We start from the raw sequence: 115,343 nt of genomic DNA, 5'->3' as shown, positions 1-115,343 counted from the left end.
AGCAGGGATTATTGCCCAAGAAGCAGCTCGTTGCGGTTCACATTATATTAACCAGCGCTGGTTGGGTGGAATGCTGACCAACTGGACAACCATCAAAACCAGAGTAGACCGCCTCAAAGATTTAGAACGTCGGGAAGAAAACGGCGCTCTCGATTTATTGCCAAAAAAAGAAGCATCCATGCTGCGGCGAGAAATGGTCAAGCTGCAAAAATACTTGGGTGGCATTAAAACAATGCGGAAAGTTCCCGATGTTGTAGTGATTGTAGACCAACGCCGGGAGTATAATGCAGTCCAAGAATGCCAGAAGTTGAGTATTCCCATTGTGTCTATGTTGGATACCAACTGTGACCCAGATGTAGTAGATATCCCCATCCCAGCTAACGACGATGCCATCAGATCAATTAAATTGATTGTTGGTAAATTGGCTGATGCCATTTATGAAGGTCGTCATGGTCAGCTAGACGTAGAAGAAGAATACGACGACTACGAAGGCGGTGAAGAAGAGTACGATTATGATGAAAGCGACTACACAGACTCGCTGATTCCCGACGACGAAGACGAAGAAGAATAAGCAACTTTGAGGATGAAGGATGATCCTTCATCCGGCAAACTTAAAATTTCATCGTTTTTTCTTCACCAGCGCTGAGTAAGATAGAAATACTCAACACACTTGCGTAGTGATGAGTCATGAATCGTAAGCAGCTGGTGCTTTATGGTCACTGGCGTGGCTGAGGATGATCCCGAAATAAAAGTTAAGAGCATCAACCAGCGATTTTGTTGGGGACTCGAACATAAAACCGGGATACAGAAAACCAGTTGTTGATTTTCAACTACTCAGCGCCGCTATACTAGCAGCACTTTTAACTCAACACTGTTTTGGTGAGTGAATATAACTCGAGGTCAAGTTAGGAATTGAGGCAACATGGCGGAAATATCTGCAAAACTCGTCCAAGAGCTACGCCAAAAAACTGGTGCAGGCATGATGGACTGCAAAAAAGCGTTAAAAGAAACTGATGGCAACGTAGACGAAGCCGTAGATTGGCTACGGAAAAAGGGCATTGCCTCGGCGGGTAAAAAAAGCGATCGCATTGCGGCAGAAGGTTTGATAGACACCTATATTGAACCAGGTGGTCAGGTAGGCGTACTCATTGAAGTCAACTGCCAAACAGACTTTGTTGCTCGCAACGATGCTTTTAAAAGTTTAGTCAAAAATCTAGCCAAGCTCGCAGCAACTGCCGATAGTGTTGAGTCTTTGTTAGCTCAACCCTACATTGAAGATACTAGCGTTACTGTAGAAGAATTCATCAAGCAAACCATTGCTAATTTAGGTGAAAATATTCAGGTACGTCGGTTTATTAATTTTGCCCTAGCAGATCAACCAGGAGTAGTAGACAGCTACATTCATACTGGTGGTCGAGTTGGTGTCTTGGTTGAACTCAACTCAAAATCTGAGTCAGCAGCAGCTAACGAAGAATTTCAAGCTTTGGCACGCAACGCCGCAATGCAAGTTGCCGCTTGTCCCAATGTCGAGTACGTCAGTGTAGATCAAATCCCTGCCGAAATTGTCCAAAAAGAAAAAGACATCGAAATGGGCAAGGATGACTTGGCAAATAAACCAGAAAATATCAGAGAAAAGATTGTTCAAGGCCGGATTGAAAAACGCCTCAAAGAACTAACTCTGGTTGACCAGCCTTACATTCGTGATCAAAGTATTTCTGTGGAAGACTTGCTTAAACAAATTAAGGCAAAAGTCGGCGAAGACATCAAAGTGCATCGCTTCGTCCGCTACATCCTGGGTGAAGGCATTGAGAAGCAAGAAATCAGCTTTGCTGAAGAAGTGGCTGCTCAAATGGGTTTGCAGTCATAGTTTAGTCATTAGTTGACTGTAGACTTTTAAGTGTCTGTTACTTAAACAGGTCAAGCAAATAGCCTGACCTGTATTTTATTAGACATCTGGGGAAAATGAATGTAGAGACGTTGCAGTGCAACGTCTCTACAAGAATTTCGGGCAACGCAAAATTAATTTCTACCAGATGTCTATTAATTTATTCATAATAAAATTTTGTTGATTATTTGTAGATATTCAGTACTTTTGTACTATAAAATAGTGTACTGGCAAAAAGTCTAAATTATTATGGCGAGAGCAATTGAGCGAATTGAGCAGGATATTGCCGTTTTGCAAGAAGCGATAGGAGCGATCGCCTCACAACTCCATAGTGCTTATACTAGTTATCTGACTATCTTGGGGCAAGCACTAGGAAAACAATTAATCTTGGCAAGTTATCACCTGTGTACTCAAGGGTATCCCGAAAACTTTCTCCAGCTGTCATTAAATCAACGGCAGCAATTACAACAAAGTATTCGGAAATTAGGTAAACAAGCTGTTGAGCAATTACTAGCTCAGTTGACAAGTCAAGAAGTTGGGGAGATTGAGGAAATCGAGGAAGATGAGGAAGTAACCTCTGTTGAGTCAATCAGTAATTCAACTCTACAGGTTTATACTCATAACACTTCTAACCCGGTAGAACTAGCAAAATGGCAACAGCATCTAGAAGAAGAAACACAACGGACATTGAGAAGAATTTCTCATGAAGCTAATACAATATTGCAAAAAGCCAAAGTTTTACCCAAAAAATTACCAGAACCCATTTTAGAAGCTGCTGTAGCTGCCTCCGAAGCTGCGGCAGAAATGATGCCAGGGCCACCCAACTTGTTGAATTTAGTCATCGAAGTAGAAAATGAGCAAGACCCAGAGGAGTCGAGTCTCACACAAATTATTACAATTAATTTACGCTTAGGAGAGATAGAATTTGCTGACCCAGCCCTTTCCTCTGAACGTAAGCAAATTCGTCACATCTTAACCCAGCTAAACCAGCTAGGACGAGAGTACCAAAAAAAGCAAAAGGAACGTTCAGTTGCCGAAGCCGAGGCTGCATGGCGTTCTAGTTGGTATGAAGATTAGTCAATAGTCCACAGTCCAGAGTCAAAAGTAATGACTATTGACCATATAACCATTGACTAATGACTAATGACTAATGACTATTAACCAATGACTAATGAGCAACCAGATTGGGTAAGATTGCACAAAGCCTTAGCAGTGGAAGCAGAACACGGCTTTACAGACTTGCTGGGGAAACAATACCGTTTTAGTGAATTTCTTAGCCTGACTTTTGGCAAATTTCCGCCAGTTTTACCGCCAACAGAACGCCGTCGCTGGCAAGAAATGGCAGGGCAATTTGCTAACTATCCCAATCTGGATTTAAAAAATAGACAACATCTCATAGCCGAAACTCGGAGATATCTTTACCAACTGCAAAAAGAGCAAGAGGAGCCGCAGGAGCAAGGAAGTAAGGCGGAGGAGCAGGGAAGAAGTTACCAACCCAAAATTCCTAATGCTGCGCCTCTGGTGGAGGAAGTGAGTCGGCGGTTAGCTCCAAAAATTGAGCAAAAATTGAGTGAATTACCAGAGATAGGGATTCGCAGAGCTGATAAATTAGCTGCGTTGGGTTTGTATACTGTACGTGACTTACTGTTTTACTATCCCCGTGACCATATTGATTATGCAAAGCAAGTAAATATCCGGGAGTTGCAAGGGGGTGAGACAGTCACAATTGTCGCTACAGTCAAAAAATGTCACTGTTTTACCAGTCCCAAAAATCAGAAATTATCGATCTTAGAATTAATCCTCAAAGATAATACAGGTCAAATTAAAGTCAGTCGTTTTTCTGCGGGGGCGCGGTTTACTAGTCGCGCTTGGCAAGAAAGCTTAAAACGTCGCTATCCAGTGGGTAGTGTGTTGGCAGCTTGTGGTTTAGTCAAAGGGACTAAATACGGTTTAACGCTAGATAATCCGGAATTGGAAATTTTAGCGCACCCAGGGGACACAATTGAATCCTTGACCATTGGCAGGGTAGTACCGATTTATGGACTGACTGAGGGAGTCATGGCCAGTATGGTGAGACAAGCCGTCTTGGCAGCTTTACCGGCAGCGACTCAGTTAAAAGACCCCTTGCCGAAAGGTTTGCGGGAAAAGTATGGTTTGATGGAATTAAAGGAGGCGATCGCTAACATCCACTTCCCTGATGATAGTGCTACTCTACAAGCTGCCCGTCGTCGTCTTGTCTTTGATGAATTTTTCTACCTGCAATTGGGTTTACTACAACGCCAGCAGCAAGCCAGGGCAATCCAAACTAGTGCTATCTTGGCTCCCAAAGGTCAGTTAATTGAAAAGTTTTACGAATTACTGCCATTTCGACTCACAGGCGCACAGCAACGAGTCCTCAACGATATCCTCAACGATTTGCAACAACCCACACCGATGAATCGTTTAGTTCAGGGTGATGTGGGTTCAGGGAAAACGGTGGTAGCAGTGGTAGCAATTCTCGCAGCGATTCAAGCTGGCTATCAAGCGGCGCTGATGGCTCCTACAGAAGTATTATCAGAACAGCATTATCGTAAATTAGTCGGCTGGTTTAACCTGTTACATTTACCCGTAGAATTGCTGACAGGTTCCACCAAAACTGTGAAACGGCGACAAATTCATTCCCAGTTAGAAACTGGTGAATTACCTTTGTTGGTGGGAACTCATGCCTTAATCCAAGACGCGGTAAACTTTCAGCGTTTGGGGTTAGTCGTCATTGATGAACAACACCGTTTTGGGGTGAAACAACGGGCATTGTTACAACAAAAAGGTGAACAACCCCATGTATTAACTATGACTGCCACACCCATACCTCGGACACTGGCGTTAACTATTCATGGGGATATGAATGTCAGTCAAATTGATGAGTTACCCCCAGGACGACAAAAGATTCAAACCACCATGTTAAGTGGTCAAGAACGCAGCCATGCTTATGACCTCATCCGCCGAGAAATCGCTCAGGGTAGGCAAACTTATGTAGTCTTGCCATTGGTAGAAGAATCAGAGAAACTAGACTTGCGATCGGCTGTAGAAGAACATCAAAAGTTACAAGAAAGTATTTTTCCTGAGTTTCAAGTCGGCTTACTACATGGTCGCATGAGTTCTGCGGAAAAAGACGAAGCCATTACCAAGTTTCGAGACAATCAAACGCAGATTTTAGTATCGACAACTGTAGTTGAGGTTGGTGTAGACGTACCTAATGCTACTGTCATGCTCATTGAAAATGCCGAACGCTTTGGCTTATCACAATTACACCAATTACGGGGACGGGTGGGACGAGGTGCAGCGCAGTCGTACTGTTTGTTGATGAGTAGTTCGCGCAGCCCTGATGCACAACAACGTCTGAAGGTATTGGAACAGTCCCAAGATGGCTTTTTCATCTCCGAAATGGATATGCGTTTTCGTGGGCCTGGGGAGGTGCTAGGAACTCGCCAATCTGGTGTGCCTGATTTTACCTTGGCTAGTTTAGTAGAAGATGAAGAAATTTTAATCTTAGCTCGACAAGCAGCAGAGAAAGTAATAGAAATGGATGCAAGTTTAGAGCGTTGGCTATTGATGAAAGCCGAGTTGAAATATCGCTATGAAAAATTGATGGGTGGGGCGATTTTAACTTGATGAAAGATTTAGGTGGGCATTGCCCACCGAATAATTACGACGAAAACTATAGAGTTAAGCCGCAAATGCTTGTTGCAAATTTTCAGGACGTGTAACTGCTATATATTGCGCTGACATTTCTGGTGTTAATAGTTCAATCATGATTTTGTTTTCTAACCAAAATTCCATCACATCAAAAAAGGAATCACGGTTGCAACGGACTACTCTCCAACCTTCTCGTCTGCCAATTTCTTCGATTTTTTCTTGCGTAGTTGCAACAGAGATAGCCGCATGAGTAGCAGTAAATCCAGAAGCACTAGTAGCTTCAACAAATTGACACGGACTATCACTTTCACCCGGCTTTAGCTGAGTTTTTAAAGGATACACTTCAATGCCAGTGCCATATTCATCCATCGGAAAAACCATATAGCTACCTGGATGAGGAAAAAATGGATAAGCTTGTCCATTTAATACTTCTGCCAGGACTTGAGCAACGTGCTGGGGGTTTTCTACAGAAATAGATATGTGATGAATCATAAGTGTTACCTCATACCCCTAAAATGGGGTAAATAAATTTGATATTTTATGGAATATTTATCTTCCACAATTGGCGTAATTACTTCTCATCTCTTTCACATCAATTTATGCAATTAGGTGCAAAAAAATAAATTGTATGAGTTAGTTTCTCAATTATAAGTAGCTGATTCCGTCTTTGTGACTCTGGCGAAAGAAAAATTATTACTAAATTCCATGATCAGTAATATAGCGATTTTCATGCCGATGAAGTACAGCTTTTCTAGTCCAGAGGTCGTAGGGGGGGTTAAATCAGTTATCAGTTATCAGTAAACAGTTATCAGTCAAGATAATTGGGTTTAAGTCTCCCACTTTAACAGTGAACAGTTATCAGTCAAGATAATTGAATCAGCGTTAACTGATAACTGATAACTGATAACTGTATTAACCCACCCCTACAGCTTGTGAGAAATGCGGGTAGCCTCTGTTGACTAAAAATATGTACCTCACTCAACTGGGAAACGCTATGATTCATGTTTAATGAGAATTAAACCTCAATCCGGTTCAGTTAAGGCTAAAAACTCAAACTAGTGGCGTGTCTAGGCTAAAATGTGGCAATAAAATTGTAGGTTGGCTGTAGCAGTAGCTTCACCCAACACCAAGATATACATTGGGTTCCTCAGATCATGTTGGGTTACGCAAAGCCTCCACCCAACCTACTAACATACTACTTCTCGCCTTTGGCAAGAATTACGTAGCTTGCTTCGGCGTAGCGGTATTACGAATTACGAATTACGAATTATCTTAACTATTTCCCATATAGCCACCGACTAAATAAACGGCTGACTCTGGGCATCACAACATAGGTTAAAAGTACGACCATAATCCCAGAGGTAATCACAGATGCAAGTAATGGTGATAAGCTACTAAGTAGGGGTCGCAGAAGAGTACCGAGAAGATTAATTAAGACAAACACTACTGCCCAGGTTAGTAAGGCAGTTTTATAGCGGGGTGGTGTTTTTAAAGGTTTACCAGGAAGGGAAAACCAAGCTTCTAAGCCGCTAATTTGCTGGACATGGGGGTCAGATTCTACTAAGTGTTTACCCTGATTAAGCAAGTGTTGACGATCGCCTGATTCCATCCAGACTTTTAAATTTTCATAGTGGTCAAATCGGAAGATAATTACATATTCGCTGCGGATACCAGATTGAGGACGAATCACATTTGTCCCCATATGACCTGTATAAGTCCTGGACATACTCACAATATCTTTGACCCAAGCTTCGTAAGCTTGTTCACAGCCGGGTTTAACAAGCTGTGAAATCACTACCGTGACGGATTGCTCGTTTTGTTCCATCTCCATCAGTTGTATATAAATCTCAGTGATTACTTAGATCGCTGTTATGGGATATCCCTGTTTCCCCACACTCAATTTGACAACTGTTGCGGGAACTACACCTGTAGGTGGGGGCAAAAACATCCCCCCATTTGTTACTACATAAATACTAGTGCGATCGCCTCCAACGGAGTGTAGTCCATCGCTCTCTTGCTGACCGAAAGCGATCGCCGTACTGCCAATGACATTTTGCTCGGCTTGAGCAATAACAGTTGTCTTGCCATCAGGGGTAATACGTATTACACTGTTATATATGTGAGTAGCACCGTACAGATTTCCCTCCACATCGAAGGCAAAATCATCGATATTAGTGTGTTCCACAAAGATTTCTGGCTCACCGGATTGACCGAGTGTATCTACAGGAATTCGCAACAGCAGCATTTTATCAGTGTTGGAAACGTAAATGTTCCCTTGAAAATGCTTAATCCCATTAGCCGCAGGAATGTTGCTGTCTGAGGTTCTCCGAGCCAGCAGAGGATGTTCTAGCCAAATTGAAGCACTCCGTTGAGCGATATCAAGTAGCCAGATTGCCCCGCGATAAGAGTCAGCAATTAAATAGCGATTTTCTGATATGGGTGTCATACCGTTGAGAAATATTGCATCTGGCAAGGTTAATAAGGTTTCTACTGAACCATCAGGGGCGATCTGAAATACTACAGCTACCGAGTCAGTATTCCACCCAGGCACTACTAGTCCCCCGTTGCTTGTGAAGGCTATACCACTGACTTTACCAGCAACACTGGCATGAATTTGCTGGCTACCATCAGGATCAATCCGCACGATTTGCCCGACTTCATGATTGGTGATAAAAATAGTGCCATCGGGAGCGATCGCTAGATTCTCTAAAAAAGTGTTAACTGGAAATGAAGCAATAACTTGGGCAGATGCCAGATCAACTGGCGCATCTGCGTAAATAGGGGGTAAACCGACTGTAACTTCCATATAGTTGCAACTCTCCTGAACGTTACTAATTTTGTTTTGTCTACCCAGTCAATTTGTGCAATTATTCAAACCGTATTTACAATACCGCAAATCTTACTAGAATCAGCAGTAAATACTACTCAAGTCTTAGGTATTCTGACTAAGTTCTAAATTTTGGCTGAAAATTTGCCCTTTACCGACAATGAACCCTTTAAAATCAGTTCCGGCAAATCAAGTTTTTTAGCTCAATATGAAACTTATTCACCAGGGATGCAGCATAGTTTTATCGGTGCTAGCTACGGTCACTTTAGCCACTCCTGTCCTAGCAGAAGTTGTCAAAATTAATTTGCTGCAACTCAACGATATCTACGAAATTACCCCAGTCGAGGGCGGGACTCGTGGCGGTTTGGCTCGTGTGGCTACCATTAGACAACAACTTTCCAAAGCCAATCCCCGCACATACACTATCTTAGCTGGTGACTTTTTTAGTCCCTCAGCTTTAGGTACTGCCAAAATTAATGGTATACCCTTGGCTGGTCAACAAATGGTGTCTGTGATGAATGCCTTGGGGTTGAACTATGCCACCTTTGGGAATCATGAGTTTGACTTGCCAGAAAACTTGTTTTATCAGAGATTGCAAGAATCTCGTTTTCGCTGGGTTTCCAGTAATGTATCGGATAGTCAAGGGCAACCATTCAAAAGTGTTCCCCGAAACATTATATTTAATGTCAAAGGCGATCGCGGTACTGTAGTCAAAATTGGCTTAATTGGCGTGACCTTGGATAGTAATAAACCTAAATATGTCAGTTACACTGACCCCATCACCACAGTCCAACAGCAGGTGCAAGCATTGCAGGGCAAGGTGGATATCATCGTAGCTATTTCTCATCTGACAATTGCCGATGATCACAGATTAGCCGAAACTGTCCCCGAAATTGATATCATTCTCGGAGGTCACGAACATGAAAATATCCAACAATGGCGGGGCCGAGACTTTACACCCATTTTTAAAGCAGATGCCAATGCGCGTACAGTATACGTCCATCAATTAAGCTACGACACAACAAAGCGTCAGTTGCAAATTAATTCTCGTCTTATACCCGTCACCGATAAAATCCCCGAAGAACCAAAAACAGCAACCATAGTTAAGGAATGGTTAGAACGAGGATATCAAGCATTTCGTGCCAATGGTTTTGAACCCAACCAAGAAATTACCAAAATTTCCTTCTCCCTAGATGGTTTAGAATCTAGTGTCCGCAACAAATCAACCAAACTGACTGATTTAATTGCGACAGCTATGTTAGAGGAAGTACCAGAAGCGGATTTAGCTGTATTTAATGGTGGTTCTATTCGCGTCGATGATGTAATTCCACCAGGGCCAATTACTCAGTATGATGTGATTCGGATTCTGCCCTTTGGTGGTAAAGTTGTGGCAGTAGAAATCAATGGCGCATTGTTAAAACGAGTATTAGACCAAGGTCAAGTTAATCGGGGTAGTGGTGGCTATCTGCAAACAGCCAAAGTTAGTTTAGAAGCAAATTCCGGCAATTGGTTAATTAACAACCAACCTCTCGACCCACAAAAAACTTACAAAGTGGCTACTAGTGATTTCTTAGTTAGTGGTAAAGAGAAAGGATTAGACTTTTTAAATCTACAACAATCAGGTATCAAATTAATTGCCGAAAAGCGAGATATTCGTTTTGCTGTAATTGACGAGCTAAAAAAACCAGCATCTACTAAAGGTTTGAAACTACCCTCGTCTTCCCTCCCTCCTGATCCTGTGAGGCTACCGTGTATACACAAGTCGGATGTAAAGTAGGTACAGAGGATTTTTGAGCAGCAAAAACTATAAAAGCGGTCAAGCTTTGATTTAAAATGCTGATTGCACCCAAAAAAGTTCTAGACTGAAAATTGCATCTAGTAGCGTTAGGAACTTGACTAAATCACCTGTGCGGAAAATAGTTATTGCCGGTAACTGGAAAATGTTCAAAACTCAGGCAGAGTCCCAAGAGTTTTTACAAGAATTTCTGCCTGCATTAGAGGACACACCTCAAGAACGGGACGTGCTGCTTTGCCCTCCTTTCACTGATTTGGGCATTTTGTCCAAGAGTTTACATGGTAGCCGTGTACAACTGGGAGCGCAAAATGTCCATTGGGTAGAAAATGGAGCCTACACTGGGGAAATTTCTGCCCCGATGTTGACAGAAATAGGTGTACGTTATGTCATTGTCGGCCATAGCGAACGACGACAATATTTTGGAGAGACTAACGAGACAGTTAATTTACGCCTAAAAGCAGCCCAATATTATGGTTTAACTCCCATTTTGTGTGTGGGTGAAACTAAACAACAAAGAGACGCTGGGGAAACTGAATCACTGATTATCAGCCAACTAGATCAAGGTTTAGTGAATGTTGATCAGTACAATTTAGTTATTGCCTACGAGCCAATTTGGGCAATAGGCACTGGTGACACTTGTGAAACAAAGGAGGCCAATCGGGTTATTGGCTTAATTCGTAGCCAATTGAAAAATCCTGATGTCCCGATTCAATATGGTGGCTCAGTTAAAGCCAACAACATTGACGAGATTATGGCTCAACCAGAAATTGATGGTGTGCTGGTGGGTGGAGCAAGTCTAGAACCAGCAAGTTTTGCTCGAATTGTCAACTATCAGTGATTTGGAGAGTCATTAGTCCTTTGTCATTAGTCCAGGTATCTACCAATAACTAATGACTAATGACTAATGACCAATAAATAACTATGTGTAGCAAATTAGTAATTGGCGATCGCTGTTTCATTTGGGGACAGCGTACTTATTTAATGGGCGTATTAAATGTTACGCCTGATAGTTTTAGTGATGGAGGTAAATTTAATACTACTTCTGCCGCTTTAGCCCAAGCTAGAGCAATGGTAGCAGCTGGTGCTGATATTCTTGATATCGGCGGTCAATCAACTAGGCCAGGCGCAGAACAAATCACAATAGCCGAAGAATTAGAACGAGTATTGCCCATATTGGCAGCGATCAGATCAGAAATCTCTGTACCAATCTCTGTAGATACCACAAGAGCATTAGTAGCAAAAGCCTCTATAGAAGCAGGGTCAGATATGATTAATGATATTTCTGGCGGTACTTTTGACTCACAAATGTTGCCAACAGTAGCCAGTTTAGGTGTACCGATAGTTTTGATGCACATCCGAGGAACACCCCAGACGATGCAGCAATTAACTGACTATCCAGATGTAATGGCAGAAATTTCTCGTTTTTTAACCAAGCAAATAGCGACAGCAAAAACTCTAGGCATCGAGGAAAACAAAATTATCATTGATCCTGGTATTGGCTTTGCCAAAAACCATGAGCAAAACCTAGAAATTTTGCGCCGCTTGCATTCATTAAAAACACTCAATAGTCCTATTTTAGTAGGAGCTTCCCGTAAAAGTTTTATTGGTCGGATTTTAAACCAACCAGATCCCAAAGCTAGAGTTTGGGGAACTGCTGCGGCCTGTTGTGCAGCAATTTTTCATGGTGCTGATATCCTCCGCGTCCACGATGTTCAAGAAATGCGTGATGTATCCCTAGTTGCTGATGCCTTGTTTCGAGGTCAATAGTCATTGGTCATTAGTCAATAGTCAATGGTCAATGGTCATTAGTCATTAGTAAAACTCTTACCAATTACCCATTACCAATTACCCATTACCAATTACCCATTACCTATTACTCACCACTCATTTTCCCATTACCTTCGGTATTTGCTGACTCGGCAATAACTTCTTTCATTAATTCACCTGATTTTCCCGGATCTACAAATACTACTTTGGCATTTTGACTTTCTCCTAGCCTGTAGCTAGCATTGATGTGATCTTGAGCTACCAAATAACGGAGAATTTCTTTACTTTCAGGATTGCTGCTTAAGGCTTCAGCAATGATCTGGATAGAAGTCATGGTTCCTTCGGCTTTTTTAATAGCTGCTTGCCGTTCCCCTTCCGCTTCAGAAATGAGCGCTCGTTTTTTGAATTCAGCAGCGCGTTCCTCTTCCATTGTCTTGCGTACACTCTCTGGGGGTGTAATCCTTTGAATATCTAAGCGGATGATTTCTACACCCCAATTGGCTGTTGTCTCATTCAACTGACCTAAGATGGAACGGTTCATTTCTTCTCTGGTGACATTGGTTTCCTCGACGGTATTTTGAGCAATCACTTCCCGGAGGGTGGTTGTCGCCAGCTGAGTTAGCGCTCCTTGCAAGTCTTCAATGGCATAAAAGCTTTTCTCAATTTCTCTAATCCGCCAATAAAGAATAGCATCAACTTCTAGGTAAATATTATCCTTGGTGATCACGTTTTGTGGCTTGATGTCGATGAATTGCTCTCGTGTGGTATCTTCCATCACAATCTGATCAACCAAAGGAACAATAAAGTTTAAACCTGGACTTAGTGTCCGATGTCTTCTTCCCAAGCGTTCAACAATAGCGGCGTTTCCTTCATTGATAATTTTTGTAGATCCCAAGGCATAGCCGATGAGCGCTAAGACTATTGCAATAATTGGCTCCATATATGCTCCTATAGCTTTTAGGGCAATTGTAGTTTAAAGGACACGGTATCACCATGTCCTTTCTTTAAGTCTAATGTTTTGAGTTGGTAATTTTAGTTGATAATTAAAAGGAGTCAGAATACAGTACAGAATTTATACTGAATTCTGGTCACTGACGCACATATTCTGTTCGGTAAATATTTAAGTATAAATTAAAATCTGGGGACGAAAAGCCCTACTAACGCCCCCAGTTGCTCATAAAATTGGCAATTAAATGCCGAAAAATCTCACTAGGTTGAGAATAATCCCTAGTGGGCCAGCAAACAAGTTAAAGGTGTCACTAGTCTTAGCTGCTCCAGCGCGTCCAACTAGCACAACATCATTATTTCGGAGAATGGGATTGGTTTGTTCGTTAATTCCTTGAGCAAAATCAACTTTTACTTCCCGTTTAGTTACAGAACCATTGGGGTTCAGGCGAATTAAATCTACACTACCTCTACTAGCTCTAGCATCATTAAAGCCACCAGCCGCCAGTAATGCTTGGTTTAATGAGCTATTGGGTTTCAAATCTACAGCACCTGGTCTTTTGACTTCGCCAACTACACCAACTTGAATTTTATCAGGGGACAAAGTGGTAGTAGCTAATTGTGTCGCTTCGGCTGGGTTAATCTCTGTGGCAGTAGGAATGACAATTGTGTCTCCATCTTGCACAAGTACGTCTTGATTGACATCTCCACTCTGCAACAGTTGCCAAAGGTTTAAGTCTATGGTTTGTTCACCACCAGTTCTTGTGGGTCTACGTAGCTTCAAATTACGAATATCAGCTTGTGAAGTAATCCCACCAGCTAATTGAATTGCTCTAGTGACGGTTGGTAAACCACTACTTGTAGTACCACCTGTAGCAGCACCGCCTTCTGCACCACCACCTGTAGTCACAAGATAAGAACCAGGACGATTTACTTCCCCAATGACGGCTACTGTACGCGGTACAGTTTGACTGGCGGCAAAGTTAGCGGCAAATAAATTGCGTGCTTCTGCTACATTGAATTTAGTCGCAGTTGGCACAAATACCACATCTCCATCCCTTAAGGTAATATCTTGTGTGGCATTACCTGTTTGGATCAAGTCTTTCAAATTCAGCGTGACAATTTGTTCACCAGAAGCGCCTAGTTTCCGCTTCAGTTTGACTTCGGTGACATCAGCTGCCAAGGTGACTCCCTGTGCGATGGTGAGTGCAGCCAGGACTGTGGGATATTGTACCCCTGGATTGTTACCCGCACCGCCTTGTAAGCTCAAAGTATAAGCTCCGGGACGGGTGACTTCTCCAGCCACCAAAATATTGATAGGACGGGGAGATAAAAGATTGACAGCAATCTGGGGACGTTTTAAGAACCGACGATATTTATCGGTAATGACATCAGCAGCTTGTTCGGTGGTTAATCCCAATACAGAAATGCTACCAATCAAAGGTAAATTAATCGCTCCTCCTGGCGGAATTTGATATTCACCACCATAGTCCGGTACTTCAAATACATTGACACGAATTAGGTCACCACCGCCTAATAAGTATTTTGTATCTACTTGTACTGGTGGTGATACTCGTTGGTTGGGTACGGGTACTGTTTGAGAATTAGGAAATACTGGTGGTCTAGTTGGTGAAACTGGTTGTCCCTGAGCTAGGCTGGCAGATGGTAAAATAAGATGAACAGCCGTTAACAAAGCTGCACTTACAGCAGGCTGGGTCAAAAATTGCAGCGAACCTGTGTTAAGCATATTTATTTTTAGACTCTAGAGACTACGATCGGTAAAGTATTGTCTAAACATTTTTATCTTGACTATACTTAAGTATTTAGGTTTCCCGACAATCTCATTTTCCTAGAAAAGTCTTCTTTTCCGGATAGATATTTTTGCTAAAGTTTGAATTTTCGGTAAAGTTGGCTTAAAGTTTGCTTAACCTGACTCTGTGAAATCGTCAATATGATCTTTGTTCTACTGATGTGGCAAGGCTAAAATGTTGCATGAAAATTGTAGAAGTTGGGTTGAGGCTTTGGGTAATCCTTTGGAGAACCCGCAGGGTAACCCAACATCAATAGACATCTGGTGAACATGAATGTAGAGACGTTGCACTGCAACGTCTCTACAAAGATTTCTGGGTTTTTGAGATCCCTGTTGGGTTACGCAAAGCCTCCACCCAGCCTACATACTACTCATTAACTGAGATATTTTGTTTTTGGATTTGTTGAATGAAAAACTCTTCTAAAGAGTAACGAGATAAGTTTATGGAAATAATTTGTCCACCCATTAAACGCAGACTTGCGAGAAAATCATAGTAATCTGCTTGCAGTGTTCCTTGCCAAGAACCATCAGCCTCGAATACTAAATTGGGTAGCCATTTTTTGAGAATTTCCCAATCACCACCTTGACCTTTAACATAATATGTGTTTTCACTGCCCAAGAGTTCAGCCAAAGAACCAGTGCAAATTAATTCACCTTGAGTAAGAATGGCGATGCGATCGCATATTTGTTCTACTTCACTCAAAATATGACTATTAAAGAAAATCGTCTTACCTGCGGCTTTTAGGGATAGGATAATTTCTCGCATCCGGTAACGTCCCAAGGGATCTAAACCAGACATGGGTTCATCTAAAAATATTAATTGAGGATCATTAATTAATGCCTGTGCCATGCCTACACGCTGTAGCATTCCTTTGGAATAACGCCGCATCTGCTTTTTGCGGGCATCAGCTACAGATAAACCCACCAAATCTAGCAATTGGGGAATGCGTTGACGTTGTATACTAGCAGGGATTTGAAATAAGCCAGCCGCTAACTCCAAAAATTCCCAACCGGTGAGATATTCATACAAATAGGGATTTTCTGGTAAATAGCCAAGGTGTTGCTTAGTTAAGCGATCGCCTAACGGTTTACCCAATAATAATCCCTTGCCAGATGTAGGACGGATAATTCCTAATAACAATTTTAAAAGTGTGGTTTTCCCCGCACCATTGGGTCCCAATAAACCAAAAGTTTCTCCCTGATAAACTTCCAAAGAACAGCTTTTGAGGGAGACAACTTTTTGATTCATCCAAAAGCCAGTGCGATAAACTTTTCGCAACTCAGAGGTAACAACTACTGGCGGAGTGTTGACAGTAGTTAGGTGAGAATCAGGGGTGTCCGTAAAAGACTGCATCTGGTTTTAATTAAGGCAACTGAGGATTGTTTACAGGTTACCCAATAGGATAACGGCGATCGCCAATAAATTTGTGAATTGTTGCAAATTGATCGTTTCGTTACCCGAAATTATTGTAGAGACGTAGCACTGCTACGTCTCTACGTCTGTAGATAGTAGTCAAAACGTTCTTTGAGTTGAGCAATTGTCAAATCCTGAGTCCAGTACTCGACTAGTGCATGACCAAATGCCCAGGCGTTACGATCTGGTGAAGCAGGATTTTCTAACAGTAGGGGCCATAGGGATAGTAAATCAAAATTTTGTGTGTGGGAGTCTGCTGTTTTTAACAGTGAGAACAAGTCATAAGCCATCTGAAGTTTACCAATGACGATGGGTAACTGTTCTACAGGAATTTGTTCTGCTAGGAGATAAGCCAACGTTGGGGAACCTGTGGAGAGTGTAGCAATGAACTGAAGTACAGGACTTTTGAGGAGTGCGGTTAATCCTTGGGTGGTTGCCATCTGGAATGTGTAGTGGTCAATAATTTTAGCAGTTGCCACGATACGGGCTTCTAGATTTTGCAAAAAGCGGGCTAGTCTTAACTGTTTAGCAGGAGCGATCGCATTTATTAATCCCAAGGATAAAGCCTCTATGCCCCAAGGAATTCTCCCTGTTTGTGGATCGCTGGTGACGACTGGCAAAACTAGACTGCATAAATCACCTAATAATTGCCCTCGATATGCTGTAGCTTCTCGAATTGCGGTTTCTTTGGGTTTGTCGCCCCATTGCCAATCATAGGGTGGTTGCCATTCCCGGATGGGACGCAACTTGTCTACTTGAGTGATCACGGCGATCACCGGGATGTCTGCAACTGTGGATTTAATCTCTTGCAAAAAATCCACATCCATTTGTAAGGCTGGATCAAGTACAGGTGTGACTAACAATAGTAAATCAGCTTCACTGACATAATCTAACACCAGCTTGCGTAAATCTCCCCGCTTGACTTGTTCGTATCCTGGTGTATCCCACAGTCTTAAAGTTTCTCCACTGGGGGTTTGCCAGTGATAATCCTGAATTTGATCTGTACTAGGTAACACATCAACTGTTGCCAGGTTGCCTTGAAATAATGTGTTAATCAAGCTGCTTTTCCCTGCACCTGTTCTGCCGGCGAGGAGGATATTGACTGGTTGCTGCTCAACTTTTTCGACTGGTTGGGCTTGGGAGAGGATGTTTTGTAGTGCTTGTGTCTTGGTTTTAGGTAAGGCGGGTGTGGTAAATGTTGGTGCTGTAGTGCCACTGTAGAGAGCGATCGCCTGTCGGCAGAGGTTTTTTAAGGCAGCTTCTCGCAATAATTGCCCTAAATTAACTAATAATTGCTGATTTGCCTGGTTAGTGTAGCCCTTGGTGGCACGATTGGCCACCGCAGCCACAGGATTGAACAACCACTGCGCCCAGTTCCATACTCGCCAGAGTTTTCGTGCTGATGGTTCTAGTTTGCGGTAGACATCGTATGCTTGGTATGCCTGTCCCAGGGTGACTTGATTGAGGGCAGGGGATAGTTTTTGCATCCACTGGTCTAGATCATCGACTGTACCGCGAATTAAGCCATAAGCTTGGGGAACATAGATATTGAGTAGGGGATAGGGAACTTCCGGATAGTAAATCAGCGCGATCGCCCTGACTAAATCTTGACATCGCTGCCAAAAAGTTGACCAATCTTCCCAAATCGGGCGATCGCTTTGAGCTATGGTGAGGATTTCTTGCAATGCGGCTTCTGCTTGTTGTGTAGCATCACTGGCTGGGGTGGGTATAGTTGCATCCTCTCCTGGGGAGATCAATTCTTCTCGGACTTCTGCTAAGGCGGCTTCCACCTGTTTAATTGCTGGTTGTGTCCATTTCACCAATAACCAACGCCAACCCAAAAACACCAGGGTAAACACTGCCCAAATCCAATTCAGTCGCCACGCATGAATTTGCATCCCTGCGGATACAAGTAAGAAAATCATGATCAAGGCGATCGGTGTTGCTAAGATGACCCATTGCCACAATTTTAAGCGCACCATAACCATTACCCCGTACCTATCTTAATTAAACATTAGGAGACTATATTTCCGACTAAAATCATCTTCATGAACTCAAGAAAATATGCCAGCCCAATCTCACTGTCTGCAAACGTTTGACCATCGTATAAAAACACTTAATTAAAAATAGATCAGAATTTACTTGACTGTGTTGGATATAAAAGGGTATAAAAAGACTGAATTTTGCAAAGTTCCCTAACCCTTAACTAAATATAGGTATTCGGTTTGATTTGTGAAAAAAGCTTGATTATAGTTTGGGCAATGCCCAGCAAAAACCCGGCATGATCGGCATTACACACTACTTAAGTGTATTCCAAAAATCAAACACTAGTCCTATATCTTTCAAGTTGCTAATTTTTGATAAATTTAGCAAATCTGCAAAAAGTAGCAACAAAGGGTTGCAGTATTAGTGAATAAAGTCATCACGACAAAACTTGAGTGTTCAACCAAGACATTGTTTGCATGACCCCATATATTCCCTATTTCTAGCCCTAATTCCAAACTAAACCTCTCAATTTTCTTAATTCTAGAAACTTGAGCGAGCCTGTGCGTAATCAAGCAGTTTCTGTTTGATTGTTCTCTGCTGCTCTGTACTAAAAATTTATCTCAACCGATTTAGATTCTAGTCAGTTCAAAAGTAGAGAAATGGCTATTAGTTCAATTGTGCAATTTGAGTTCCCTTGTGTTCTTCGGCAAATTTATGACAACAAACAAAAACCGGAAAGCGCTTCAGCATTATTCCGTGATCTTTTTCCTGTGCAGCTTTTTATCTACGCTCTTCTTAGATATTAGCTGGATCAATGCTAAATTTGGCCAGCTAATTTCTGCAAATACATCAAAGGTATCAGCTCAAGTACCGCCAAAGGTATACTACGTTTCTCAATACGGTAACAATACCAATCCCGGTACGATAGATAGACCTTGGAGAAATATTAACTATGCAATTGGAGCCAGTTCTCCGGTAAAGGCCGGGGATACTATTTTGGTACAACCAGGGACTTATACTGGGCTAATCACCCTGGGTAAATCTGGTAGTAGTACGGGGGGTAAGATCACACTCAAAGCTAATGGGAAAGTGATTATCCGTGATCCTGACCCCATTAATGGTGGCTTTCGAGAAGGTGTGATTCAAGCAGCAGGTAAGAGTTATTGGGTAATTGATGGCTTCCGGATTGAGAACACATCTTGGGCAGGAATTGCTCTGCGTGATGCTAGCAACATAATTGTGCAAAACAACTATACTTACCAAACTGGTGCTTCCGGTATTATCGTTTTGCCTGAGTACTACTATAACGGTGGAGAACTTGAGGTCACGAATAGCAATATCAAGATCCTCAAAAACACTGTTGAGAGAGCCAACTGGAGATGGACAAGCAACGCTTCTATAGAAGGAACTCAAGAAGCCTTGAGTATTTGGGGTGTCGATGGCTTTGAGGTGGCTTACAACACTCTCAAAGATGGCAATCGTGAAGGTATTGATATAAAAGTTGGTTCTCGTAATGGCACAGTCCACGACAATATCGTTACTCGTCAAGCCCTAGTTTCGGGTACACCTAACGGCTATCGAGGTGGCCCCGCTATCTATATTGATGGCAACCGGGCTGCTATGTATGCGATTGACATCTACAACAATGTTGTTTACGGCAATACTGCTGATGCAATTGTCATTGCTGACGAAGATCCTAATATTGGAGATGTGTCTGATATTTGCGTTTACAACAATATTATCTACGGCAATGGCATCTTGGGAGTGAATGGTGGTGTCGGTATTCTTGTAGGTAGAAATGTCCGTGAAGTTGAGATTGCCCACAATACTCTTGCTAAGAATGTTCAAGCGATTGTGATTGACGGTGCTTCTTTTTATGGAGGGCCTAGACCTCGTGACATTCTAGTACGCAACAATATCTTTGCCGATAGCACTTACCGTAATGGGTATATCGTCGATGTGGACAATTTGACCATTGATAACAACTTATTTACCAATAAGTTTGCCGACTTTTATGATATTGGGGGTGGACTTAACAACCTGATTGCTTTTAACAATACTAAAGTTCCGTCAATTGGATTTGTCAATTTAGTCGGTAATGATTTTCATCTCACATCTACTTCACCGGCAATTAATATTGGCTCTCCCTACATCAGTACGTATCTACAATTTGATAAGGACGGTGTGCAAAGAATTAAAAGCGCTGGGGCTAGCGTTGATGTAGGTGCTTATAAGTATGTAAGTCCTATTTAATTAGAGGTGTAGGGGTGTAAGTAGAAGTGTAGGTTGGGTGAAGGCTTTGCGTAACCCAACATTCTTAAGACTTTGTTGGGTTACGCTGTGGGTTCTCCAAAGGAGTACGCGATCGCTCAACCCAACTTACTTTTCCTTTTAACTGAACCGTATTGACCTATGAGTTGGAGTCTGATTCTAGTGGCTTGTCTGTACTCTCAATGTATTGACTATCTATCAGAAAGGCTCCCTTGGCAAAGCGGACACCCCAATAACCACCGGGACGACGATCAAGTACTATCCCTTCTTCGCCTACTTGAATTAAATCTGGTGGGCGTAACATCGGCATGGGGTCTGCTGTTTTCAGGTAAGGCGGTAAGGAGAGAACACGGACTTTCGTCCCAACAATAAATTCTTCAGACATAATTCATTTGTGAAAAACAAGAATCCCGGTATTTCCAAGATAACGGGATTAGGCAATCAAATCTGAATTTTATGTTTTGTGGGAAATGAGGTAAAGGAAAGGGGAGGGAACGTTCCCCTTTCCTAATCTTCTGCAAGAAGTCTGTTATGTTAACTCTGGAATTTGTATAAGTTTTTTAAATGGGGTGAGGAGTTGCTCACCCTGGCTGTTTAAATTATTCTGACCTCAGAACAGAACCCAGATGGTTACTAGTCATGGCGATCACGGTAGATTTGGCGAGAAAGTCTATTTTCCCGACGATTGAGATTTCTGCGTTCTCTGACACTCAAGCCTCTACCATCACGTAAGTCTCTTCTCCGTGCTGCATTCAGCTTGATTCGTTGACGTTCTAAACGTCGAAATTCTGCTGGAGTAATAGTCCCTTGGTGTACACCCTGATAGATGCGTCGTTGCTGTTGTACTGGGCGGTGATAAACTTCGCCAGCAGAGGCTATTGTGGGTGAGAAAATAGCCATACAAAGCGCAGCTGTGTAGATTAGACGTTTCATAGAAATAACCCTGTAAGTAGTTAGAAACAATTAAATTTGTCTGCTGAGTCCAGAAACAGGGAACAGGAAAACAATAGAACTTAGGGTTCTCCAGGCTGCTGTCGTCGTTGTTGCCAGCGTTGACGAGCATTAGCTTTGAGTTCTTGTAATTTTGTTCGCTGTTCAGGTGTCAACAGAGCTTCAATTTGTTTTTGAGATGATTCTCTAATGGCACGGAGTTTGGCTTTTTGATCATCTGTTAAGTTCAAATCAGCGAACTTTTTACCTGGACGTTCGCCCACCGGTGGACGTTGTCCTTGCTGGCGTGCTTGACGTGCAGCCTCCAGTTTGGCTTTTTGTTCTGGAGTAAAAACTGCTTGCATTTGGGTACGAGTATTACGCTGAATTTCCTTAATTTTGGCTTTTTGGTCGTCTGTTAGTCCCAAACTTTCCCAGGGGCCTTTCTTCTCAGCTTGTGCAATTAGTTGAGGAGAGGAGGCATTTGCTAGCATTGGCATTGCCAAGGAAGTGGTTGTGGTAGTTAAAGTGAGCGCAATAGCACCAGCTAACAGGGATAATGATTTGAGTTGCATTTGGATGGATTACCTTGTGTTGTTTTCCTGTGTGAATGCACTCATCTTATGAACTTCCATCAGCTATTCACATGAGGAGAAAGTCATGAATATACCCATGACAAACGTCATGCCTGAAACCTGATGAAAGTGACTGGTAATCTGGTGACGTTTACAGTAAATATAGAAAATTAAGCTAATTTATGTAAGGATTCAGGAGTCAGAATACAGGAGTCAGAATAATTCAAATTCTCTTATTTGATGAGTAAGCTAATATTCCTAAATCCTGATTGATTCTGACTTCTGACTCCTGGGTGCTGAATTCTTACTAATTTATTTTGAATTCTTTATCATGAATCGATCTATTCAAATTCATAATCATCCCTTTCGCTTCTTACTCTATTTAGAGTGGATACTACTGGCAATTTCTATCATTACATCTGTGTTGCCACATCCCTCACCACGATTTTCGAGTAATTTTCCGGAGCTAACTATAGTTTGTCTTACTATTTTTGGGTTAATGGGTTTACGCTTACCCACAGGCAATAAAATCACGAAAGTCATCTACACAGGCTGTGAGATATTTTTGCTGTTTCTGACTGGATTATATGGTGGAAGAACTGCAAGAATGTTCCCTTTTTTGTATATAATTTTAGTCACACGTAGCTGTTTAATATTTCAATTTCCTGGACGTTTAGCTGTTACATTTATCTCGTTTATTTTATTTTTACTCACATTAATCAATCGCTTCCCTCGCCCTCCCTTACCACCACAGGCGCAAGATCGTTTCCGATTTTTTACGCTGAGTTTGGCTTTAGTATTTGGTTTAAGTTTAGTATTTGTCCTATTATTAATGAATACTGTAATATCTGAACGTCAGAGTCGAGAAGAGTTAGCGATCGCTAATGAAAAACTACGCCAATATGCTCTCCGCATCGAAAACCAAGCAACCTTAGAAGAACGGAATCGGATTGCACGAGAAATTCATGATTCCCTGGGGCATTCTTTGACTGCTTTAAATCTCCAATTAGAAACGGCTTTAAAACTAGCACAATCTAATCCAGAGAAAGCACATAGTTTTTTAGTGAGAGCAAAAGAATTAGGTTCTAAGGCTTTACAGGATGTGCGTCATTCTGTTTCCACTATGCGTTCTCATCCATTGCAAGACCAATCTTTAGCTCAAGTAATTGATATTTTAGCAGAAGATTTCCAACGTTCTCATGGGATTTTATTAATTCGCAATATTAGTATTAATTATCGCCTATCAAATGAGGTAAACACATCGATATATCGCATTATTCAAGAGTCATTGACGAATATTTCTAAGCACGCTAATGCTAGTGAGGTTAATTTAGAAATGACTATTAATCGCGGTAGTTTACATTTAATCATTCAAGATAATGGACGGGGGTTTGATATCCAGCAAAATACCACAGGTTTTGGTTTACAGAGTATGCGCGATCGCACTTTAGCCTTGGGTGGTAAATTCACTATCAATAGCGCAATCGGGTGCGGCTGTCAAATTACAGTTGATATTCCTTTAGGCAGGTTAATTTAATGATTAAAGTGCTGTTGGTAGATGATCAAAATCTCATTCGTCAAGGATTAAGAGCATTATTAGAACTAGAATCAGATTTAGAAATAGTTGGTGAAGCAGAAAATGGTCAAATGGCTATTGATTTCATTACTCAACTCCAGCCTGATGTTGTCTTGATGGATATTAGAATGCCAATTATGGATGGCGTTGCAGCCACACGAGAAATTCAGCAAAATTTTCCCAAAGTCAAAGTTTTAGTTTTGACAACTTTTGATGATGATGAATATGTCAAAGCGGCTTTACAACATGGGGCAATGGGTTATTTACTCAAAGATACACCTTCGGAAGAATTAGCTGTGGCTGTGCGTGCAGTTCAGAGGGGATATACTCAATTAGGGCCAGGAATTGTCAAAAAACTCTTAACTCAATTTCCCAATACATCCACCCAAACACCACCGATTCCGCCTAACATAGCTGAACTTACCCCCAGGGAAAAAGAAGTTTTAAAATTAATTGCCATCGGTGCTAGTAACCGAGAAATTGCCCAGCAACTCTACATTTCTGAAGGCACGGTGAAGAATCATGTTACCAATATTTTAAATCGCTTAGGTTTGCGCGATCGCACTCAAGCCGCTATTATTGCCAATACCTATTTGGCTTATTTAAATGAACACAGTTAACCGAGAGCAATTAGCTGTAGTTAAGGATAATTTTAGGTTAAGTAGCACTTGAGCATTACCCAACAAATTGATCTTTATTTAGCTATGATTAAATTTATGGTTGAGAATCTGGCATTTTTCCTATAATTTAGGCAAATGGATGCAAATTTTTCTTGGGAAAGTATGTTACTGAGTCGTAAACAGACAGAATTTTATTTAACAGACTTAGAAACACCATTGGGTAAAGCAGTGAATTTAACTATTGCTGCTTTAGTTTTATTATCATCAGGTATTTTTGTAGCTCAGACATATAATATACCGGACTTTATTCGCATACAGTTAGATGTCATTGATACAGTTATATTAATTATTTTTGCTATAGAATACGCCCTGAGATTGTGGAGTGCAGAAGATAAAATTAAGTATATTTTTAGCTTTTATGGAATTATTGATTTAGTAGCTATTTTGCCCTTTTTAATTGGCTTAGTAGATATTAGTTTTATCCGCATACTGCGCTGGTTTAGAATTTTACGATTAATTAGATTCATTGATGCCAAATTTTTATTTGGCAGTATCAGTACTGAAGATAGCATAATTTTTATCCGCATACTTTTTACCTTATTTGCTATAGTTTTTGTTTACTCTGGATTAATTTACCAAGTCGAACACCCTGTCAACTCTCAGGCTTATAGGACTTTTTTAGATGCTTTTTATTTCTCTGTTGTCACAATGACAACTGTGGGATTTGGTGATGTTACTCCTGTTTCAGAATTAGGTCGATTGTTGACAGTATTGATGATTTTGACTGGTGTTGCTTTAATTCCTTGGCAAGTGGGTGATTTAATTAAGCGCTTAGTTAAAACGGCAAATCAGGTAGAAAGAGTTTGCCTGGGTTGTAGTCTAGCATTTCACGACAAAGATGCAGAGTTTTGTAAACGATGTGGAACTAAGTTACCTAATTTAAGTAAATAGGTAATTTTGAATAAAACCCCCCTTGTCAGGTAAAACATGGGGGGAGTATGGAGCTAAAGCCCGGTTGGGCAATCGGGCTATTAGTTATTTAGTATTTATTCACCTTAATTTAATTCCCCCTAGAGATAGAGATATATATTCTGGCTATTTCTGAAGTAGTGATTAATAATAAAAAACCTCCCGTTGCTATATAGCAACGGGTAGATTTAGAGTGAAAGTTCGTCAGGTGATCGGAATAGTTATTTATTTAGTATTTATTGCCCTTGTGACAATTCCATCATTAGATAGATAAATGACAATTGTATTTGAGCAAAGTTGTATAGTTTAACACTATGTTGAAAATGGAGAGTCGATTAATTAATCATAGGACTTACGCACTCAACTAATAAACCATAAATGAGGGTGACATAGTAAACAGTAAACAGTGAACGTTTATTAACTGGTAACTGACAACTGATAACTGTTAACTGATTTGCCAGCCGCTTGCGTATTTTGCTCCCGTTGTGCGGACTAGTATTCAAAATCAAGTTTTTTTTGGACTATTGACCCTTACGGGTTCGATAGTTGCTTTCCGACGCAAGGCGACAGGAACGCACTATCTCACTATTGACTATTGACAAAAAAGCCAGAAAATTTAGTGACACTGCGTAAGTCCTAAATTATACATTTTTCTATTTCTTGACTGAAAAAGTTAAGGGTAATTCCACGGTGAAACTTGTTAAGCCATAACTACTTGTAACTTCAATTGTCCCTTGCAGATATTCAACTATTTTTTTCACCAATGTTAATCCTAATCCTGTACCGCTAGCTTGCCGAGAATCGCTATGAGGAATTAAATGAGATTTTTCAAAAATAGATAATTGTTCTTGGGTTTTGCTTTGGGGAAGGCGATAAAATGGTTCAAAGATGCGAGATTGATCTGCTAAAGGAATTTCTATGCCAGAATTGTTGATTTTCAGTTGGAAGCAGGGAGATAGAGATTCATGTTTTAGGGCAAATTCATGATCTTGCTCTTTAAAAGTTTTTGGGGTTTGACTGAGATTGAGTGTTACTGTGATGCGCTCACGAGCAGGGGTATATTTACAAGCATTCATTAGGAGTTCTGATACAATTCTCGTGACAAGATTTAAGTCAGAAACTAAAGGTGGTAAATAACTAGAAATACTAACTTCTAGAACTTGTTTTTGAACTTGGGCAATTTTTTGAAAACTGTTTACTATTTTAGGTAGCCAATGTTGAAGGGGAATAGAAGTTAACTCTAAAGGATAGTTGGCTGCATCAATGATGCGCATATTTAACAAATCATCTACCATATTTAGTTCTCGTTCACATTCGTAACGCAAAATACCTAAGTAACGAGATACTGATTCAGGGATAGAAGATGTTGTTGATGATAAAATATCTTGCTGATTCAGGACATTTTCTAGCATGGATATGGCCATTTTGATATTTGATAATGGCGTTCGCATCTCATGAGAAGTAACTGTCAAAAAATCTTCTTTTAACTGATTGAGTCTTTGCAGTTCTACCATTTGTTCGGCGATTTGCTCAGTGCGTTCATTTGCGAGATTACGTTCTTCCAATAATCGTTTTTGCGTATCATCTCGAAAAACTATCACAGCACCTGTGATGACTCCATAGTTCTCTTTTAGAGGAGTTGCACTACCAGTGATGGGAATCATGGTTCCGTCTTTAGCAATCAGTAGCGTGCGATCGCCTAAATAGACTGTATTATGTTGTTGAATAGCAGCAATAATCTGATTTTGTACAGATTGTAAAGTCTGTTCGTCGATGAGTGGGAAAATTTTTGTTAAGGTCTGATCTTGTGCATCTACAAACTGCCATCCTGTTAAAGTTTCCCCTACACGATTCACATACTTGATTTGTAACTGTGCATCAACCACAATTACTCCATCTCCCATTTCCCTTAAAACTGAACTCAAAAATTGCTCACGTTCATAACAATTCAATGCTGTTTGAATTGCTACTTGAAGTTCTTGTTCTTTGACAGGTTTGAGAATATAACCAAAAGGGAGTGTTAGAGTAGCTCTTTCTACAGTGCTTCTGTCAGAATGTCCTGTAACATAAATAATGGGAATTTTTAGACTGTTCCAGATTTCCTCGGCTGCTTGAATACCATCTCTATCACCTTTTAGTCTGATATCCATCAAAATCAAATTTGGTAGCAGTTCAGAGGCTTTTTCGATAGCTGCTTGTGCAGAGTCGGCAATATCCAAAACCAAGTATCCTAAAGACTCTAAATTTTCTTGTAAGTTAGTGGCCAGAATATATTCATCTTCCACAATCAGAATTTTGATTACCTGAAGTTTCTTGGTGTTAGGAGCAATGCCAGCCATTTTTATATCCTACTGTACATCAAAGGAATTTTTACTTCTGTTCTTTGCTGAGTGTTGATTTTGGGTTTACTGTGCATTGGCCTAACTTAACCTCGGGCTAAATTATTCTCTAATACTTGAGCTTTTTTAGCGTTACATTATCTTGGCATTACAACTCTATTATCTCTCATCATCAGTGTCAAACTACTATTACCTGTTGACAGCAATTTGCTGATAAATTACCTTTTCTCATTTCTAGCCTCTATTGCCCAGATAAAAAAATCCCTCTGCTATTCATATAGTCAGAGGGCAGTGATATGGTGTGAGGAGCAAACTAATTGTTTACTTGATATTTAGATTATCATCCGATTGTGACAACTCTATCACAATCAGATGAAGCTCATGCGATCGCTACTGATACCATTTCACGTTAATCATGATACACATGAATCATATAGAGACGTTGCAATGCAACGTCTCTACTGTTTCACACACATTTAAAGGATAGGGAAGAGGGGATAGGGGATAGGGAACAGGGAACAGGGAACAGGGAACAGGGAAAGGGGAAATAAACCACCCATAAGGAATGAGGTTTCAACATACCTGGCGATACAAGGATTTTGTCACCCACAAGGGGCGAGATTTTGAACCTTTAGTATCACCTATCACCTATCACCTATCACCTATCACCTATCACTTATCACCTATCACCTATTCCCTTTTCAAAAATTCGCTAAAATCCCAAATTTTAGGGCTTTCTTTGCCAATAATTAATGGTAGTTTGCCATTCCATTTTTCTATTGCTTGTTTTTGTAGTAGTTGTGTTGTTAAGCCGTCACGTAACAGCCTGTAAGCTTCCGCTTCACCTCTGGCAATATTCACTTTAGCTTCAGCGTCTTTGGCTGCTTTTAGCGCTACAAATTCGGCGCGTTTTGCTTCTTGTTCGGCTACTTGCTTGGCTTCGACAGCTTCACCAAATCTTTCGGAAAAGTGAACATGAACTAAAGAAATATCATCAACAGTAATGTGATAATTAGCAAGTCTTGTAGTTAATGCTATATCTACTCCTGCCTTAACTTCTCCTCTTTTAGTAATAATTTCTTCGGCAGTATATTGAGCCATAACAGCTTTGAGTACTTCTTCTATTGCTGGGTTAATGATTTTGTTAATGATGTTTTGTAAATCTCCTATTTGTTGAAAAATTAGATTAACTGCTTCAGGGTTAATACGCCAATTTAAAGCTACATCAGTGAAGACATCTTGTAAATCTTTAGAAGAAGCTTCCGCAGAAATTTCTTGTTTTTGGACTCGGACGCTTAATTTTTCTACTGTATTGACTACTGGGATCATCATGTGCAAGCCTTCTCCTAGTATTTGGTCTTGCACTTTGCCAAACTCCATTAATACACCGCGTTCTCCGGCATTGACAATAACAAACGGTGTGAGAAATATGGTAATTAAACATAAAAGTGCAGTTAGTTTACCAGCACTATTGAGAGCTTTATTTTTAGTCATTGCTAGGTCAAAATTGGGAATGGGGCATTGTGCATGGGGGCAATTAAATTTTGGATGTTGATTTCCATCACCAATTCTTGCTCCTTGCCTGTTTTTTCCCTACTCCCAAATCTTTACTTACTTTCCGTAGTAAACTCTAGCATTACCGAATCCCATATTTCGCAGATACTTGTTCCATTGTTCTGCTTCGTTTCTTTGCAAGAAGGGGCCTACGGCTACGTGTGGCCCTAGTGGTTGTCTTCTTTCTGAAACTAAACCATACTGTCCTACAGTTAGTCTAATTCGGTCAGCGATTGAGGGTAACTCTTGTGATTTGGCGGGGATGGAGACGTAATATCTGGGTTTTTGATTGCTATAATTGCCTCCGCCTGGAGAATTGGGTATTTCCCCGCCATCACCAAAGCTGAGAACTCTTCCACCATAAATTCCAGATAATTCTAGTTCTCTGACTCGCTGTTGGGCATTTGATTGTCGATTAAAGACTCCCGCTTGAATGACGGAACGTCCGTTGTATTGGCGGATGTAAGCACTGGGTTCAATGCGTTTTACTTGTCGTAGAGTGTTGTTATTAGCACTGTCAACGTAGACTACATAACGTTGAAAGTTTTGGCTATATTGGTTTTGGGCTGGTTGATAGTAATTCTGATCATATTGATTTTGATTGAATTCCACCCCTTGTGTGGGTACATTAGGTGGTGGTGGGAGGTTCTCAAATACCGCTTGAGTTAGTAAGACTCCATGATTTTGTTTGGTTTGTGCTTGTGCTGGACTGCTGTGAGCAATTAATCCTAACCAACCACCTAACAATATGGTTATGATAGGCAAGGCAATAGGTTTACTGATTATTTGATTGGACATAGTAATAGCAAAGTTTATGGACGATCGCCTGAATGAGTAACTATATAGTGTTAGCTTAAGGTAAGTATGTGCAAGTGGCAACGGACACATCTAAAAAACCTGCGATCGCCAAAGGTAAGGCGCAGCCCATCGCTGCTACGAATTTCTGAGTTTGGCAACTAGAGTGCTTTGCTAGTAAGGCTTTGCCGATATATATGCTATAATTAAAAAGTTAGCTTGGGAAAAACTTTTTGCCAGCCATTGTCGTCAGTCAAGATTATTTAATAATTCCCTATTCTCCTACATAGAAGCTAAACGCAGCATCTTCTAGAGCAGCGAGTAGCCAAGCAAAGTTGATAATTATGAAAAAAGTTGTCGTTGGTCTTTCTGGTGGCGTTGATAGTTCCACAGCTGCCACTATTTTACATCATCAGGGCTATGAAGTAATTGGTTTAACCCTTTGGCTGATGAAAGGTAAAGGGCAGTGTTGCTCTGAAGGAATGATTGACGCGGCAGAACTTTGTGAGCAGTTAGGTATCCCTCATCAAGTTGTGGATATGCGGGATGTATTTCAAACCAATATTGTTGATTATTTGGTAACTGGTTATGGTGCAGGTATTACACCATTACCCTGTTCTCAGTGCAACAAAACGGTGAAGTTTGGGCCGATGGTAGAGTATGCGCGTGAACAGTTGGGATGCGATCGCATCGCCACAGGTCATTATGCCCGAATTAGCTACGACGACGCAACTGGGCGTTACCAATTGTTAAGAGCATTAGATCGCCATAAAGACCAATCATACTTCTTATATGATCTCTCCCAAGATTTATTAGCTGCATCCCTATTTCCTCTGGGGGAAATGGCAAAAACTGATACCCGCCGCATTGCGGCTGAATATGGCTTAAAAACTGCGGATAAGCCTGAAAGTCAAGATTTATGCTTAGTGGAAAGCAACGGTTCCATGCGGGCATTTTTAGACAAATATCTGACTCCCAAAACCGGCGATATTGTAGACACCACAGGCAAAGTTTTAGGACAACATGATGGTGTACATCATTACACCATTGGCCAGCGTAAAGGCTTGGGAATTGCTGCGGCTGAACCACTATATGTGATTGAATTAGATGCAGTTAATAACCGGGTAGTAGTAGGCGATCGCACTAAGGTAACTCAACCAGAATGTCTAGTAGATCGAGTAAACTGGGTGTCCATTGCTGCACCATCTGCACCCATCCGCGCTGAAGTGCAAATTCGCTATCGTGCCACCCCTGAACCCGTGACAGTGATTCCTCTGGAAGACTCCCGTGTGCGGATAGTCTTTGATGAACCTCAGTTCAGCATTACTCCTGGACAAGCGGCGGTGTGGTATGACGGTGATCAAGTTTTGGGTGGGGGAATTATTATTAATTCGTAATACTCGCCTGTGTAGAAGTCTACGAATTAATTGGTGGGCAATATCAGCTCTTACCAGCCAATGAGAAAAGGCATCATACCATACATCCTTTAGGTGTTGAGTTGGGTATGTGGCACGGAGAATACCAAAAAGCTATAGTTGTAATTAAAGTAAATATAAGCGTAGCCCCACCTCCCCTTTGGTTGCTAAACTAAACAATAACCCTTACATCCTGCAAAGGCGTTTTATGACCTCTGCAACCAATCCAGCCACCGAACTCACCCCATTTCCCGACCATACGCAGCTACCAGAGTCTGATGGTACTTTCGTGAAAAATTTCCAGGAACATCCCCAAAGCATCCTCATCACAGACTCCATTAAACCAATATTGCAAAAACGTCATCCTGATGGACAATATTGCATTGGTCAAGATTGTGGTATTTACTGGCGCTTGACTGACCCCCCAGAGAAAGGAGCAGCAGCACCGGATTGGTTCTATGTTGGAAATGTACCACCCTCGCTCGATGGACAAACACGCAGGTCTTATGTGTTGTGGCGCGAGTTTATTGCCCCGTTGATTGCGTTGGAATTTGTTTCTGGAGATGGTAGCGAGGAGCGAGACAAAACCCCTTGGAAAGGCAAGTTTTGGATTTATGAACAGGTAATTCGTCCTCCCTTCTATGGTATTTATGAAGTCAATAAAGCCAGTGTAGAAGTCTATGAATTAATTGGTGGAAAATATCAAATATTACCAGCCAATGAGAGGGGACATTACACCATAGATCCTTTAGGTGTGGAGTTAGGTATATGGCAGGACTCATACCAAAATATGCAATTACCTTGGTTGCGTTGGTGGGATTTGCAAGGTAATTTATTGTTGACTGGTGAGGAAAGAGCTGAACAAGAACATCAGAGAGCAGAGCAGGAACATCAGAGGGCAGAGCAAGAACATCAGAGGGCAGAGCAAGAACGTCAACGAGCTGATCGCTTAATTGCCCAATTGCGATCGCTCGGCGTTGAACCAGAAGCTTAGGTTTTTAGCTGATTTGTTTAATTTCTGCTTCGTTAGGTAATTTTATCCTAAAGGCGATCGCTCGTTGACGAATTTCCCACAAATCCTTGGCTCTTTGTCAGATAAACTTGGCAGAGTTATGAGTTATCGCTCTAACTCAAATCTAATTGTTCTCGCAAAGCTGCGGGTATATTCAAGGCTGTCTCTAAACCTCGCACATTCTCCCATTGCGGCTTTTCTCCCCAGGTCGTTTCCTCTAAGTTGGCTTCACTGACATCCATATCATCAAGCACAGCATAGCTCAGGTTAGCGCTGCTGAGATCAGCACCGTTGAGAATTGCACCACTGAGGTTACTACCACTGAGGTTAGCACTGTTGAGGTTAGCAAAGCTGAGGTCAGTTCCTAAGAGTACAGCATCAGTTAGGTCTGCACCTGTGAGGTCGGCTTCGTTAAGGATACCACCACTTAAATCAGCATCGTTGAGAATTACACCACTCAAGTCTACGCCACTTAAGTCTGCACCCAAGAACATGGCACAGTTGAGTTTAGCACGGTTGAGTTTAGCACCGTTGAGTTTGGCGTAACTGAGGTCGGCAGCAATGAGGATAGCATCACTCAAATTAGTACTGAAGAGAATCGTATCACTGAGGTTAGCACCGTTAAGTATTCCATGACTTAAATCTGCACCACTGAGGTCAGCACGGCAAAGATCAGCACGACTCAAGTCAACATGGGTGAGGATGGCATCACTGAGGTTAGTACCAAAAAGGATGGCATTGCTCAGATTAGCACGGCAGAGTTCAGCATCGCGGAGATTTGTCCCACTGAGGTTAGCATGAGATAATTCAGCAGCATTGAGGTGACAATTACTGAGATCAGCACGATTGAGATCAGTACGCTGAAGATTCGCACCCGTGAGGTTAGCACCTGTGAGATTAGCGCTACTGAAGTCTGCACCACTCAGGTTTGCCCCACTGAGATTAGTACTGCTGAGATTAGCATCAGCAAAGTTTGCGCCAGTGAGATTAGCGTTAGTAAAGTTTGTACCTGTGAGGTTAGCATCACCAAGGTACGCGCCACTCAGGTTAGCGCCGCTAAAGTTGACTCCCGTGAGGTTAGCATTACCCAAGTATGCACCTTGCAAGTTACTTCCTCGGAGAAACTCACCGACGATACTGCTAAAGTTGCCAATTTCAATAGCATCACTGTAGTTAATTACTCGCAGCAATTGGCAGGTGAAAAAGTTATCTGTATCGGCTGGGGTTGAAGGATAGAAGTTGATTTTGGGCTTGAGTTCGGCTTGTGCTTGGGCGTAGCGGTGTAACTCCAGGAGTAAAATTAAGACATTAAGCCCTGTGTAGATGTCTACCTGCCTTAGCCCGATCGCTCTGTCTGGATTTTGTGCTATTATTTCGATCAATTTTCTCTGCGGCAAATTATCACCTGGAGGCGCATCAATAAATTCTCCGCCACACCAACGTTGGTAAAAATTTTCTAGGCGTTGGAACAGTAAAATAGCTGGCCATTGCTCTTTAGCAATAAGTAAGTCCATGACTTGTGCGACTATTTCTATAGTCAATGCACCATTGCCTAGTAGATCATATATCTCTTCGTGGAGTTGGCGATCGCTCATCTCGAACTTGCCACCATCTCCTTGTTTTGTCCATTTTTGTAAGCTTTTTGGCAATTGTTGAGACAAAATATCTTTGTGTAAGTTAAGTTGAGAAAAATTTACATGATGATCTAGTTTTTGAATCTGTTGTCTTGGAGGTAAAAACTCTATGGACTCAACATACCTTGTTAAAGGTCTATTTTTTGACCTTGCACCTTTAACATAATTTTGCAAAAGTTGCCAAACTTGAGGTAATTGTGACATTGTTTTATCCGTTAAGACTAATTACCAGCTTTGCAAGATACATAGCCATCCGCATTGATTCCTAAAACAGGTAACAGGTAACAGGTAACAGGGAATAGGTAACAAGTAACAGGAAAAAAGCTTTTGACCATTGACTAATGACTATTGACTAATGACTAATGACCATTGACTACTTAGGTTGTTTTTGTGAGATCAAGAGTAAAGTATAAAATAAATCTTAGTAATTGGTGTAAAAATATCAACAACATCTAACATACAAAATAGGCTAAATTTTCATGTTAAACGGGAAATCTCTGCCAGAGAAGGGTTAAAGCAGAAGCAGTAGGGGTTATTTTCAGCACTAACCTAAGCGCTAAAAATTACCAAAGATGTTTTCCCTTAACATAACTAGTCTGCTAAGACCAAAATTCGGGTGTTTTTAGAGAAAAAAGCATTACTTTGAGCTATTTTGACTAAATTATTATAGTTAATTAGTAATCAGTGCTAGGAAAAATCCTTACTTTGTCAATCAGGGATAGCTATAGATGATGAACAGATTCGCGTTTTATATAATTTTGTTACAGGGTTTGTTTTTAGGAATTGCCAGTGTTAATGCTCAGTTAACGTCAAGTGATAATGTCAACAAAACTTGGCAAAATCATCAAAAAAAATATGTAGCTACCAATCAAAATCCTCACTTGTACAGTCTGAAGCAAAGCCAGTCACTTTTGTCTCTCTATCCCGCTACTCAACTACAGAAACCAGCACAAGTTTGGGTAATTGATCAAAATCACCAAGTTGAACAACAATCCTTTAATTGGGTAGTTAATGATACTAAAAAAGCAGGTCAGCAACCCATATTACAAGTTGCCAAACCAGCAGATAAGCCTGAGAAAAAGCCGGAAACAGATGCTAAACCAGATAAGAAGGACGAACTAGAATCATTTGATGAAGTAGTTAAAGATACCCAAAAGTCAGAGGGATTATTTACCTTATATCGCCATCCAGAAAAAAATAAGATATATCTAGAAATTAAACCAGAACAACTCAATAAAAATTATTTAGCCACGAGTACACTAGAATCCGGGGTTGGTGAACGAGGAATTTATAGTGGTTTACCTCTGCAAGATTTTTTATTTTATTTTCAACGGGTAAATAACAAAATATCGTTTGTAGTGCGTAACGTCAATTTTCGCACACGAGAAGGAGATCCACAAGCGCGATCGCTCGCCCGTTCTTTTAGCGATTCTGTTCTCTACACCATCGATATCAAAAGCATTCATCCCCAACGCAAAACTCTGCTGATTGACTTGGGTGATTTACTCCTCACCGACTTGGCAGGATTATCTTTAGTTACAGGTAAGGCTGCTAATACAGATCAATCTTATTTTGGGGAAGCGAAAACTTTTCCGCAAAATTTAGAAATTGAGTCAGTGATGAACTTTTCTAGCACTGATAGCACTTCAGAGAATGAAATGTTCCGTTTGATGTCTTTACCTGATAGTCGTGGCTACACCTTGCGAGTTCATTATAGTCTATCTCAATTACCAGATAATAACTATCATGCCCGTTTAGCCGATGAACGGGTGGGTTATTTCATTACTGCTTATCAAGATTTATCCAAGGATGATCCCAGCGATCCCTTTGTGCGCTACATTAATCGCTGGCACTTAGAAAAACAAGACCCCGACGCACCCATATCTCGTCCCAAAAAACCCATTGTCTTTTGGATTGATAATGCCGTACCACCACAGTATCGTGAGGCGATTAAAGAAGGGGTACTGATGTGGAACCAAGCCTTCTTAAAAGCTGGGTTTAAGGATGCCATTGAAGCTAGACAAATGCCCAACAATGCTACATGGGACCCAGCAGATATCCGTTACAATACAATTCGCTGGATTAACACAGTTGATGGTTATTTCGCTATGGGGCCATCCCGTGTGAATCCTTTAACTGGGGAAATTTTAGACGCAGATATTTTGGTAGATGCTAGCTTTGTGCGATTGCTGAAGAGTAGATATCGCAGTCTTGTTGATCCCAACCAAACAAAAACCCGAACTTCTTTATCAACATTAATGGGAAAAGGCTTACTTTGTGGTAATGGTTTAAAGGCGAAAGGAACAAATAACAATCAGCCACAACCAACAAGGACAAGTAACCCTTGGCGTGGGTTATCTAAACTAGCGAGTGAGTATGATTTGTGTTATGGGATGGAAGCGGCAAACCAATTTGCCTTTGGTGCGTTAACCATGTCAATGTTACAAGATACCACTCCCACTCAAGAACAATTACAACAATATATTCATGAATATTTACGTCTAATTATTGCTCACGAAGTCGGACATACCCTGGGTTTGCGACACAATTTTCGGGGTAGCACACTTTTACCACCAGAAGAAATGAATAACCAAGAAATTACCCGGAATAAAGGCTTGGTAACTTCGGTGATGGACTACATTCCGCCAAATATTGCCCCACCAGGAACAAAGCAGGGAGACTACTTCCCTAGTATGGTGGGGCCTTATGATGAGTGGGCAATTAAGTATGGTTATACCCAAACCCAAGCCAAAACTCCGATAGCAGAAAAGCCTATTTTACAAGCAATCGCTAATCAATCAGACCAACCAGAGTTAAGTTACTCCCCAGATGAGGATGTCTATGACCTTGATCCCACCGCCGATGCTTGGGACAATAGTAACAACGTGCTAGTTTATTCCCAATGGCAGTTAGATAATTCCCGGCTAATGTGGGAACGCCTTAACAAGCGTTTTCCGATGGATGGAGAAGGTTATAGTGATGTTAGCGATCGCTTTAGTTCGATTTTAGGTAACTACTTTCAGAATATTCTCTACACCACAAAATATATCGGTGGCCAGTCTTTTTATCGACTCCAACAGGGGGAAATGTCATCGAGTAAAATTGCCCGCCCCAATCGTCTACCATTTGAACCAGTACCCGTAGAAAAACAACGACAAGCCTTAAAAGCACTGCAAAAATATGTCTTTGCTGAAGATGCTTTGAATTTCTCCCCAGAACTTCTCAATAAACTAGCCCCTTCCCGATGGTATCATTGGGGCAGTTACCCGCAAATTGGTCGGCTAGATTATCCCATTCATGATTTGGTGTTATTGTTACAAGGCGCAGTATTACGAGAATTACTCTCAGGCGATCGCTTAACTCGTCTCAAGGATATTGAACTCAAAAGTCCGCCTGATAAGTCACTAACCTTACCTGAGCTTTTTGATACTTTGCAAACTGGTATTTGGACGGAAGTCTTAAAACCCAAAGGTGGAGGCATGAAAATCACCAGTCTGCGACGAGGCTTGCAGCGCGAATATGTGGATATGTTAATCGGGATGGTGTTACGTCGAGACTATGTCCCAGAAGATGCCCGTTCACTGGCCAGGTATAAACTAAAACAGTTAGATGAAAAAATTCAGCAGGTTAATACCAGCGATGAGTATACCAAAGCGCATCTATTAGAAACAAGCGATCGCATCGAGAAAGCCTTAAATGCGCCTTTACAGGGGAATTAATCATGTGTGAGGAATGGGTAATTGGTAATTGGTAATTGGTAATTGGTAATTGGTAATTGGGTGAGGGAGTGCTGAGTAGTGACTATTGACTATTGACCATTGACTATTGACCATTGACTATTGACTATTGACTATTGACCATTGACTATTGACTATTGACTATTGACCATTGACTATTGACCATTGACCATTGACCATTGACTATTGACTATTGACCATTGACCATTGACCATTGACCATTGACCATTGACTATTGACCAATTACCAAAGATAAATCCGGTGTCAGTCTGTGCAAAACTTGCTTAATTACCATCGCTGTCCAATCAACATCAGCTTGTGTGGTATCACGTCCTAATGTGAGGCGAATTCCTCCCAACGCGGCTTTGGCAGAATAACCCATTGCCAGAAGTATGGGACTGGGGCTAAGTTTACCACTATGGCAAGCAGCACCGGCACTAATCCCAATTCCAGCGAGGTTTAGCTGACGTACCAAAGTTTTACCACTGAGTTTATTACCATCAGCTTGTGCTAGGTAGAAACTGACATGATGAGGTAAACGGTGTTCTAAATCGCCAGTGGGGATTAAATCAGGAACATCAGCTAACTGGGCAAATAAGCGATCGCGTAGTTTAATTAAACGTGGTGTTTCTGTCGGTAATTCGGCTGCTGCTAATTCGGCGGCGACTCCAAAACCGGCAATTATCGGTACTGCTTGGGTTCCAGAACGCAGTCCCCTTTCTTGTCCACCACCACCCATCAAAGGCTTTAACTCGACACCAGGACGGATATAAAGCGCCCCTGCGCCTTGTGGCCCATATAATTTATGACTAGAAAGGCTGAGTAAGTCTACAGGTAATTGCTGCACATCAATAGGTAAACGTCCCACCGCTTGCACTGCATCAGTATGAAACAAAGCACCATGTTGTTGAGCTATTTTACCTAATTGGGCGATCGCTTGGACTGTCCCAATTTCACTTTGACCGTAAATAACAGAAACTAATACAGTATTATGTCGCAATGCAGCTGTTAAATCTGCCGGATTGACTCTACCTGCTTGATTTACCCCCAAGCGGGTGACTTCCCAACCCCATTTTTCTAGGAGATTAGCTGGTTCAGTCACGGCGGAATGTTCCACACTAGAGATAATTATGTGTTGGGGTACTGTTTGCATTCTCACCACCCCCATAATTGCTAGGTTGTCCGCTTCTGTACCACCAGAAGTGAAAATAATCGACTCTGGATTAACCGCATTAATTAATCCAGCAACTTGAATTCTGGCTTGTTCTAGTATAGTTGCTGCCCGTTGTCCCCACTCATGCAAACTGGCAGGGTTACCCCATTGTTGAGTGAGGACTGTTTGCATAGCGGCGATCGCTTCTGGGCGAGTAGGTGTAGTAGCGCTGTAATCTAAATATATCTGCATATTACTAAATAATTTATCCCCTGGAGATACACTGCACAAAGGCAACTGACTACTAACCACTGACAACCGACAAATTTGGGAATGATAAATATATTCACTTCCAATCTACTTCTAGCAGATTACCGTGCAAGTTTTTCCCATATTCCCGAATTTTTTGCTCTTATTTTTGATATTAGCGATCGCTGCTTGTCAAAAGGTTCAGTCTGACAATCAGCGTCCTGCACCTCTACCACAAGACCCATTTGTAAAAGTTTACTTTAATCATTCCCCATCCTCAGAATATCGAGAACTTTATCGTCAACAAACTCGACTGGGGGATAACTTAGAACAAGAAATTATTGATGTGATTTCTCAAGCTAAATCTAGCGTAGATATAGCCGTCCAAGAACTACGCTTACCCAAAATTGCCCAAGCTTTAAGAGACAAGCAAAAAGCTGGAGTCAAAGTAAGAGTTATTTTAGAAAATACCTATAGTCGTCCTTGGAGTAGCTTAACTGCCAATGAAGTCAAAAAATTAACTCCCAGAGAAAAACAACGATATCAAGAATTTTTTAAATTCATGGACATGAATCGAGATCATCAACTCAGTCCAGAAGAAATCCAGCAAACAGATGCACTAATCATTCTGCAAAATGCCAAAATCCCTTGGATAGATGATCAAGCTGATGGTTCCGCCGGTAGTCAATTGATGCACCACAAATTTGTAGTTGTAGACAATCGTTTCGTCATTATCACATCGGCAAACTTGACACTTAGCGACACCTCTGGCGACTTTACTAATGCTACTAGTTTAGGCAATGCCAACAACCTCCTACAAATTGATAGTCCAGAAGTTGCTACTTTATTCACAGAAGAATTTAATATCATGTGGGGTGATGGGATGGGAGGAAAAACAGACAGTAAATTTGGCGTGAATAAACCAATACGTCCTCCCCAAACAATTATTTTAGGTAACAACAAAATTACTATACATTTCTCACCCACCCCTACCACCCAACCTTGGAGTAACACCAGCAATGGCTTAATTGGTGAAACCTTAAATTCAGCCAGCCAATCTGTCGATATGGCCTTATTCGTTTTTTCCGAACAGCGTCTGGCTAATATTCTAGAACAACGTCATCAACAAAATGTCAAAATTCGGGCTTTAATTGATAGACAGTTCGCATATCGTTCCTATAGCGAAGCCTTAGATATGATGGGAATTGATCTTAGTAATAAATGCCAAAATGAACTGGATAATCAGCCTTGGAAAAATCCCCTCACTACAGTAGGCGTACCAACATTACCCCAAGGCGATTTACTTCATCACAAATTTGCGATTATCGACAATCAAAGAGTCATTACTGGTTCACATAATTGGTCTGATGCTGCTAATCATGGCAATGATGAAACACTGATAGTCATTGATAATCCTACCATTGCTGCTCATTATGAACGGGAATTCACAAGTCTTTATACTCATGGTCAAATTGGTATCCCAGCAAAAGTGCAAAATAAAGTTAAACAAGCCAAAACTCAATGTCCACAAATTAAAACTCCCACCTCTAGCAACAATCAATTAATCCAAGTAGTCAATATCAACACAGCTAATGCGACAGAATTAGCCACATTACCTGGTGTTGGAGAAAAGCTAGCTCAAAAAATTATTACAGCCCGTCAACAGCGTAAATTTACATCATTACCAGATTTAGAACAAGTCCCTGGCATTAGTAACAAAATGATCATTAAATGGCAAGACAGAATAAAGTATTAATTCACATTTCTACTGTTGACTGAAGATTAAAAACCCGGTTTGAAATAAGCCAACAATAAAACCTAAAACACCACCTAAAGTGACGATCGCCTGCAATTCGTTCTTGACAATTCCCTCAATTGCTGCTTCTAAATCAGCCGGGGAAGTTGACTTAACACGATCAACAATCACTTGATCAATTGATAAAATAGGTATGGCTTGGGCAACGATCGCTTCTAAATCTTTTTCTAAATATCGTTCCAAAATTAGTGCTAATTCTTGACTGACAACTTCTAAAGAAGTCATCACCACAGGTGAATTGCTGAGACGATTTAGCAGCAACCCAGCGATGTTTTCCCAATCTACAGACTCTGTTAATCCTTGGAGTAAATCACTACCGCTAGTTTGAATGTATTGACGGACACTTTCTCGTGCAGTTTTGCGGAGTTGACGCACTGTACCGATAGGCAGATTTTGCAGAGTTAAATTTTGCAAGATTTTTTTGATGCGATCGCGCAATTGCAAATCTTTAATTAATTCTTTTAAGCGATCGTTTGTGGCTTCTTTTTCATCTAAGCAAAACGTTCTTAGTCTTGTCAAAGTATTGCGTAATCCAAAGAGATTGGCAACTACCCAATAAGTCCCACTAGTTTTTTCCCGAAAGCTTTCATCAATAATTTGAATTGTGCGATCAGTTAAAAAATCTATGATTGCCTGTCGTAAAACATCCGGCGGCAAAACTATTTCTAATAACCAATCGGCTAATCTAGTTGATTGCTCTTCACTCAGTTGTAACTCTAGTAATACTTGATCAAAAATTTGGTTGATTTGTGCTTCTAAAAAATCTTCTCTTCTGGCTAAAACTTTTAATAGACGTGGCAAAGATTCTCCTAACAAATCACGGAGAATACCAGCGACAATTTTGGCACTTTTCTGATTTGTATCGGTTTTAATTTGGTCTATGGCCATTTGTAACAACCACAGAATTGCCGACTGTACTCGTTCTGTTTGCAATAAACGTCGTGCCAGTTTTTGCAATTCATCGGGTGTTAGTAACGACCCCATAATTGTATCGGAAATATTCTTAGCCAAACGCTCCTGGTTGCGCGGGATCAATCCAGGTGTAAACGGCACTCTTCGTCCACTAATATAGATTGCTTTGTAGGGACGAAATAACATTTTTATGGCTACATCATTTGTGAAATAGCCAATAATTCCACCCAATACCGGGGGAGATACATACAACCAAAGATGAGACCAATCCACAGTTTTTTGGATTAGGAATGGGGAACGTGTAACGGGTGATAGGTAATAGGCAATTTGAACTTTTCCAATTACCAAATACCAATCACCTATTTACTAACTACTAATATTCCCATCATACCGTTCGCAATGGGGTAGTGGGTAACTGAAACAAAACCAACTTGTTGGGCTAACACTACTTGCTCTTTTCCTATGGGAAAGCGATCTAAGCTGGGGCTGATGTAAGCGTATTCTTCCTTGACACCGAGATTTTCCGCCATTGGTACAACTACACTATCTAAATACCACTGTTGAAAAGCCCGTAATTGTTGATGATGGGGGCGATGGAAGTCTAATATGGCTGCTTTTGCACCAGGCTTGAGGACACGGTGTAATTCCTGGAGGCTACGAGAAATATCTGTGACATTTCTTAACCCATAGCCCATTGTCGCCGCATCAAATTGATCATCGGCAAAAGGCAAACTTAAGACATCAGCTTCTATCCAAGCAATATGAGGTTGGGGGTAAGTACTCTGGGAACGTTCTTTGGCTGTTGCTAGCAGATTAGGTGAGAAATCCACACCGTATACTTTACCTGCTGTACCGATACGCCGTGCCAAACGTAAAGCTAAATCTCCACTCCCACAACATAAATCTAAGCAAGTATCCCCTGGTTTAGCCCCACTCCATTTAATCGCCATTTCTTTCCATATGCGATGTTGTCCCAGACTTAACCAATCATTCAATTGGTCATACACAGGAGCAATACGGTCAAAAATGCTACGGATTTCGTTGGTCATTAGTTACTTAGTCAATGGTGGTCAACAGTTAACCTGAAGCTTTGCCTGATGGAAAAACTTTTAGTTAAACTTTATGGGCAGGAAATTATATAGCCAATGAGGATATCAATTATTGTATGCTACCAGGGTAATGGTTAGGTATTGGTTTTTTACGTAATGGGGTGGGAGTTGTTGTGTGGACAGAAGGGCAAAATGACGTGATTCGGATCATCTCATATCTTGCACCAAGCGACTGGAAGTCGCGGCTACACAGGCAAAACCCGCCTTCGCGGGTTAAAAACTTTGATTTTCCGTTAGTCCGCGCAGGCGGTGAGACCAGTCCTTTAGCCGCGTCTCCCGCCGTAGGGAACTGGCGTTAGCGTAGCGGTAGCGAGCTTGCGAGCGTCACCCGTTAGCGTAGCGGTAGCGAGCTTGCGAGCGTCAGGGACTTTGTTTGTATAGCCGCGATTTCTAATCGCTAGGGATAGGTGCAAGATGTGAGTCATTTCAGCACGAAGGGCAAATCGATATGAACGACAAAGATTTGAGCAATACCTCTCGTACTAATTGGGCAGCACTTGAGGCAATGGAAGATGAAGGGATTGATTACTCCGATATTCCACCGTTAACGGAAGAGTTCTTTGAGAAGACTACTTTGAGGATTCCTGCATCTCAAGCACAACGATTAGTCCAGATTGAGCCAGATATTCTGGAGTGGTTTCAATCTCAAGATGGAGAATACAAAGCTTTAATCAACCTAGTTTTACGGCATTACATAGAAAGTGTAGGACTTAGGCCATGATACGAAAATCTAGTGTTGTCCTAAAGGGTATAAGCGTATAGGGGTGGGAGCAAGTTGCCCTGATTCCCCAATTTGTTGGTAGCAACTGGCGTGTTTGAGGGTGTAAGTGAGTAAATGCCCTACACCTCCATACCTTTACACTCTTACACCAGTCTCAACAGCTACCCTTTATGCCTAAGTTCTAGACTACTCACTAAACTTTTACTTCATGGCAGCGACTACTAGTCAGAGCGATCGCTACTAATTGAGCAGATAATTGAATCAGGCTTAATTCATCTTCTCTTAAAGAGCCTGGTTGTTGCCACTGGAGAGACAAAACACCTAACAGATCATCACGGTAGGTAATGGGGATGACTAAATGAGCTTGGATACCGCTATCTTGATAATGAGTGATATCAGCGAGTTTAGCATCTTTCGTAGTGTTGATGGAAACTTGCATTTTGCCTGTAGCGATCGCCTCATTAGTCAAAGGATCTTGTTCTAGCCAATTGGCTACATTGCCTTCACTACTATAAAACCCTTGAGTCGGACTGAGTTTAGTACCTGTAACTAGCTGTAAAATACAAGTGTCAGCCGCAAAACTTTCACTAAATGCAGTCGCAATGGGTGTGAGGATTGATTCTAAACTCTGCGATGCTTGAGTCACCTGTACTAAAACAGTCAACAGTGACATTTGCGCGTTAGCACGACGTAATTCTTCTGTCCGTTGCTTGAGTATATCATAGGTTTCAGCTGCCCTCTGGACAACAGCTTTGAGTTCACCAGGGTCCCAAGGCTTAGTAATATATTTATAAACTTGCCCAGCGTTAATTGCTTCTACCAAATCTTCAATATCAGTAAAACCGGTGAGAATTATCCTCACTGTATCGGGAAACTGTGGTACAGTCTTGCTGAGAAACTCAGTTCCTTTCATTTCTGGCATTCGCTGGTCGGAAATGATCACAGCTACTTCTCCCTCGGCTGCCAAAATTTCTAAAGCATTGACTCCACTATCAGCTTTGAGGACATGAAAATCTCGGCGAAAAGTCCGGTAAAGCAAATCTAAATTATCTCGTTCATCATCGACAACCAAAATTTTCAGCTTTTTCGTTCTTTCTAAAGTTGTGACTTGACGGTTACTTGTTTGCGTTTCGGTCATGGAATCAACCATAATCCAATACCTGTAAATATTTTCTATACTGTTATATTCCATACAAGCTTAGTAGATCATTGTCATTAAGCCTTGCGGGAATTTGCGGATATGATTTTTAATACTTGGATAAGTATATTTATAGCTCAAAAATTTTTCTAGTGATAGCCTCTAGAGATAGTTGACGATTAAAGACTACAATAAGATTTACTGATGCAGTATAGATTACCCTCTTTCGGTACAAAGAAATTTTTCACAGTAGCCACAAAGAGCAAAATTTTGAATTTTCAACTTGAAATTCCTTATGACTGACTTACCACCCAACACGCCTAATCCAGAGAATACTGCTAATGATGTTGTCCAAGAGTTGCTGCGAAAATTAAGGCAAAAACAAGGTACTTGGGTGGAATGGGGAAATGCGATCGCTTCTCTACAAAAAGCTGGTTACAAACCCCAAGATATTTTTGAAGAAACGGGATTTGAACCAATTCAACAAAATCAGGTGATTGTTGGCGCTCAAGTCTATAACTCCATAGAAACAGCCAAAGCCTCAGCAGCCACACTAGCGCATTACACTACACGGGGTAGTGATGTCTTATATGAATTACGTTTGCTCACCCAAGCCGAACGAGCTGAGGCGGCTGAGTTAACGTTTACGCATAAACTAGATGCAGATGAAGCCAGGGAAATAGCTAAAGCCATCAAAGACTTCTCTCGTTTCCGCCAGCTACCAGAAGGATTTTCCCACCATGCAGGGGATGCAGTAGCTTATCAAGCTTGGAAGTTAGCACGACAAAACAACGATTTGCAAGAGCGATCGCGTCTAATTGCGAAAGGGTTACGCTTTGCACACACGCAAACAGCTAGGAAACAAATCGAACAATTGCTGACAGATTTTAGCGTCGTTCCCCAACGCCCAGCCCCGATTCCCCCGTTTTTCCGCCTAGATTCAGAAGAAGAACTCCCCCGGATTATCCCTGTTGTTGGTAAGTTACCTTTGACACCACAAACATTAAAAGCTGTTCCTCTTGTAGAAGAAATAGAACCATTTCGAGTCGTTAAATTTGCCGGAGAACAAGCTTGGGTGGCGTTACCCGGTTGGCAAACCCTATTAGGTGCAGAAGATCCCGTAGCAATTATAGCGACAAGCGATCGCTTTCCCAACCCAACTCAAATCCAGACCGGGCCTGTAATTGTCGTTGTAGATCGTTCTCATCGCCAATGGAATGACTTGAGCTACTTTGTCGTCGATAATGCTGGTGAACTAGATTTTCAATGGTTTGCCACAGAAACAGAACTAACCATACTAGGAAAAGTCATCGTCATCGTCCGCCCTCGCAAAATTCTCGATGAAGAAGTCACAAAAGATTCCTGGCAAATCGATGAATAATCAAGAGTAATCAGTAGTGAATGCTGACAAAACTTATCGAATTTCATCCTTGCAAAACTTCAGCAACAGTTAACTGAAGATTAGCAAATAGAGGGGAAGAGATCGCACTTTCTCTCTGATAAACTCGCTCATCGTAGAATCCCTCTACCCATTCCAAAACCGTCACCTTTTGGGCAATCGGATCGACAATCCAATACTCAACAATTCCCCGTGCTGCATACTCAGAACGCTTGTAACGATAATCCCGATTTTCTTGATTTGGACTCACCCTTACGGGTTCGTCAGTTGCTTCAACGCGGGGAACCCGCGCAACGCACTGACTCACGACCTCAACTACCAACAACGGTGGCGGCATATCCATCAAAATCAGAGAGCGTGTAGCACCTTGCATTATTTTGGCTAACTCCTCAGAATACACCACCAAATCAGGCACACGTACCCCCACCTGTCGGCTATGTACAGCTACCTCTGCCTTCATCCGCAATCGATAAGATGGAATTCCCAATTGCAAAAAACAAGTAACTAAAAACATCGCTATCCGTTGATTAGTATCACTTTCTGAAGGCACGGGTATTAGTTCTCCATTTTCTAATTCATATAAAGTATCCGTCCCATCGTCATAATCAAGGAATTCTTTAAAGGTCATCTTTTTAGTAGCTGAAACTGTCATTGCTGTTTATCCCATAGACCGCTTGTATTAACTATTTTAACAATGCGTCTAATGTCTCCATTCCTTACTAAATCTACACTTCCAACCTTGCCAAATCGGTTTTATTAATACATTCGCATATGTTATGCCAATTTATGACTAATGACTAATGACCATTGACCATTGACCATTGACTATATCATCACTTCATGCAGTGCCAACAACAATTCATTGACAGTGTAGGGTTTGGCTAGAAAGGAGTTAGCGCCGGTGTGGACGATTTCGTTGAGCTTATTTTTAGAGATTAGTCCACTGGTGGCGATGATTTTGACTTGGGGATTAATTTTTTTCAGGGTGCGTATGGTGGTTAATCCGTCGAGAACTGGTAGCATGATATTCATGAGTACAGCGCTGATTTTATCTGCGTGTTTAGCGTAGGTAGCGATCGCTTCCACTCCATCACTGGCAATTAAGGTTTTATATTGGTGACTTTCCAAAGATATTTTGGTAATCTCTTGAATTGAAGGTTCATCATCAACAATCAAGATTAATTCTCCATGACCTGTAGGTGGGACAAAACTATCTGTACTGAGTGTTTCCATCCCTCCCACAGCTGGTAAGTAAATTTTAAAAGTAGTTCCCCGACCTGCTTCACTATGTACATTCACGAATCCACCATGACTTTTAACAATCCCTAAAACAGTGGACAGTCCTAAACCTGTACCTTGTCCTACTGCTTTGGTGGTGAAAAATGGCTCAAAAATCCTATCTAAATTGGCTTCAGAAATTCCCACTCCTGTATCAGTAACTGCAATTACTATGTAAGGGCCTGCTTGGGCTTCCAAATTCATCCGCGCGTAGTTTTCATCAATTAAGAGATTTTCCGCAGTAACTGACAATTTACCACCTTTGGGCATAGCATCACGAGCATTCACACAGAGATTCATTAGTACCTGATGGAGTTGAGTACTATCTCCAGAAACCATCCACAAATTGTTGGGTAAATCGGTATAAACTTCAATAGATTTGGGAAATGTTTCTTTTAAGATTTTGATGACTTCGACAATTAAATGTTTGATTTGCAACGTGATGCGTTTGCCGTCTACGCCTCTAGCAAATGACAGAACTTGCTGCACTAAATCTGCACCTCGTTTAGCGTTGATTTCTAAAATTTCTAATAAATGTTGAGTTCGTTCATCAGCATCGGGAAATTTTAGTGGTAATAGTTGCGCTCCTGCTAAAATTGGAGTGAGGATATTGTTGAGGTCGTGAGCAATACCACTGGCTAAAGTACCAATACTTTCTAAGCGTTGCGTCCGAAATAATTGCGCTTCTAAATGTTTTTTCTGAGTAATGTCTGTGTCTACCGAAAGAATAGATTTCGGTTTTCCCTGTTCATCACAGACTAAACTCCAGCGACTAGTAACTAAGATATCTTTCCCAGCTTTGGTAATTTTGCTCAGTTCTCCTTGCCAATTACCTTGAGAGATGACTTGTAATAGTGCTGCTTCCACTTCAGCAGAGGGTTTACCAAACAACAATTCGCTGGCATCCTTACCTATAGCTTCTTTTGCTAGCCAGCCATAGAGATTTTCTGCACCTTTGTTCCAAAACAGAATTTTATTTGCTAAATCGCGGACAAAAATAGCATCTGTGGTAATGTCTAATAATGCTGCTTGTTCGCGGATGATTGCTTCTGCTGCTTGGCGTTCTTTGAGAGCAGCTTGCCGTTCACTAATGTCAATGCTAGCGCAAGTTATACCGATAATTTCTTGAGATTCATTCTGTAATGGCTCGATAGTTAAATCATAATATCGAATGCCTTGAGGAGTCCTGATTGCTACTTCTTCACGACTACCTATACCTGTAGTTAATACATGATATTTGATTGCCGTTAGACGTTGGGCATCTTCATCGGGCATAATTTCTAAGTCTTGTTTGCCCAACATATCCTCTACTGTCCACCCAGCAATGGGATTATAAACCCAGGTATAACGTAAGTCTCGATTTTGATTAAAGACAAAAATCGGGGAGTTTTTCAGCGCCACTCGAAATCGTTCCTCACTTTGGCGGAGTGCATCTTCTATACGTTGGCGTTCCATAGCATAACGCATAGACCGTATCAGTAAGTCGCCACTGACTTGTCCTTTGACTAGATAATCTTGCGCTCCCTCCTGCATAGCCCGTAGTGCTAAATTTTGATCATCTATACCTGTGAGAACAATGATAGGAATTATCTTAGCTTGGGTGTTAGCTCTGACAAATGTTTCTATACCTTGACTATCAGGTAGTGATAAGTCTAAAAGCATGACATCAAAGCCTAGCCTAGCCTCGCCATCACTCATGTTAGCTAAAATGTTGAGTGCTGCTGACAATTCGTCAACTGGTTTTAGCTCTACTTTGACGGTGTTTACTTCTTTGATTAACTCTTGAATCAAGAAGACATCCCCAGGATTATCTTCTACTAATAAGACTCTAATAATTTCATCTGCCATTGCCCTCACTCCGGTGGCAGTTTGACGATCGCAAACCAAAAGTTTTCTATCGATTGTACAATTTTAACGAACTGGTCAAAATCAACAGGCTTAGTTATGTAACAATTAGCTGCTAAGTTATAAGCCCTAAGAATATCTTCTTCCGCTTGAGAAGTTGTTAAGACAACTACAGGGATGCGTTTGAGATAATCATCGGTTTTAATTTCTGCGAGTACTTCCCTCCCATCCTTGCGGGGAAGATTCAAGTCTAGCAGTATTATGTCGGGATGAGGAACACTGACATATTTTTCCTGTTTTCGCAAAAATGCCATTGCCTCTACACCATCTTCAACAACATTGAGGTTGACTGAGATTTTGCTATCTTCTAAGGCAATACGTGTAAGTTGAGCATCCCCTGGATTATCTTCTACTAACAAAACCTCAATTGGCATAATTGCTTTTGACATATTAAATAGTGGGACATGATTAAATTTATGGGTAAGAGTCAATGGTCAATGGTCAATGGTCATTAGTCAATAGTCAGAGGCAATAGGCAATAGGCAATAGGCAATAGGCAAGAGTCATGATTTATTCATTTTGAATTTTGAATTTTGAATTGGTATCACTCACCACTCCCTACTGTCTATCTCCTAGTTCTGGAATAGTGAAATAGAAAGTCGAGCCTTGACCCGGTGCTGATTCAACCCAGATATTACCACCGTGGCGTTCGACAATTTTCTTACAAATTGCCAAACCAATACCAGTACCAGGATACTTGCTTCTTCCGTGCAAGCGTTGAAAAATCACGAAAATACGTTCAGTATATTGGGTTTCGATGCCGATGCCATTATCACGAACGGAGAATAACCATTGGGGTTGGGGGGATGGGGAGAGGGGGGAGTGGGGGAGTGGGGGATGGGGAGATGGGGGGAATTAATTAAGTAATTTTCTCCTTGTCCCCTTCTTTCATTTTGAATTTTGAATTTTGTTAGCGCAGCGTTAGCGAGTCCGCGAGCGTCATTTTGAATTGATTTGTCCCCTTTTCCCTCACTTGTACCTATCTTTACTACTCCAATGTGAATTTGAGGGGAAATTTCTTGGCGGAATTTAATTGCGTTGGCGATGAGGTTTTGTAAAACTTGAGTCAGTTGGGTCGGATCTGCCATGATGGTCGGCAAGGGGTCATGGGTGATGACTGTACCAGATTCGGCAATGGCGATCTTGAGATTAGCGATCGCTCGTTCTAAAATTACACTACAATCAACACAGACAAATGGTTGTCCACGGGTTGTGACTCGTGAATAATTTAACAAGTCGTTGATTAAGGTCTGCATCCGCAGTGCGCCTTCTACAGCATAGGTGATAAACTGTTCGGCGTTGCTGTCTAGTTGATGTTTGTATCTGCGTTCTAGCAATTGAAGATAACTAGTCACCATTCGTAGTGGTTCTTGTAAGTCATGGGAAGCTACATAGGCAAAATTTTCTAATTCATTGTTGGAACGTTCTAATTCTTGGCTTTGACGAGTTTGTTGTTCTAATAACTGGGCTTGGTATAAAGCAATTCCCATTTGGTTGGCTAACTGTTGTAATAATTCCAACTCAGATTTGTTCCAATCACGAGGGTTAGCACACTGATGGGCAATTAGTAAACCCCAAATTCCTTCTCGATTGAGGATTGGTACTACTAAGTTAGCTTGGACACCAAATTGTTGGAGAAATTGCCGATGACAGTCTTGAATATTCGCCTTGGCAATGTCTGCAATTGCACTGACTCTGCCTTGACGATATTGTTCTACGTAGTCCTGTTGAAAGCATGGATCAACAATGATTTTACCTAAAACTACTGGCCAGCCAGGAAGGACAGCTTCTTGTACTACCGTCCCTGAACCATCAGCCCAAATACGAAATATTAAAACTCGGTCTGCTTGCAGGAGTTTTTGCACTTCCTGGACTGAGGTTTGCAGAATTTCTTCAATTTCTAGTGTTTCTCGAATTTTCAGGGTGATTTCTGCAAATAATTGCGATCGCAAATTCTGTATTTTTAATGCTGCTTCTGCTTGTTTGCGTTCGCTAATGTCTTGAAAATATACAGATAACCCGTCTTTTCCGGGATAAGCATGAACTGCAAACCATTTTTGAAGCGGTGGGTAAAATTCTTCAAATTCTACGCTGATTTGTTGGGCGATCGCTCTATGATACTCTAGATAAAATCTTGTTTCGCTTAACTCTGGAAACACTTGCCAAATATTTTGATTGATTAGCTCATCATGGGTTTTCTTTAATAGCTGTAGTGTTTGACTATTAATGTAGGTAAATTGCCACTGTTGATCGAGAGCAAAAAACGCACTTGTGATACTTTCCAAAATATTGGTAATGCGGTTTCTGGCTGTTTCCGATTCTAGCCGTGCGGCTTGTTCGTAACTGATGAGAGTTTCGGTCATTTGTGCCACATCAGCTACATTGCGTCTCAGTTCCAGTTGACTAACTACTAGACGGCTTAAGGCTATGAGCGCATCAGTTTGCTGTTGAGTGAGTTGCTTAGGTACATTGTCAATCACACATAATGTCCCTAATATCTGCCCTTGAGGTGTAATTAGTGGCACACCAGCATAAAACCTAACATAAGGATAGGAGATGACTGCTGGGTTAGTAGCTAGGCGATCGTCTGCTAGAGTGTCAGGGATGACAACAATATCTTGTTTCTCTTGGCAAAGATAAGATAAACCTATATCTCTGGGCATTTCCTCAACATCAATCCCCACCTTAGCTTTAAACCACTGCCGATTTTCATCAATAAAATTGACCAGCGCTATGGGTGTATTGCATACAAAAGCCGCTAACTGAGCCAGATTGTCATAAACTTCTTCCGGTTCAGTATCCAGTATTTGATATTGACGCAGAGCCGCAAGTCTTGCCTGTTCATCATGGTTTGTATTGATTTCCATACCTCCAGCTTGCTCTGGGATTGTGTATATTTTTGTTAAAAAATGATGTGAAATTTTAAGTCAAACTCTTTTTTAAAAACAAAAATTTGAACTTATTCATAGTGTAAACAAATTTATGAGCTATTAGTTGACTTATTGCACAAATTAAGGAGACAAAGCCAGTTGATCAGAGACTGGAAGACAATGTAGGATTGGAGATTGGAGATTGCGGGTTGGGAGAGTTATGGATAAGGAACAGTTTAAGGAGAGAACCCAATCTTTTGCTCTTCAGATAATTAATTTAGTTGAAGCTTTACCAAAAGAGCCAACAACCTCACAAATCATAGGCAAACAATTACTCCGTTCAGGAATGTCAGTAGGAGCCAATTATCGGGCAGCTTTTCGTGCCAAATCAACGGCTGAACTCATCACCAAGCACAATATTACATTAGAGGAAGCGATAAATCGGTGTACTGGATGGAACTGATTGTAAAAAGTTAGCGCTATGTATGTCCCTAGTTTATAGGTATTACATTGTTAGGCATGGCGAAGAAATCAGGTTTTTATTCCGGTTTCACAACGTTGCTAATTTTCGATAAATATTAAATGCACTCACAATTATAGTCATGCATATTGAAAAGCTGCACATTCAGAATTTTAGAGGATTGAAGGAAATTGTCTTGAACTTTCCTCCCAGCAAAAAATCGGTATTGATTGGTATAAACGGTGCAGGCAAGTCGTCTATTTTAGATTGTATGGCGATAATGTTATCTCAATTTGTAGCTATACTCCGTAATAGTAAAAAATCAGAAGTGAGGTTCACGGAAAATGATATAAATATTAATTCTAATTCTACTGATAATACTATAACAATTTTAGTAGGACAAGGAGAAAAGTTATCTTGGAAGATGCTGCAAGAACGTGTATATACACAAAATAAAAGTAACTATGATGAGATTACTCATTATATTAAACGCTTACAATATAATTTAAAATATCATCCTGATTTCAATTTACCAGTAATGGTTTATTATCAAACCCATAGAATGGTTTTAAAAAATCCCTACACTTTTAAAAGTAAGGGCAGCCAGAAAACTAAGAAAGAACTGTATCATCAATTGTATGCTTACGAAAAAGCTTTTTCTACAGGGGTGAATGACTTCCAGGATTTTTTTGATTGGTTTAAAGAAGAGGAAGATTATGAAAATGAAATTAGATTAAGAGATAGTCATAATTACAGAAACCCCAAATTAGAGATTATCAGAAGAGCTATTATAAATTTCTTAGAGAGATTCTCTAACAGTAATTTTTCGGATTTACGAGTAGTAAGGTCAACAACAGAACGAGATTTTTATTCTGATAAAGTTCCCATTCAACCTTCATTGATTATTACAAAAAATCGCCAAGATTTAAGGTTAGAGCAACTATCTGATGGTGAAAAGATGTTATTAATGATAGTCACCGACTTAGCAAGGCGATTGGCGATCGCTAACCCAAGTTCTAATGATGCGTTATCAGGAGAAGGAATAGTTTTAATTGATGAAATAGACTTGCATTTACATCCCCAGTGGCAAAGAACTGTAATTCGCAGTTTGACACAAACATTTCCTAATTGTCAATTTATTGTGACTACTCATTCGCCGCAGGTATTGAGTGGAGTCAGAAGAGAAAATGTATTTATTTTGGAAAATTCTCAGTTAGTGGAGAATACACCCTATACCTATGGCAAAGATAGTAACTCTATTTTATATGAATTAATGAATGTAAAAGAAAGACCAAATGAAGTACAACAGCAGATAAATCACTGTTTTCAATTAATAGATGATGGAGATTTAGAAGCAGCGAAGTCGGCTTTAAATGAATTATCTAATTTACTTGGTGAGAATGATTCAGAAGTGGTTCGTGCTAATACACTTATTGGTTTTTTGGAAGATTAGATAATTACAAATATGAAGCGTATTATCAAGGGTAGGGAACCTCAATCATTACTTGAGCATCGCCTCAAATCTTTTGCTAATTATGATAATTATTCTGAAAAAGATGAATTACGGGAATCTTTACTAACCGAGCAAGGACATATTTGCTGCTATTGTATGCAACGTATTATTGCTGACAAAATGAAAATTGAACATTGGCGATCGCAAGATGAATATAAAGAACTTCAGTTAGATTATAATAACTTGCTTGGTGCTTGTGAAGGTGGTCAAGGTTCGCCAAGTCACTTGCAACATTGTGATACAAAGAAGGGTAATATAGAAATTACTATTAATCCTCTTGATAATCATAGAAATTGTGAAGATTTAATTAGATATCTTGGGAATGGAGAAATTGCTTCTGATGATATAGCTGTAAATAATGAGTTAAATCAAGTTTTAAACCTTAATATGCAAACTTTGGTTAACAATAGGAAAGAAGTTTTAGAACTTGTACTTAAACAGCTAAAAAGTCAACATCCCAAGGGAGATTGGACAGAAGCAATTTTAAATAAAAAAATTCAACGGTGGAGTAATAAACAAAATGACGGTCAATATAAACCTTATTGTCAAATAGTTATTTATCATTTAAGAAAGAAATTATATAGTATAAGTCGGCGGAAGCAAAATAACCATTATTAGTAGCCCAAAAGCTTAAAATCAAGATTTTTCACATGGACTTACCCTGAGAAATTACTGTACTAAGCTTTAAGCAAAAGTGGAGCAAGAGAAACTTTCAAGCTTGTAGGCTTGATACCTTGCAAAGCAATTAAATTTAAAATATCAGTATGAAGTTGCATCGTTAGCCAAAACGGTTGCTCCAATTATGACAACTGACAAGCGAAGCCAAATAAAAAACCTCTGGTATAGTTCTACCAGAGGTAATAAAAAGCTAGTCTTTAGCTCATAATTGACTCAAAGCAGTTTTTTCGTGATAACTCTTAACCCACATTCGCTAAGAGTAACTCGCGTGTTTCTGACTTACGTATCTGCACTTGACCATCATCGTTGACATCCACAATGGCTGTGTCACCATCGAGAATTTCACCAGAGAGTAAGGCTTCTGCTAGAGAATCTTCTAACAAGCGCATAATTGCTCGGCGTAATGGTCTAGCACCGTAGCTGGGGTTGTAACCTTCCCTAACTACCAAGTCTTTGAAGGCTTCGGTGACTTCTAAAGTTATACCCTTCTCAGTCAGGCGGCTAGCAACATCACGGAGCATAATATCCGCAATGACTTTGACTTCATCTTTAGATAGTTGAGTGAAGACGATAATTTCATCCACCCGGTTGAGAAACTCAGGTCGGAAGTAATTTTTCATTTCTTCATTGACTAAGTTACGGATGCGGTTGTAGCTAGCTTCAGCTTGATTGTCAAATTCAAAGCCTAAGCTACCGCCACCTTTTTCAATCACTTTAGAACCAATATTGGAAGTTAAGATAATCAAGGTATTCTTGAAGTCTACTTTCCGACCTTTGGCATCGGTGAGATGACCATCGTCTAAGATTTGCAGCAGCATATTGAATACATCTGGGTGCGCTTTTTCGATTTCGTCGAACAGCACCACTGTGTATGGTTTGCGCCGCACAGCTTCCGTAAGTTGTCCGCCTTCGTCGTAACCGACATAACCAGGAGGTGAACCGATGAGCTTGGATACAGTGTGGCTTTCCATGTACTCAGACATATCTAGCCGAATCATCGCTTCTTCTGCACCGAAGAAATAAGCTGCTAGTGCTTTTGCTAGTTCAGTTTTGCCGACTCCCGTGGGGCCGGAGAAGATAAAGCTAGCAATGGGACGATGAGGACTCTTTAAGCCGACTCTAGCACGACGGATGGCGCGAGAAACAGAGGTGACTGCTTGTGCTTGACCAATTAACCTTTGGTGTAAGGTGTCTTCTAGGTGTAGGAGTAGCTCAGATTCAGACTCAGTGAGTTTGTTGACTGGTACGCCTGTCCAGGAAGCGACGATTTGGGCAATGTCTTCTTCATCAACAACGGGTTTAGCGGTTGGAGATGCGGCGGCTGCTTGTAGTTCAGTTTCTAGGGCAATTTCTTGATCTCGCAGTTCTGTTGCTTTATCAAAGTTCTGGAGTCTCACCGCATCGTTTTTAGCTTTGATAACTTCTGCGAGTTTGCGCTTGAGTTCTTTATCGGCAGAAATTTGGGAGTTTCGCAGACGCACACGAGAGCCAGCTTCATCAATTAAGTCTATGGCTTTGTCGGGCAGGAAGCGATCGCTAATATATCTATCCGATAACTGGGCAGCTGCAACTACTGCTGCATCAGAAATCTCAACGCGATGATGCTGCTCATAGGCTCCCCGCAAACCGTAGAGAATCTCTATTGTTTCGTCTACTGTGGGTTCCCCGACCATAATAGGTTGGAAACGACGCTCTAGGGCAGCATCACGCTCGATATGTTGACGATATTCGTCTAATGTGGTAGCACCGATACACTGCAATTCACCTCTGGCTAAGGCTGGCTTGAGGATATTGGCAGCGTCTAAACCGCCTTCTGTACCACCTGCACCAACTAGGGTGTGAATTTCATCTATCACCAGGATGATATTTCCAGCCGTGCGGACTTCATCGATGATTTTTTTGATGCGTTCCTCAAAGTCACCCCGGAAGCGGGTTCCTGCTACCAGTAAACCCATGTCGAGACTAATGACTTGCTTGTCTTGCAAAACATCCGGCACATCTTGATTGATGATACGTTGAGCTAGACCTTCAGCGATCGCTGTTTTACCTACCCCTGGTTCACCAATTAACACGGGGTTATTCTTCGTGCGGCGACCGAGAATCTGGACTGCTCGCTCAATTTCTTTTTGCCGACCAACTACGGGGTCGAGTCTACCTTCTTGTGCTAATTTAGTTAGGTTTCTACCAAACTCTTCTGTCGTTGGTGCTTGGGTACGTCGAGAACTACCACCACCTACTAGCACAGTTGGATCTTCGCCTAAACGACGAACAACAGAATTACGAACAGTTTTCAGGTCAACACCGAGGTTTTGCAGTACTTTAGCGGCAACACCTTCGCCAGCCTCAGTTAAACCTAAGAGTAAATGTTCTGTATTGATATAGTTATGACCTAAACTATGAGCTTCTCTAAACGATTGCTCGAAGAGGCTTTTCACCTTGGGGGTAAAGGGAATTTCTGGTGGCACAAACCCAGACCCCCTACCGATGATTTTTTCGACCTCTCGACGGGCATCTTTGAGAGTCACACCCAACTCTGTCAGCACTTTGGCAGCAACCCCAGTTCCTTCTCCCATCAAGCCCAGGAGAATTTGTTCTGTTCCTACGAAGTTGTGTCCCAGGCGACGTGCTTCCTCCTGAGCGAGCATAATGACTTTGATGGCTTCGGAAGTGAAGTGTTCAAACATAGCGGGTTCTTGCTCCCTTGCTGCTTGGACTGTGGGTGAGATAAAGTTCACCCGTTTCTTAAACTTTTTTGTACTTTCTTAAAGACAATGTATCTTTACTTATGATGAAGTGACAGTGGTGAGAGCCGTATTGGCTCAGGTGTAGTTGCCGTCATGATTAAATTATGGCGCGATCGCCACACTCTGACCTCTAGACTCCGAAGGAATTTTTATCCTACTGTAGGTATAAATCATGGCCGAATCACACGGAAGTAAAGATCAACAGCACCCCCAATACAACCGCGATCGCTCCTTTGTTAATATTCTACTCACTCAAACGGCAACAGATCAAAATTTAGCTGAATTAGCTAGATTGCGAATTCGTTATCAAGGCTTCCCCGGCGCGAGGGACATTCAACAAGACTTAGATAAAGTTTTGCAACAATGGGGGTTAACCGAATCTCAACTGTTCGAGAAAACCCGCCAACTACATCAAGTCGGTGGCATTTATAAGAGTCGGGGGAAAAGAGAGGAGCAAGATTGGAATTAGGAATTAGGCAAATAGGCAATAGGCAATAGGCAAATTATTTCAGGAATCAAATCGGATTCCCATAGGACTCATATTTGATTTTTGAATAAAACTCAGTACACCTTTATTCTTTCTTCCCAGTCCCCAGTCCCCAACCTCTACAAGTGATTTAGAAATCAAATCAGATTAATATATAGCTTTTCCCAGTTGAGTGAGGTAAATATTTTTACTCAACAGAGGCTACCCGCATTTCTCACAAGCAAGTAGGGGCGGGTTAACAGATATGTTGACATTATTCACTAGTATCTCACTTAACCTGCCCCTACGACCTCTAGACTAGACTGGTGTACTTCATCGGCATGAAAATCGCTATATATCTTCAAGTGAGAATTTTGTATTACTAACTTACTGTAGCAATTTTGTACGATTACTTCAGTTTGTATAAATAATTTTTGATTATTTTTTAAAAAAAGAAATTATATACTTGATCAAAGCCATAATTAGCACTAATAAATCGTCGAATTTCATGATTATTTTTTATCATGAAAAAATAATAGTAGCTGTTACTGTGTCTCAATTTGCGGTTGATGTTTAACCAGTTCTAATGATTATGACTGCATAAATTTAATTTAATCTGTGAGGCTAAATATCTCATGACTCTTAACCGTGAATATAACAGCAACAAGAAATCAGATGACATCAATGTAACACCAACATCGACTCGTAATACTGATATTTTTAGCGATCGCCTCAATTATCTCCACTCGATTTTCCCTGGCTTGTATCCTTTCAAATCAAGTACTGCCAGTAGTTCTACCGCCCAAACAGCGTATATTTCTGGAGACAAGAAAGATGTTGAGGGCAATGTAGCTAAAGATGCAGCAGGTAACAGCATTGGTAGTCAGGCGATTTCAGCCACATCGACACTACCAGACCTCACTGCACAGAATGCTTCAATTCCCACCACAGCAGCCGTTGGTAGCAGCATCCAAATCAACTATCAGGTGAAAAACTTAGGTAATGCGGCGGCTGGGTATAGTTACACCAACTTCTACTTATCCTCAGATTTAACCATTGATAGTAGTGATGTATCTTTAGGTTATGACTACGTAAGTGGTATTGCCGCAGGTGCATATAGCCAAGAATCATCCACACTTACCATTGATAGTACCGTTAAGGCTGGTAGTTATTATCTGATTTACCATGTTGATGGCGATGATTATGTCAGTGAAAGTAACGAAAATAACAATGCCTTTGGTAATGCTATTACTATTACTCAGCCTGATTTAACAGCACAGAATGCTTCAATTCCCACTACAGCAGCCGTTGGTAGCAGCATTCAAATCAACTATCAGGTAAAAAATCTCGGTAATGGGTCAGCTGGTTTAACTTTTACCGACTTCTACTTATCCTCGGATTTAACCATTGATAGTAATGATGTGTATTTAGGCTATGACAGTGTAAATAGCCTTGCCGCAGGTGCATATAGCCAAGAATCATCTACACTTACCATCAATAGCAGCATCAACACTGGTAATTACTACTTGATTTACTATGTTGATGGCGATGGATTGGTAAATGAAAGTAACGAAAATAACAATGCCTTTGGTAATGCCATTACTATTACCTCAGCTGGTAAACCAGACTTATTGATTCAAAATGCCACATCTCCGACATCAGCATCAGTAGGTAGCACCCTGAATATTAGTTATCAGGTGAAAAACCAAGGTGTTGGTAGTGCCGTTGCCAGTACAACTAAATTTTATTTATCCAAAGATAATCTGTACAGCACAGATGATGTGTTGTTAGGGTCTGACTCAGTAAATAGTATTGCCGCAGGTGCGTATAGTTCTGAGACATCGGCTTTGATTGTGGCTAATAGTATTGCTGCTGGGAATTACTATTTGCTATTCCAAGCTGATGGGAATAATAATCTTGCCGAAACTAGTGAGACTAACAACTTAGTTGCTAAGGCAATTACTATCAACAAAGCTGATTTGATAATTCAAAATGCCACCTCTCCGACATCAGCATCAGTAGGTAGCACCCTGAATATTAGTTATCAGGTGAAAAACCAAGGTGTTGGTAGTGCCATTGCCAGCACGACTAAGTTTTATTTATCCAAAGATAATCTGTACAGCACAGATGATGTGTTGCTCGGCTCTGACTCAGTAAACAGTATTGCCGCAGGTGCATATAGTTCCGAGACATCGGCTTTGATTATTGCTAATAGTATTGCATCTGGGAATTACTATTTGCTATTCCAAGCTGATGGGAATAATAATCTTGCCGAAACTAGTGAGACTAACAACTTAGTTGCTAAGGCAATTACTATCAACAAAGCTGATTTGATAATTCAAAATGCCACCTCTCCCGCTTCCACATCAGTGGGTAGCACTATCAATATTAGCTATCAAGTGAAAAACCAAGGTGTTGGTAGTGCAGTTGCCAGTACGACTAAGTTTTATTTATCCAAAGATAATCTGTACAGCACAGATGATGTGTTGTTAGGTTCGGACTCAGTAAATAGTATTGCTGCAAATGCGTATAGTTCCGAGACATCGGCTTTGATTGTTGCTAATAGCATTGCTGCCGGGAATTACTATTTGCTATTCCAAGCTGATGGTAATAGCAACGTTGCCGAAACTAGTGAGACTAATAATTTAGTTGCTAAGGCAATTACTATCAATGGGCCTAAACCAGACCTGATCATTCAAAATATATCGGTTCCCAGTTTGATTGACCCCGGTAATAGTGGAGTAATCACTTTCAATTATCAATTGGCAAATATAGGTACTGCCAGCGCTGCTACAAGTACAACGAAATTTTATTTGTCGAAGGATGCTAGTTTGAGTAGTGATGATACACTGTTGGGTTACGATCAAAACTACTTCTACTCTGGATTGAGTCCTAATACTTATAGCGCTGAGTCTTACATTGCCATCATCAACAGTAACACCTTCTCTGGCAATTACTACCTACTATTTCAAGCGGATGCCAATGGTGTCATCAGCGAAAGCAACGAAAGCAATAACATTGCTAGCAAAGCAATTACTATTGCTGTACCAGACCTTGTAATCCAAAATGCTGTCGCGCCTGCTAGTGCTAACATTGGTACAAATATCCAACTTAGTTATCAGCTAAAAAATCAAGGTAATGGCACTGCTAGTTATAACACCACATACTTTTATCTTTCCCAAGATAACAGCCTCAGCAGTGATGATATTAATTTAGGTTCCAGTTTAATTAGTACTATTGCACCTGCTGGTGTTAGTTCTCAGTCTGCATCTGTATATCTTTCTAGTACCACGGCTCTTGGTAATTACTTCTTACTATATAGGGCAGATGGGAATAATTCATTGTTGGAAAGCAATGAAAATAATAATGTCGTTGCCAAAGCAATTACAATTACCGCACCAGATTTAGTAATCACAAGTACAACAGTTCCCACTAGCGTGGCTATTGGAACTACACTTACATTCACCTATGAGGTGAAAAACCAAGGTAATGGCAATGCCGATGCTAGTAAAACAGAGTTTTCTCTTTCTAGAGATACGAGTATAGGCAATGACGATGATGTGTCTATAGGTTACAGTACCACCGCTACTCCTATCTTGTTACCATCGGGGGTATTTACACAGACGATATCTTGGACTGTTGACCCTACCATTGCCGCAGGTAAGTACTATTTAATGTTCAAAGCTGACGGCTCAGGAGATGTTGCAGAAAGCAATGAAAATAATAACTCAGTCTACAATACAGTACCAATTACCGTCACGCCGATCAATGGTGGTGGGTTTAACTCTACCACCGGCTATGGCTTGATTAATGCCGCCGCCGCCGTAGCAAAAGCCTTGGGGCAATCTACCTTTGCAGATGTACCTAACTTGGGTGGTGATGATTGGGCAGCAGATATGGTAAAAGCTCCGGAAGTGTGGGCGAAGGGATATACTGGTCAGGGTGTGATTGTAGCCGTGATCGACAGTGGCGTAGACTATACTCATCCAGACTTGAGTGCTAATGCCTGGAAGAATACCAAAGAAATTGCTGGTAACGGTAAGGATGATGACGGTAATGGCTATATAGATGATGTCTACGGGTGGAACTTTGTCAGCAACAATAATACTCCATTAGATGATAATCATCATGGTACTCATGTTGCTGGGACGATCGCCGCAGTGAAAAATAGCTTTGGTGTGACGGGAATCGCCTATAATGCCAAGATTATGGCAGTAAAAGTCCTAGATAGTGATGGAAATGGTAATAGTGGTGCGATCGCTAATGGTATTCGTTATGCAGTGAATAATGGCGCACGTGTGATTAATCTTAGCTTAGGCGGCTCTGCCAGTACTGATGAACAATCAGCTATTCAATATGCTGCTAGCAAAGGTGCGATCGTTGTTATAGCAGCAGGTAATGATGGTGGGGCTGATCCATTATATCCTGCCCGTTATGCTAATCAATGGGGACTAGCCGTTGGCGCAGTCTTCTATAACAGAACATTAACTGACTTCTCCAATCGTCCAGGCACAACACCACTAGCCTATGTTACCGCACCGGGCGCATACTTCACAGGGGACGACGATTTGGGAATTGGCATATATTCCACACTTCCCGGAGGTCAATACGGTTTTTTACGGGGAACATCGATGGCGGCTCCTCAAGTTTCTGGAGTCATAGCTTTGATGCTGAGTGCTAAGAACACCCTAACTGATGCTCAAGTCCGTCAGATTGTGACATCTACTTCTGGCAATGCGGCTTAGTATCAAGGTTGGGTTTTAGCTTGCTTCCCGTTCGCGGTAGCGTCTCCGACAGGAGAAGGGTACGAAGAACAGAGACGTTGCAATGTAACGTCTCTACATCATGTATGTGTATCATGATTAAGGTGAAATGGTATTACGCAGTGTCACCGAATTTTCTGGCTTTTTTGTCAATAATCAATGGTGAAATAGTGCGTTCCTGAGCCAATTGACCACCCTCAGAAGGGTTTATTGGTTGAGTGCGTAAGTCCTATCTTTATGTGAGCTTTTTTTAATGTCGGCATATTTATGAGTTGTATCTGGTGCTTGAAATACAAATATGTGTCTATATGAAAAGCTTAACAGCGTAATTTAACGTACTATTCAGTATAAGCCAAGATATAATAATGCTTTTTATTTAAGTATTATTAATTAGATAAAATCAGCAAAACATATTTAACACAAATATTACAGTAGCCCGGAGATATCATTGGTATCATAACAACAATCATATATAAGCAAATCTATCGATGAATCCAGGTTTGTCAGTTACCAAACTTAACAAACTAGTTTCTTTAGAAACATTAGCCTTAATTGCGATCGCTATCGCAGTTATATTACGTATCATCAATCTAGGTGGCAGAGAATTTTGGTATGACGAAGTACTATCATTGCTTCTAGCAGCAGGACAAAAAACTGCCTATCAAACTCCTACAGATGTGCCAGTAGCTCTAGCACAATATACGTCTTTATTAAGCTTGCCTGTAGAATCAGGTTTGGGTGGATTTATTGCCACCGTCAAAAACTTCCTGCTGAGTTTGCTGGGGGGAGAACCACACCCACCATTGTTTTTTCTCAGTCAACATTTGTGGTTACGCCTTTTTGGTAGTAGTGAAGCCGCAATGCGAAGTTTGAATGCACTATTTAGCATTGGTGCGATCGCTAGTGCCTACAGTTTAGGTAAAGTTATCTTAGGACATCGTGGTGGATTGCTGCTGGCAGCGTTACTGGCTGTTAATCCCTTTTACCTATTCCATTCTCTGAATGTGCGGATGTATGGTTCTTTGGTATTGTGGACAATTCTTAGCGCTACAGCACTTCTACACCTGATTGATACGCACCAGACAAGAAAAATCCCGCAAAATCGTCGTCAGCAATTGCTGTGGAACATCTTGTTAATAGGTTCGGTGGCGGCTGGGTTTTTAACCTTTTATCTTTACTTGTATTGGGTAATCACATTAGCCGCTTTAGTACTTTACCTCGACCGACGGCATTGGTGGCAACATGGTTTGCGCTTGGCTAGTGGAATTATGCTGACTGTTCCCTGGGTAGTCTGGGGTGCAATTAAGCAAATCCGCAATGCAGACTTAAAGCGGTTTGGTGCTATTAAAGATAGTGGTTCTCAATTTTTGGCTCATTTGCAAGATGCTGCTCAAACTCTCGGCACTAACTTAATTTTGGGAGACTGGGTTACTAGTTTACCAAGTATCAGTGTAATTGTTGTGGGTTGTTTGGCGATCGCTCTCATTCTTACTTGCATCATTCAGCTTTGGCAGCAGGATGAGCAGAAAAACTTAGGTATCGCCGTCATACTAGGAATTCTGCCACTATTACTCGCCTTAGTTCTAGATATTGCCACCAAGAAATCTACTTTAAACTTCGGTTGGGGAAGAACAATGATTATGATTCTTCCTGGCTGTTTACTGCTAATAACTTTGTGGCTAGAAACAGCACTTTCTCGACAATGGCGTATACCTGTAGCTTCTGCTTTACTGCTGTTGTATCTCACCATCGGGATGAGTGATTTTAGTCTAAGGCAACGTTCTGTTTTTCATGCAGTTAACGATTTAGTATCCCAACAGGCTAATCAACCGACATTAATTGCCATGAATTCTAAAGCTTGGGGTCATGTGATGCGACTAGCATATTACATTTCTCCCAAAACTCCAGTGATGCTATTAGCTGAACATCCGATTGATTTAGCAACATCACTAGAAAAAGTTTTAGAAAATAAAACTCAGCCATATTCCCGTATTCTGTGGTTAGATAGTGCTAATCCTGTGTGGTCAAGATTAAAGACACCAGCCGATGTAGAACGAGAACAGCAGAAAACTCAACAAACTTTATCACAGCAATTTCAACTCCAACAAACCCAAACTCTCACAGGTACGATGAACCTGGATAACTTTACTGTGAAACTTTACACCCGTTCCCCTGCCAAATAGCTAAGTTTCTAGTGAAAAATTTTCCAGAATAATTAACCACAAAGACACAAAGTCACAGAGAAGAAATAACTCCAGCTACTTTTCTACCTGCCAAAGACCAACAGAAAGAGATTTAAGCTGATATTTATTTAGTGCCTTGATTAAATTCTCAGAAGGATCAAGTAAAAATACATCAAAGCCAGAGGGAATTTCTAAAATATCTTTACTACTAACAGCCGGAGGAATAGTACGACAAGTATGACAATATGGTTTTAACTGCAACTGCAAATCTGATTTAACTTGATGGCTAAAACCTAAAATTCTCCCCATACTACCATCACTAATTAAGAGTGGTTTATGAGCTTGGTTAATAAATTTAGCTGCCTGCAAATTCGTATCACTATGGCTTTTAGTCCACCAAGAATCTGCTTGAGAAATCAGTGTCCCAGAAAAAATTGACCCAGAAAACAGCACACACATAACTATTCTCCAAAGTTTTGGGTGCTTAGAGATAGTAGAAACCCGATTAGCTAAAAGATAAGCCACAGATATCTGAATACCCAAGTAGCTGGGGATGAAATAACGAGGAATAATTGACCTAGTTCCCTCATTGAGCAAATCTTTCAACATGATAGGGAGTGAATTAACCAAGATTAATGTCAACAGAAATAACCAACTGCTTTTAGAGGAATGGCGATAGAGAAAATAAATAGCATATCCTACTAAGCATATAAGTAACCCGACTAAGCCGATTTGAATTAAATAAGTGAACTTATTTTCAAACCCAAAATTGATCACAGCTTTTTCTTGATTGCTATCCACAAAAATTCGACTGAGGTTAAATGCCCAAGTTTTTACTAAAGCAACTCTAGGCATATTACCTTGGCCACCAACAATTTTGTTGATGTGATTTAAGTTACCCACAATCACTAATAACCAAGGGAAAAAAGCCATCAAACCTGCTAACGATGCTAAGAAAAAGGCCATCAATTTTTGACTCAAGCGCCACTTTTCTATAGTAATTACGTAAATTGCTGATGCTAAAATCACAGTTGCTGAAGAAGGAAAAGCATAAAGATTTAGGGCAACAGTCGCTGCATATATTACCCACTGAAGTCTAGTATTTAAGCGCATTGCCCTGAGAAGTGAAGCACTCGACAGCAAAATTGTCACTATCCATAAACTATACTCTCTGGCTTCTTGCGCATACAGTAAATGGAATGGTGATATTGCTAATAAGCCTACTGCTATCCATGCTGTTAAAGTGTTACCAAATAATTCTAAGCACAGCCAATAAACAGCAGGTAAAGCTAATAAGCTAAGTACAGCAGATAACATTCGCATATTGAGTAATGAGTTACCCAACAACTGTACCCAAAACCGAGACAGCAAATAATACAGTGGTGGATGCTGGGGTTCTTCTAAAGATAAAGATTTAATTGTATCAATGGCAGTTTTTTCCTGATTTAGTCCTTGATATGGAGATAAGTCATTAATGCTAATTTGTGCAACACTAGCTACTTTTTCAACTAATTCATATTCTGTATAACCAGAGACACGTAATGCCGTAAAAGCTTCATCATCCCAATAAGATTTCTTATCAAGATTAATAAATCTGAAGGTTAATCCCATTGCTAAAATTATTATCAGTAAAGATACAAATATCCGAGATTTTTTCTGCATAAAATCTTACTTTATAAAATACAAAGCCAATTTGTATAAGAGAAATACAAAATTATTTTCAGCAAGCATTATTACATATCATCTTTCTCGGAAAATAAAGATCATATGAATTTTGCAGCAACAAAAATGAGGAAAATTTATTAATAAATGACTTGCCAAAATCAGAATTGATCAGACAACAATTTAAAAGTTTCGTCTATCCAAATTAACCACAAAACGTGACATCTCTATTTCCATAAAGATGTATTTTTAAATACTCTATTTCACAACTAGTAATTTAGCTTATGAATATCGACTCAACCAACGCACTCTTAAAAGTTCCTACTGGCGCACTACAAATTCCCGAATTTCCGCCTGCTGATGTAGGTATAAATCAGCGAGATATCTATCTTTCTTTAGTAATTCCTACTTATAAAGAGCGTGGTAATATTGCCAATGTTGTGAAAATTCTTAGTCAAATATTGGATGAATTTATACCCGGTGATTATGAATTAATCGTTGTGGATGATGATAGTCCAGATATGACTTGGGAACTAGCACAATCTCTCACTCAAGAATATCCCCAGTTGCAAGTAATGCGCCGGCAAGAAGAAAGAGGACTGTCTTCAGCCGTGATTCGTGGGTGGCAAGCTGCTAGGGGCAAGATTTTAGGGGTGATTGATGGCGATTTACAACACCCTCCAGAAGTTTTGACGCAACTGTTGACAGCTATCACCAATGGTGCAGATTTAGCAGTGGCCAGCCGTCATGTAGATGGTGGTGGTGTGAGTAGTTGGAGTGTGGTGAGGCGTTTCTTATCCCGTGGCGCGCAGGTATTGGGGTTGATGCTGTTACCGGGAGTGTTGGGTAGGGTTTCTGATCCCATGAGTGGCTATTTTATGGTGCATCGTGAGAGTGTTGCTGGTGCAACTCTCAATCCTGTGGGCTATAAGATTCTTTTAGAAGTGATTGGACGAGGCAATGTCAAGAGTATTGCTGAAGTTGGTTATGTATTTTGTGAACGCAAGGAAGGGGAAAGTAAAGTCACATGGAAGCAATATGTAGACTATATCCATCATTTAGTGCGGTTGCGTGTATCCACGGGTAAGATAGGGCGGGTGCGGCGAAAAATCAACTTCCCCCTAGATAGATTTTTGCGCTTCGCCTTAGTTGGGCTGAGTGGGGTATTTGTAGATATGACGATGTTGTATTTGTTAAGTGATCCGGCAACTTTGGCTTTACCTCTGACTCGCAGCAAAATCATCGCAGGTGAAATCGCTATTTTGAATAATTTCTTGTGGAATGATGCTTGGACTTTTGCTGATGTCTCCATGAGACAGCAAGAGTGGCATCAACGGTTAAAAAGATTTTTGAAGTTCAATATGGTTTGTCTGGCGGGGTTAGTATTGAATGTACTGGTGTTGAATTTGGTATTTAATTACCTGATTCCCAATCGCTACATTGCCAACCTGATAGCGATCGCCATTGCGACTATCTGGAATTTCTGGGTTAACCTAAAATTAAGCTGGCGTGTGACTGATGTCAAATAAGCGCACTTAAACAATCGAGTCGAGTCTAATATATACAAGTTGTCTCTAGATAACAGATGAACTTGTATAATTGGCACTCTACCATCCCGACTCGCTGGTTGCATCCCTTATTGTTACTGATATGGTTTAGCATTGGTATCAGCTTGCGTCTCCTCAATTTAACTGCCAAGCCACCTTGGACTGATGAATTTTCTACCTTGGTGTTCAGCTTGGGCAATAGTTTTTTATCAGTACCCTTAAATCAGGCGATCGCACCTGATATCCTATTACAACCACTACAACCACAACTAGGCGCGACTATTCAGGATGTGTGGACACACCTGAGTCATGAAAGTAACCATCCTCCGATTTATTTTGTTTTAACTCATTGGTGGATGCAGTTATTTCCCACACAACAAGGCCTAGTTTCATTATGGGGGGCGCGATCGCTTGCCGCAATTTTTGGTGCTGCATCTATCCCCGCAATTTATGGCTTAACTTGGATAGCTTTTCGTTCCCGCATAGCTAGTCAACTAGCCGCCGCCATGATGGCAGTATCACCCTATGCCATCTTTCTGGCACAAGAAGCACGCCATTACACCCTAGCAATTTTGTGGGTAATTGCTTCCCTCACTTGTTTAGTCATCACCACACGCCATATTCGCCACCGTACACAATTACCCATACCAATAGCAATTCTGTGGATAATCATTAACGCCTTGGGTATCGCCAGCCATTACTTTTTCGTTCTCACCCTACTGACAATAGCCCTAGTTTTAATCGTTACAGCCTGGCAACAAACCCAAGACAAAAAAATTTCTCCTCCCCACTCCCTTTTCTCTCCCCCTTGGCGACGCATTTACGCCGTTGCCCTTGGCACTTTTATTTCTGCGATAGTTTGGCTACCCATCTTTTTGCAAAATAGCTATGGGGATAAATTGACAGACTGGATACAACAACCCCGCCAAGGTTGGGCTTGGTTAAGTCCTCTGTTTCAAGCTTTTGGGGCTTGGGTGACAATGCTTTATCTGCTACCAGTGGAATCACCCCAGCTAGTGATTGTGATTGCTTCTGGGTTGGTAATGCTGATGTTTATCATTTGGGCAGCACCGATTTTAGTGAGAGGATTAAAAGCACTACTACAGCAAGCCGACACTCGCTTCACAACGCAGGTTTTAGCTGGTGTAGTTGTAGGAGCGATCGCCTTATTCTTTATTTTTACCTATTTTCTTGGTATAGACTTAACCAGAGGTGCGCGTTACAACTTTGTCTACTTTCCGGCTGTCATCGTCTTATTAGGCGCAAGTTTAGCTGTTTGTTGGCAGGAAATTGGTGGAAAAAAAGCCGTCACTATCATTTGGTTGATGGCATTTCTCAGTGCCATCACTGTGCTTTTCAATCTTGGTTATCAAAAATATTACCGTCCTGATTTGTTCATCCAGTTAATTAGAAAAACCTCCCAAGTACCAGTACTCATCGCCACTACCCAAATCACCCATGTGCAAATTGGGGAAATGATGGGTATAGCTAGAGAATGGCAATTACAAAATTTCAACTCACCCTCTCCCTTATTTCTCCTCGCCCATCAAGATAAAAACCTACAAACTGCCACCAATACCCTAGAAAATACATTAAAAACCTTGCCACGTCCATTTGACCTGTGGTTAGTCAACTTTCACGCACCCGTCGGCGAAAAAATAGCTGAGTGTATAGCTGATAACCAATCTTTACCCGCAGTCAATGGTTACGAGTACAAAATTTATCATTGTCAAAAATGAGGGTCAATGGTCAATGGTCAATAGTCAATAGTCAATGGTCAATGGTCATTACTCAGCACGGGAGCAACGCGATTTGGTGAGGTCGGATCAAAAATTAGCGATCGCTAATCAACATTAATTTAATGGAAGCTTTACCAGATAATTGGGCAGATATTCAACCTGATACTGTATATATTTCAATCAGTGGTCTGCTAGTTTCATTTGCCAGTGAACAAATAAAGTTGGGATTAAAATATGATCAAAAGGGGAAACATTTAAAAGCCATCGAGAAAGGGCAAGTCTCCCCTCGCGGGAATATTGGGTTGGTGGCTTCCCAAGAATCAGGCTATGATTTGAAATCTAAAGTCTTAGGTAAAGATGGCGACCGCCGATTTCATGCAAAATTCATTGATGGTATATTACACTTCCCTGGTTTGATAACAGAACATTAAACACACACAACTATGACAATGCTTGAATTGAAAAATCATCAAGTCTGGCGAGATTTAACGGAAATATTAGAAAATTTAGATGCTAATATTCTTGTTCAAGAACATCTTGCCCAATGTGATTATCAAGTGTGCGGTTACTGGGATGAACAAGATGAATATTATGAAACAATTACGTTGCCTCGTATTCTAGAAGCCGAATTAGTTAGCAGTTCTATTGGCGTTACTCACACTGAACGTTTTTTACAACTAAAGTTTTCACTCATAGCTGATGCTGTAGCTCATACAAAAACTGCAAGTAGTAAAGCTCAAAAACTTGGTGAATTGGTTCTTGTTTATAATGAAAATCTAGAATTTGTTGATGAAAATTGGCTTTTAGATGTCGATTCTCCAATGCTTGTGAAGTGAAGGATCTCATTTTAGGCAATTGAGCAGAAGTAAGAAACAACTAAGCAACGAATTTTCATGCCTAGCTCAACGCTGAATATATAAAGGTTTGAGTTCTGTACCTCACTATTGCTATAACTTGATTACTTACAAACAATTGCTGAAACTTTCATGTTTTTTGTATACCAAAGCCGATTTTTTGCCAGGGCATTATTGACAGTATTATTAACTATTGCCATCGTCATCATTTTCTCATTAGCAGATGTAGCGATCGCTCAAGAATTATCAACCCCAAAACAGCAAAATAATCCCACCATCATTGAAAATCAAAAACCCGGTACGACTGATTGGCAATTGACACAACCTGCTATCAGGCGAGAAATTGAAGGCTACGCTTCCTTAACTAGTGTCAATCGTGGAGACGAAATTAAGCTGTTTGTCAATACCAGAGAACCAAATTACACCATAGAAATCTTTCGGATGGGTTGGTATGGCGGTGCTGGTGGTAGACTCATGGCTGCGGCAATTAAGCGAGTGGGTACTAAGCAACCACCACCAATTATTGATCAAGCCACTGGTTTGATTGAGTGCAATTGGCGAGATCCTTACGTTCTCAAAATTCCAGACAATCCAAAAGACCTAACACAATGGGCTAGTGGTGTCTACCTAGCTAAACTCACTGCTGGCAAAAGTGGCAAACAAAGCTACATTATCTTTGTCGTTCGTGATGATAGTCGCCCATCTGATATCTTATTTCAATCCAGCGTGACGACCTATCAAGCCTACAATAACTGGGGGGGAATGTCTCTGTACCGTTGGAACAGTCGCGGTAAACAAGCAGCCAAAGTCTCCTTTAATCGTCCCTACGCAGCCAGTCCCAGTCTAGCCGCCGCCTATGGGATGGGAGCAGGAGAATTTCTGACCAATGCTCAACCCAAAAGGAGAACGTCTAACGCTGGGTGGGAATACAACATGGTCAGATGGCTAGAACGTTCCGGGTACGATGTTAGTTATATCACAGATATTGACACCCATAATAACCCTTTAGAACTGTACACGACAAAGCCCATACTTTGGTTACACAAAGTATTTCTCTCCGTTGGGCATGATGAATATTGGTCAGCCAAAATGCGGCAAAATGTCGAAACAGCTAGAGATTACGGTGTGAATCTGGGGTTTTTTTCGTCCAATACTTGCTATTGGCAAATTCGCTTTGAGCCTAGTTTTGTCACTAGGGAAATGAATCGGACAATTGTGGCTTATAAAGAGAATTTACTGCTAGATCCGTTTGCAAGAGACAAAGATCCCACAAATGATTTTCTCGTCACAACTCTGTGGCGTAACAAACCCGTAAATCGCCCAGAAGAAGCTTTAATTGGTGTGATGTACGAAACTTTTCAAGTCAACGCTGATATTGTCGTGAATGAAACAGCCCCCAGTTGGATTTTAGCTGGTACACAATTGCACTCAGATGATAGTAATACTGCTATCAAAACTAACAAAAAATTGCCTTTACGGGAAATGCGACTAACAGGACTGTTAGGATATGAAGTTGATCGGATGTTCCGTTACGCCCCAACTAATACAATTCGCATTGCCCACTCACCTTATCGATATAAAGGTGGTACAAGATATGCCGATATGACTGTTTACACTACAGAGTCTGGAGCAATGGTATTTGCGACTGGTTCAATGCAGTGGAATTGGGGACTAGATGATTATAATGCACCCACACTGCGCCCTTCCTTACTAAATCCTGATGCCCAAGCCATCACACATAACGTACTCAAGCAGATGATGAAAATTAAAAATTGAAGAGGTAGGGAGAGCTGAGTTAGCTATTCACTCAGCACTCAGCTCTAATCTATCCCTACACCCTTAATCATAATCTAAGCGATCGCCGCAGGGATTGCCTGCTTAACTGCTTGCTGCAATAATTCCGCTTTATCGGTACGTTCCCAGGGCAAATCTAGGTCATTCCGTCCAAAGTGACCATAAGCTGCAACGTCCTGATAAAAACGTCCGCCTCTTTCACTTGGTAAGTTGCGTAAATTAAAGCTATGAATAATCCCCGCCGGACGCAGTTCAAAGTTTTCTTTGACTAGTTCCAACAAGGTTGTATCATCGACTTTCCCTGTGCCAAAAGTATCGAGAAAAATGCTCACCGGTCGTGCTACACCAATGGCATAACTCAACTGCACTTCACATTTTGCTGCCAACCCGGCCGCCACAATATTTTTAGCCACATATCGGGCTGCATAAGCCGCAGAACGGTCTACCTTCGTGGGGTCTTTGCCTGAGAAAGCGCCACCACCATGTCGGGAATAACCACCATAGGTATCGACAATAATTTTCCGTCCAGTTAAGCCAGAGTCACCTTGGGGGCCGCCAATGACAAATTTACCCGTAGGGTTGACTAAAAAGCGTGTTTCTGAGTCTGGTTTGATGTCAATATCACCAAACACAGGTTCTACCACAGCCGTCCACAGGTCTTGTTTAATCTTGGCTTGCACTGCTGCTTCATCAGTAATGTCGCCAATGGTGGCTGTATGCTGGGTGGAAATGAGAATTGTATCAATTCCTACAGGAATGCCATCTTCATAGATGACAGTAACTTGAGTTTTCCCATCAGGACGGAGGTAAGACAACTCGCCAGTCTTACGCACTGCTGCAAGTCTCCGGGCAATGCGATGAGACAGACAAATTGGTAAAGGCATCTGTTCTGGTGTCTCATTACAAGCAAAACCAAACATGATTCCTTGGTCACCTGCACCAATTTTGTCAAAGAGTTCATCACTATCTTGCTCACGGGTTTCTTGAGCAGTATTAACACCTTGAGCAATATCTGGTGATTGTTCATCTAACGCGACAATAACGCTAGTGCTGTTAGCAGAAAAACCGTTATCGGCGTTAGTATAACCAATCTCGGCTATTTTCTGGCGAGCAACATTAGCATAATTGACATTAGCTTTAGTCGTAATTTCACCAGTAATTAACACCAAACCAGTGTTCACTACAACTTCTGCCGCAACTCGACTGGTCGGATCTTGTGTCAGTAACGTATCGAGAATCGTATCAGAAATCTGATCGCAGATTTTATCTGGATGGCCTTCGGTAACTGACTCGGAGGTAAATAAATAACGTTTAGACAAAGAGTATTCCTCCATTAAAGGTATTTTCACTGACTAAACGCCTAAACATTTAGTCTAGCTACTAATTACTGAAATCATAACAATCTTGGCACATTCAGCCGTTAGTGTGCCGTTTTTTTCAGTCCTATATAAGGAGAAATTAATTTACTAAAATTATCAATAATAATCAAAAGTCTGTGGGGAGTAATATGGCGTTTCGTGCTAAAGGCTAGGGGCTAAATGGGACAAAAAAAGGGGGACTCGAAAGTACCCCCACAAGTTTTGACACAAACACTGCTGTATTAAACCTGAACTGCCAGCTTTGCTTCCTTTGTGGTTAAGCGCTCATAGGTAGCACGCATTTTCAAACCTGTTAACACTTGGAATAAACCAGTTCCATTGTTAGAACCTGGATATTCACGGTGTTGGAGTAATAACTGAGTCATCTCGCCTTGGTACTTGGTGGATGTGTTGCTGAGATGGGTTTCGATGTAAATAACTTCTTCGAGGTTATCAAATTGACCATCTACCTCTAAAACAGACACATAGCGACCGTAGTAAACATCGGAACCGTAGTAAAGCTGCATACCTGGGTAAGAACAGGTAAGCTTACGTCCACAGGGAGTCCACTGGATTGTTGAACCTTCATCAAATAAATAGACGGGTTCAAAATCTTCTTTGCCTTCCCGTTGCAGCATCCGCACTCGCAGGACTTTGCGTTCTGTATCGTTTTTGATGAGGTTTGTGGGTAATACTTGCAAAACTACATCAGCGAATTCTCTTTGGGGTTCGATGTATTTTTGGAAGTCTGGTTTGCGAGAGTTGATAGCAGCGAGAACGTCTTCGTAGCGATGACCTCTTTCTGCCATGTCTCGCTGAATTTTCCAAGCAATTTTCACTTCATCGCTAATGTCAAAATAGACGCTGAAGTCGAGTAGCGATCGCACTCGTTCATCATATAGGGGATGTAGACCCTCTACCACTACAATGTGATTTGGCTCTACTATCTCAGGTGGATCAATTAAACCTGTTTCGTGGTTATAAATCGGCTTGTTAATTGCTTGACCTTCTTTGAGCGCTTTAATTTGCTCATACATCAGGTCAAAGTTATTGGCTCTGGGGTCTAGTGCAGTAATACCAGTTTCTTTACGTTGTTTCCGGTCTAAGCAATGGTAGTCATCTAAACAGATGACTGTCATGAACTCTTCCCCAAACAAATCGATCAAACGACGCAAAAACGTAGATTTACCGCACCCGGAGTCTCCGGCTACTCCTATTAGTACCACGCGATCTGGCTTAGTTGTCATAAATCTCCTCAAATACTAAATGTGTCAATCAATAATTTTTCACACAGCAGAATGTGAAGCCAGGAGTTTACCCCATTGGTTTGTCCTGCGTTCTTGCTACTCAGCAGCACAAATTTATGCCAGATAACATTACACCCATAATTGAAGGTTGTAACTTTCTGGATATCCTTGATTTATAGCTGGTAAGTATTTAATCCTAGTGGTATAGTTAATCTTAACAGAATGGGGTATCCCATACAAGATTTGTTGTCAAGAGAATCGAGTGGTTGACCAAACATAACTCAATGATTAAGTTGTAGTTTCTAAAAGCCCAGTCATCACCAACCGTAATTTCTGTAGCTAACTCGTCTATTGATTTGTACTCTTTGTACTCTCATATCATTAAGTCTATAATGTATAATTCTTTTTTGCAGAAATTTTTGCGTATTTTTGCTTGATGAGTGTGCTTATTCTCAATTTTATTTTCTGGGAGTCGCAAAACTGATAGTATCTGCTCAGATAGTCATCCGATTTGATTTCTGAATCACTCGTAGAGGTAAGGAACTAGGGACTGGGTACTGGGTACTGGGGACTCGGAAGAAAGCATAAATGTGTACTGAGTTTTGTTCAAAATTCAAATAGGAGTCCCATAGCAGTTATTCCTAAAGTAGCAACATTTGTGAGATGTACTGAGTTCTTCATCATGGCAAAATCAAGGTTTTGAGCATAAGTACTTACGCACAAATATTTATGTATTGTTCGTATTGTTCAACAAGACTGAACTTGCTGTATCACGTGACTATTGCCTATTGCCTATTGCCTCTCTCAGCTAGATAATTTATTTTGCATGACTACTTAAAAATGCCTTGCTGATGCTACAGCACAACGTATCTGGCGCTAAGGAAAGAGTAAACCAAGTGTATAAATTCACAAAAAAAAGATTAAATTGATTCATTATTAACATTCTCCCAAGGACTTATCCTCTAATTTAGAAGATGAGCAGGTGTGTTTATTGCCATACCTACACGTCTTTGGTGAGTACTAAGCAAAGCATTAGTTGATCATGTCAAGTTTCTCAGATCGCTAGTTTTGGTGACAAAAAATCCGATAAACTAAAGCTGGCTTGTGAAGAGAAAAAGTTTTTTTTGAGAAACGGTTAAGTTAAAGATCGGAGTGGTAGAAGGAATGTCTAATCAAGGTGCTTTTGAAGGTGCTGCCAACACAGAATCAGGTAGCCGCGTCTTCGTTTACGAAGTGGTGGGTATGCGTCAGAGTGAAGAAACTGATCAAACGAACTACCCAATTCGTAAAAGTGGCAGTGTGTTCATCAGAGTGCCTTACAACCGCATGAATCAAGAAATGCAGCGTATCACTCGCCTGGGCGGTAAGATTGTTGGCATTCATTCGGTAAGCGCACTACAACAACTCAATGGTCAAGATGCCATTGCCAGTTCCACAAATGCGTCTAGTGAACCTGCTGACATTAAGGGGAATGGTAAAGCCACACCTGTAAATGCTGAACCACAGAAACAGAACAAGGACAACAAAGGCAACACCATGACTCAAGCGAAAGCCAAAAAAGCCCATGCTGATGTTCCCGTAAATATTTACCGTCCCAATGCGCCATATATCGGCAAGGTAATATCTAACGACCCCCTAGTCCAAGAGGGCGGTATTGGTATTGTTCAGCATATCAAATTTGACCTTTCTGCTGGTGATTTGAAATACATCGAAGGTCAAAGTATTGGGATTATTCCCCCTGGTTTAGATAAAAACGGTAAGCCAGAAAAACTCAGACTCTACTCCATCGCCTCCACCCGTCACGGCGATGATGTAGATGACAAAACAGTCTCCCTGTGTGTCCGTCAGTTGGAGTACAAGCATCCTGAATCTGGCGAAACAGTTTACGGTGTTTGCTCTACACACCTCTGTTTCCTCAAACCAGGAGATGAGGTGAAAATTACAGGGCCAGTAGGTAAAGAAATGCTCCTACCTGATGACCCTGAAGCTAATGTGATTATGATGGCAACCGGAACAGGTATTGCACCAATGCGGGCTTATTTGTGGCGGATGTTCAAGGATGCTGAAAGAGCTGCTAACCCAGAATACCAGTTCAAAGGTTTCTCTTGGCTGATCTTTGGTGTGCCGACAACTCCTAACCTTCTCTACAAAGAAGAATTAGAAGAAATCCAACAAAAATACCCCAATAACTTCCGCCTCACTGGTGCTATCAGCCGGGAACAAAAAAATCCCCAAGGCGGTAGAATGTACATCCAAGACCGCGTAGCTGAACACGCTGATGAACTGTGGCAATTAATCAAGAATGAAAAAACCCACACCTACATCTGTGGTTTGCGCGGGATGGAAGATGGTATCGACGCGGCTTTAACTGCTGCTGCTGCCAAAGAAGGGGTAACTTGGAGTGATTACCAAAAGGATCTGAAAAAAGCTGGTCGTTGGCACGTTGAAACATACTAAGTTAGTCATTAGTCAATGGTCATTAGTCCATAGTGATGAGACTCAGGTGACTAACTAGCAAAATAGATGAATTTGTAGGGTGGGCGTTGTCCACCCTACAATTGTTTTGTATATAAATAGCTGGGAAATGGGTTCTAAGTTCTGGGAGATCATGACTCAGCACTCAAAACTAAATTTGGTGTAAATTTTGTGGGTGTAAAGCTAGGAATCTTGGGATTAGGCACAGTGGGAACGGGAACTGTACAACTGCTGCAAGATGCGGTTGGTCGTCATCCGTTGTTGCAAGAGGTAGAAATTTATCGAGTGGGAGTACGATCGCTCGATAAGCACCGTGATGTTAAACTACCTATAGAAGTTTTAACTACAGATTTAGAGGCGATTGTCAATGACCCAGCAATAGATATTATTGTGGAAGTCATGGGTGGACTAGAACCAGCGCGATCGCTCATCCTCAAAGCCTTAAATAATGGTAAACACGTAGTCACAGCAAATAAAGCCGCGATCGCTCGTTTTGGGGCAGAGATTTTTGACACTGCCAATCACGCCGGGATGTATGTCATGTTAGAAGCCGCCGTCGGTGGTGGGATTCCCGTAATTCAACCTTTAAAACAATCTCTCAGCGTTAACCGCATTCACACCGTTACAGGCATCGTTAACGGCACAACGAACTACATTCTCACACGGATGCAAACAGAAGGGAGTAACTTTGATGATGTGTTAGCTGATGCTCAACGTTTGGGTTATGCAGAAGCAGATCCGACGGCTGACGTGGATGGCTTAGATGCAGCAGATAAAATTGCCATCTTGGCATCATTGGCCTTTGGTGGACGGATAAACCTCCAGGATGTCTACTGCGAGGGTATCCGCCAAGTCAGCAAAACCGACATAGCCTACGCCGAAAAATTGGGCTTTGTGATTAAATTATTGGCGATCGCTAATAATCAATCTCAAGATACCACCAAACTATCCATCAGAGTCCATCCCACCTTAGTACCCAAAGCTCATCCCCTCGCCAGCATTAACGGTGTCTATAACGCCATTCTTGTAGAAGGAGAACCCATCGGACAAGTCATGTTCTTCGGCCCCGGTGCAGGTGCAGGTGCAACCGCCAGCGCTGTCACCTCCGATATTTTAAGTCTAGTTGCTGCCCTAAAAAGCAATACCACAGCCCCCAATCCCCTCTTAACCTGTAGACACGAAGAATACAGCCAAATTGCCCCCATTGCCGACCTTTTAACCCGATTTTATGCCCGATTCCACACCAAAGACCAAGCAGGTGTCATCGGCAAATTAGGTACTTGTTTCGGCAATCATGGCGTGAGTCTAGAATCAATCGTCCAAACCGGCTTTCAGGGAGAACTAGCAGAAATTGTCGTCGTCACTCACGATGTCCGAGAAGGGGAATTCCGCCAAGCCTTAGCCGAAATTCAAAGTTTAGCAGCTGTTGACAGCATTCCTAGTATTTTGAGAGTGTTGTAAATAGTGCTGAGTGCTGAGTAATGAGTAATGAGTAAGAGAATTAGGGAGTGTAAGAGTGCTAAGAAGTTTTTCGTCTTTGCTCCACTCTGCGAGTTCCGCGAAGCAGTATTGCTCCATGTCCCCTTTCTTCCATTGATTACTCTCCACTCAGCACTCAGCACTCAGCACTCTCCCACTCCCTACTACTTAAATTAACCCGATGACAAATAAACCTCCCACAGAGTCAGAGTCATCCCTTGGCTTTGACGAATTCATTGCTATTCTGGTTGCCTTTGCCACAATTGGGGGCATTTTGTTTTGGTCATTTTCCCGTAAAGATGGTGGCTGGAATTTACCCAAATTTCTATCACCTCTAGCAACCACCTCTCCCAGTCTTCCTCAAAAGACACCGACACCCCAATTAAACCCAAAAGTTGAGTCTGACATAAAAGTGTTGCCATCACCCCCGCCAATGGAGATGACAAAACCGAATATCAATCAACCACCAATTGATCAGAGAACACCTGAACCTGTATTACCACCCGTCCAAGTAGTACCAATCAACTCACCCAGCAGACCAACTGCACCATCGATAGAAGCAAACTTTTCTACCAATACCTCATCACTATCTCTAATCATTCCCGCCGAGAAAAAATCTACCATTCCCCCGCCAATTGCCTTTAATGATATTCCTGCTAATTTTTGGGCAAGTCGTTTTATCAATGCCCTATCTTCTCGTAAGATCATCAAAGGCTTCAAAGATTATTCTTTTCGACCAAATCAGCCAGTTAGCCGGGCAGAATTTGCGGCTATCTTACAACAAGCCTTTAACCCAGAACTAACTAAATCAACTACCTCACTCAAAGATATACCGCCCAAATTTTGGGCAACACCAGCAATTAACCATGCCGTCAGTGCCAGATTTTTAAGCGGCTATCCCAACAAAACCTTTAAACCACAACAAAATATTACGCGATCGCAAGCCCTAGTGGCCCTAGTCAGTGGCTTAAATCTTAAACCACCAACCACCCCAAATCAGACTTTAAGCAAATACAAAGATGCCAAAAATATTCCCAAATATGCCGTGAGCAAACTAGCAACCGCCTCAGCCAATGGACTAATAGTCAACCACCCCAATCCCCAAATCTTAGCTCCCAACCAACCAGCCACCCGTGCAGAAGTAGCAGTAATGATACATCAAGCCCTGGTCAGAATGGGCAAATTAGAAGAAATCCCATCCCCTAACATGGGCAACTTACCTCCAACCTTCCCCTAACTTCCTCCTCTTTCCTCTGCGCTTACCTCCGCGCCCCTCTGCGTTAAAAAAAATCATAAAAATGGCCAAGCCAAATCTGGCCTAGCCATTAAATTTATCTTGTCTGACAGCAGAAATTAACTTAACCTACCATCAACACAATTCTTAACACTGGATGAGTCAGATATTAAACTTCTGCACCATCTTGTCCAACTACTTGTGATTTCAAGGTAGTAATTTCTTCAGTTAGTTCCTGTCTGGTTGAAGCTTTAAGTAAATAACGGTAAACAAACCAGGCAGAATAACCAATACCAATCAACTCAAAAGTTGGTGCTACTAAAGGAATATCATTCAACGAATCTAAAACTGCCAACAGGACTTTCACTGCGACAACTGCTGCCACAATTAAACCCACACTAACCAAAGGTTGTTTATATTGATTAAAAAAGCCGCCTATGTATTCAGGCAGAGTTGCTAAAAAATCAGAGACCTGTTCCCCGTATTTTACCCATTGTTCTTGAGACTGGGCAGGAGGCTGGAGTTTAGTGATAGTTCCTGTTTGGCTATTGATTTCTGGCACTGTTGCCTCTTTAGACTTGGTTTCTGTAAATTCCGGTTCTTGCATTTTCACTTCCATTAATTTGACAGTTGAGGTTCTCTAATCTGAACAATTACAACCACAAGGCTGCTGATTAGACAATAGACACTTGCATCAAATTGAGTTGGGAAACAGGTTTTAGTGTCCTATAACCATAGTTGCCCCATCACATCTACTGCATCAACTACAAGGTAGACAGTCAGTAGGAGGATAGAAGTCAGCAACTGCCAAGATGTACTAAAATCAGTAGCTTTCTGAGTTTGGTTTTCCTAAATCAACTGGAATTCCCAGTTGTCAGTTGCTCATCATCGTACTCATTAAAGTACAAATCATGCAGAAATTGACTTCACCCCTCATTTATATAAGCACAAACGCCGATTTCATCTGAATATTAAAGCTATCTTAAGCCGCGATCGTCAATCAAAGTATTGGTTCTGGATATTAATCCTTAACAAAAATTTTTATGTAGCGAAATTTACTAGACAATTCGATGGTTTTATGGTATGACGTTTTTTAGGTGAGTAGAGAAGCGATCGCAGTTTAAAAAGTTTTGGGCGAATATAATTCGCTACTACACAGGCAAAGTCCGCCTGCGCGGACTAATACAAAGTTAAGGATTTCCAACCCACGCAAGTAGGTTTCGTCTGTGTAGACGCGATTTCTAATCGACCAGGTGAGTAACATATTAGACTTTTCAAACATCCTCTAAGCCAGTGTTTATCTCTTTTGATACTGCTTGTCTATATCTTGCTCTATTTGTGGTTGATAATGTTGTGATTTACACTCACCAAATTGTTGGATAAGTTGAGCAACTAAACCTGTCCATCCAGTTTGATGACTAGCACCAATGCCGGCTCCGTTATCACCATGAAAATATTCATAGAATAAAATCAAATTTTGCCAGTGCGGGTCATTTTGCAACTTTTGTGTTCCTCCATAAACGGGTCGTTGTCCAGAGGAATTTTGCAAGAAAATTTTCGTTAATCTTCGAGATAATTCTAAAGAAACTTGCCAAAGTGTCATCATTTGACCAGAACCTGTGGGACATTCCACAAGAAAATCATCTCCTAAATAAGAGTAAAACTTTTGCAAGGATTCAATTAGTAAGAAGTTCACCGGAAACCAAACTGGACCACGCCAATTAGAATTACCACCAAATAAACCACTAGTAGATTCTGCTGGTTCATAATCTACCCGAAATTGAGAACCATTGACATTAAATGTGTAAGGATGTTGAGCATGAAATCTAGAGAGTGCGCGAATTCCATAAGGACTGAGAAACTCACTTTCATCTAACATTTTTTGCAAAAGACTTCTGAGTTTATCCCGCGAAACAATCGCTAGCAATCTTCTCGCACCTATGCCTTTTGTTTCCATGCAAGCTACATTTTGCCGTAAATCAGGACGGTTTTGAATAAACCATTCTAGCCGCTTCTTAAATCCAGGCAGCATTTTTAATGTTTCTGGTTCGATAGTTTCAATCGCAAATAGGGGAATTAACCCTACCATTGACCGGACTTTTAAGGTAATCTGCCGTTCATGCAGATGCAACACATCGTAGTAAAAACCATCGGCTTCATGCCATAAACTAGCTTCTAGTTCGCCGATTTTATTCATGGCATCAGCTATGTAAAGAAAATGCTCAAAGAACTTGGTGGCAATATCTTCATAAACAGGATTAGTCTTGGCTAATTCTAGCGCGATCGCCAACATATTTAAACAGTACATTCCCATCCAACTTGTACCATCAGATTGATCGATATGTCCGCCTGTAGGTAGGTTGGCACTGCGATCAAATACACCAATATTATCTAACCCTAAAAATCCCCCTTGAAAGATATTATTCCCTTCAGCATCCTTACGATTTACCCACCAGGTAAAATTGAGCATGAGTTTTTGAAATACTCGCTCTAAAAACTGCCTATCTGCACGTCCATAAATTTTTTGTTCAATCTGATAAATTTGCCAAGTTGCCCAAGCATGAACAGGGGGATTCACGTCACCAAATGCCCATTCATAAGCGGGAATTTGCCCATTTGGGTGCATATACCATTCTCTTGTTAAAATATCCAATTGGTATTTAGCAAAATCTGGATCAATCATTGCCAAAGGAATAGTATGAAATGCTAAATCCCAAGCTGCAAACCAAGGATATTCCCACTTATCAGGCATAGAAAGAATATCTTCATTATAGAGATGAAACCATTCTTGATTCCTGCCATTTTGCCGTTCTGGTGGGGGTGGTGGCGCGTGGCGATCGCCTTTGAGCCAATCCTCAACAATATAATGATAAAATTGCTTACTCCACAGCATCCCCGCAAAGGCTTGACGCTGCACATTTCGCATATCTTCACTGAGAGAATGTGGTGTAATCCATTGATAAAATTCATCGGCTTCTTGTTGCCGTTTTAAAAATATAGCATCAAATTCTTTGCCTAATGGCTCAACTAAGTCGGGTATATTACTCAGTCGTAATTTGATAATTTTTGTTTCATTTGGGTTGACTGTTAATATATAATTGGCAGATGCTTTAGTACCGACTTTATCAGGATTTATTGCTGATTTATCACCATTTACAATATAGTTATTAATCCCATCTTTTACATACTTAGAAGTATTAGGCGAGTTAAATAATCGCTGGTAATTTGTCTCGTTGTCTGTAAAAACAACCTCAGATGCTGATTGACAATATAACCACCTGTTACCTAAAGTTGAATGAGATGCAGCAATAATATGACCGCTATGATCTGATTTAATTTCTTTTAAACTAGGTTTATCTGCATCTCCATTCCAACACCAAGTATTGCGGAACCAAATTGTTGGTAATAAGTACAGGGTTTTAGTTTCTGTACCTCGATTGATTACTTTAATTTGCATGAGAATATCTTCAGCCGAATCTTTGGCATATTCCACAAACACATCAAAGTAGCGGTTGTCATCAAATACACCTGTATCTATTAGTTCAAATTCTGGTTCTTGACGACTGCGGCGTTGATTTTCTGTAACTAATTGAGAGTAAGGAAAAGCTGCTTGCGGATATTTATACAGCGCTTGCATATAAGAATGCGTGGGGGTGCTGTCTAAATAAAAGTAATATTCTTTCACGTCTTCCCCGTGATTACCCTCATTACCAGTCAGCCCAAAGATTCTTTCTTTGAGAATAGCATCTTCACCATTCCACAGAGCGATCGCCAAACACAACCGTTGATGATTATCGGAAATCCCCAAAATCCCATCTTCACCCCAACGATACACACGAGAACGGGCTTGTTCATGGGTGAAATAGTCCCACGCCGTCCCATGAGGACTGTAATCTTCCCGGACAGTTCCCCACTGTCTTTCACTTAAATAAGGCCCCCATCTCCGCCAATGGGCTACATGATGCAAAGCTTCTTGTAATCTAATTTCTTCTGGAGTCAGATTCGTCATCATAGCATCATATTTCCATGAATTTGCTATCTGGAGTATCCCGTCTTTCGTTCAGATATCGCTGAATATTTGCTGAAAACTTTCTCATCTAGATCGTAAATAAAAATGCAGAAAAAACTCAGGGAAAATTTATATTAATTTTTATTGAGTTTTGCTATAAAGTGAGCAATTATATTGTGAAAGTAGTCTTGTTGTAGTAGTTGTGTTGAATTAGTAGGCATTTTTACAACTTGCAGTCAAGTCCGGTGTTTCTGCAAGTACAGTCAAGTTTGCCACAGACAAACTTGAAGAATATACTCAAGCAAAATCAAATGGCGTGTTTACAAATATTGGTTTTCCACTAATGAGTTACATACCCAATTTTAAAGATATGTAAGCGATCGCCTAGAACAATCATCTTACATCTGATCTACAAGGCGAGGACGCTGATAACAATCTCAATATTAATTAAGGGTTATAATTGACTTTTATGTTCTGAAATGGGGGAATAGTTCATGCCTCCAAAAAACCCACTGTTCCAAAAATGTCTGACTTACCTTGAATCACTGCCTAATATTCAAGCTACGATTCAGGGAGAACCTTATTTTTCCAGCGAAGTTTTAGCAGATGGGCAGTTAATAATTAATACTTCTCATAAAACTGCAAATTATATATGTGAAATTAAAACTGGACTTACCAACGATGTAATTGAACAAGTTGCAGAATATTTTACAAATTTAGGTAAAAGACTAAAGCATGGACAAAGACCTTTACTCGTTACACACAATTTATCTAGCTTAGTTGTCGAGCAACTTTTAGAAAAAAACATTGAATTTATTGATATTGAGGGAAATATTTATCTTAATAGCCCAGAAATTTATATAGTAGTTCGCAATCAAGTTTCTAGAAACAATACACATAAATCTTTAGAAATTACTCCTGCTACATTGCAAGTCATGTATGCTTTGCTTAAGCAACCAAAATTTATTTCGATAGAGCGTGATTTCGATGAGAAAATTGCCGACATCGCTGGTGTTACCCCCAAAACAGTGAAAAATACACTTAAAAAACTACAAGAGTTAGATTATATTAGACATAAACATGGAGGATATGAAATTATCGATTATGTTAAACTTTTGGAGCGATGGGAGTTAGGATACTCTGAAAAGTTGCGTGCAAAATTACTGCTTGGCACATTTAGTCCTATTGGAAAACGAAACTTCTCAGAAGTTGAAACTGATCTGAAAAAGTATGCAGATGTATACGGTTATTTAATAGGTGGAGAACTTGCTGCTTCAATAATAACTGAATATATTCGCCCTATTAGTGCAACATTACACCTCAATAAAAACGTCGATGAACGTCAGATAGTAGTCAATCTCAAATTAAAGCCTGATGCTGAGGGCAATGTTGTATTGCTTCAAAGTATTGGTAATGATAACTACCAGAAAAATGACTTCAAAGCATCAAAAGATAATCTTGTTAACCCATTGCTAATTCATGCAGAGTTAGTTTGGACTGGCAATAGTCGATTAAAAGAAACTGCTCAAATAATTTACGAGCAATACATTAAAACATAACTCAAAAGAATGATTGCTTCCCAAGAGAAACAAGTTTTAGTTGATCTAGTAACTATAATTAGCACTTTAAATTTACCAATGATTTTGGTAGGTGCAGGAGCTAGATTATTAATGTTCGATCAAAAATTTGGGTAAGGTAGAGGAACAAAAGACTGGGATATAGCAATATCCATAGATAGCTGGGCAGCTTATCAAGCAATGAGTGAATATCTAACCAAAGGTGATTCTCCTCGCTTTAAGTCTACAAAAAATTCCCATAAATTTAGACATATTGAAACTAACATTGAAGTTGATATTGTACCTTTTGGCGAAATTGGTGAACCTAATCAACAAATTGTTTGGTCTGATAGTGGTAATTCTATGAATGTTTTGGGGTTTACTGAAGCTCTACAATATGCTAAAATTATTAAGATTGATGATTTAGAAATCCCAGTTATTGATACGCCAGCTTTTATAGTTCTTAAGATTTTTGCTTGGGGAGATCGTGGGGAAGGTACTAACAAAGATTTAGAAGATATTGAATTTATTTTATTAAAATATGAAGATGATGAGCGCGTTTACGCTGAATTAGCAGAGGAACTTGCTGATGGAGTAGTTGAATTTCTTGATGCAAATATATACTTGCTTGGACAAGATATTTACAGAATAGTTCAAGAAAAAACTCTATTCGAGCTAAATATATTATTAGATAAACTGATTAAAAGCTTAAATGTTGATCAGCCTGGTTCTTTCGGTTATAGGTTAAAAGTCTTGCAGGCAGGTATTATTTCCCTATCCTCAAAAATGTGATTTTAATAAAATAATTTTTTTAACAAAATCTCATTTAATTACCTGGAAATGCAGTTACAGTAACTCAAGTATTTCTCTAGTCAGCCTTTTTGATGGAAACTGAGGTTGTAGAACAGTATGAAAAATAGATATTCGTTTATTGGTGGTAAGCAAGGTATATGGCGAGTATTAGAGGCGCGAGGTATTTTGGGAGAGAGTTTAGAGCTTGTTGACAGACTTAATGTGGTGAATGATGCTGTTACGAACTTGCCATTGGATAGTTTATGGATTTTACAAGGTTTTAGCAGCAATATTCGCTATGCTGTCCGTGATGAAATCAATGTTCTTCAATCTGTGCAGCCTGTGCTAAATCGCTCGGAAGCTATTTTAGCAGTGTTGATCCCCATTAAAAAATCTGCTCAGTGGTGGGAAATGCCACAAGATGAGAGGCGAGCGATTTTTGAGGAACAATCACATCACACAGCTAATGGTTTAGAGTATTTACCTGGGGTTGCACGTCGGTTGCTACACTGTCGTGATATCGAGGAACCATTTGATTTTCTCACATGGTTTGAATTCGCACCAGAACACAGCAGCGCCTTTGATGAATTGTTGTTACGAATGCGTGCCACTAAAGAATGGGAGTATGTAGAACGCGAAGTAGAGATTCGTTTACAGCGTGATGAGATAACGTAAAATATAGACGAGCGATGTGACAGGCTATGCCTTTGCTCCAACGATGCGGAAAACTTAATTGAGCTTATGATTAAGAGTAGGTAAAACTAAAGCAAACATATGCCAGTTGTTGCTGCCAAATCTTATGTAGAGTATAGCAATCATGCTTACTGGGTTGAAGGAACTCGGATTTCTCTTGACTCAATTGTTTATGCTTTCCAGGGTGGATTATCACCTGAAAGTATTGTTCAATCTTTTGAGTTACTCACATTGGAACAAGTTTATGGAGCGATCGCTTTCTATTTAGCTAATCGTGTGGAAATAGATGCCTACTTAGCAGCAGAGGAAGCAGCTTTTGATGCTATGCCCCAACCTCTACAAACAACTGCTCCTGCTTTGTACAATAAGCTAATATCAGCTAAATCAGTAAATCAGCAAGTGAGATCGTGAGTATTTGTTACCAAGCCGATGCTGACTTGAATCAGGTAATTGTCACAGGCGTTTTGCGGCGAGAGCCGAAAATTGATTTTCAAACCGCCTTTTTTGCTGATTTAAAAGGTGTGAAAGATTCAGAAGTATTAGCGATCGCTGCACAACAAAAGCGTATTCTCGTCAGCCATGATCGTAAAACAATGCCAACAGAATTTGCTAAATTTATTACTAACAATCAGAGTTCAGGAGTTATCATCGTCTCTAGGAAATTATCGATAGAAGTTGTTATTGAGGAACTATTACTGATTTGGACAGTATCGAGTGCAGACGAGTGGATTGATCGGATTGCAAAACTGCCTCTGTGATACCAACTAAACTTAAATTCAACTCTCTGTAGCTACCCAAGCACGCAAAACCTCTGCAACTGTCCAAGCTTGGGCCATACATCCTCGTGGAATCATTGGTGCATCACCATCAAAAATTTCGCTGAGACTACCAAGACCATGTGCTGTAAGATGATTAGCCATTGGTTGTAAAAATTGCCGCGCCTGTTGAGGATTTTTGTAGACACGCAGGTGTGCTGTGACAAATGCACCCAGCAACCAACCCCAGACGGTTCCCTGATGGTAAGCTCCATCACGTTGATACTGGTTACCACCGTATTTTCCCTGATACTGGGGATGGTCGGCAGAAAGCGATCGCAACCCATGAGAAGTCAACAGCATCCGCCCACAAGCTTCCACTACACTCCTTTGCTGGGTAGGTGTTAGCGGACTTTCTGTTAAGGACACAGCCAAGATTTGATTAGGACGCAACGATAAATCATCACCATCGGGACTGTCTATCACGTCATAACAATAACCCAGATCATCATTCCAGAAGCGATCAAATCTAGACTTAGCACGGTCAGCCATTGCCTCGTATTCTTGGTGAGGCTTACCCAACAGACGAGCAAATTTAGCCATTATCCGTAGGGCATTATACCACAGAGCATTGACCTCGACTGGTTTACCAATGCGAGGTGTTACCACCCAGTCTCCCACCTTGGCATCCATCCAAGTTAGTTGCACACCTGATTCCCCTGCATACAGTAAACCATCGGTAGCATCGAGGTGAATATTGTAGCGTGTACCGCGACAATGCCAGTTAATAATATCTATCAGTACGGGGAATAATTCTATCAGTAAATCATCATCCCTAGTGGTGTTGTGATAAGCCCGAATAGCTTCAAAATACCAGAGAGTTGCATCAACTGTATTATATTCTGGTGTCTCACCCGCATCAGGAAAACGATTAGGCAACATTCCTTGGTCTACATATCTAGAGAAGGTGCGAAGAATCGAACGTGCAACTTCTGGACGACCAGTAGCTAAGGTTAAACCGGGTAGACTAATCATCGTATCTCGTCCCCAGTCACCAAACCAGTGATAACCAGCGATGATAGTTTTGCCGTAAGGATCTGCTGGTACGGAACGATCTACAATGAACTGGTCAGCAGCTAAAACTAAATGGTTAATCCAGGCTGGAGAATCGGGTGCGTCGAGGGGTTGGTGAGATTTCCAGACACCAATTAACTTCTGCTCAAAATTGTGCCGGCGTTTGAGAGCTGCTTCACCATTCAAGTCTGGTTGTTGGTCAGTACTAGCAACAAATGTGAGTGTTTCCCCAGGATTAAGTGTCACCTCAAAGGTAGCAGCGTGGAGATGGTCTTCTTGATCACTCAATCCCCGGTAGCGTTCCACTGTTAGGTCAAAGCCATAGTACCAATTGTCAACAGGCGACGCAATACCGCCATCACTTAGCAAATAAAATGGTACAGCACCGGGATAAGCAATTACACAAATCCCTTGTTCCACCGCTTCAATAGACATTTGCCAACCGTTGTTTCGGGTGTCACCGTGATAATCGCGGTAATTAATCAATGCTTTCAGCTGCAACTTTAGCGATCGCGTACCCCGACGCAGAGTATACTGCACATAAGTTGTATTAGCTCCCTGCTGCATCCATACCCGTTTTTCTAACAAAGCATCAGCAACAGCGAAACGCCAAACGGGAACTGTACCTTCCAAAGTAAAACTTTCTATATGTTGATAACCGTGAGGACTGACAATACCATCTGCCCAACGGTTCGTGCTGAGAGAATAAAAGCGAGTATCATAGAGGGCAATTTCATCTAATTTTGTCAGCATTAGGGTACGACCTAGAGGTGGTTGCAATGCCGATACTAGTAAGCCATGATAGCGGCGTGTCAATAAACCTGCGATCGTTCCCGAAGCATAACCACCAATACCGTTAGTGACTAACCATTCCCTTGATTCTGCATTTTCCAGATTACCGCAGATTTCCCGCCCAAATTCCATACACATAAGTTAGTACTATTTCTGGCAATCAATATTTGAATTATTACGTATGCAGTCTGTAAACTGCTGAAATTTGCCAAGCGATACTAAGAATTAGGTAACTTATCACTCAACAACGATCTATAATCTGCTTCTGGGTGACTATAGCCACAACGAAAGATACAACGTTTGTTGTTATGGTGATGTAGTTTAGCACAACGTACAGCCCTTTTCCCTTTCAGCCTGACATAAACTTCAGCAGCCGAAAGCATCCCTAAAAGTGGTGCAGTGAAATAAACCCAGATAGCAGTCCAATTATGGGAGGGAATTGCCGAGGCTAAAGTCCGAGTTGGATTCATGCTCATACCCGACAATGGTGCTTCTACGGTAATGTAAATTGTAATCAGCACTCCAGCACAGATCCCTGTCAATGGTGCTAGCTTAGGGTGATTTGAGACAACTAAAATCATCAGCATCACACCAAAAGAAATGAGCAGTTCTGCCAAAAATGCCCCTATTACGCCATTTGTACCAGGAATTGTGACAATATAATTGACAGTAGGATGGGCGATCGCTCCTCTTAAAATCCTCACCGCTAATAGCAATCCCAGTAATCCACCAACAAACTGAGCTAAAACGTAAAATACAGCATCCCAAAATTCAATCTTACCGAGACGGAAAAAAGTTAACGTGACCACCGGATTGATATGTGCGCCTGATTGCTTACCCCAAGGTGAGTAAATAATCCCAATAGCCGTCAATCCCATTGCTAAACCAATGAAGAACCGTCGTAAAACTGGTTCTGAAATCGTTTGACGAACAAGCGAACTGGGATGCTCAAATATCGCCGTCACCACCGCCGCAGCAATCATAAAAATGCCCAGTTCCCCAGCTTCCATCAAGTATTCAGCATAGTGTTTCCGTAGTGACTGCATGATTGATTTTTCTCCTAGCTAAAAGGAAAAGAGGGAATAGGTATTAGTCATTGGTCAATAGTCAATAGTCATTAGTCATTAGTCATTAGTCATTAGTCATTAGTCATTAGTCATTAGTCATTAGTCATTAGTCATTAGTTACCACTCCCTACTCAGCACTCAGCACTCATCCCTCCCTACTGCTCTTGATAATTCCAAAGTAGTCCACCATCGACAAAGAAAGTGCTACCGGTAATGTAGTCAGCATCAGAAGAAGCAAGAAATGTCACCAAAGAAGCAACATCTTGTGGTTGACCCAAACGACCTAGAGGGATATTTTGTAATAGTGCGCCTAACTTTTCTGGGTTGTTTAACAACTTGTCATTGATGGGAGTTTCTATTGCGCCTGGCGCGACATTATTAATTGTGATACCCAATGCACCCAACTCAACTGCTAAGTTGCGAGTGAGCATTTTCATCCCACCTTTGCTAGCACAATAAGCAGTGAAATTAGGAAATGGTAGTTCTTCATGGACTGAACTAATATTGATAATTTTTCCAGTCCGTTTAGTCGCCATCAGGTGTTGCACAAAAGCTTGAGTAGCGAAGAAAACACCTTTTAAATTGACATTCATCACCGCATCATAATCTGCTTCTGTCACTTCCCAAAATGGCGCGTGTTTTTCAATACCGGCATTATTAACTAAGATGTCTAACTTGCCAAAATGGTTAACACTTTCTGTAATCAGTTCACGTGCATCATCCACACTACTCAAATCTGCTTGGAGTGTATAACCCTGTGATTTGGGACACTGAGCCATATGACAATTACCACCAACAGCTTCTATCTTGGCTAAGGTTTCTTCTGCTCCTTCTGGATGAGAGCGATAGTTAATTACAACACTTGCTCCTGCTTGCGCTAGACGCAGAACAATTCCCTGTCCAATTCCTTGACTACTACCAGTAACTAGAGCAACTTTTCCATCTAATTTCATAAACTTGATCCTGGTGAATTGTGGTTATACCAATTGAATAAAAACAGCAAGTTTCTACTCAATGATTTGTTGCGATCATTGATTGAATTGGTATGCGTTTTGGATTAATTTTTAAAAATTAAATTCTTTAAAACATCAATCAGCGATATGATTTTGCTCTTGAACTTTAGACTGATTGTTGCTTAAATATTTAGCCTAATAATTATGTATATATAAGGATTGATATCTATAAAGCTGATATTTTGTTTAGAAAGTTCTTATAGAGTTCTCAGCAAAATTTAAATTCCGGGCTGACGCAAATCAATGCCATAAAAAAGCGGGCTAACCGCTATAACTTGGTTAGCCCGTGCAGCTTTGGGAACGCGCAGAGAAATTGTTATTGCAATACCAACTTCACATTGGCGTTTTGCAAACCGCGCTGTTTTACTTCAGCCAAGGTTTTGTTAACTGCGTATTTTTGGTTAATAGAGTTGATTAACTCGGTTTGGTTGTGTTTTTTAGCAACACCCCACAAGTCAGCAATGAGGTCGAAGGAACCATCGCTGTTGCGAGACCAGCCGAGGTCATATTCGCCGTCCAAAACTGCTACGATGTCTGAACGAACGCGCTGACCGTTGTAACCACGAACATCAGCTTCTGTTTTTACGCTGATACCCAGGTCACGTAGGGAAGCTTTGAGGATTTCGGCATCGGTGATTTTGGTGCGAAGAGTGCTAAAGTGAGACATTTGGGTTTCCTCCAATGAGAAGATTGAGAAAAAGACAACGTTTGTTTTTAGGGAAGCCGCGCATATCAGGATGCGGCTTTTTCTCGTAACTGCTAGCTGTTGATGCTAGCCTTTCCCCCTGGGTTAGCAAGGGAAAGCTTTTAAAACTCCATTCGCTGATATTCAGCAACGGAGGATGCTGCGGGCCTTGCTCGCTGTCTAGCCCAGTCTCTAAGGGCTGTTACCTGTTCTTGCATCGTGCGAGACAGGGGCAAGGTTGCTTTCAAGGCAGCAATAATATCTAATTGGGTAAACTCGCGGTCTTGGGCAAAAGCTTCGTACATTGCCGCAATCAGCGCTTGTTCTATTTCTGCTCCTGAGAATCCATCCGACATCTTGGCTAATTGCTCCAAATCAAACCGGGTGATGTCTTCGCGGCGTTTGCTGAGATGAATGTAGAAAATATCACGCCGTTCTTCAGGAGTAGGCAAATCTACAAAAAAGATTTCGTCAAAACGCCCCTTCCTCAAAAACTCTCCAGGTAAGCGTTCAACTCGGTTGGCAGTAGCCATGACGAACACTGGAGATTTCTTATCTTGCATCCATGTGAGGAAAGAACCAAAGATTCTACTAGACGTGCCGCCGTCGGAATCTCCAGAACCGGCACTGCCAGCAAAGGATTTATCCAATTCGTCAATAAACAGAATCGCTGGTGAAATAGATTCTGCTGTCTTGAGGGCATTACGCAGATTTGCTTCACTTCGGCCTACCATCGAGCCGTCGTAAACTCGCCCCATGTCTAAACGCAACAATGGTAAACCCCATAGGCGGGATGTTGTTTTGGCGATTAATGATTTACCACAACCGGGAACTCCGAGAATTAACATCCCTTTTGGTTGGGGTAAACCATACTCTCTTGCTCTTTCTGTAAAAGCATTAGAGCGTTGTTTGAGCCATTTTTTTAGTTCTTCTAAACCACCTACAGCATCAATGGTTTCATCTTCTTCGATGTATTCTAGTATACCATTACGCCGAATTAGTTGCTTTTTCTCGGATAGAACTATATCTACTTCTTCTTCTGTCAGCCGTCCTGTTGTGACCTGCGCTTTGCGATACACTTTCTCAGATTCATCTCTGGTTAAGCCCAAAGCTGCTCTGAGGAGCTTTTCTCGCGCTTCTGTGGTCAATCTGCGTCCCCGATTTTGATCTAAGTGGTGAGTTAAGACTTTGTTTAACTCTGCCATGTCTGGCAGTTGAAAATCTAGAACCACTACCTCTTTTTCCAGTTCTATGGGTACTTGCTGCATTGGTGACATCAAAATGATGTTCTTTTGCATACCTTTGAAACTGGCGATCGCATCCCGTAATGACCTTGTGGTAGCAGGAGCATCAATAAATGGATGTAAATCTTTAAGAATAAATATACCAGGTTCTTTCTGCCGGATAATCCACTCAATCGCCGCCTCTGGGGAAACGGTATTGTGCTGGTTCACATTACGGGGTTGACCATACTCCACGATGCCATGAGTTACTGTCCAAACATATACTCGGCGTTGGGGTCTTAACACTTGGGCGATTGTGGAAATTGCTTGCTCTGCCCGTTCTTCCTCGGATGTCACAAGGTAGATTAGTGGGTATTGAGCTTGGATGAGAATGTTGAGCTCTTCTTTCATATAATCGACCTACTTGAGACCCTAGTACAGTACAGACATCGTTTTGTTGGTGACAACAACCAAAACTACAAACTTCCTCTTTAATTCGTACCTAGCAAGGAACCAATTCTTCCTCACCCTTGGGATGGGTTTCTGCCTCAGCCATTTCATCAATGGGAAGATGATCTTGACCGATTAGTCCTGGCTGATTTCCTAGAGCAACCAGTTCTCCATCACGTAACACCAATGAACTGTCACAACTCGGACATGAATAAACTCTGTGAGTTCTTCCATAAGCCGAATCTTCCAATTCTTCTACTAAATCTGAGTTCGTTAGGTAGAAAACAAGGGCGCGTTCAGCAAGTTCTGACATCGGTTCGGAATCTACTGCCGAGCGAATTTTCAGCTTCTTGTGCAGTTCTGGCGACAAATACAACGTAACCTTTTGCTTAGCTTGCATATAACTCTTCGATGGCCTTACCCGGGTATGTATATTACGTTATCGATTGCCTGTCTAGTTGTCAAGACGGTAAAACGTTTTGACGGCTTTTTTGACATATTTCTTTACAATTAGTCATTGGTCAATGGTCATTAGTCAATAGTCAATAGTTCTACACTCCCCCAATCCTCAATCCCCAATCTCCAATCCCCAATCCCCTATTTTTCTACATCCACCAGAATGATGAGTGAGGGGTGACAGAAAACTGGTAGATTTAGCTAACAGCGAGATACAAACTGGTGAAAATGAAAGTCCTAGTTATTGGTGGCGATGGGTATTGCGGTTGGGCAACCGCACTTTATCTTTCTAATCGCGGTTATGAAGTTGGAATATTAGATAGTTTGGTGCGTCGGCACTGGGATAATGAACTGGGTATTGAAACTCTGACCCCGATCGCACCAATTCAGCAACGTCTCCAGCGCTGGCAAGATTTAACGGGTAAATCCATTGATTTATTCATTGGTGATATTACCAATTATGAATTTCTCCAGAAGGCGTTGCATCAATTTGAGCCAAATGCGATCGTGCATTTTGGAGAACAGCGTTCAGCGCCGTTTTCGATGATTGACCGTGAACACGCAGTTGTGACTCAGGTCAATAATGTCGTCGGCACATTAAACTTGCTGTATGCGATGAAAGAGGATTTTCCCGATTGTCACTTGGTAAAGTTGGGAACAATGGGGGAATACGGCACACCTAATATCGATATTGAAGAAGGTTATATCACGATTGAACATAATGGGCGCAAAGATACCTTACCTTATCCCAAGCAGCCTGGTTCGATGTACCACTTGAGCAAAGTTCATGATAGTCATAATATCCACTTTGCTTGCCGGATTTGGGGATTGCGGGCAACTGACTTAAATCAAGGTGTGGTTTACGGTGTCCTGACTGAAGAAACAGGGATGGACGAACTGTTGATTAACCGACTAGATTATGATGGTGTGTTTGGCACAGCCTTGAATCGTTTCTGTATTCAAGCGGCGATTGGACATCCGTTGACTGTTTACGGTAAAGGTGGACAGACTCGCGGATTTTTGGATATTCGAGATACTGTGCGATGTGTTGAATTAGCGATCGCTAATCCTGCTCCATCGGGCGAATTTCGCGTATTTAACCAGTTTACCGAACAATTTAGCGTTGGTGACTTAGCATTAATGGTGAAAAAAGCAGGTAATTCTTTGGGATTGAACGTAGAAATCAATAACTTGGATAACCCCAGAGTTGAGAAGGAAGAACATTACTTCAACGCTAAAAACACCAAACTACTTGATTTAGGCTTACAACCTCATTACCTCTCTGATTCCTTACTCGATTCTCTGTTGAATTTTGCGGTTAGGTATCAGAAAAGAGTTGATAAAAAACAGATTTTGCCCAAAGTCTCTTGGCATAGATAGTAATAGAGACGTTGCAGTGCAACGTCTCTACAAGGATTTTCGGAGATGTCTATTGTTTGAGGGTGTGAGGGTTGGCAACACTGCCATAACCATGCACCCTTTTTTAACAGTGAACAGTTATCAGTTAAGATAATTGGGTTTAAGTCCCCCACTTTAACAGTGAACAGTTATCAGTCAAGATCATTGAATCAGCGTTAACTGATAACTGATAACTGATAATTGATTTAAGTCTCCCACTATATCAGCGTTAACTGATAACTGATAACTGATAACTGATAACTGATAACTGATAACTGATTTAAATTCCCCACCATACGCCGTTAGGACTCTTCAGTGATAACTGATTTAAGAAGCATATTTGTTAAGAAATATTAACAAAAATCTACCTTTTACTCAAGCCCAATACCTTCAATCCCTAAACCCTTAAACCCTTACACTCCTAATGAAACCCTTACACCCCTACACCCCTAATGAATAAAAATATTGGCAATCATTGACTACGACGCAAAGCTAATAACTCTTGGGGAGAAGCTAAGAGTTTAATTTGAGCATCGAGGATTTGTTGTTCTTGGTTGAGTGTGAATAGCCACAACACATTAACACCACACCAAGAAGTTTGAACTTTGCCTGTCACCTGTACTTGAACTTGTCCGTTTTCTAGATTTTCGGTGAGGCTTTGATGTGGTTCAGCTTTGATGTCTTGAGCTTCTTGCTGTAAATAAGTAGCGATCGCATCTCTGCCGACAATACCAGATTCCAAGGGCGGATACATCACACCCTCAGCCGCAAATAAGCCAGCAGTTGCTAGAAAATCTCCAGCGTTAAGAGTGGCAAAGTATTGCAATATGGTAGGTTCTGTTACGCTTAAATCCGTGCTAGATAGAGATGCTGCTACTGTCATAGAATTACCTGGATGAGATTGGCTAAAAGCAAGGTATAGAGGCTATTTACGCACTAATTTAAATCTAAAAGCCGAAATAAAAAAGCTGCTATTAGGTAGTTTTTCAGTAACAGAAACTCATCCTTAAGTAAGAATTAGTTCCCAGGTATGCACTTGAGAACTAAAAAAATTGAGACATTGAGGTGGTAAAGATATTGGTAGATAGTGCAGGAGAGTAATTTTAAATTTTGAATTGCCAGAGGGAATTAACCTCTTAATCTCATATTGTATTATTTATTCAAAAAATGCAAATTAACTTTACAAATACCATAAGTAAGAATATTAAATATCAGTATTGTTGTTGAAGTGTCGTACAGAATTCATGCTGAATTCTGACTCCTGACTCCTGAATTCTATTAGATAACCTTATGTATAATGGGACTGCCGCTATTTTGGCAAAATTTGCTGATACAAATGAACCACTGTGACGTAGTTGACAGCAGTGTGATAAAAGAGAAAGCTCAAGAGTTAGGTTTTCACAAAGTTGGGATTGCTGCTGTCAATCAGGAAAATCACGCAGAAACAGAGAGATTAGCGACTTGGCTCAAGTTGGGTTATCAGGCTGATATGGCATGGATGGCAAACCCTAAGCGCCAAGATATTAGTTTAGTTATGCCAGAAGTGCGATCGCTAATTTGTGTAGCACTCAACTACTACACCCCTCACCAACGTCCAGATGGGGAAGAATACGCCAAAATCTCTCGTTATGGCTGGGGCAGAGATTATCATAAAGTGTTACATAAAAAGCTCAAAGCTTTAACAACTTGGTTGCAATCATTAGATGAAAGTATTCAAGCTCGTTACTACGCAGATACAGGGCCAGTACAAGATAAAGTATGGGCGCAACGAGCCGGCATTGGTTGGATAGCAAAAAATGGTAACGTGATTACGAGAGAGTACGGCTCTTGGGTATTCTTAGGAGAGGTAGTCACAAATCTGCAACTAGAAAGCGATCGCCCCCATACACAACACTGCGGTAATTGTACTCGTTGTTTAGAAGCTTGTCCCACAGGAGCCATTACCCAGCCATTTGTCGTCGATGCTAATCGCTGCATCGCCTATCATACAATTGAGAACCGAGCCAAGCAACTACCAGAAGCGATCGCATCTCATTTACAAGGCTGGGTAGCTGGTTGCGATATTTGCCAAGATGTTTGTCCTTGGAATCAGCGTTTTGCTCAGACTACAGATGTGGGAGATTTTCAACCCTATCCTGAAAATATTGCGCCTCAGCTGATAGAATTAGCGCAAATCTCGGATGAGGAGTGGGATAAAAGATTTCCAGCATCTGCATTGCGGCGGATTAAGCCAGAAATGTTGAGACGAAATGCCCGTGCTAATCTAGACGCATCTAAGCGAAGTAATGACCCAGAAAGTAATTATTTTTGATTTCGATGGTACGATTGCGGATACGGTAGATGCTCTTGTAAGTATTGCCAATCGCCTAGCCATAGAGTTTGGTTACGTGCAAATCACCCCAGAACAACTAACTCTTCTGAAAAATTTATCTTCTAGAGAAATCATCAAATACTCAGGAGTTTCGCTGTTCAAAATACCTTTTTTGGTGAAAAAAGTTAAATCAGAATTAAAAAATAAAATCCAGGAATTGAAACCCATTCCTGGAATTAAAGAAGCGTTGATAGAATTACAACATCATGGCTATAAACTAGGAATTATCACATCTAACTCTAGAGATAATGTGACAGATTTTTTGCAAATTAACGAGTTAGATAGTTTATTTGACTTCATCTACTCAGGCGTAACCATTTTTGGGAAAACAACCATAATTAACAATGTCCTCAGACAAAAGCAATTCAAACCCCAAACAGTGATTTATGTTGGCGATGAAACCAGAGACATTGAAGCCTCAAAAAAAGCCAACATAAAAGTAATCGCTGTCACTTGGGGATTTAATGCGCCCGAAATTTTAGCCAAACAAAATCCAGACTTTTTAATCCATCAACCAAGTGAATTATTACAAGTAATCCAAAGTTGCTAAATTGTCAATAGTCAATAGTCAATAGTAAAAAAAATTGACCAATGACTAATGACCAATGACCAATGACTATCTTTTCGGTTGCCCTTTTTCTAAAGCTTGTTTAACTAAATCATCACTAACATTAGTTACCGCCTCTGTTTTAGAAGCTGCAACTTCTTTTGCTAATTCTACATAATCATCTGGATTTCCTGTTGATTGAGCTTCTATTTTTGTGTCTTCAGGTTGAGAGATTGGTCGTTGAGATGCAGTAGCCGCTTCAGCCGCAGCTACACCTTCACCAGTACGGTCGATTTCACTGACACTAAATTGTTGTGCAGCTGCATAATCGGCTTCAAAATCAACCTTTGGTGCTTTCTCTTCACCGCTTACCATGTTCTCAGCAGCTAATTGTGCATCATGGGTAGGAGCTTCAATAGGATTAGGTTTCACTTGTTCAGACATAACTATCACCCTAAATTATTTTTCAATGACTGCGATGTTGCAAGAGAATTCAGAAGCCAAAATTCACGATTCAGAATCATTCTCATGAGGGATTCAAACCCGCCAATCAGACTCCAATTCATGCTGAATTCTGACTCCTGACTCCTGAATTCTGTTAGATAATAACAGGGTGATGAGCCGTGATTGAGCCTACCAGAGAAAGATTATCACCTCTATTGAAAGATAGATAAAAATACCTAAATTTAATAAACAAAGCTATCTCTTCTGAAAGTAGATAAGAATAATAAAGTGTTGATAATTATTATTAAACCCTAAAAAAATATACTTGGAGATAAAATAATGACTGCTAGTTACGATAAAAATGTTCCCCAAGCGCTGAGTCATGAAACGCAAAAGTTAGTCGAAGCTTTCAATAAATTAGACACAGATGCTAAATTAGCTTGGCTATATTTCACTTATGAAAAAATGGGTGATTCTATTACTCCAGCCGCACCCACAGCCGCAGATCCAGAATTAGCACCTCTTTTATTAGGAGACTTTTTTCAACTATCAGATGAACAACAATTAGGGATTATGCGGGAAATTGTGAATCGTCAAGACACAGAATATTCTCGTGCTTATGGAGCGTTGAAAGAAAATAATCAGTTGTTAGTTTGGTATGCTTGGGCTGTAGCAATGGGCAAGACAGTGGTAGGAATGCCTGATACTTATAAAGCAACAGAGAATATTAATAATCTACTGGCACAAATTGAAGGATTAGCTTTTGAAGGGCAAATTTCTGTATTGCGATCGCTTGCCGGACAAATGGGTTATAGTGACGTTAAACCAATTGCCACACAAGCACAAACAGGTAAAACACCCAGTCTTTAACTCCACTATATAGAGACGTAGCAACTTTACGTCTCTACTAACTATCAAGAGCGAAAACTTGTATCTACTCTTTGTGTAATCTCTCCGCGCTCTACCTTGACTAAATTGTCTCTGGCCTTGAAAGCGATCACCCAGTCCCAATTGTGTGGGAATATTGGGTAATCTTTCCAGCACTTCTGCACCCCGACGCACTTCACAAGGGGTTCCCTCACCGATAACTTGCGACTTGCTACCTTTTTCACCATCAGAGGCGATAAAAATGATACGATCGGGCTGTAAACTTTTGATGGCGGTGATGATGGGTTGGAAAGAACCACCGACAGTGACGAGGAGTATTTTGACCATAGATGCAATATAGCAAACCTAAGTAAGTTCTGATGGTGAACCAACTTGAATTAAACGATTACAAGCAAGGGGTTGCGGATTCCTACGATCGCAGAAGTCAAACCTATGACAATAGCGACTGGCACGTTCAAATTTGTCGTCGCCTACTTGAATATTCACAGGTTACTGCTGGGCAAACAGTTTTAGATATTGGAACAGGAACAGGTCATCTTGCGATCGCGGCGGCTCAAATCGTTGGTGATCGGGGGCAGGTGATTGGAATCGATATTTCTGCTGGGATGCTAGAGCAAGCACAGAGCAAAGTTAACGTATTAGGACTCGGTAACGTGGAGTTCCAACTTGCAGATGCTGAGGCTCTCGATTATCCAGCCAATCATTTTGACCATATTTTGTGTGCAAACACATTTCCCTGGATGGAAGATAAAGAAGCGACTTTACGGCTGTGGTATCAATTTCTCAAGCCTGGTGGTCGAATCGGTGTTCATACTCCTGCTGATACAGCCTATGTTGGGGCTGTTATTTTACGAAAAGTGTTTGCAAAATATGGCGTTTCGCTAGAAGCTAGCAATCGGATTGGTTCCGTTGAGCAGTGCCAAGATTTATTTATCAATGCTGGTTTTGAGGCAGTTGAAATCAGAATAGAGCAGCACGGCAGCTATACGAACCTAGAGAAAGTAAAAGCAACTTGGGAGGGGGTTGTTGTGCGTCCTTCATCTACCTCTCTCAAAATATTAGGCAATGGGTTATCGCAACTTTCATCAGCACAGTTGGCGCAAGCTAAAGCGGAATTTGATGCAGAACTAGAATCTCTCCAAACTGAGGAGGGAATCTGGGATGATCTCACTACTTTGTATATACTGGGTCGTAAGGCTGAAACTTGAAGTAGTCGTTGATCGCCGCCTAACAATCCCAATGCACCGGAACAATGTCAAGCGATCGGTGCGTTGCAGAGGGTATCTGTGTCCGGTGATTGGGGTCGTTAAATATTTTTTCATATCTTTAGTTTCTTCTCTCGCCAATATAGCTTTGACGGTAATTACTTTTCTTTAATCTGGAAGCTTGACGTGCAGACCACTGGCGCATAGGAGTAACTTTCTCTACATGAAGTAGCTTTTGGCGACAAGTATAATTATCTGTCAGTTGGGCGATCGCGAAGCGCCGAACGCACCAGCAATAAATCGAGTGCAGCGTTCTGGCTGAGATGAGACTTGTTCTTCTGCAAACAGAATCACCAACCAGAAAGTTAGGAAATGGGTAAATTAATCAGCAATCTCATTGACGGCTAGTTCATGTTTATAAATAGTATTATTAATATCTAACAGTGTAATCTTGTGCCATAAAGGAACTTAATTAACAGCATGAAGTGTTGGGTTTTGGGTTGATGCAGTCACATTTTCATTGACAGCAAGATGTGTTAAAAATTCTTCAATTTCCATTACTTCCCATATCTTTAGGATGGCGCTTATTATGAAAAAGGATATAGCGTCTAATCCAGTAGATATAGATTTTCTCTGTTTGATAAGAATAGTGCTTAAGCCTGATAACATATTACACCTGTTCAAGCAGTTTCTTAGGGCGTTGCTCCATAGGATGTGTTATTCAGAAAAATTCCATTTAATGCTCTAAATAAGGATGTTATACGGAAAAACTCTTGATAATACCAAGGGATATACGGAAAAATTCCCTATAATCCTCCCGTGAAGGGTGGTTATATGGAAAAATTCTATACAATACCCAGATAGGGATGTAAAAAGCAGTTTTCCCTATGTTCAGACAGGAGTTTGTTGTAATGCTCGATATATTAGGATTGACAAAAGATTATACGGAGACTTTCCGTATAATAATATAGTTATGATTCATGCAGATACATGGCAGTTTTGATTTCTAGCAACTTGCTCTATATTATTGTCAATTAACTGTTGATTAGAGGAGGAATAGATGTTAAAGCATTGGAGGAGTATGTGGATCGCGATAGCGATCTCTACGATACCTGTAGCAACTTTGGCGCAAGGAGTTGATTCATTCTCTGATAGCGCTTTGCTCAGAAACGGTGATTTTTACTCCAACTTATTTCATCAGAAGTTTTTGAATCGTTTAGTAGACCCACTTAAGTCGCGTCGAGGCAACCGCCTAGTTCGTAGGGAAACAACGACTGTTTCTCCATCTAAAGTGCCTGCGACTCAAACTTCCACCATTACAGTACCCCAACCGAATGGCGCAACGATGCCGAAGAAGTTAGCTCAATCTGCTCCTGAAGCGCAGCGTCAGACTGTTGAAAAGGTATTTAGTCAACTATTGGCTAGATACCCCAAATTAGAAGAGCAGTTTAATATCCCAGCGAATGATTTAGCAGGAGCGATGGCGGCATTTGTGATTCTGAATTATGAAACCTATCAAGGAACACAGCTCAACTCTTCTCAGGTGGAAGTCGTTGTAAAACAGATGCGGACTGCAATCTCAACCAGTCCTCAGTTTCAAACAGCTACAGCAGTGCAAAAGCGGGAACTATATGAACAAATGGCGATTCTGGGAATGTATGTAGGTGGATTAAATCTAGCGCTCAAACAAACGCCCAATCCTCAAATTGCGATTCGGCTTAAGACTGCGAGTAAAGGCTATCTGGAAACATTACTGCAAACGAGTGTAGATCGCATTTCCATCAAGAAAAATGGCTTAGAAATTCAGTAGTCTAGAATCAGGGGGGATGAAAGGTGTTGTCTTGATCGTAGAACCTAACAGAGCGCCAAGTCCATAAAAAGCATGAAGAATCCTATCTTATTCTCAAACAGAAGCCTAACAATCCGCATACACCCGACCATTTTGAGTCTTTTCGTTGAGTCCAAGAAGTTACTAGCGTCCGGTGAGCGCGACCGTTAAATATTTTTTCACATCCTCAGTTTTTCCTCTTGCCAAGATAGCCTTGGCGGTAATCACTTTTGTTTTGTGCCATATATGAGAAAGTCTAACTACTACGACAACATTGCACAAATATATGACCAAACACGCTGGTTAACTGAGTCAATTGCAGAAGAAGTAGCTGATTTTATTATTAATTTGACTAGTGCTACATCTAAAACATCTTTTTTAGAACCTGGTATTGGCACAGGTCTAAATATGATGCCGCTTGTCAGACGCGGTTATTTTGTGACAGGAATTGATATCTCTTCCGAAATGCTTGATCAGTTTCGGCGCAAATTTGATGTCGTTCCTCCTAACTTGCAACTTATCAATGCTGATGCTTCACAATTACCTTTTGCAGACAACAGTTTTGATGTTGTATTAACTGTTCATATGCTACATACTGTTGTCAATTGGCGAAATTTTTTAGATGATATTAATCGTGTGCTAAAGCCTGGAGGTTTTTATCTCAATTGTCAATGGATTACCCCACCAGCCCGAAAAGAATTTGAAGGATATTTCCGTCAAGTATTATCTAAGTATGTAAGCATTAACCAAAAACCACCCCAGATTGACAAAAAAACTCCAGAGATAGATGTAGAAGAATATTTGCAAAGCCAGGGTTATGCAGCGAATTACTTAGTAGCTAAAGCATGGATGGTTAGTAATACAGTTGAGGAGTTACTGAGTTTTTTCCAAGCAAGAGCCTACGGTTTATGTTGGCAAGTATCAGATGAAGTTTTTGAGCAAGTAATGAATGAATTTGCTGAGTTTTGTCTCGATTATTATGGCTCTGGTAAAACTATGATTTCCTCTGAAGCTAAGTTTGAAATATGGTCTTATAGAGCAATTTGATGCTTTGTATTTTGTGGAAATGGTGTAACCTAAAAAGATTCCCAAAATGAAGAGAAGTAAAACATATGACAAACATTGCATTAATTGTGGGGGCTGGTAGCGGACTTAGCGCATCTTTAGCGCGATTATTTGCAAAAGAAGGTTTCTCTGTTGCTTTAGCAGCACGTCAAATTGATAAGCTGAGTGTATTATCTGATGAGATTGGAGCAGTCAATTTTGCGGCTGATGCTTCTCAACCAGATGAAGTGGAACAACTGTTTCAAAATGTCGAACAACAACTAGGAGTGCCAACGGTAGTTGTATATAATCCCAGTTGGCGAGTTCGAGGTGCGCTAGTTGAACTTGATCCTGCTGATGTTGCTAAAACTTTAGAAATCACTGCCTATGGTGGTTTTTTGGTAGCACAAGCAGCAGCAAAACGTCAGTTGGCTATAGGTGGAGGAGCGATTTTCTTTACAGGTGCTTCCGCTAGTGTTAAAGGTTATCCCCATTCTGCTCCGTTTGCAATGGGTAAATTTGCATTGCGGGGTTTAGCTCAGAGTATAGCCCGTGAACTTGCTCCGCAAAATATCCATGTGGCACATTTTGTGATTGATGGTGCAATTCGTTCTGCTAGCCGTATTGAGTCAGAAGCTCAACCAGATAGTTTACTTGATCCAGATGCTATTGCGCAAACTTATCTCAACATTCTCTACCAACCCCGTAGTGCTTGGACATGGGAAGTTGAATTGCGCCCCTGGGTAGAAAAATTTTGATTGAGAAAACAAAAAGTAAAACTGGTATGACAGGGATGAAAGTATCAAATTAATTTGAGCAGAAAAATATAAAAAGGAGTCAGAATACAGAATACTCTAGCCATAAAGCGCAAAGTCGGAGCGGCGGCTACTCTGCGGGAACGCCTTATGGCGAACCGCCGTAGACGCTTTGCGGCTTGCCGCAGGCATCTGACCTTTGTAAGACAGGAATAGGGTTTTAATTAGGAAGAATATTTTAATTTTTAGAAATCTCCGAAAATGAATGTAGAGACGTTGCAGTGCAACGTCTCTACAAGGATTTCGGGCAACGTAGAATTAAATTCGGTCGATGTCTTTTTTCGCCCACCAGAGACGAAAGCGCATAGCGGAACGTAGTACGATTTTAAAGCAATATTTGCTACCCAGTTGGACTCCAATTCATGCTGAATTCTGACTCCTGATTTCTGAATTCTGTTTGATAAAATTGCTTTTTATTTTTGTGCCAAGCTATAGTACTCATAAAAAGAAGTGGCAAAGCCACTTCACATTTCCCAGGTAGAACCTAAAAATCAGTATAACGACTAGAGAAAATTAAAATAGTATAAATTGTCACCAATTATTTTGAGATTTCCATTAGTCAGAGGCTAGAAGCTAGAAACTAGAGATAAAAGGTTAGGGGCTAGAGGTTAGAGAAAAGAGAACTCGATGGTATCAGACACACAGTAGAAGCCAATTCCTCCAATGCACTAGCGTAGCTCAGTCTATCCCTATCTATCGCTTGAAAAGGTCTAATGATTTGCGATCGCTCTCTACTCTAGCTCAAATGGTACAGACACATCTAGCCAAAGATTACCAGTTATCACTGGTTTCATAGTTTCCCTGATACCGAGTCCAGGCTGACACATATCGTCACTATGGGGATGAAGTGAGATTCAAACCCAAGCTTAGACTCATCCTAGCCACAAATTGTTAACTACAATACTCACAAGTTGTGAGAAACTGATATAAATATACTACGGTTAGTTTATCGGGGAATCGTACTATATATGGTGGTGTCTTTATACTCAAGCATTTCTCAGCCAGCCAGTAAGAATACTAAGCAAATTTTCTCGCGGCGATCGTTTCTTCCAGAACAACAAAATAGTTTATGGAAGATTGAAGCTGGTTTTGTCAGGACTTTTAGCTATTTAGAAAATGGCACAACAGTCGCTTTAGGGCTATGGGGTGCTGGAGATATTGTAGGCAAGTCTTTGTCAAAATTAGAACCATATCAGATGGAATGTCTGACGAAAGTGGAAGCAACAACATTACCTATTGAAGAATGGCATTGTGCCACAGAGACGCTGTTGGCGCATATTCAACAGGCGGAAGAATTAATGGTCATTCGTAGCTACAAGAAAGTGGATACAATGTTGATTAAATTATTGGCATGGTTATCTAAAAGGTTTGGCTCAGAAGTAGAGAAAGGACGTTTAATAGATATGCGGTTAACTCACGAAGACTTAGCGGAAATGCTAGGTTCGACAAGGGTGACAATTACTCGCATTCTAGGACAATTTGAACAGGAAGGTTTGATCGATAGGCTATCCCTACATCGCATAGTCTTGAAAGAAGAGGATATTTGGTATTATGAGATTTAGCTAGATTGAGTAATGCAAACATCGTCCTCTACATTATCGTATTTCTCACTTTAGTGGGGTACAAGAGGCTAGAAGTTAGAGGCTTATAATCAGGATCTGCTATGGCTTTGCCCTCAATGTGAATATTTAGGGTGTCTAAGTTAGCAAGTCTGCTTACTCCATCCTCACTAATCCAGCAGGAGAATTTTTCTTGCCATCATTTGCTGATGCTAAGGATGCGGCTATAACGAGAAACAAGTCGAGAAATCAGTGGTTGCCAATGATACAATTGTGGCATGATAATGTGGCTGTGTACCTGATTCAGATTTGCATGATGATCTGGATAATATAGCTTTCGGCAATTCAAAATAAATCTTTCTCTATTTAATAATATGGTTTATTTATCGATTTAATGTATTTTTTTGGTTGTTTCCAGAAGAATTCTACAAAAAAAAGCTAAAAGATAATACGTAAATTTACGTAAATTTTCAGCAAGTTGTGAATTTTATATGCAACCCTGGGAACATAGGGTTGTCAATCTATGAAGGGATGGGTGAAGCAGGCTCATAAATAGTAGTGCAAGCATTCACGGGAGACGAATCTTGTAAATTTTCCCAATAACTGTATTTTAGTTAAGAAAAATGATTTAATAAAATTCTTGTAAACCTATATTCTCTGTGTTTTTGTAGTCAAAAAATAATTTACTGAACCACAAAGCCTCAGAGGCACAGAGGAAGGAACTACTAGAAATCAGAATTTTATCATTCACATTGACATTCCTAGTATTACTCATCCTACGTGTTTTTTTAGCAATTTTTGTTAGCTTTCTCATCACTACCTATGAAAAAAAAATTTGCATATACTACAACACTGTTATCTACCTGTGCTTTACTAGTCACAGCTTGTGGAAATGGTAATACAAGTACAAATCCGCCGACTAATTCACCAGACAATACAACTAGTACTACGGCAGCAAACGTTGCTACGACAACAGATACATCAGGTAAAATTCCTATTGGTATTGCTGTGGCTCAAACAAGTAATGTCGCTCTACTAGGACAGGAACAAGTTGCTGGAGCGAAAATTGCCGAGAAATATTTTAATGACAAAGGTGGAGTTAATGGCACTACCATAAAACTAGTATTTCAAGACACGGCTGGTGATGAAGCCGGAGCAATTAATGCTTTTCAAACTTTAATTAATAAAGATAAGGTAGTCGGTATTGTGGGGCCTACATTGTCTCAACAAGCTTTTAGCGCAGATCCCATTGCTGAACGCTCTAAAATACCAGTTGTGGGGCCATCAAATACAGCTAAAGGTGTCCCAGAGATAGGTGATTATGTAGCTCGTGTATCTGCACCCGTATCTGTGGTTGCTCCTAACTCAGTTAAAGCTGCTCTTAAGCAAAATCCTAATATTAAAAAAGTTGCAGTTTTCTTTGCTCAAAATGATGCTTTTAGTAAATCAGAAACGGAGATTTTTCAAAAAACAGTTAAAGACCAAGGTTTAGAATTAGTCACAGTCCAAAAGTTTCAAACTACTGATACAGACTTTCAATCTCAAGCTACTAATGCGATTAATTTGCAACCAGATTTAGTAATTATTTCTGGTCTGGCAGCAGACGGGGGTAACTTAGTGAGACAATTAAGAGAATTAGGTTACAAAGGAGCAATTATTGGTGGAAATGGTCTGAATACATCGAATATTTTCCCAGTTTGTAAAGCCTTGTGTGATGGTGTCTTAATAGCTCAAGCGTACAGTCCAGAACATCCAGGTGAAGTTAATACCGCATTTCGTCAAGCCTATATTGATCAATATAAAAAAGAACCACCCCAATTTAGCGCTCAAGCTTTTACCGCCGTACAAGTCTATGTCGAAGCTCTCAAAACTTTAGATAGTAAAAGCAAAGTTAATAAAATCCAGTTACCAGATTTACGTACTGAATTGAATAAACAATTACTTGCTGGTAAATACAATACACCATTAGGAGAAATTAGTTTTACCCCCACAGGTGAAGTAGTACAACCAGAGTTTTATGTTGCTCAAATTAAAATGGAAAAAGACGGTAGCCAAGGGAAGTTTGCGTTTTTGAAATGAGGGAGTACTGAGTGCTGAGTGAGGGATTTCTAACCAATGACCAATGACTAATGACTATTGACTAATGACTATTGACTATTGACTAAAAATTAAATGAACGTATTTTTCCAACAATTGTTGAATGGGTTATCGATTGGCAGCGTTTATGCAATTTTTGCCTTGGGTTATACTTTGGTTTATTCCATTTTAGGAATTATTAACCTAGCTCATGGGGCAATTTTTACCTTGGGGGCATATTTTACTTATGCACTTATGGGTGGTACTTTTGGTTTTAATGGGTTGTTAGCAAATGCTACATTACCGATAAAATTACCATTTGCTTTCGCTTTGATTATTAGTAGTGCGTTAGCAGGATTAGTTGGAGTAGCAATGGAACGTATTGCTTTCCAACCTTTGCGACGTAAAGGTTCTGATCCCTTGCTAACTGTGGTTTCTAGCTTGGGGGTAGCAGTAGTAATTGTCAACTTAATTCAATATTTGGTCGGTGCAGAAAGTTATACCTTTCCTGCTAATACGTTTGGCAATTTACCGCCAGCAATTAATTTTGGCACGGTAGCACAACCAATTCCGATTCGGAGTGTGCAGGTATTGATTTTTGTGGTGTCAGTGGTGATTGTGGCTATTCTCACCTATTTTATTAATCGCACTAAATATGGTAAAGCCATGCAGGCGATCGCAGAAGATCCAACCACTGCCAGTTTACTCGGAATCAATAGCGATCGCTTTATTGTCTTAACCTTTTTTATCAGCAGTTTTCTCGCTGGACTAGCCGGAACTTTGGTTGCTTCTAGTGTGAGTATTGCTGGCCCCTATTTTGGTATTGGCTTTGGGTTACGGGGTTTAGCCGTGATTGTTTTGGGTGGCTTGGGTAGCATTCCTGGTGCAGTCTTAGGAGGCTTATTAATTGGCGTAGTCGAGGCGCTGGTTCCATCTGAATATTCTGGGTATAAAGACGCTGTAGCTTTTGGCATTTTATTTGTCATGCTATTAGTTAGACCCCAAGGTTTGCTGGGTCGTCGGTTTATCCAAAAAGTTTGAAACAGTGAACTATATATGACAACAGTTACAAAACAAAGATTAACTTTTGCTCAGTTTCTTGATCAATGTCCAGAGGAAGGTTTTTATGAACTTGTGAATGGAGAAGTAGTAGAAGTGTGTTCTACCAGAAATCATGATGATGTCGCTGATTTTATTCTATTTGCTTTCAACAATGAACTTAGGCGACTAAATTTAAATTATGTCGTTAAAAATAAAGTAGTTTTAAAAACTATAGCTCCTGAAAACAAAGAACAAGGCCGCAAACCTGATATTAGTGTGATAGATAGGGATGTATGGCGGTCAGATCGTGCTGCTTATGCTGCACTTGCTCAACCGATTCAATTAGCAGTAGAAGTGACATCAACTAATTGGGAAGATGATTACATTGACAAGTTAGATGAATACGCAAGATTAGGTATTCCCGAATATTGGATTGTTGACTATTTAGCAATTGGTGACAGAAAATATTTAGGAACACCAAAGGAGCCGACTGTCTTTGTGTTTTCATTAAATGTAAATGGTAAATATGAACGCACATCTTTTAAAGGTTCTGAGCAAATCATATCGTCAACTTTTCCTGAATTAATGCTAACAGCAGAGCAAATATTAACAGCTTAAAATTTAATCAAACAATTTAAAATGGCTGAATTTTTCTCTACCTATGGTTCCCTTATCGTCTCTATGGTATTGGGGGCATTACTGGGACTATCACTTTATTTACCACTGATGGCTGGACAATTATCTTTAGCTAGTCCGGGATTTTATGCTTTAGGTGGTTATATTGCAGCGATTTTATCAACAACAGTTTTTAAAAATAGCAATAATTTATTTCCCATTCCTCTGTTATTATTAGAAATGCTTATTGCTGGATTTGTTTCAGCTTTATTGGGAATAATAGTAGGAATTCCCGCCTTAAGATTACGAGGAATTTATTTAGCGATCGCCACCATTGCTTTCGTTGAAGTTTTACGGGTATTATCTCTCAATTTAGACATTACAGGCGGTGCTGTAGGTATATTTGGCATTCCTCAACCCTTCCCAAGCCAAATCGAATATTTATGGATTGCCTTACCATTACTACTAATTAGTATGGTGCTATTTTACCGCTTAGAACGTGTGCGAGTGGGTAGAGCATTTACTGCTATCCGTGAAGATGAATTAGCCGCAGGGGCAATGGGAATTAACCCTACTTACTACAAAGTTTTAGCATTTACCTTGGGAGCAATTCTTGCAGGTATTGTAGGTGCAATTAGCGCCCATTTTCTGAATACTTGGAATGCCCGTCAAGGCACATTTGATGCTAGTATTATTTACCTAACTTTCGTGTTAATTGGTGGTTCGAGAACTTTTTTAGGTTCGGTAGTTGGAGGGATGGTATTTACAGCTTTACCTGAAGTTCTCCGAGGTATAGCTGATACGGGTGGTTTACCTATTTGGTTGGCACAGTTTCTGCGAGATGGGAGGTTAATTATTTTTGGTTTATTGATAGTCATCGGTACTATTTTCTTCCCCCAAGGTTTAGTAACTCCAGATATTTTTAAAATAGGGAGGGCTAAAAATAGATGAACCCCAAGCAAGGTAAAGTTATCTTAGCAGCTAACTCTCTGACTCGCCGCTTTGGTGGTTTAGTTGCGGTAAATAATGTATCTTTTGCAGTCAATCAACATGAAATTTTTGGCTTGATTGGCCCGAATGGTGCGGGTAAAACTACATTATTTAATTTAATCACAGCTTTAATTCCTCCTTCCAGTGGAGAGTTAATCTATCAAGGTAAGACAATTGCTCAATTACGCCCTCATCAAATTGCTGGATTGGGTATTGCTCGTACCTTTCAAAATATTCGCTTGTTTGGGGAATTATCAGCCTTAGAAAATGTGATTATTGCCCGGCATTTACATACTAAAAGTACCATATTTACTGGAGTTTTCGGTATACCACCAGCACCGCAAGCAGAGTCTCACAGTAGACAAAAAGCTTTAGAATTATTAGAGATGGTAGGATTGAGCGATCGCGCTGAGGAAAAATCCCGCAACTTTGCTTACGGTGATCAACGTCGCTTAGAAATTGCTCGTGCTTTAGCTTTAGAACCGCAAATACTGCTACTCGACGAACCGGCGGCGGGGATGAATCCCAATGAAAAACAGCATTTGAGTCAATTTATTCGAGATTTACGCGATCGCTTTAATTTAACGATCATTTTGATTGAACATCACGTACCATTAGTGATGGGATTATGCGATCGCATTGCCGTATTGGATTTTGGTCAATTAATCGCCTTGGGTGAACCTGCTGTAGTCAGAGAGAATCCGGCGGTGATTGAAGCTTATCTAGGAAATGAATGAGCGATCGTCTTTATCTTTATAGAATATTCTGAAATTCCTCTAAAGAAGCAACAGTTAATGCACTAGCCATCAGATTTTCCAATTGCGCTATATTTTTTTCTGCCAGTTTTGTGTTTATATCTTGATTAATTTCACCAAAGCGTATTTGCAATACTTGAATGATCTGTCGTCGCGCACCTCTCTCTATTCCTTGCTGAATTCCTTGCTGAATTCCTTGCTGTAGTCCACTTTGCTCACCTTCAGTAAAAATTTCTTGATACCAAGGCGATTCTCGTAATATAGCCATATCCCACCTCATTATTTGTTGTATTAAAGGTGTGTCTAACACAAAGCTAGCAAAAAATGCCAGCAATGATTCTAACTGATTCAGTTGGGGATCTGCTCGTAGTAGTTGTAATGCTCGTTGAACAACTGATGCTTCACCACCGCCTCGCAATATAGGCACAAATGGTAGTAATGAAGGTAGTGGTTCTTGAAACACTAACTCAGCATCTACCTCCCACAAATTAATCACGCGATAATCTTGAATTGCTCGTAATCCTAAAAATTCCTGGTTGTAACTATTGACTACAGTTACGCTGGCTGGGGGTGGCAAGATATTGATGAGGACTGGGTAAACTGGTAATCGATATCGCTCTTGGGCTAGTGCAGTATATGCTCTCATGCGGAGAGGCATATGTGCATTATAACGTAACTGCAACTCGTTAAGTACTAGAAAATCTCCCAGGTCTGGGCTGTATGCTTTGACTAAAACATCGGTTTCACGACTAATCCACTGAAATTCGGAACCAAGAATTTCTTTTGCCACAACTTCGGGAAGTTGTGTTACCCATTGTACCCACACATCAGGAGCTAGACTAATTAGTCGTTTGCTACCATTATCTGCTGCTTTTGCCACAAGAAACTTATATAAACTTTAGTAATTAATCATACACCCTGAAGATTCATGATGTATGTTAGGTTTGGTATCAGCATTGAATATTTCTGGATATAAACTGCCGATGAACGTAGAGACAAGCCGACATGAGAATAGCGAGGATTTTACAATTTTAGAACTTCAGGAACTTGATGTAAATTATGGTGGTATTCAAGCTCTAAAGCAGATTAATTTAACTATTAAAAAAGGTGAAGTAGTTACTTTAATTGGGGCAAATGGTGCAGGTAAAAGTACTACACTCCGAGCTATATCTAAAATAGTTAATCCTCGGCATGGGCAAATTATTTATAGTGGGCGAAATATTACTCGTCGTCTATCCCATGAGGTTGTCAAACTTGGCATTGCTCATTGCCCAGAAGGGCGGCGAGTACTGACTAAGCAAACGGTTTTAGATAATTTACTTTTGGGTGCTTATATTCGCTCTCATCAAGCCGAAATTAAAGCTGATATTCAACAACAATTTGAGTTATTTCCTCGGTTGGCACAAAGACACAATCAATTAGCAGGAACTCTCAGTGGCGGGGAACAACAAATGTTAGCGATCGCTCGTGCTTTAATGAGTAGACCACAACTTCTGCTTTTAGATGAACCTAGTTTAGGTTTAGCCCCTGCTATTGTGAGAGAAATCTTCTCCATTATTGAAAATCTCCGGGCTACGGGTGTAACTATTCTATTAGTCGAACAAAATGCTACTTTAGCTCTGCAAATTGCTGATAGAGGTTATGTTTTAGAAGCAGGTGCGATTAAGTTAACAGGTGCAGCTGCTGATTTAATTAACGATGAGCGAGTCAAAAAAGCTTATTTGGGTTAAAAAGTAATTTTGTTTACCACAAAGGCACAGCGAAAAGTCGGAGCGGAGGTTTCCTCCGTAGACGTTTCGTAGGCATCTGAACTTTTCAAGACAAAGGCACAGAGAAAAATAGAACCCTACTTTTTCCAGGAAAGCAGGGTTATGGAAAGGAGAAATCTTGATAAGATATCTAACTGACTACAGCTTTAGCTTTTTCTTCAACGACTACATAAGGTGTTTCTGTACCTTGGGCTAGGTAATCAGCGAGTTGTTTTTCAATTTGATCGCGAACAATTTGCCGATACTCCATGAAATGCTCGTTGTGGGCGCAAGCAGAGATGTAATGTTCGACAACTCCGGGATTATGCTTGAGGATGCTAAACAAATGATGCCAGAATTTCCACCGGGTTTCGCGTTTAATGCCTTGTCGCCAAATCACAATTAGTAAGGCTTTCACTACTACCAACTCTGGCATTTTGAAAGGTGTTTTATAACGTGGCGCACCCAGCATCAAGAAACAACGATAGGTGCGATCTAAGTATTGTACTGGGTCGTATAAAGCACAAAATGCTTCAATATATTCTCTAGCAATATCCTCTAAAGGACGAGTAGCCACAAAGTTCATCAATGTTGTTTGATTGATGTTGCTGTCTTGGTTTTCTCTGAGTCTGCCTTCTTTTTTCAGCCGATGCCACAATGCTGTGTTAGGTAAAGCTTGTAACATAGCAAAGGTAGTAGAGGGGATTCCCGCTTGTTCTGCAAACCGGACAATGCGATCGCCTGCACCTGCTTTTTCTCCATCAAATCCGATGATAAACCCAGCCATCGGGCGCAAACCAGCCTTAATGATAGTCTGTACTGCATCGACTAGGGAATTACGAGTATTTTGGAATTTTTTCGTCAACTGCAAGCTATCTTCGTCTGGTGTTTCAATTCCCAAAAACACGGCGGAGAAACCAGACTCAACCATCAAATCCAGTAATTCTTGATCTTGTGCTAAGTCAACTGAAGCTTCAGTATCAAACTTAAAGGGATATTGATGCTCAACCATCCAGACTTTTAACTCTTTCAGCAACAACTTGACATTGCGCTTGTTACCAATAAAGTTGTCATCCACCATAAACACACCCCGCCGCCAACCTAACTCGTAGAGATAATCTAACTCTGCTAGTAGCTGGGCTGGGGTTTTGGTGCGGGGTTTGCGCCCGTAGAGAAC

The 115,343-nt window shown here is 40.8% G+C and carries 91 protein-coding genes and 3 pseudogenes (2 of these 94 running past the window's edge); 52 read left to right on the top strand and 42 right to left on the bottom strand.

The annotated features are described in order from the left end of the window. From rpsB to recG, 4 genes are all read left to right on the top strand, one after another. Positions 1-571: the 3' portion of a 30S ribosomal protein S2 gene (gene rpsB, locus FD725_RS03925; protein WP_179046907.1), read on the top strand. It extends 227 nt beyond the left edge of the window; the window shows 571 of its 798 coding nt (coding positions 228-798); its start codon lies beyond the left edge, outside the window; the stop codon is at positions 569-571. A gap of 351 nt (positions 572-922) precedes the next feature. Continuing rightward, positions 923-1,867 (top strand): translation elongation factor Ts, encoded by a 945-nt coding sequence (tsf, locus tag FD725_RS03920; protein ID WP_179046906.1) that lies wholly within the window; start codon positions 923-925, stop codon positions 1,865-1,867. 267 nt (positions 1,868-2,134) lie between these two features. After that, positions 2,135-2,962 carry a hypothetical protein gene (locus FD725_RS03915; protein ID WP_179046905.1) on the top strand — a complete coding sequence of 276 codons (828 nt, stop codon included), beginning with the start codon at positions 2,135-2,137 and terminating at the stop codon, positions 2,960-2,962. Between the two features lie 87 nt (positions 2,963-3,049). Further along, the gene (gene recG / locus FD725_RS03910) at positions 3,050-5,536 is read left to right on the top strand and encodes an ATP-dependent DNA helicase RecG (RefSeq protein ID WP_179046904.1); all 2,487 of its coding nucleotides are present in this window, start codon (positions 3,050-3,052) and stop codon (positions 5,534-5,536) included. Positions 5,537-5,590: 54 nt separating this feature from the next. Here recG and FD725_RS03905 read toward each other — a convergent pair whose 3' ends face one another. From FD725_RS03905 to FD725_RS03895, 3 genes are all read right to left on the bottom strand, one after another. Next, entirely contained in the window at positions 5,591-6,052 is a 462-nt protein-coding gene (locus tag FD725_RS03905; protein ID WP_179046903.1) for a hypothetical protein, read from the bottom strand. A 784-nt stretch (positions 6,053-6,836) separates the two neighbouring features. Further along, complete coding sequence (locus FD725_RS03900; RefSeq protein ID WP_179051415.1) at positions 6,837-7,385, bottom strand: antibiotic biosynthesis monooxygenase; 549 nt, start codon at positions 7,383-7,385, stop codon at positions 6,837-6,839. Positions 7,386-7,418: 33 nt separating this feature from the next. After that, positions 7,419-8,366: an SMP-30/gluconolactonase/LRE family protein gene (locus FD725_RS03895; RefSeq protein ID WP_179046902.1), complete on the bottom strand. Its 948-nt coding sequence runs from the start codon at positions 8,364-8,366 to the stop codon at positions 7,419-7,421. Between the two features lie 268 nt (positions 8,367-8,634). Between FD725_RS03895 and FD725_RS03890 the strand changes: the two genes are divergently transcribed. From FD725_RS03890 to folP, 3 genes are all read left to right on the top strand, one after another. Further along, the gene (locus FD725_RS03890) at positions 8,635-10,164 is read left to right on the top strand and encodes a bifunctional UDP-sugar hydrolase/5'-nucleotidase (protein ID WP_256871841.1); all 1,530 of its coding nucleotides are present in this window, start codon (positions 8,635-8,637) and stop codon (positions 10,162-10,164) included. A 130-nt stretch (positions 10,165-10,294) separates the two neighbouring features. Continuing rightward, positions 10,295-11,020 carry a triose-phosphate isomerase gene (gene tpiA / locus FD725_RS03885; protein WP_179051414.1) on the top strand — a complete coding sequence of 242 codons (726 nt, stop codon included), beginning with the start codon at positions 10,295-10,297 and terminating at the stop codon, positions 11,018-11,020. Positions 11,021-11,103: 83 nt separating this feature from the next. After that, positions 11,104-11,949, top strand: coding sequence for a dihydropteroate synthase (gene folP, locus FD725_RS03880; RefSeq protein WP_179046900.1), 846 nt, complete (start codon positions 11,104-11,106; stop codon positions 11,947-11,949). 106 nt (positions 11,950-12,055) lie between these two features. Here the strand turns inward: folP and FD725_RS03875 are convergent, their stop codons facing one another. The 4 genes from FD725_RS03875 to FD725_RS03860 all read right to left on the bottom strand — a co-directional run bounded on the left by FD725_RS03875 (position 12,056) and on the right by FD725_RS03860 (position 18,100). Next, a complete protein-coding gene (locus FD725_RS03875) occupies positions 12,056-12,889 on the bottom strand; it encodes an SPFH domain-containing protein (protein ID WP_179046899.1) in 834 nt (277 codons plus the stop codon). Positions 12,890-13,138: 249 nt separating this feature from the next. Further along, positions 13,139-14,641, bottom strand: coding sequence for an SLBB domain-containing protein (locus tag FD725_RS03870; protein WP_179046898.1), 1,503 nt, complete (start codon positions 14,639-14,641; stop codon positions 13,139-13,141). Positions 14,642-15,071: 430 nt separating this feature from the next. Next, entirely contained in the window at positions 15,072-16,058 is a 987-nt protein-coding gene (locus FD725_RS03865; protein ID WP_179046897.1) for an ABC transporter ATP-binding protein, read from the bottom strand. Positions 16,059-16,198: 140 nt separating this feature from the next. Continuing rightward, positions 16,199-18,100, bottom strand: a complete 1,902-nt coding sequence (locus FD725_RS03860; RefSeq protein WP_179046896.1) for a GTPase family protein — start codon at positions 18,098-18,100, stop codon at positions 16,199-16,201. Between the two features lie 718 nt (positions 18,101-18,818). Here FD725_RS03860 and FD725_RS03855 point away from each other — a divergent pair. Beyond that, positions 18,819-20,357, top strand: a complete 1,539-nt coding sequence (locus tag FD725_RS03855; RefSeq protein WP_179046895.1) for a right-handed parallel beta-helix repeat-containing protein — start codon at positions 18,819-18,821, stop codon at positions 20,355-20,357. A 157-nt stretch (positions 20,358-20,514) separates the two neighbouring features. Here FD725_RS03855 and sipA read toward each other — a convergent pair whose 3' ends face one another. The 3 genes from sipA to FD725_RS03840 all read right to left on the bottom strand — a co-directional run bounded on the left by sipA (position 20,515) and on the right by FD725_RS03840 (position 21,880). Then, positions 20,515-20,760 (bottom strand): regulatory protein SipA, encoded by a 246-nt coding sequence (gene sipA / locus FD725_RS03850; RefSeq protein ID WP_179046894.1) that lies wholly within the window; start codon positions 20,758-20,760, stop codon positions 20,515-20,517. A 248-nt stretch (positions 20,761-21,008) separates the two neighbouring features. Next, entirely contained in the window at positions 21,009-21,308 is a 300-nt protein-coding gene (locus FD725_RS03845) for a hypothetical protein (RefSeq protein WP_179046893.1), read from the bottom strand. Positions 21,309-21,388: 80 nt separating this feature from the next. After that, positions 21,389-21,880 (bottom strand): Spy/CpxP family protein refolding chaperone, encoded by a 492-nt coding sequence (locus FD725_RS03840; RefSeq protein WP_179046892.1) that lies wholly within the window; start codon positions 21,878-21,880, stop codon positions 21,389-21,391. Positions 21,881-22,211: 331 nt separating this feature from the next. On the opposite strand from FD725_RS03840, the gene FD725_RS03835 reads away from it, so the two are divergent. From FD725_RS03835 to FD725_RS03825, 3 genes are all read left to right on the top strand, one after another. Beyond that, a complete protein-coding gene (locus tag FD725_RS03835) occupies positions 22,212-23,417 on the top strand; it encodes a sensor histidine kinase (protein WP_179046891.1) in 1,206 nt (401 codons plus the stop codon). Continuing rightward, positions 23,417-24,076 carry a response regulator transcription factor gene (locus tag FD725_RS03830; RefSeq protein WP_179046890.1) on the top strand — a complete coding sequence of 220 codons (660 nt, stop codon included), beginning with the start codon at positions 23,417-23,419 and terminating at the stop codon, positions 24,074-24,076. Before FD725_RS03835 ends, FD725_RS03830 begins: the two co-directional genes overlap by 1 nt. A gap of 162 nt (positions 24,077-24,238) precedes the next feature. After that, positions 24,239-25,027, top strand: coding sequence for an ion transporter (locus FD725_RS03825; RefSeq protein WP_179051413.1), 789 nt, complete (start codon positions 24,239-24,241; stop codon positions 25,025-25,027). 671 nt (positions 25,028-25,698) lie between these two features. Here the strand turns inward: FD725_RS03825 and FD725_RS03820 are convergent. The 3 genes from FD725_RS03820 to FD725_RS03810 form a co-directional block, all read right to left on the bottom strand. Next, positions 25,699-27,384, bottom strand: coding sequence for a response regulator (locus tag FD725_RS03820; protein ID WP_179046889.1), 1,686 nt, complete (start codon positions 27,382-27,384; stop codon positions 25,699-25,701). Positions 27,385-28,074: 690 nt separating this feature from the next. Further along, the gene (locus tag FD725_RS03815; RefSeq protein WP_179046888.1) at positions 28,075-28,878 is read right to left on the bottom strand and encodes a prohibitin family protein; all 804 of its coding nucleotides are present in this window, start codon (positions 28,876-28,878) and stop codon (positions 28,075-28,077) included. A gap of 117 nt (positions 28,879-28,995) precedes the next feature. After that, on the bottom strand, positions 28,996-29,736 hold the full coding sequence (locus tag FD725_RS03810) for a hypothetical protein (protein ID WP_179046887.1): 741 nt from the start codon (positions 29,734-29,736) through the stop codon (positions 28,996-28,998). Between the two features lie 341 nt (positions 29,737-30,077). Between FD725_RS03810 and mnmA the strand changes: the two genes are divergently transcribed. The 3 genes and pseudogenes from mnmA to FD725_RS03800 all read left to right on the top strand — a co-directional run bounded on the left by mnmA (position 30,078) and on the right by FD725_RS03800 (position 32,142). Next, complete coding sequence (mnmA, locus tag FD725_RS03805) at positions 30,078-31,130, top strand: tRNA 2-thiouridine(34) synthase MnmA (RefSeq protein ID WP_179046886.1); 1,053 nt, start codon at positions 30,078-30,080, stop codon at positions 31,128-31,130. A gap of 5 nt (positions 31,131-31,135) precedes the next feature. After that, a pseudogene (locus FD725_RS32285) lies at positions 31,136-31,258 on the top strand (Uma2 family endonuclease); the annotation flags it as partial. Positions 31,259-31,356: 98 nt separating this feature from the next. Further along, positions 31,357-32,142 carry a Uma2 family endonuclease gene (locus tag FD725_RS03800; protein WP_179046885.1) on the top strand — a complete coding sequence of 262 codons (786 nt, stop codon included), beginning with the start codon at positions 31,357-31,359 and terminating at the stop codon, positions 32,140-32,142. Positions 32,143-32,273: 131 nt separating this feature from the next. Here the strand turns inward: FD725_RS03800 and FD725_RS03795 are convergent, their stop codons facing one another. Continuing rightward, on the bottom strand, positions 32,274-33,998 hold the full coding sequence (locus FD725_RS03795; protein ID WP_179046884.1) for a pentapeptide repeat-containing protein: 1,725 nt from the start codon (positions 33,996-33,998) through the stop codon (positions 32,274-32,276). Positions 33,999-34,525: 527 nt separating this feature from the next. Here FD725_RS03795 and FD725_RS03790 point away from each other — a divergent pair. Beyond that, complete coding sequence (locus tag FD725_RS03790) at positions 34,526-37,513, top strand: zinc-dependent metalloprotease (RefSeq protein WP_179051412.1); 2,988 nt, start codon at positions 34,526-34,528, stop codon at positions 37,511-37,513. 250 nt (positions 37,514-37,763) lie between these two features. On the opposite strand, the gene FD725_RS03785 is transcribed toward FD725_RS03790, so the two are convergent. Beyond that, positions 37,764-38,936 carry a cysteine desulfurase family protein gene (locus FD725_RS03785; protein ID WP_179051411.1) on the bottom strand — a complete coding sequence of 391 codons (1,173 nt, stop codon included), beginning with the start codon at positions 38,934-38,936 and terminating at the stop codon, positions 37,764-37,766. Between the two features lie 124 nt (positions 38,937-39,060). On the opposite strand from FD725_RS03785, the gene FD725_RS03780 reads away from it, so the two are divergent. Beyond that, complete coding sequence (locus tag FD725_RS03780) at positions 39,061-40,689, top strand: DUF655 domain-containing protein (protein ID WP_179046883.1); 1,629 nt, start codon at positions 39,061-39,063, stop codon at positions 40,687-40,689. Between the two features lie 9 nt (positions 40,690-40,698). On the opposite strand, the gene FD725_RS03775 is transcribed toward FD725_RS03780, so the two are convergent. Both FD725_RS03775 and ubiE read right to left on the bottom strand, forming a co-directional pair. After that, positions 40,699-41,934, bottom strand: coding sequence for a DUF445 domain-containing protein (locus tag FD725_RS03775; protein ID WP_179046882.1), 1,236 nt, complete (start codon positions 41,932-41,934; stop codon positions 40,699-40,701). A gap of 86 nt (positions 41,935-42,020) precedes the next feature. After that, a complete protein-coding gene (gene ubiE / locus FD725_RS03770) occupies positions 42,021-42,710 on the bottom strand; it encodes a bifunctional demethylmenaquinone methyltransferase/2-methoxy-6-polyprenyl-1,4-benzoquinol methylase UbiE (RefSeq protein WP_179046881.1) in 690 nt (229 codons plus the stop codon). Positions 42,711-43,218: 508 nt separating this feature from the next. On the opposite strand from ubiE, the gene FD725_RS03765 reads away from it, so the two are divergent. Beyond that, positions 43,219-43,491, top strand: a complete 273-nt coding sequence (locus FD725_RS03765) for a BrnA antitoxin family protein (protein WP_179046880.1) — start codon at positions 43,219-43,221, stop codon at positions 43,489-43,491. 193 nt (positions 43,492-43,684) lie between these two features. On the opposite strand, the gene FD725_RS03760 is transcribed toward FD725_RS03765, so the two are convergent. After that, positions 43,685-44,641, bottom strand: coding sequence for a response regulator (locus FD725_RS03760; RefSeq protein ID WP_179046879.1), 957 nt, complete (start codon positions 44,639-44,641; stop codon positions 43,685-43,687). A 283-nt stretch (positions 44,642-44,924) separates the two neighbouring features. Here FD725_RS03760 and FD725_RS03755 point away from each other — a divergent pair, with 283 nt between their 5' ends. Beyond that, positions 44,925-46,010 (top strand): RuBisCO accumulation factor 1, encoded by a 1,086-nt coding sequence (locus FD725_RS03755; RefSeq protein ID WP_179046878.1) that lies wholly within the window; start codon positions 44,925-44,927, stop codon positions 46,008-46,010. A 43-nt stretch (positions 46,011-46,053) separates the two neighbouring features. On the opposite strand, the gene FD725_RS03750 is transcribed toward FD725_RS03755, so the two are convergent. The 5 genes from FD725_RS03750 to FD725_RS03735 all read right to left on the bottom strand — a co-directional run bounded on the left by FD725_RS03750 (position 46,054) and on the right by FD725_RS03735 (position 52,078). Beyond that, positions 46,054-46,680 (bottom strand): Uma2 family endonuclease, encoded by a 627-nt coding sequence (locus FD725_RS03750; RefSeq protein WP_179046877.1) that lies wholly within the window; start codon positions 46,678-46,680, stop codon positions 46,054-46,056. A 173-nt stretch (positions 46,681-46,853) separates the two neighbouring features. Continuing rightward, positions 46,854-49,154: a response regulator gene (locus FD725_RS03745; protein WP_179046876.1), complete on the bottom strand. Its 2,301-nt coding sequence runs from the start codon at positions 49,152-49,154 to the stop codon at positions 46,854-46,856. 5 nt (positions 49,155-49,159) lie between these two features. Continuing rightward, positions 49,160-49,600: a response regulator gene (locus tag FD725_RS03740; protein ID WP_179051410.1), complete on the bottom strand. Its 441-nt coding sequence runs from the start codon at positions 49,598-49,600 to the stop codon at positions 49,160-49,162. A gap of 169 nt (positions 49,601-49,769) precedes the next feature. Then, positions 49,770-49,946 (bottom strand): ATP-binding protein, encoded by a 177-nt coding sequence (locus FD725_RS32280; protein WP_372726721.1) that lies wholly within the window; start codon positions 49,944-49,946, stop codon positions 49,770-49,772. Next, the gene (locus FD725_RS03735) at positions 49,937-52,078 is read right to left on the bottom strand and encodes a GAF domain-containing protein (protein ID WP_256871840.1); all 2,142 of its coding nucleotides are present in this window, start codon (positions 52,076-52,078) and stop codon (positions 49,937-49,939) included. Before FD725_RS03735 ends, FD725_RS32280 begins: the two co-directional genes overlap by 10 nt. A gap of 223 nt (positions 52,079-52,301) precedes the next feature. On the opposite strand from FD725_RS03735, the gene FD725_RS03730 reads away from it, so the two are divergent. From FD725_RS03730 to FD725_RS03720, 3 genes are all read left to right on the top strand, one after another. Beyond that, positions 52,302-52,544, top strand: a complete 243-nt coding sequence (locus FD725_RS03730; RefSeq protein ID WP_218653152.1) for a four helix bundle protein — start codon at positions 52,302-52,304, stop codon at positions 52,542-52,544. Positions 52,545-52,683: 139 nt separating this feature from the next. Further along, positions 52,684-53,994 (top strand): AAA family ATPase, encoded by a 1,311-nt coding sequence (locus tag FD725_RS03725; protein ID WP_179046875.1) that lies wholly within the window; start codon positions 52,684-52,686, stop codon positions 53,992-53,994. 12 nt (positions 53,995-54,006) lie between these two features. Next, complete coding sequence (locus tag FD725_RS03720; protein WP_179046874.1) at positions 54,007-54,672, top strand: retron system putative HNH endonuclease; 666 nt, start codon at positions 54,007-54,009, stop codon at positions 54,670-54,672. Positions 54,673-54,971: 299 nt separating this feature from the next. On the opposite strand, the gene FD725_RS03715 is transcribed toward FD725_RS03720, so the two are convergent. Next, a complete protein-coding gene (locus FD725_RS03715; RefSeq protein ID WP_179051409.1) occupies positions 54,972-57,416 on the bottom strand; it encodes an ATP-dependent Clp protease ATP-binding subunit in 2,445 nt (814 codons plus the stop codon). Between the two features lie 232 nt (positions 57,417-57,648). Between FD725_RS03715 and FD725_RS03710 the strand changes: the two genes are divergently transcribed. From FD725_RS03710 to FD725_RS03700, 3 genes are all read left to right on the top strand, one after another. After that, entirely contained in the window at positions 57,649-57,945 is a 297-nt protein-coding gene (locus tag FD725_RS03710; protein ID WP_179046873.1) for a DUF3288 family protein, read from the top strand. 632 nt (positions 57,946-58,577) lie between these two features. Further along, positions 58,578-62,687: a CARDB domain-containing protein gene (locus tag FD725_RS03705; RefSeq protein ID WP_179046872.1), complete on the top strand. Its 4,110-nt coding sequence runs from the start codon at positions 58,578-58,580 to the stop codon at positions 62,685-62,687. A gap of 506 nt (positions 62,688-63,193) precedes the next feature. Beyond that, positions 63,194-64,888 (top strand): glycosyltransferase family 39 protein, encoded by a 1,695-nt coding sequence (locus FD725_RS03700; RefSeq protein ID WP_179046871.1) that lies wholly within the window; start codon positions 63,194-63,196, stop codon positions 64,886-64,888. A 75-nt stretch (positions 64,889-64,963) separates the two neighbouring features. Here FD725_RS03700 and FD725_RS03695 read toward each other — a convergent pair whose 3' ends face one another. After that, positions 64,964-66,550: a glycosyltransferase family 39 protein gene (locus tag FD725_RS03695; RefSeq protein WP_179046870.1), complete on the bottom strand. Its 1,587-nt coding sequence runs from the start codon at positions 66,548-66,550 to the stop codon at positions 64,964-64,966. A gap of 284 nt (positions 66,551-66,834) precedes the next feature. Between FD725_RS03695 and FD725_RS03690 the strand changes: the two genes are divergently transcribed. The 5 genes from FD725_RS03690 (at position 66,835) to FD725_RS03670 (ending at position 72,466) form a co-directional block, all read left to right on the top strand. Then, positions 66,835-68,079, top strand: a complete 1,245-nt coding sequence (locus FD725_RS03690) for a glycosyltransferase (protein ID WP_179046869.1) — start codon at positions 66,835-66,837, stop codon at positions 68,077-68,079. A 56-nt stretch (positions 68,080-68,135) separates the two neighbouring features. Next, positions 68,136-69,836: a phospholipid carrier-dependent glycosyltransferase gene (locus FD725_RS03685; protein ID WP_179046868.1), complete on the top strand. Its 1,701-nt coding sequence runs from the start codon at positions 68,136-68,138 to the stop codon at positions 69,834-69,836. A 122-nt stretch (positions 69,837-69,958) separates the two neighbouring features. Continuing rightward, positions 69,959-70,267, top strand: coding sequence for a hypothetical protein (locus tag FD725_RS03680; protein WP_179046867.1), 309 nt, complete (start codon positions 69,959-69,961; stop codon positions 70,265-70,267). A gap of 12 nt (positions 70,268-70,279) precedes the next feature. After that, complete coding sequence (locus FD725_RS03675; protein WP_179046866.1) at positions 70,280-70,672, top strand: hypothetical protein; 393 nt, start codon at positions 70,280-70,282, stop codon at positions 70,670-70,672. 150 nt (positions 70,673-70,822) lie between these two features. Then, positions 70,823-72,466 (top strand): N,N-dimethylformamidase beta subunit family domain-containing protein, encoded by a 1,644-nt coding sequence (locus FD725_RS03670; protein WP_179046865.1) that lies wholly within the window; start codon positions 70,823-70,825, stop codon positions 72,464-72,466. 74 nt (positions 72,467-72,540) lie between these two features. On the opposite strand, the gene metK is transcribed toward FD725_RS03670, so the two are convergent. Together metK and FD725_RS03660 are read right to left on the bottom strand one after the other, a co-directional pair. Further along, on the bottom strand, positions 72,541-73,803 hold the full coding sequence (gene metK / locus FD725_RS03665) for a methionine adenosyltransferase (RefSeq protein ID WP_179046864.1): 1,263 nt from the start codon (positions 73,801-73,803) through the stop codon (positions 72,541-72,543). Between the two features lie 281 nt (positions 73,804-74,084). Next, a complete protein-coding gene (locus FD725_RS03660; RefSeq protein ID WP_179046863.1) occupies positions 74,085-75,089 on the bottom strand; it encodes a phosphoribulokinase in 1,005 nt (334 codons plus the stop codon). A gap of 1,164 nt (positions 75,090-76,253) precedes the next feature. On the opposite strand from FD725_RS03660, the gene petH reads away from it, so the two are divergent. From petH to FD725_RS03645, 3 genes are all read left to right on the top strand, one after another. Continuing rightward, positions 76,254-77,546 (top strand): ferredoxin--NADP reductase, encoded by a 1,293-nt coding sequence (gene petH / locus FD725_RS03655; RefSeq protein ID WP_179046862.1) that lies wholly within the window; start codon positions 76,254-76,256, stop codon positions 77,544-77,546. 189 nt (positions 77,547-77,735) lie between these two features. Then, positions 77,736-79,025: a homoserine dehydrogenase gene (locus FD725_RS03650; RefSeq protein ID WP_256871839.1), complete on the top strand. Its 1,290-nt coding sequence runs from the start codon at positions 77,736-77,738 to the stop codon at positions 79,023-79,025. Positions 79,026-79,224: 199 nt separating this feature from the next. Beyond that, a complete protein-coding gene (locus FD725_RS03645; protein ID WP_179046861.1) occupies positions 79,225-80,280 on the top strand; it encodes an S-layer homology domain-containing protein in 1,056 nt (351 codons plus the stop codon). Positions 80,281-80,446: 166 nt separating this feature from the next. Here the strand turns inward: FD725_RS03645 and FD725_RS03640 are convergent, their stop codons facing one another. Beyond that, complete coding sequence (locus FD725_RS03640) at positions 80,447-80,884, bottom strand: CAAD domain-containing protein (RefSeq protein WP_179051407.1); 438 nt, start codon at positions 80,882-80,884, stop codon at positions 80,447-80,449. Positions 80,885-81,574: 690 nt separating this feature from the next. After that, positions 81,575-84,286 (bottom strand): glucosidase, encoded by a 2,712-nt coding sequence (locus FD725_RS03635; protein WP_179051406.1) that lies wholly within the window; start codon positions 84,284-84,286, stop codon positions 81,575-81,577. A 494-nt stretch (positions 84,287-84,780) separates the two neighbouring features. Between FD725_RS03635 and FD725_RS03630 the strand changes: the two genes are divergently transcribed. The 5 genes from FD725_RS03630 (at position 84,781) to FD725_RS03610 (ending at position 88,085) form a co-directional block, all read left to right on the top strand. Further along, entirely contained in the window at positions 84,781-85,845 is a 1,065-nt protein-coding gene (locus FD725_RS03630) for a type IV toxin-antitoxin system AbiEi family antitoxin (RefSeq protein ID WP_179046860.1), read from the top strand. A gap of 198 nt (positions 85,846-86,043) precedes the next feature. Continuing rightward, a complete protein-coding gene (locus tag FD725_RS03625) occupies positions 86,044-86,634 on the top strand; it encodes a nucleotidyl transferase AbiEii/AbiGii toxin family protein (protein WP_218653151.1) in 591 nt (196 codons plus the stop codon). Between the two features lie 117 nt (positions 86,635-86,751). Next, positions 86,752-87,309 carry a chlorite dismutase family protein gene (locus tag FD725_RS03620; protein WP_179046859.1) on the top strand — a complete coding sequence of 186 codons (558 nt, stop codon included), beginning with the start codon at positions 86,752-86,754 and terminating at the stop codon, positions 87,307-87,309. Between the two features lie 99 nt (positions 87,310-87,408). Next, positions 87,409-87,738: a DUF433 domain-containing protein gene (locus FD725_RS03615; RefSeq protein WP_179046858.1), complete on the top strand. Its 330-nt coding sequence runs from the start codon at positions 87,409-87,411 to the stop codon at positions 87,736-87,738. After that, entirely contained in the window at positions 87,735-88,085 is a 351-nt protein-coding gene (locus FD725_RS03610; RefSeq protein WP_256871838.1) for a DUF5615 family PIN-like protein, read from the top strand. Before FD725_RS03615 ends, FD725_RS03610 begins: the two co-directional genes overlap by 4 nt. Before the next feature lie 18 nt (positions 88,086-88,103). On the opposite strand, the gene FD725_RS03605 is transcribed toward FD725_RS03610, so the two are convergent. The 6 genes from FD725_RS03605 to FD725_RS03580 all read right to left on the bottom strand — a co-directional run bounded on the left by FD725_RS03605 (position 88,104) and on the right by FD725_RS03580 (position 94,786). After that, positions 88,104-90,086: an amylo-alpha-1,6-glucosidase gene (locus FD725_RS03605; protein ID WP_179046857.1), complete on the bottom strand. Its 1,983-nt coding sequence runs from the start codon at positions 90,084-90,086 to the stop codon at positions 88,104-88,106. An 80-nt stretch (positions 90,087-90,166) separates the two neighbouring features. Next, on the bottom strand, positions 90,167-90,994 hold the full coding sequence (locus FD725_RS03600) for an MIP/aquaporin family protein (protein ID WP_179046856.1): 828 nt from the start codon (positions 90,992-90,994) through the stop codon (positions 90,167-90,169). Positions 90,995-91,170: 176 nt separating this feature from the next. Next, positions 91,171-91,968: an SDR family NAD(P)-dependent oxidoreductase gene (locus FD725_RS03595; protein WP_179046855.1), complete on the bottom strand. Its 798-nt coding sequence runs from the start codon at positions 91,966-91,968 to the stop codon at positions 91,171-91,173. 376 nt (positions 91,969-92,344) lie between these two features. Beyond that, positions 92,345-92,695, bottom strand: coding sequence for a DUF1257 domain-containing protein (locus FD725_RS03590; protein WP_011321426.1), 351 nt, complete (start codon positions 92,693-92,695; stop codon positions 92,345-92,347). Positions 92,696-92,835: 140 nt separating this feature from the next. Continuing rightward, positions 92,836-94,347, bottom strand: a complete 1,512-nt coding sequence (locus FD725_RS03585; RefSeq protein WP_179046854.1) for an AAA family ATPase — start codon at positions 94,345-94,347, stop codon at positions 92,836-92,838. Positions 94,348-94,438: 91 nt separating this feature from the next. After that, positions 94,439-94,786, bottom strand: coding sequence for a hypothetical protein (locus FD725_RS03580; protein ID WP_179046853.1), 348 nt, complete (start codon positions 94,784-94,786; stop codon positions 94,439-94,441). Positions 94,787-95,070: 284 nt separating this feature from the next. Between FD725_RS03580 and FD725_RS03575 the strand changes: the two genes are divergently transcribed. Next, positions 95,071-96,222: an NAD-dependent epimerase/dehydratase family protein gene (locus FD725_RS03575; RefSeq protein WP_179046852.1), complete on the top strand. Its 1,152-nt coding sequence runs from the start codon at positions 95,071-95,073 to the stop codon at positions 96,220-96,222. A 490-nt stretch (positions 96,223-96,712) separates the two neighbouring features. Here the strand turns inward: FD725_RS03575 and FD725_RS03570 are convergent, their stop codons facing one another. Then, positions 96,713-97,123, bottom strand: a complete 411-nt coding sequence (locus FD725_RS03570) for a ketosteroid isomerase family protein (protein WP_179046851.1) — start codon at positions 97,121-97,123, stop codon at positions 96,713-96,715. Between the two features lie 453 nt (positions 97,124-97,576). Between FD725_RS03570 and queG the strand changes: the two genes are divergently transcribed. Together queG and FD725_RS03560 are read left to right on the top strand one after the other, a co-directional pair. Continuing rightward, positions 97,577-98,551 carry a tRNA epoxyqueuosine(34) reductase QueG gene (queG, locus tag FD725_RS03565; RefSeq protein ID WP_179046850.1) on the top strand — a complete coding sequence of 325 codons (975 nt, stop codon included), beginning with the start codon at positions 97,577-97,579 and terminating at the stop codon, positions 98,549-98,551. Then, entirely contained in the window at positions 98,526-99,161 is a 636-nt protein-coding gene (locus FD725_RS03560) for an HAD-IA family hydrolase (protein ID WP_179046849.1), read from the top strand. Before queG ends, FD725_RS03560 begins: the two co-directional genes overlap by 26 nt. Before the next feature lie 66 nt (positions 99,162-99,227). Here FD725_RS03560 and FD725_RS03555 read toward each other — a convergent pair whose 3' ends face one another. After that, positions 99,228-99,602, bottom strand: a complete 375-nt coding sequence (locus FD725_RS03555) for a hypothetical protein (RefSeq protein WP_179046848.1) — start codon at positions 99,600-99,602, stop codon at positions 99,228-99,230. Positions 99,603-99,941: 339 nt separating this feature from the next. Between FD725_RS03555 and FD725_RS03550 the strand changes: the two genes are divergently transcribed. Next, positions 99,942-100,472 carry an orange carotenoid protein N-terminal domain-containing protein gene (locus tag FD725_RS03550; RefSeq protein ID WP_179046847.1) on the top strand — a complete coding sequence of 177 codons (531 nt, stop codon included), beginning with the start codon at positions 99,942-99,944 and terminating at the stop codon, positions 100,470-100,472. Between the two features lie 108 nt (positions 100,473-100,580). On the opposite strand, the pseudogene FD725_RS33070 reads toward FD725_RS03550, so the two are convergent. Further along, positions 100,581-100,817: pseudogene (locus FD725_RS33070) on the bottom strand (hypothetical protein); the annotation flags it as partial. 32 nt (positions 100,818-100,849) lie between these two features. On the opposite strand from FD725_RS33070, the gene FD725_RS03545 reads away from it, so the two are divergent. Then, complete coding sequence (locus FD725_RS03545) at positions 100,850-101,698, top strand: class I SAM-dependent methyltransferase (RefSeq protein WP_179046846.1); 849 nt, start codon at positions 100,850-100,852, stop codon at positions 101,696-101,698. Between the two features lie 118 nt (positions 101,699-101,816). Here the strand turns inward: FD725_RS03545 and FD725_RS33065 are convergent. Both FD725_RS33065 and FD725_RS33060 read right to left on the bottom strand, forming a co-directional pair. Beyond that, positions 101,817-102,055, bottom strand: a pseudogene (locus FD725_RS33065) (hypothetical protein); the annotation flags it as partial. Positions 102,056-102,242: 187 nt separating this feature from the next. Beyond that, on the bottom strand, positions 102,243-102,317 hold the full coding sequence (locus FD725_RS33060) for a hypothetical protein (protein ID WP_372726720.1): 75 nt from the start codon (positions 102,315-102,317) through the stop codon (positions 102,243-102,245). Positions 102,318-102,776: 459 nt separating this feature from the next. Between FD725_RS33060 and FD725_RS03530 the strand changes: the two genes are divergently transcribed. From FD725_RS03530 to FD725_RS03490, 9 genes are all read left to right on the top strand, one after another. Beyond that, complete coding sequence (locus FD725_RS03530; protein WP_179046845.1) at positions 102,777-103,505, top strand: DUF6683 family protein; 729 nt, start codon at positions 102,777-102,779, stop codon at positions 103,503-103,505. A gap of 264 nt (positions 103,506-103,769) precedes the next feature. Beyond that, positions 103,770-104,570 (top strand): class I SAM-dependent methyltransferase, encoded by an 801-nt coding sequence (locus tag FD725_RS03525; protein WP_179046844.1) that lies wholly within the window; start codon positions 103,770-103,772, stop codon positions 104,568-104,570. 65 nt (positions 104,571-104,635) lie between these two features. After that, the gene (locus tag FD725_RS03520) at positions 104,636-105,325 is read left to right on the top strand and encodes an SDR family NAD(P)-dependent oxidoreductase (RefSeq protein WP_179046843.1); all 690 of its coding nucleotides are present in this window, start codon (positions 104,636-104,638) and stop codon (positions 105,323-105,325) included. Positions 105,326-106,350: 1,025 nt separating this feature from the next. Next, entirely contained in the window at positions 106,351-106,944 is a 594-nt protein-coding gene (locus tag FD725_RS03515) for a Crp/Fnr family transcriptional regulator (protein WP_179046842.1), read from the top strand. A gap of 819 nt (positions 106,945-107,763) precedes the next feature. Next, positions 107,764-109,020 carry an ABC transporter substrate-binding protein gene (locus tag FD725_RS03510; protein ID WP_179046841.1) on the top strand — a complete coding sequence of 419 codons (1,257 nt, stop codon included), beginning with the start codon at positions 107,764-107,766 and terminating at the stop codon, positions 109,018-109,020. Positions 109,021-109,113: 93 nt separating this feature from the next. Next, positions 109,114-110,058: a branched-chain amino acid ABC transporter permease gene (locus FD725_RS03505; RefSeq protein WP_179046840.1), complete on the top strand. Its 945-nt coding sequence runs from the start codon at positions 109,114-109,116 to the stop codon at positions 110,056-110,058. 15 nt (positions 110,059-110,073) lie between these two features. Next, positions 110,074-110,676, top strand: a complete 603-nt coding sequence (locus tag FD725_RS03500; protein ID WP_179046839.1) for a Uma2 family endonuclease — start codon at positions 110,074-110,076, stop codon at positions 110,674-110,676. A 21-nt stretch (positions 110,677-110,697) separates the two neighbouring features. Continuing rightward, a complete protein-coding gene (locus tag FD725_RS03495; RefSeq protein ID WP_179046838.1) occupies positions 110,698-111,624 on the top strand; it encodes a branched-chain amino acid ABC transporter permease in 927 nt (308 codons plus the stop codon). Next, on the top strand, positions 111,621-112,400 hold the full coding sequence (locus FD725_RS03490; protein WP_179046837.1) for an ABC transporter ATP-binding protein: 780 nt from the start codon (positions 111,621-111,623) through the stop codon (positions 112,398-112,400). The genes FD725_RS03495 and FD725_RS03490 overlap by 4 nt, the downstream gene beginning before the upstream one ends. Positions 112,401-112,416: 16 nt before the next feature. Here FD725_RS03490 and FD725_RS03485 read toward each other — a convergent pair whose 3' ends face one another. After that, a complete protein-coding gene (locus tag FD725_RS03485; RefSeq protein ID WP_179046836.1) occupies positions 112,417-113,298 on the bottom strand; it encodes a DUF4351 domain-containing protein in 882 nt (293 codons plus the stop codon). A gap of 103 nt (positions 113,299-113,401) precedes the next feature. On the opposite strand from FD725_RS03485, the gene FD725_RS03480 reads away from it, so the two are divergent. Continuing rightward, positions 113,402-114,148, top strand: coding sequence for an ABC transporter ATP-binding protein (locus tag FD725_RS03480; RefSeq protein WP_179051404.1), 747 nt, complete (start codon positions 113,402-113,404; stop codon positions 114,146-114,148). 169 nt (positions 114,149-114,317) lie between these two features. Here the strand turns inward: FD725_RS03480 and FD725_RS03475 are convergent, their stop codons facing one another. Then, on the bottom strand, positions 114,318-115,343 hold the 3' portion of the coding sequence (locus FD725_RS03475; RefSeq protein ID WP_179046835.1) for a B12-binding domain-containing radical SAM protein. The gene runs 561 nt beyond the window's last position; the window shows 1,026 of its 1,587 coding nt (coding positions 562-1,587); the start codon falls outside the window, past its right edge; it ends in the stop codon at positions 114,318-114,320.

It is taken from the genome of Nostoc sp. TCL26-01, from assembly GCF_013393945.1.
GTDB lineage: Bacteria > Cyanobacteriota > Cyanobacteriia > Cyanobacteriales > Nostocaceae > Trichormus.
The sequence above is the reverse complement of the archived record's forward strand: the minus strand, read 5'-3'. Positions and strand labels throughout refer to the sequence as shown.

Coding starts and splice junctions, on each gene's coding strand:
- FD725_RS03845 (WP_179046893.1), bottom strand. CDS start 21,308: ATGAAACGTCTAATCTACACAGCTGCGCTTTGTATGGCTATTTTCTCA.
- FD725_RS03585 (WP_179046854.1), bottom strand. CDS start 94,347: ATGAAAGAAGAGCTCAACATTCTCATCCAAGCTCAATACCCACTAATC.
- petH (WP_179046862.1), top strand. CDS start 76,254: ATGTCTAATCAAGGTGCTTTTGAAGGTGCTGCCAACACAGAATCAGGT.
- FD725_RS03505 (WP_179046840.1), top strand. CDS start 109,114: ATGAACGTATTTTTCCAACAATTGTTGAATGGGTTATCGATTGGCAGC.
- FD725_RS03525 (WP_179046844.1), top strand. CDS start 103,770: ATGAGAAAGTCTAACTACTACGACAACATTGCACAAATATATGACCAA.
- FD725_RS03735 (WP_256871840.1), bottom strand. CDS start 52,078: ATGGAAATCAATACAAACCATGATGAACAGGCAAGACTTGCGGCTCTG.
- FD725_RS03720 (WP_179046874.1), top strand. CDS start 54,007: ATGAAGCGTATTATCAAGGGTAGGGAACCTCAATCATTACTTGAGCAT.
- FD725_RS03645 (WP_179046861.1), top strand. CDS start 79,225: ATGACAAATAAACCTCCCACAGAGTCAGAGTCATCCCTTGGCTTTGAC.
- FD725_RS03555 (WP_179046848.1), bottom strand. CDS start 99,602: ATGTCTGAACAAGTGAAACCTAATCCTATTGAAGCTCCTACCCATGAT.
- FD725_RS03570 (WP_179046851.1), bottom strand. CDS start 97,123: ATGACAGTAGCAGCATCTCTATCTAGCACGGATTTAAGCGTAACAGAA.
- queG (WP_179046850.1), top strand. CDS start 97,577: ATGAACCACTGTGACGTAGTTGACAGCAGTGTGATAAAAGAGAAAGCT.
- FD725_RS03815 (WP_179046888.1), bottom strand. CDS start 28,878: ATGACTAAAAATAAAGCTCTCAATAGTGCTGGTAAACTAACTGCACTT.
- FD725_RS03670 (WP_179046865.1), top strand. CDS start 70,823: ATGTTTTTTGTATACCAAAGCCGATTTTTTGCCAGGGCATTATTGACA.
- FD725_RS03700 (WP_179046871.1), top strand. CDS start 63,194: ATGAATCCAGGTTTGTCAGTTACCAAACTTAACAAACTAGTTTCTTTA.
- FD725_RS03795 (WP_179046884.1), bottom strand. CDS start 33,998: ATGTCACAATTACCTCAAGTTTGGCAACTTTTGCAAAATTATGTTAAA.
- FD725_RS03495 (WP_179046838.1), top strand. CDS start 110,698: ATGGCTGAATTTTTCTCTACCTATGGTTCCCTTATCGTCTCTATGGTA.
- FD725_RS03620 (WP_179046859.1), top strand. CDS start 86,752: ATGAAAAATAGATATTCGTTTATTGGTGGTAAGCAAGGTATATGGCGA.
- FD725_RS03800 (WP_179046885.1), top strand. CDS start 31,357: ATGACCTCTGCAACCAATCCAGCCACCGAACTCACCCCATTTCCCGAC.
- FD725_RS03640 (WP_179051407.1), bottom strand. CDS start 80,884: ATGCAAGAACCGGAATTTACAGAAACCAAGTCTAAAGAGGCAACAGTG.
- FD725_RS03820 (WP_179046889.1), bottom strand. CDS start 27,384: ATGGCTGGCATTGCTCCTAACACCAAGAAACTTCAGGTAATCAAAATT.
- FD725_RS03840 (WP_179046892.1), bottom strand. CDS start 21,880: ATGCAACTCAAATCATTATCCCTGTTAGCTGGTGCTATTGCGCTCACT.
- FD725_RS03870 (WP_179046898.1), bottom strand. CDS start 14,641: ATGCTTAACACAGGTTCGCTGCAATTTTTGACCCAGCCTGCTGTAAGT.
- FD725_RS03605 (WP_179046857.1), bottom strand. CDS start 90,086: ATGTGTATGGAATTTGGGCGGGAAATCTGCGGTAATCTGGAAAATGCA.
- FD725_RS03895 (WP_179046902.1), bottom strand. CDS start 8,366: ATGGAAGTTACAGTCGGTTTACCCCCTATTTACGCAGATGCGCCAGTT.
- FD725_RS03825 (WP_179051413.1), top strand. CDS start 24,239: ATGTTACTGAGTCGTAAACAGACAGAATTTTATTTAACAGACTTAGAA.
- FD725_RS03865 (WP_179046897.1), bottom strand. CDS start 16,058: ATGCAGTCTTTTACGGACACCCCTGATTCTCACCTAACTACTGTCAAC.
- FD725_RS03590 (WP_011321426.1), bottom strand. CDS start 92,695: ATGTCTCACTTTAGCACTCTTCGCACCAAAATCACCGATGCCGAAATC.
- FD725_RS03660 (WP_179046863.1), bottom strand. CDS start 75,089: ATGACAACTAAGCCAGATCGCGTGGTACTAATAGGAGTAGCCGGAGAC.
- FD725_RS03750 (WP_179046877.1), bottom strand. CDS start 46,680: ATGACAGTTTCAGCTACTAAAAAGATGACCTTTAAAGAATTCCTTGAT.
- FD725_RS03500 (WP_179046839.1), top strand. CDS start 110,074: ATGACAACAGTTACAAAACAAAGATTAACTTTTGCTCAGTTTCTTGAT.
- FD725_RS03515 (WP_179046842.1), top strand. CDS start 106,351: ATGGTGGTGTCTTTATACTCAAGCATTTCTCAGCCAGCCAGTAAGAAT.
- FD725_RS03600 (WP_179046856.1), bottom strand. CDS start 90,994: ATGCAGTCACTACGGAAACACTATGCTGAATACTTGATGGAAGCTGGG.
- FD725_RS03690 (WP_179046869.1), top strand. CDS start 66,835: ATGAATATCGACTCAACCAACGCACTCTTAAAAGTTCCTACTGGCGCA.
- FD725_RS03740 (WP_179051410.1), bottom strand. CDS start 49,600: ATGTCAAAAGCAATTATGCCAATTGAGGTTTTGTTAGTAGAAGATAAT.
- FD725_RS03680 (WP_179046867.1), top strand. CDS start 69,959: ATGGAAGCTTTACCAGATAATTGGGCAGATATTCAACCTGATACTGTA.
- FD725_RS03875 (WP_179046899.1), bottom strand. CDS start 12,889: ATGGAGCCAATTATTGCAATAGTCTTAGCGCTCATCGGCTATGCCTTG.
- FD725_RS03520 (WP_179046843.1), top strand. CDS start 104,636: ATGACAAACATTGCATTAATTGTGGGGGCTGGTAGCGGACTTAGCGCA.
- folP (WP_179046900.1), top strand. CDS start 11,104: ATGTGTAGCAAATTAGTAATTGGCGATCGCTGTTTCATTTGGGGACAG.
- FD725_RS03915 (WP_179046905.1), top strand. CDS start 2,135: ATGGCGAGAGCAATTGAGCGAATTGAGCAGGATATTGCCGTTTTGCAA.
- mnmA (WP_179046886.1), top strand. CDS start 30,078: ATGAAAAAAGTTGTCGTTGGTCTTTCTGGTGGCGTTGATAGTTCCACA.
- FD725_RS03745 (WP_179046876.1), bottom strand. CDS start 49,154: ATGGCAGATGAAATTATTAGAGTCTTATTAGTAGAAGATAATCCTGGG.
- FD725_RS03705 (WP_179046872.1), top strand. CDS start 58,578: ATGACTCTTAACCGTGAATATAACAGCAACAAGAAATCAGATGACATC.
- FD725_RS03855 (WP_179046895.1), top strand. CDS start 18,819: ATGACAACAAACAAAAACCGGAAAGCGCTTCAGCATTATTCCGTGATC.
- FD725_RS03530 (WP_179046845.1), top strand. CDS start 102,777: ATGTGGATCGCGATAGCGATCTCTACGATACCTGTAGCAACTTTGGCG.
- FD725_RS03860 (WP_179046896.1), bottom strand. CDS start 18,100: ATGGTGCGCTTAAAATTGTGGCAATGGGTCATCTTAGCAACACCGATC.
- FD725_RS03755 (WP_179046878.1), top strand. CDS start 44,925: ATGACTGACTTACCACCCAACACGCCTAATCCAGAGAATACTGCTAAT.
- FD725_RS03685 (WP_179046868.1), top strand. CDS start 68,136: ATGAACTTGTATAATTGGCACTCTACCATCCCGACTCGCTGGTTGCAT.
- FD725_RS03480 (WP_179051404.1), top strand. CDS start 113,402: ATGAACGTAGAGACAAGCCGACATGAGAATAGCGAGGATTTTACAATT.
- FD725_RS03725 (WP_179046875.1), top strand. CDS start 52,684: ATGCATATTGAAAAGCTGCACATTCAGAATTTTAGAGGATTGAAGGAA.
- ubiE (WP_179046881.1), bottom strand. CDS start 42,710: ATGACCAACGAAATCCGTAGCATTTTTGACCGTATTGCTCCTGTGTAT.
- FD725_RS03715 (WP_179051409.1), bottom strand. CDS start 57,416: ATGTTTGAACACTTCACTTCCGAAGCCATCAAAGTCATTATGCTCGCT.
- FD725_RS03760 (WP_179046879.1), bottom strand. CDS start 44,641: ATGGTTGATTCCATGACCGAAACGCAAACAAGTAACCGTCAAGTCACA.
- FD725_RS03615 (WP_179046858.1), top strand. CDS start 87,409: ATGCCAGTTGTTGCTGCCAAATCTTATGTAGAGTATAGCAATCATGCT.
- FD725_RS03810 (WP_179046887.1), bottom strand. CDS start 29,736: ATGTCCAATCAAATAATCAGTAAACCTATTGCCTTGCCTATCATAACC.
- FD725_RS03830 (WP_179046890.1), top strand. CDS start 23,417: ATGATTAAAGTGCTGTTGGTAGATGATCAAAATCTCATTCGTCAAGGA.
- FD725_RS03635 (WP_179051406.1), bottom strand. CDS start 84,286: ATGACGAATCTGACTCCAGAAGAAATTAGATTACAAGAAGCTTTGCAT.
- FD725_RS03490 (WP_179046837.1), top strand. CDS start 111,621: ATGAACCCCAAGCAAGGTAAAGTTATCTTAGCAGCTAACTCTCTGACT.
- FD725_RS03905 (WP_179046903.1), bottom strand. CDS start 6,052: ATGATTCATCACATATCTATTTCTGTAGAAAACCCCCAGCACGTTGCT.
- FD725_RS03580 (WP_179046853.1), bottom strand. CDS start 94,786: ATGCAAGCTAAGCAAAAGGTTACGTTGTATTTGTCGCCAGAACTGCAC.
- FD725_RS03560 (WP_179046849.1), top strand. CDS start 98,526: ATGACCCAGAAAGTAATTATTTTTGATTTCGATGGTACGATTGCGGAT.
- FD725_RS03695 (WP_179046870.1), bottom strand. CDS start 66,550: ATGCAGAAAAAATCTCGGATATTTGTATCTTTACTGATAATAATTTTA.
- FD725_RS03630 (WP_179046860.1), top strand. CDS start 84,781: ATGCCTCCAAAAAACCCACTGTTCCAAAAATGTCTGACTTACCTTGAA.
- FD725_RS03835 (WP_179046891.1), top strand. CDS start 22,212: ATGAATCGATCTATTCAAATTCATAATCATCCCTTTCGCTTCTTACTC.
- FD725_RS03900 (WP_179051415.1), bottom strand. CDS start 7,385: ATGGAACAAAACGAGCAATCCGTCACGGTAGTGATTTCACAGCTTGTT.
- recG (WP_179046904.1), top strand. CDS start 3,050: ATGACTAATGAGCAACCAGATTGGGTAAGATTGCACAAAGCCTTAGCA.
- FD725_RS03785 (WP_179051411.1), bottom strand. CDS start 38,936: ATGCAGATATATTTAGATTACAGCGCTACTACACCTACTCGCCCAGAA.
- FD725_RS03675 (WP_179046866.1), top strand. CDS start 70,280: ATGACAATGCTTGAATTGAAAAATCATCAAGTCTGGCGAGATTTAACG.
- FD725_RS03545 (WP_179046846.1), top strand. CDS start 100,850: ATGGTGAACCAACTTGAATTAAACGATTACAAGCAAGGGGTTGCGGAT.
- FD725_RS03595 (WP_179046855.1), bottom strand. CDS start 91,968: ATGAAATTAGATGGAAAAGTTGCTCTAGTTACTGGTAGTAGTCAAGGA.
- FD725_RS03765 (WP_179046880.1), top strand. CDS start 43,219: ATGAACGACAAAGATTTGAGCAATACCTCTCGTACTAATTGGGCAGCA.
- FD725_RS03710 (WP_179046873.1), top strand. CDS start 57,649: ATGGCCGAATCACACGGAAGTAAAGATCAACAGCACCCCCAATACAAC.
- FD725_RS03625 (WP_218653151.1), top strand. CDS start 86,044: ATGAGTGAATATCTAACCAAAGGTGATTCTCCTCGCTTTAAGTCTACA.
- FD725_RS03730 (WP_218653152.1), top strand. CDS start 52,302: ATGGATAAGGAACAGTTTAAGGAGAGAACCCAATCTTTTGCTCTTCAG.
- FD725_RS03550 (WP_179046847.1), top strand. CDS start 99,942: ATGACTGCTAGTTACGATAAAAATGTTCCCCAAGCGCTGAGTCATGAA.
- FD725_RS03575 (WP_179046852.1), top strand. CDS start 95,071: ATGAAAGTCCTAGTTATTGGTGGCGATGGGTATTGCGGTTGGGCAACC.
- FD725_RS03510 (WP_179046841.1), top strand. CDS start 107,764: ATGAAAAAAAAATTTGCATATACTACAACACTGTTATCTACCTGTGCT.
- FD725_RS03790 (WP_179051412.1), top strand. CDS start 34,526: ATGAACAGATTCGCGTTTTATATAATTTTGTTACAGGGTTTGTTTTTA.
- tsf (WP_179046906.1), top strand. CDS start 923: ATGGCGGAAATATCTGCAAAACTCGTCCAAGAGCTACGCCAAAAAACT.
- sipA (WP_179046894.1), bottom strand. CDS start 20,760: ATGTCTGAAGAATTTATTGTTGGGACGAAAGTCCGTGTTCTCTCCTTA.